This is a genomic window from Pseudoflavonifractor sp. 60 (genome assembly GCF_009911645.1).
In the GTDB taxonomy this organism is placed as follows: domain Bacteria; phylum Bacillota; class Clostridia; order Oscillospirales; family Oscillospiraceae; genus Lawsonibacter.
Genome location: NZ_QWKI01000038.1, coordinates 1 through 85,590 on the forward strand (window position 1 = coordinate 1; position 85,590 = coordinate 85,590).

Sequence of the window (85,590 nt, forward strand, 5' to 3'; positions counted from 1 at the left end):
TATTGTGCTGGATAACGGCGAGCCTTGTGTATGCGTCCAGAGTATCAGCTATTCGCTTCTCTGCCGCTGGTTCACTGCCGCCGTGCTTCCCCTTGACTGGAAACTGGAAGCCGCCCTACTCCACCGGGCAGAACTGAAACGCTGTACCGAGTGCGGCGGTCAGTTTCTCCCAAAATCCAACCGGGGGAAATACTGCCCCGATTGTGCCGGACGCATGAAAAGAACCAGAGCCGCACAGCGCAAGCGGAAACAGAGGGGGAAATGTCACGCTTTAGAAAATACAGAACCCCCGTAAATCAAGGCTTCCCGGCTACTGCTCAACGGGTATGCGGTACATTTATCCTTTACCCCCGGAAAAGCCGTTTTAAATGCGTAACAGAAGCCACAGACAGGAGGTGAAAACCATAACCGAATACATTACAGCCAACACCACAATGCCGCCCTTTTTCCCCTATCCCCGATTTCTGCTGAAAATGGACTTGTCACAGACTGCAAAGCTGCTCTATGCGCTGCTCCTTGACCGTTTCACCCTCTCACAGAAGAACGGCTGGCAGGACAATGAGGGCAGGACGTATATTGTCTACCCCATAGCAGAGATAGCGGAAATACTGGATAAAAGCACCATGACAATACAGAACTCCCTAAAAGAACTGGATATTGCCGGGCTTTTAGAGAGGGAACGCCGGGGATTTTCCGCGCCGAACCGCCTTTATGTGAAAGTGCCGGAAGTAGTAAAGGTTTCTTTGGATATGACACAAAGAAATCTTGATGTCAGTCCTAAAGAAAACTGTACATCAGACACAAAGAAAACTTTACCTATGATACAAAGAAAACTTTACCCTAACCAACTAAATATAAACAAACTAAAAGAGAGCCAACGAATGGGAGCGTGTGGAGAGCCGCCCGCGCCCTATGGCAAATACCAGAATGTTTTCCTCACTGAAAGCGAATATGCGGAGCTGAAGCAGGAATACCCGGACAGCCTTGAACGGCTTATTGAGGAAATGAGCCGGTATATTGCTTCCAGCGGGAATGACTATGCGAACCATGCCGCCACGCTTTACAGGTGGGCGGACAGGGAGAAAAAGGAGAACCCGAAAAAGGGAATCCCCGACTATTCTTTCAAAGAGGGCGAGAGCCTTTGACAGCGGAGATAAAACGCCCCGTAAACAGGGCGTACAGACAGGGCAACGAAGCACCGACAAGGAGGATTTTTTTCTATGAGCGATTATGACAACACTATTTTCCGGCTTGCCACAGCACAGGAAGCAGAGCCGGAGGACTACACAGGCGGGGACGGGCTTTTATACTGCGGGAGTTGCCGCCAGCCCAAAGAAGCCTACTTCACCGAGGGAAAAGGGCTTTTCGGACGTGACCGCCACCCCAAAGAATGTGACTGCCAGCGCAAACGCCGGGAAAAGCAGGAAGCCACCGACAGGGAACGCAAGCACCGCGACACCGTGGAGGAATTAAAACGCCGGGGATTTTTCAACGCCGCCATGCGCCAGTGGACTTTTGACAATGACAACGGCAAATGCCCCCAAATGGATAAGGCGCACTTCTATGCGGCGAACTGGGAGGAAATGAAAGCGGAAAATATCGGCTATCTGCTATGGGGCAAGGTAGGCACAGGCAAGAGCTATTTTGCCGGGTGTATCGCCAACGCCCTTATGGAGCGTGAGGTTTCCGTGTGCATGACAAATTTTGCCTTGATACTCAATGACCTTGCCGCCAGCTACAAGGGCAGGAACGAATACATAGACCGCCTTTGCCGCTTTCCGCTACTTATCCTTGACGATTTTGGCATGGAGCGCGGCACGGAATACGGGCTTGAACAGGTATACAACGTGGTTGACAGCCGATACCGAAGCCGGAAGCCGCTGATTGTCACAACGAATTTGACGCTGGAGGAATTACAGCACCCGGAGGACACCGCCCATGCCCGGATTTATGACCGTCTGCTTGAAATGTGCTGCCCTGTCTGCATTACCGGGGAGAACATCAGGAAAGCCACGGCACAGGGGAAAATGGAACGGTTAAAAGGACTGATGAACGGAAAGGAGCGCCTATGAACAATGACACCAGCAAGACCAGCCGCGCCGCCGCCCCTCTGGACGCGAAGCCCGACCTTGTGAAACGGATAGGGAACACCACCTTTGACGTTCATATCCATTTCAGCGAAACGAGCCGGGAAACCTTTACGGATAAGGTAGTGCGGCTTATTGAGAATGACAAGGACAGTGTAACCAACTGAAAAGAAGATACACTTTTTCTTGTTCCCTACTTGACATTACCAAAAGGGAGCCTCTTGATCGAGGTAGGCCAGCTCCTAAAACGGGGCGAATATAGGATAAAAGTGCTGAATACCATCAATTTTTCCAAATCCATGCGATATAACCCGTTCGCCTATCTGCACAGCGAAAAGGACATCTTAAAGCTGGTAAACACCATCATCGCCAACACCAAGGGCGACGGCGAAAAATCCGCAGAGGATTTTTGGGTGAAGTCCGAACGGCTATTTTACACCGCCCTAATCGGCTACATCTGGTACGAGGCCCCGGAGAACGAGAAAAACTTCACCACCCTGCTTGAAATGATAAATGCCAGTGAAGCCAGAGAGGACGATGCCGAATTTCAAAGCCCTGTGGATGAAATGTTCGCCCAGCTTGCGGAAAAGGAACCGGAGCATTTCGCCGTCCGACAATATCAAAAGTTTCTGCTTTCGGCTGGCAAAACTCGTTCCTCTATCCTTATTTCCTGCGGGGCAAGGTTAGCGCCCTTTGACATCCGGGAAGTCCGTGAGCTGATGGAAACCGACGAAATGGAGCTGGACGCCCTGGGCGACCGCAAAACGGCCCTGTTCCTTATCATGTCGGACACGGACACGACATTCAATTTCATACTGGCGATGCTGCAAAGCCAGCTTATCAATCTGCTGTGCGACCGGGCCGACGACGTGTACGGCGGGAGGCTTCCCGTCCATGTCCGGCTGATACTGGACGAGTTCGCCAACATCGGGCAGATACCCAACTTTGACAAGCTGATCGCCACCATCCGAAGCCGGGAAATCTCGGCTTCTATTATTTTGCAAAGTCAATCGCAGTTGAAAAGCATCTACAAGGATGCCGCCGACATCATCAGCGACAACTGCGACTGTACTTTATTTTTGAGTGGGCGGGGGAAGAACGCCAAGGAAATTTCCGACGCGCTGGGCCGGGAAACCATCGACAGCTACAACACGTCGGAGAACCGGGGCAGCCAGACCTCCCACGGACTGAATTATCAAAAATTGGGAAAGGATATGCCATAATACCTTGTGACGAGTTCAGTTGCCCACAAAAATTCACGAACAGGGACACGATCAACTGGACTTTTCGTGGAAAGAATAGGACAATAGGACTTGAACACAAGGAGGTTCATTATGGCAAAATTAACCTATACGAGAGTAGGCGACTACTACATCCCAGATCAGGCCGTCCCTGGGGTCCTCCCACACCAGGGTATCCAGAGCGGAAGCGTCCTCCCGGCACCTGCGCCACCAGTGCCTGAGCTGGTCCCGGTACTCGTTTCGGGCTGTGACAATGAGCCACGCCTTTTCGTGCTCCGGATCACGAAAGGGGGTGTCCCGCTCCATAGCCCTGCGAAAGACGGTCTGGGCGGCATCCTCGGCGTCGGGTACGCTCTTCATCATCACCAGACAGACCTGATACACCAGCTTAAACTGCCGCCGGTATATCTCCGCTATCTCCTCCTGGGAGTACGCCCCCATTGCCGCCGCCTCCTTTCTGTCCTTCTGTTTATTACACGATCCAGACCAGGATTTTGTTGAGGTGCTCAGAAAAATTTTGGAGGGTATTTTATACTGTTTCTTAATTATAGGTAAAAATATTCAATTACAAAGCGCATGGAATCCGTCTGTCCAGTCCTGGGAAAACCGCCCAAAAATCTGGTCTCTCCCGTCAGGCGAAGAAACTGGAGTATTTGGACAGCTGTCAAAGCCGGCTGTTTTTACCGCAGCCGGCTTTGTATTTGGGGGCATTTACTTTTCGATGCCCCGTTTCTTCATCCATTCGGGCAGCTCATCGGGTTTCAGACCGTTGTACTTGCAGCCGGGGTAGCGGCAGTTGGCGCAGTTGCCCTTGTTGCCCTTGACGGGAGGCTCGCCCTTGATGTTCTTCTCCAGGAACTCCACCAGGGCCTTGATATCGGCCTCCTCGCCGTCCACGGCCCAGTAGTGGGCGCCCTCGCTGCTGCCGATGCCACCGGCGCACACCACCTTGGCGTCACAGCGGAACATAGCTTGGATGGCCTCCACCTCGGTGAGGATGTCGGCGCTGGACAGGCAGTACAGCCCGGGGTCGGCGCCCATGGAGATGTCGATGTGGCTGGCTCCGCCTAGGGCGCGGCTGGCGGCGGGAACGCTGGGCACCATCTTCTCATAGCCCACAGGGCAGATCCATTTCAGCCCCTTGCTGGTCATATAGCCGATGAAGTTGGGGACGGTGCCGCCGTTGAAGCCGGAGGTGATGACCCCCACATGACCGTCCTGGTCGAAGGCGTTAGCCCCTTTGATGATGACGGTGTCGGCGTGGTAGTCCTGCAACGCCTCGGCAATCGTCTTGTCTACGGGCTGTCCCTTGTAGAACACATTGGGGAAGCTCTTGCGGCTGGAGGGCTCAGTGACGCACAGCAGGCCGTCGGTGCTGCTGCCCACGGTACACAGGCCGGGCTCCACCTCATAGCCCAGCTCCTGAGCGATAAAGGCGTTGGTGGTGCCGCCGGCCAGCAGGACATAGGCGTCCTTCCAGGCCTTTTGGAACTCGGGGGTCTGAATGACCGCCTTGGCAATCAGACGGCGGGCCTCGGCAGGGGTCAAAACAAAGGTAGCTTTCATGATAATCGCTCCATTCTAAACTTTTTGAAATTCCCGCCCCGCTGGAACGGGAAGCTGTTTTACGCCTTCTCAGGGTGCTTCTTCAAATCGACCACGGGGTTGAGCAGGGGCCGCATCTCGAAGCCGTCGGGGCCGACAATGCGGCACTCGGCCATGTCGCCGTCCTGGATGTGGAAGGCCCGGGGGGTTCCGGTGGACAGAATGTCGCCGGCGTACCAGCCCTGAATACTGCTGTGGAGAGAAACCAGCCGGGCGGGGCGGTGGGTCATGTTGGCCACCACGTTCTTGGCGTAAATCTCGCCGTTGTGGACGGACTGAACCTCCAGCTTGAGCACGTCGGGCACTTCATCCGAGGTGACCAGCTCGGGACCGAAGGAGAAGAAGGTGGGAAAGTTCTTCACGATGCACAGATACCGGGGATTGCCGCTGACATAGTCGTTGCCCTTGAGGATGGATTCCTCCGTCATGTCCAGGATGGTGGTGTAGCCCACAATGGCGTCCTGCCAGTTCTCCTCGGACACGTCCCGGCAGTCCTTGCCCATGATGACGCCCAGCTCCGCCTCGGCGGTGGTCTTCTGGGCCTCTTTCAGGGTGGGCAGCTTGATATCGTCGCCAGGGCCAACCAGGGTATCGGCCATTTTAAAGAAGCTGCCAGGGAAGCCGGTGGGGGCGGCGGAACCGATATCCCCGGCGTGGTCCACGTAGTTCAGACCGATCCCGAAGATGCGCTTGGGGTTGCGGTACAGGGGGGCGTAGACCACCTCCTCCTGAGGGACCAGGCCAGACAGATTGTTCAGCTCAGCCTTGCCGCCCTGGTTGTACCAGGCGGTCAGGCCGGGAATTTCACCAGCCTGGATAAGGGACAGCATGTCGGTGCTCCAGGCGGTACCCTTGGCGGCGTTGAGGGCGGCGATGGGGAACACGCCCTTGGGGGTGACGATACCGGCGATTTCAGCGCCGTTCTTTTTAATGGTAGCGAGACGCATATTCAATTCCTCCCAAATAATTTTTTTAGAGCTCCCGCCCCATGGGGGCGGGAATCAGCTTACTTCCTGGCGGCGGCAACAGGGGGCTCAATCATCTTTTCGCTGCGGGCCACCACCATGGTGGTGACAACGTCGCCTGTGACGTTGAAGGTGGTATTTGCCATATCAATGAGACGGAAAATACCGGCAATCATGCCCACGATCTCCAGGGGCAGGCCCATGTTGGTCAGCAGGATAGTGGTCATAATGATGGCGCCGCCGGGTACGCCGGGACAGCCCATTGCCACCAGTACCGTGGAGATCACAATGTTGACCAGGGCGGCGGGAGTCAGCTCCATGCCGTAGATCTGAGCGGTCATAACAATGGCCGCGGCATAGTAGATACAGCCGCCGTTCATGTTGATGGTGGCGCCCAGGGGCAGAGAGAAGGAGGACAGCTCCGGGGACACACCAAAGTCGTCATTGGTAACAGAGGTGGTGATGGGCAGTGAGCCGGCGCTGCTGGTGGTGCTCAGGGTGACCACCCACACCTTCCAGATACCCTTGAAAAACTGTCCGATGGGGAACCGGGCCAGCAGAGCGACCATAGGGACGTACATCAGGAAGACCAGAATCACATCGGAGGCGTAGACGGTGAGGATCAGCTTACCCAGAGGGCCAAAGATCTTCAGTCCATACGCGCCTACCGAGTCAGCCAGCAGGGCACACACGCCGATGGGAGAAAACTCCATGACAATGGCGGTAATTTTGGACATGACGTCGGAAAAGCTCTGGATAGCGGAGGCGAGACGCTCCCCCTGTTCCCCCATCATAATGAGGGCGACGCCCAGGAAGATGGAGAAGACGATGATCTGGAGCATATTGGTGTTGACAAAGGACTGGAAGATATTGGACGGGAAAGCGTCCACAATGGTGTCCAGCACACTGGGCATGGCCTGGGCCTCATACTGGCTGCTTTCTGCCAGGGCGCTCATATCAAAGCCCTGTCCTGGATTGGTGATATTTGCCATCAACAATCCCAGGGCCACCGAAATAGCGGAGGTGAGGGCGTACAGTCCCACCACCTTCACACCGATGCTGCGCAGCTTACGCAGGTCGCCCAGACTGGCCACGCCGGCGGTGATGGAGCAGAACACCAGGGGAACCACGATCATTCTGATCATGTTCAGGAAGATGGTGCCCAGGGGCTTCAGGACGGTGGCCTTCTCCTGGAAGATCAGGCCGATCACGATGCCCAGTCCAAAGCCGATGAAGGTTTTCAGGGCCAGGCTCATCTTTTTCTGTTTCAAAGTCTTTGTCCTCCCTCTCTATTCATTTGTCAAGGTTTCTGCTGAAGCTGCTCAACGGCTTTCTTCAGCTGTGCGCATCCCTCCACGATATTGTCATAGCTGTTGGCAAAAGACATCCGCAGATAGCCCTCGCCGCCGGGGCCGAACACGTCGCCGGGCACTAGGGCAATCTTGGCGTTCTCCAGCAAATAGGCGGACAGATCGGCGGATTTCATATTCAAGGACTTGCAGTTGATGAAGATGTAGAACGCGCCCTTGGGGCACTCGCAGTGCAGGCCGGGGATCTCGTTGATCGCCTTGACGGCGTAATCCCGGCGGCGCTGGTATTCTTTCACCATCTCGCTGACCACGTCCCCCTCCTCGTTGAGGGCGGCGATGGCGGCCACCTGGACGAAGTTGGGGGCACAGGTGGTGTTGTGCTGGTGGAACTTGTTCATGGCCAAAATATATTCCTCGGGAGCGGCTACATAGCCCAGCCGCCAGCCGTCCATGGCGTAGGCCTTTGACATACCGTTCATGGTGAAGGTGCGCTCCTTCATCCCAGGCAGGGAGGCAATGCTGATGTGCTTGGCCCCGTCGTAGACCAGCCGCTCGTAGACCTCGTCGGAAATGACCATCAGGTCGTTTTTCACGGCGATCTCAGCCAGCTCCTTGAGCACATCCTCGGACAGCACACCGCCAGTGGGATTGTTGGGGGTGATGATGACGATGGCCCGGGTCTTGGGGGTGATCTTTGCTTTGACCTCCTCCAGGTCCATCTGGAAGCCGGTCTCCTCGGTGAGGCCGTAGGTGACCGCCTTGGCTCCCAGCAGACTGGGAACATTGATATAGTTGAGCCACACCGGGTCGGGGACCAGAATCTCGTCCCCCTCCTCCAGGATGGTAGCCAGGACGGCAAACACCGCCTCGGACAGGCCCACAGTGACCAGCACTTCGGAGGCTTTATAATCCACGATGTTCTCCCGCTTCAGCTTGTCCGCGATGGCCTGGCGCAGCTCCATCAGGCCGAAGTTGGAGGTGTAGTGGACCTTGCCCTCGGCCAGGGCCTGTTCCGCCGCCTTCTTGATGTACTCCGGGGTGTCGAAGTCAGGCCGCCCGATCTCAAAGTGGAGGACCTTTTCCCCTGCCCGCTCCATTGCCAGCGCCTTCTCGTTGACCTTGCGGATACCGGATGGCGCCATCCGGTTCATCCGCGCCGCGATTTTTGCCGCTATAATTTTGCCTCCTTCAATTAGGTAAACTTGTTTGAAATGAGCGGTGTTTTCTGCTGTCTTTGATACTATTTAGCCATAAAAGTGGGGGAAAGTAAAATACGAAAAAACTGAACACGTTATATCTGATTTCGTATAAGCTCTATGCAGGCTGCATAAACACAGAAGCCTGGCAAGATTGTCCTGCCAGGCTTCTGCATGGAAGAAAGAGAAGAAACGCAATCTCAATAGGCCCCGGTCATAGCACCGTCTGCCAGGATCGTCTGGCCGGAGATGTAGGTGTTGGCTTCTGAGCAGAGGAAGGCGGCCAAGCGGCCATATTCGTCCACCGTTCCGTAACGGCCCATGGGAAAGGACTTCAAGTCTTCCTTTTCATATTCCTCCACAGAGAGCCCAGCCTTCTCAGCCCGCATGGTGTTCAGACTGGTAATGCGTTGGGTGCTGATCCGGCCAGGGCCAATCACATTAACCAGGATGTTGTCCCTGCCCACCTCCTTGGCCAGTGTTTTGCTCATACCAACCACGCCCATACGCATAGTGTTGGACAGGATCAGGTTGTCCAGGCAGTCTTTCACAGAGGAGCTGGTAGAGTTCAAAATCCGTCCTCCCCCCAGACGGCGCATGGAGGGGAGTACAGCCCGAATGGTGCGGATGTAGGACAGCAGGCACATCTCGAAGGCGCCCGTCCAGGCCGCATCATCGAAGCTGTCAAAGGGGCCGGGCCTGGGGCCGGGTCCCATGTTGACCAGGGCGTAGATGTCGCCCAGCGTCTGAACGGTGTGAGCCACCAGAGCCTGGATATCCTCCGCCTTGTTTACATCGCACAGAAACACCGCAGGGCGGCTGCCCGTCTCCTGTTCAATGTCTGCCTGGGCTGCGGCCAGCCGCTCCGCATTGCGGCCGCTGAGCATGACCCTGGCCCCCTCGCGGGCCATCTCCGTGGCGATCCCCTTGCCCAGACCGGCAGCGGACGCCATACACAAAACTACTTTGCCCTTCAATCCAAGATCCATAATGATACCTCCGAACCCTAATCATTGAAATTGTCTTGTATTTTGCTGACGCTTCTGATATTATTTAGCCACCAAGCGGTGGAAATGTAAAATACGAAACGCTTTAAGAGCCTATATCTATTTTCGTATAGGGGGACAGCAAAGTGACGAATTATAGAGAGTACATCTATGCGGTCTATCAGGAAAAAAGCTTCTCCAAGGCGGCTAAAAAGCTATTTGTCTCCCAGCCCTGGCTGAGCGCTGCGATTAAAAAAGCGGAACAGGAGTTGGGATTGGCGCTGTTTGACCGAAGCACCAGTCCAATCTCACTGACGGAAGCGGGCCGGTACTATATTGCAAAATATGAAGAAATTGCGGCGATTGAGGAGGAGATGAGGGAGCATTTCAGGCAGATACGGGACGTGGAGCGCACAGAGCTGCACATTGGCAGTTCCATGTTCTTCTGCACCTATGTTCTCCCGGGCCTGATGGAGGAGTTTCAGCTCCTCTATCCCCAGGTGACCCTGACGTTAACCGAGGGCGGCAATAAAACGCTTGTAGAAAAGCTTATGAACGGACAGCTTGATTTCCTTCTGGAGGCGGAACGGCCCGCCAACAACCGGGTCCACTCCATCCCCTGGGCCTCGGAGGAAATTGTGCTGGCCGTCCCTGCCGGGAATCCTGTCAACGAAAAACTGACCGCGTACCGTTACTGCTTCACTGATTTTTTGAGCCGTACCCAAACCGGAAACCGCCGTCCCCCGGTACCTTTGGAGGCATTTTCCCAGGAAAAGTTTCTGCTCCTGAAGGAGGGGAACGACATTCACCAGCGCAGCCTCCAGATGTGTAAACATACAGGATTCTCTCCGAAGGTGTCTCTATACCTGGCTCAGATGATGACCGCCTATTATCTGGTTCTGGAAGGACAGGGGATCGCCTTCCTTCGTTCCACCATTCCGGCCCATGTTGCGCCAACGGACAGGGTAGTTTTCTATCAGCTGGGCGATCCTCTGGCAGTACGCAGCATTTATCTCTCCTACACCCCGCAGAACGCCAATCCGGTAAAACAGCATCTCGTTGACTTTATGAAAGACAATATTTTATAAAGTTAGTGCCGCTTAGTCAGGTGATAGAGCTGTTTGGACACAGCGGCCTTATCAAGTTGATACCAACATGATAGGAAAATAGATATAACGTTATCAAGTGATTCGTATTTGCTTGGGAAAGGCGCCCTCTGATATAATGACGTCACAAAAACACCGCGGCCTGCGGCAAACATTGAGGAGGCAATCCATATGAGCAAGAAAATCGTAGTCATTACCGGCAGCCCCCGGAAAAGCGGCAACAGCTTTGCTATGACGGACGCGTTTATCCAGGCGGCCCAGGCCAAAGGGCATACCGTAACCCGGTTCGATGCTGCCATGATGAAGATTGGCGGCTGTCACGCCTGCGAGACCTGCTACAAGACCGGCAAGGCCTGCTCCTTCGACGACGACTTCAACACCATCGCCCCCGCCATCCTGGAGGCTGACGCCGTGGTCTTCACCATGCCCGTCTACTGGTACTCCATCCCGGCCCAGATCAAGGGCGTCATCGACCGCCTGTATTCCTTGGTGGTGGGCGGCAAGGACATTGCGGGCAAGGAGTGCGCCATGATTGTCTGCTGTGAGGAGGCGGAGATGGACGTGATGGATGGAGTCCGCATCCCCCTGGAGCGCTCCGCCGCGCTGATGAAGTGGAAGATGGTGGGCCAGGTGCTGGTGCCCGGCGTGCTCAACGCCGGCGATATCGCAAAGACAGACGGCTGTGCCCAGGCGGCTGCTCTGGCAGAGAAATTTTGATCCCAGGAGGCTTTGACTTATGGCAAAGAAAATCGTTATCTTAAACGGCAGTCCTCGGAAAAACGGCAATACATCCGCTCTGGTCAAAGCGTTAACCCAGGGAGCCGAACACGCTGGACACACCGTGACCGAGTTTTTTCTGGACAGCATGAACATCCACGGCTGTAAGGGCTGCTTCGGCGGACATAGCAGCCAGGCGTGTCCCTGCGTTCAGAAGGACGATATGGCTCAGATCTATCCGGCTGTGAAGGAGAGCGATGTGGTTGTGCTGGCCACCCCGCTCTACTATTGGAACATGAGCGGCCAGCTCAGGACAGCAGTTGACCGCCTCTTCGCCTTGGAGGAGGGGGACGGCAATCTGCTCCGGGGACAGGGCAGAGCTTCCGCCCTGCTGATGGCTGCGGAGGGCCATGGATTTGAGGATGTTGTTCTCTACTATGACCATCTGATGGAGCATCTGCGCTGGAACAACCTTGGTCATGTTTTGGCTGGCGGCAATATGGATGTGGGGGACATTGCAGGCAAGAAGGAGCTCAAAGAAGCCTACGAACTGGGCAGATCTGTTTAAAGGGTCAGCAATACGTTCAGCCTGTCCGGGTCCCGCAGGGGCGCCTGTTCCTCGTCTCCTCCAGAGCCTTGACCTCCATGACCGACAGCCTGTGCGAGACCTACGGTGTGGGCAGCTACGACCAGGCCAAGACTGACCTGGGGGTCAAGTAAAACCGCAGCGGGCAACATATAAAGCCAGGGGATCGGGCTTCGATCCCCTGGCTATTTTGTTTGGAGTGCTGATGTTACAGTTCCACCGCGGTGTCGGTGGCGAAGAACCACAGCACCTGCCGGTTTACCGGTCTGCCCAGAATGGCGGAGAGGGCCTGGCTGTAGGCGGCCAGCTGTAGGCGGTACTCCTCCGCCCGGGTTCTCTCGCTGCCGGGAGCAATCCGGTCGCTTTTAAAGTCCACCACTGTGATTCGGTCCCCCTCCTCAAACCAGGCGTCAACGACCCCCTGGAGCAGGACCTCCTCCCCTCTGCCCTGGGGGAAGTAGTCCAGAGCGGAGGCCAGCACCGAAAATTTAAACTCCCTGCGGCACTTGGGGCCCGCCGCCGCCATAGCCCGGCCCAGAGCGCTGTTCAAAAAGGCGGCCAGCCGCTCCGGCTCCACCGCCTGGCGCTGGAGCTTTGTAAGAAAGCCCGCTCGGGTCAGCCGGTCCAGCTGATCTGCCACCGCCTCCAGACTGCTGTCTGTATCCAAGGGCAGGTACTGCATGGCCAGATGGAGGGCGGTGCCCCGCTGAGCCGGGGTGAGGCCCTTCTCCTCCGCGATAAAGTTGGGCCGGGCTATGGGCTGCTTTTTGGGCAGAGGCACAGTGCCCTCCGCCGCCTCCTGGTCCAAGGCGCGGCCCTTGATCTGGGTCGCAGTCACCTTGGAGGGCAGGTCCGCCGCCGCCAGATGGGGGTAGGTCCAGCTCAGCCGGGCGGCCAAGTCCCCCACCGCCGCCTCCTGAGGCAGGTCCATATAGCGCCCCGCCGCACTGTGAGCCGGGTTCAGAGGAGCTCCATCCACCCAGCGGATGTCCCAGGCGGGGCCCAGGTCCTCCGCTGTGATTTCGGGCAGCTTGGCCAGCGCCCGGAGTCCGGCCCCCTCCGGGCGGGTCAGGGCGTGGAGGAGGACCCAGGCCCCTGTGCTCTGCTGCCGCTCCAGGGCCATGGGGGAGATGGGCAGGGAGAGCCCCTCCCCAATGTGCGCCACGCTGTTCAGACCTCCTGTGAGACCCAGGGTGAGGATCAGCTTCTCCCGGGCCCGAGTCATGGCCACGTAGAGCAGCCGCAGCTCCTCCGCCATCATCTCCCGCTCCAGCTGCCGCTTCACCGCCAGCCGGGCCAGGGTGGGGTACTCCACCATCCTCTCCCGGTCCAGCCCCTTGGGCCCCACCCCCAGCTCCGGGTGGAAGAGCACAGGCCGTGTCAAGTCCTTCCGGTTCAGCTGATGGTTGAGTCCGCACACCAGCACCACCGGTTTTTCCAGCCCCTTGGACTTGTGGATGGTAAGGATGGACACCCCTTCTCCCTCCGGTCCGTTCCCCGAGACAGTCCCCAGCTTGGAGTCGGAATTTCTCAGCCGCTCCAGCCGCAGAAGGAATTGGAACAGCGTTCGGCAGCCGCTGTTCTCCAGCTGGCCGGCCAGGGCGTAGAGGGACAGCAGATTGCCCTGCCGCTCCGCGCCCCCCTCCATGGCGCCGAAGATCCCCAGCAGGTTTGTTTTCTCGAAGATGTGCCACATGAGCTGCCGGCAGGTGCGATCCCCCGCCCCAAAGCGCAGCTCCTCCAGCTGGTCCAGAAAGTCCTTACAGTCCTGGTCCCCGCGCTCGGCGGCGTGGACCAGGGCGCTGTAGAAATCCCCTTTGCAGTTTGCCCGGAGCAGAGCCAGCTGGTCTCCGGTAAAGCCGTACACCGGGGAGCGCAGGGCGGCAATGAGGGCCACATCCTGCCGGGGATTGTCCACGATTTGCAGGATGGACAGGGCCACGTTCACCTCGGTGGTCTCAAAAAAGTTCTCTCCGCCGTCGGCGACCCAGGGGATGCCCTCCTCGTTGAGGGTCCGGAGGTAGTAGTGGAGCACCGCGCCGGGGCTGCGCATGAGGATCATCACATCAGAGGGCCGCAGAGGGCGCAGACCCTTCCCCTCCTCCAACAGCAGGGGGGTTTCCAGCAGCTCCCGGATGCGCCGCGCCGCAAATCGGGCCTCCAGCAGGCTCTTGTCGTCCTTCTCCCCCTCCAGGTCCCCCAGGAAGGACAGGTCCAGTACGTCCAGCTCCAGGGCATAGGGGTCGTCTCCGGTCTCCGGCGCAGGGAAGGACTTTCCCGGCACCAGAGCCTGGTCGGCGGTGTAGTCCAGCTCGCCGAACTCAACGGACATAATGCTGCGAAACAGGTCGTTGCAGCCCTCCAGCACCTGGGGACGGGAGCGGAAGTTGCGGGACAAAACCCACTTTCGGGGGACGCCCTCCTCCGCCTGGTCCCCCTCGGCAAATTCCCGGTACTTGCGCAGGAAGATGGTGGGGTCAGCCAGACGGAAGCGATAGATGGACTGCTTCACGTCCCCCACCTGGAAGAGCTTCCGCCCTCCGAGGGAGATGGCGTCAAAAATCGCATTCTGTACCTGGTTGGTGTCCTGATACTCATCTACCAGGACCTCGTCGTACTTGGCGGCCCAGAACAGGGCCAGCTCACTGGGACTGCCGTCCTCCCGGACCAGCAGCTTTACCGCCAAGTGTTCCAGGTCGGAGAAGTCTACCAGGCCGCGCCGCCCCTTTTCCCGGGAAAAGGCAGCTTGCAGGTCCAATACCAGGTCCATCAGCGCCTGGACGGCGGGCCGGGACAGGGTCAGCTCCTCCAACTGACTGGCGGTGGGCGCAAAGGGCTCCTCAATCTTGTCCAAAACGTCCTTGCACTGCTGCCGGAGGGCCTTCACCCGCTCTCTCGTCTGAACGGCCCGCTCCGTCTCCATGGGGCTGATCTCCATGGAGCGCTTCTGCTTGCGGCCGACGTTGGGGAAGGGGATGGGCAGACGGGCACAGGCCCCGTCCCAGGTGGTTTCCCGCAGAAAGGCGTCCAGGGCGTCCAGAGTTGCGGAGAGGGAGGGGGCATAGTTGATGGACAGCAGCTCATCCCCCTCCGCCAGCTCCAGAGCGCGGAGCAGCTGGGAGATACAGTAGCGGGCCTGACGGCGGGCATCCTCCAGCAGCAGCTTACCCCAGGGGGTCAGAGCCAGGTCGGATACCCCCTCCAGCTCCCACCGGGCCCGCTCCTCCGTCAGCCAGCGGGCGGGGTCGGGGTGGCTCTGCACCTGGTTGAAGATGGCGGTGGCAATCTTGACCAGCTGGCTGTCATCCCGCCCGGCGGCCATGGTGTCCACCAGCTGGGCAAAGGGGCTGTCCTCCGTCAGGTCCTCGTAGCGCTTGTCCAGTACCTCCTCCAGAGTCTGGGCCAGCAGTACCTGGGCCTCCCCCTCGTCACACAGGTGGAAATCGGGGTCCAGGTCCAGCAGATGGCCGTTCTCCCGCAGCAGAGCGGAGCAGAAGGCGTGGATGGTGGAGATCTGCGCCCGATAGACCAGGGTGGATTGGCGGCGCAGATGGCGGTCGTTGGGAGTCTGGGCCAGACGCTCAGACAGCTCCTGGGCGATGCGGCCCCGCAGCTCCGCCGCCGCCGCCTTGGTGTAGGTGATGACCAAAAAACGGTCGATGTCCAGACCCTCCGCCGTAACCCGGTCCAGCAGGCGCTCTACCAGGACCCGGGTCTTTCCTGAGCCTGCCGCCGCCGATACCAGCAGCTCTCCGCCCCGGTCGTCTACAATCTTTTGTTGTTCGTCGGTTAATGGAAAGGGCATTTGCGGTACCTCCTTTTATCCCTGCTGGATGGACCTGACAATACGCTGCACAGGGGACATTTGGGCGGGACGGCTCCGGCCCGCCGGTTGATTCAATTCATCGAACATGAGCTTGGTGGCTGACGCGCCCTGACTTATCCGGTCAGAACGCTGAGATACTTTTCAATGCGGATGCCGTTGTTCCGTTCAGCCACGTCCTGTTCCATGAAAATCAGCCGTTCCAGCAGCTCCACCGCCTTTTTCACCGCCTGAGGCAGGGTTCTGCCCTCCAGCAGCTGGCCGGTGAGCAGGGAGGTGAAGATATCTCCGGTGCCGGGGAAGTGGGCCCGGATAAAGCGGTAGGGGACGGTGAAGTACTCCCCGGTGTCCCCGTCGAAGCCCCAGACCACATGCCGGCCCGTCTCCGCCTCCCGCCCACTGGTGATGACCGCAGATTTGGGCCCGCAGTGCAGAAGGCCGTCCAGTACCTGGCGGACCTGGCTGGCGGAAAGGTTTTCCTCCCCCTGGAACAGCCCGGTCAGAAATTCCCCCTCTGTCAGATTGGGGACAATCACATCCGCCGCCCCGATCAAGCGGCGCATATTTTCCACCGTCTCCCGGGTGGAGCCGTTGTACAGCTTACCTCCGTCCCCCATGATGGGGTCGGTGACCACCAGGAAGTCCTCCTTCCGCTGGCTGTCGATAAAGTCCCGGAGCAGGTCCACCTGGGCCGCCGACGCCAGAAAGCCGGTGGTGATGCAGTCGAACTGAAAGCCCAGCTCCTTCCACACCTGAATGGTCTCCTCCATGTACCGGGTCGTGTCCAGCATGGAGAATTTGCCGTAGTCAAAGTTGTTGGACACCAGGGAGGTGGGCAGGTTGTAAATACTGTGGCCCATGTTGGACAAAATGGGGAGCATCCCCGCCAGTCCCATCTTGCCGTATCCCGGCATATCGCCAATAATGAGTATGTTTTTGTTGCGTTCCATTAAAATCTCCTCTAGTCCCTCTGTTCAGCGGGTTATTTACCACTGGTCATCCGCTTCAAAGTCCTGGTAGTAGGCAATAAAGTTTCGGACAATATTTTCTCGAGAATTGACAGACTCGGTCTCAATTCCCCCGTTTTTCAAACTTTCAATCCACTCTCCATCCACCATACAGCCCACATCCATATTGATCCCATATTTTGCCTGCTCCAGCAGCGGGATATCCGTTTCATCTCCAATGCAGTACAGATATCCGCACAGCAGCCGGATATACTCTGAGCTGCCCTCCTGAAAGCCGGCAATCTCCCGCTGAATCAATTCGCGGATCTCCTGCTTGGGGATAGCGGCAAACTCAAATCCATATGTTTGGATCAATTTCTCCGCTCTCTGTTCATTGGTCATGTCTCTTTCTCCACCTGTTCCCAAAATTCCTGGGGGCTGATCTTGTCCAGCCAGCGCTTGCAGTCGCCCCCCCGGCCCGGTTCGAAGTGGCAGGCGGCGGCGTAGTCGCAGTAGCGGCAGGCATTTTTCTCCGGACCCCGCCAGAAGGGGTCGGCGGCGATGTTGCCCGCAGCCAGCTCCTGACAGATGTCCTCCAGAATCCGCTGGATGTGCCGGCCCAGCTTGCCCAGCTGCTCTGCGGAGGCCAGCGCCTCGCCGGTGATCTTGCCGGTGGACTTGCTCACCTTCAGGGGCAGGAAACGGTAACTGCCCTCCACCTGGGGCTCCATGGCATCCAGAATCCGGCGGTCGTTCACCACCAGACCCTTGCGCTTCAGCTCCCGGTTTACCTTCCGCTGAAGCTCCTCATCGCTTATGGACCGGCTGCCCTGAATGACTGCCTCCCGGGCGGGGAGATAGAGGACGCCGTCCCCCTCCACAGGGATGCTGTAAAACTTCTCCCCCTCCTTCTCCAGGGTGAAGAGGTAGAGCAGCATTTGCAGGCCCAGGCCGTTCCACACCTCGGTCATGTCGAAGGTCTTCCGCCCCGTCTTGTAGTCCACGACCCGCAGGTGGAGGCGGCCGTCCTCCTCCCAGCCGTCCACCCGGTCCACAAAACCGGTGATGCTGATGGTCACGTCGCCGAAGGTGAGCTCTACGGGGGGCAGCCCCTCCTTTGCGCCAAAGCCCAGCTCGAAGGAGATGGGCTTGAACTTGGAGCACAGCAGCTCTTCGGCTACGTTATCCACCACCGCCTGGACGGAGCGGAGCAGACGACGGAAGAGGTAGCGGAACCGGGCGGTCTGACCCTCCAGGCCGCCCAGCTTCTCCTCCACATAGCGGTCCACCGCCTCTCTGGTCAGCCGGCGCAGCCTCTTCTTCCGGGCCTCCTCGTCCTCCAGAACCCCAGGGATGGTGGTCTGGGAGAACATCTCGTCCTGAAGCACGTGTTCCAGCACATCGTGGACAAAGGTACCATACTCGGGCGCGGTGAAGCCGGCGGGCTTGCGGGGCTGCGCCTTTAAGCCGTAGCACATGAAGTAGGAGAAGTGGCAGGATTTATATTTGTCCATCCGGGAGGCGGACATGGCGACCCGTTTGCCGTAGAGCCGGTCCACCGCCGGGCGGGACAGCTTTCCCCGCTCCCAGGCGGCGGCGCGGTCCAGCCGGGCCACCTGCGTCTCAAAGCCCGGCAGTCCCTCCAGCGCCCGCCGTGCATTCTGGTTCCGCCCCGCCTGCTCCAGGGCGGGCAGGGGGGCCTCCAGCCGGAAGGAGCCGTGGAGGTCCTCCTCCCGAATGGGGTCCAGGCCGTCAAAGAGCAGCTTCAGCCGGTCCACCAGAAAGCTGGGGCGGCGCTCCTCCCCGCCGGGTCCCTGGATGGGCCAGGTCACCGCCAGCTTTTGACTGGGACGGGCGCAGATCTGATAGATGGTGGTCATCTCTCGGTAGAGCAGATCCCGCTGGGACTGGGTCAGCTCCAGGCCGTAGCCCGCCAGCAGGGCCCGGTCGTCGTCGGACAGCAGCCCCGGGGCGGTCCCCACCTGGGGCAGAGAGGCGTCGTCCGCCCCCAGCAGGAAGAGCACCTTTACCGGGTGGCCGGTCTGCCGGGTCGTCTCTCCAGCGGTAACCCGGTCCAGAGAGACGGGGATGGTGCCCACATCGTACTGGGAGAGCACCAGCCGGAACAGCTTGGCAAACTCCTCCAGCTCCATGGGGGTCTCTCCCAGCAGCTGGGCGCACTGCTCCAGACCGCCGCACAGAATGTCCCACAGCTGCCGGTACTCCTCCGCCAGGGCGGGACTGCCCCGCTGGATCAGCACCTCCATCCGCTGGTTCAGCCGCTCCGGCAGGCCAATCTCCTCCAGAAAGCGGTAGAGGGCGACCGCCTGCCCCCGTCCCGTCTTGACCTTGTTTTGCCGCAGGGTCTCCAGGGGCTCCGCAGCCCGCCGCCGGGTCTGGTCTGCCTGCGCCAGAAGGACCCTGTCCTCCTCCTCCCAGGTCATGCCGTAGCCCTTGGGGTGCCAGGTCCAGTCCTTTTTCTGGGTCCAGCGGCTGCCCCGTATGTCCCATTTCAGGACGTAGTTCTCCAGCAGGTCCACATCCTCCTGGGACAGGTCGGTGAGGCCGGTTTTTAAGTATCGGAATACATCGTCGTAGCGGTAGCCCCCCGCCACCGTCTCCAGGGCGGCGGTGACCAGAGCCAGCACCGGTTTTTCCAAAATATCCGTCATGGCGGAGGAGAACATCGGCACGCCGTAGCGCCCGAAGACCGACTCCACCAGGTCCCGGTAGGCCCCGTAGTCCCGGGCCGCCACACCGATTTCCCGGAAGCGGCAGCCCTCCTCCCGCACCAGCTGGAGGATGCGCCCGGCGGTCCACTCCACCTCACTGCGCAGGGTGGAGGCCTGAAACAGCTCCACCGCCCCGCCACAGGGGATTTTTTGGGGGGTCTGCTCCGAGAAGAGAAATTTTTCCAGGTGGCGCAGGGGCTCCACTTTGGGGCCGCCGGAGGGGACAAGGTGTTCCACCTCCCAGGGAATCCCCTCCTTCTGGGCCAGCCGCAGCAGCATAGCGGCAGTTCTCCGCGCCGGGGAGAAGATACCCGCCCCCCCCTCGTCCTCCTCCAGGTGGTCGCAGGTGAGGGCGACGGTCATGGAGTGGGCCTGCCCCATAAGGATGCGCAGCAGCTCCCCCTGCTGGGGGGTAAAGTCGGTAAAGCCGTCCAGCCAGATCTCCCGTCCCGCTCCCCAGCGGCACTCCCGCAGTTTCTCCGCCGCCCGGGTCAGCCGGTCCCGGGGGTCCAGCGCAGTGCGGACGGTGAGGGCGTCGTACTCCCCCAGGATCAGCCCCAGATCCAGGAGCTTATCCCCACCAGGACCGGGAGCGTCCCGCCCCGCCCGGACCAGCACCTCCGGCAGGACGCAGCAGCTCTTCAGTTCGTCCGCCGTGGCCAGCAGGGAAGAGAGGAAGGCGGGGCGCTTGGAGGGCCGGCCATAGACCTTCAGCCCGGGGGCCATCTTCTGCACTGCCAGATACATCAGCAGCAGCCGCCCGCCGGCGTCCAGCTCCTCCTCGCCCAGGCCCCCCGCCCGCTGAAAGATGCGGTTGGCCAGGCGGCTGAAGGAGAGTACCTCCGCCCGCAGATTGATCTGGGGGCCCCCAGTGGCGCACAGGGCCCGCTCCGTCTCGTGGGACTGCTGTTCCGGTACCAGCAGGATTTGGTCCCCCTCCGACTGGCAGAGCCGGTTCAGCACCGTGGTGGTCTTGCCGGAGCCCGCCCGGCCAATCAGCAGCTTGAACATCCAACCGCCTCCTTGAAATCTGTCCGGTTCAGTATAGCACAGCCCGGAGGAAAATGGAAGACTCCCAAACTGGAAGATATTTTGCAAGCCAGCCGGCTCACCGGCAGTCTGTCTTTGCTCCGCTGAGTCCCCCATACCCGTGAACAGTCAACAAAAGCACCTGGACGTACTTGTCCAAGTGCTTTTGTTATGTTGTTCAGTTGGGACTGACAGTGTAGTTGGGAGCCTCCTTGGTGATATAGATATCGTGGGGGTGGGACTCACGCAGGCCGGCGGCAGTGATCTGCATGAACTGGGCCTTGGTCTGGAGCTCGGGGATGGTGTGGCAGCCGGTGTAGCCCATGCCCGCCCGCAGGCCGCCCATGAGCTGATAGATGGTCTCACTGACCCCTCCCTTGTAGGGGACGCGGCCCTCCACTCCCTCGGGGACCAGCTTCTTGTTGGATTCCTGGAAGTAGCGGTCCTTGGAGCCCTTGTTCATGGCGGCCAGGGAGCCCATGCCCCGGTAGACCTTGAAGGAGCGGCCCTGGAAGATTTCGGTCTCGCCGGGGGACTCCTCGCAGCCGGCCAGCAGGGAGCCCAGCATGACCACGTCGCCGCCCGCCGCAATGGCCTTGGCAATGTCGCCGGAGAACTTCACGCCGCCGTCGGCGATGATGGGGATGTCGTACTCGGCGGCAACCCGGGCAGCGTCGTAGATGGCGGTGATCTGGGGCACGCCGATACCGGCCACCACGCGGGTGGTGCAGATGGAGCCGGGACCGATGCCGATTTTCACGCAGTCGGCCCCCGCCTCAATCAGGGCGCGGCAGCCCTCGGCGGTGGCCACGTTGCCGGCGATGAGCTGCACGTCGGGGTACAGGGCCTTAATGCGCTTCACTGTCTCCAGCACATTCTGGGTGTGACCGTGGGCGGAGTCCAGCGTGAGCACGTCGGCCCCCGCGTCGGTGAGGGCGGCAACCCGGTCCAGCACGTCGGCGGTGGCCCCGATGGCGGCGCCCACCAGCAGGCGTCCCTTCTCGTCCCGGGCGGAATTGGGGTAGACCTCCGCTTTCTCAATGTCCTTGATGGTAATCAGGCCCTTCAGGCGGAACTCGTTGTCTACAATGGGCAGCTTCTCGATCTTGTGCTGGCGAAGGATCTCCTTGGCCTGAGCCAGGGTAGTGCCCTCGGGGGCGGTGACCAGGTTATCCTTGGTCATCACGTGGTCGATGAGAACGGTCATGTCGGTCTCGAACTTCATGTCCCGGTTGGTGATGATGCCGATGAGCTTGCCGTTATCGCAGATGGGTACGCCGGAGATGCGGAACTTGGCCATCAGCTCGTCCGCCTCCTGGAGCGTGTGGCCGGGGGCCAGCCAGAAGGGGTTGGTGATGACGCCGTTCTCAGAGCGCTTCACCATGTCCACCTGCTCGGCCTGCTGGCTGATGGACATATTCTTGTGGATGATGCCGATGCCGCCCTCCCGGGCAATGGCAATGGCCATGCGGTACTCGGTTACTGTGTCCATGGCCGCGCTCATCAGAGGGATGTTCAGCTTGATCTTTTTGGTCAGCCGGGTCTTCAGGTCGATGTCGGCGGGCAGCACGTCGCTGGCCGCGGGAATGAGCAGTACGTCGTCAAAGGTGAGGCCCTGCTTCACAAACTTCTGGGCGGCGTCTTGATTCACCATAATTCCACGTCTCCTTTTCGATATTTTATCTATTGTACCCTGAGCCTCCGGGCTTGTCAAGGCAGAAGCGCGCCAGCAGGCCGCTTTTATGGAAGAATCTCCTCCGTCAGCTCATCCACAAAATGCAGATCAACGTCAAAGACCTCCAGAATCCCCGCCTTCAAATCCTCATAGAGCTCCGCGCCTGTCTCTTCGTCCAGGGATTCAAATTCCTTCATGCTTGTGATTCCGTGGTCGAGGAAGAAGGCTGTCAGCGCCTCCTTGACCTCATCCTGTTCCTTTTTTGTCATCGGGTTTCCTCCTTACAGCTGACTGAATGATGTACGGCTCCGGCAGTCCATTTTCCGTTTCTAGTGAAAGTGCTCCCGCACATCTTCCACGCATTTTTTCAGCTCCGGGTCCTGGATTCCGGCAAAAAACGCCTCCGCCGCTTTAGGCAGGGCCTCAAATTTGCAGAAGCTCCAAATCGCTTCCTTTTTATATTCCAAATCCTCCGCCTGCTGAAAGGCCTGGATCAGCGCCTCTGCGTTCCCAGGCACCTGCCACATGAATTGCCAGGTGGGGTAGATCTCATAGCCCGCCAGCAGCTCGGCGTAAAAATTCTCGTTCCAGTCCAGAAAGTCAGAGCTGCCCTTGGGCCACATGGGTGCGCAATCGCCATCATAGTCCAGATAGACGATGTGTCCCCGCAGGGGGCCGTTGACAATCAGATGCGCCTCATAGGTAATGTCCATGCCGCACAGGATTATGGTCCCGGGTTCCTCACGGCGGTGGCCGCCGTAGCGCTCCTTCCACTCCGCCTCGGTCATCACCTGGGTGAGCTGCTCGGAGATGCCCTGGAGATCTTCATCGTCTCCCCACTCCGGTTTGAAGTCAGAAAAACCCGTCCCCGGCGACGCGCCGCCGCCGCCCACCTGGGTCAGGTAGTACACATAGTTCTCGGGCAGCTCAATCTTCGCCCGCTTCTCAAAGGCCTCGATCTCGGACAGAGGGACGGTGGGGCTCAGCTTCCAGTGGTGCCAATTTTTTGCGTAGTAGTCGTCTCTGCGGGCCGGGTCGGCGGCCACCTGCCGGATCATGTCCTTGATTCGGGCGCACTGGGCCAGCCGCTTTGGGTCGTTCAATTCGTGCATGGTAGGTCCTCCTGTTCCTCACTCAATGGGTGTCTCGCCGAAGAGCAGAGCGGATTCGAAGCGGGGCTTTCCGGTGCCGTCAACTCCCCGGACAAACCGGCTGTCCCCCAGGCCGCTGGTCTGGATGGTGAGCACCTCCCCGGGGCGGCACTCAGCCAGGTAGCCAATCTGCATTTCGGCCAGGTAGCGGTCCTGAGACAGGCACTCCATCCCCACCGCGTCACAGGCGAAATCGGCGTAGCGGGTGTTGTTCACGTGGCCGTTCATGTCGGTATCGCTGTACCGCATGGGGCGGCGCTCCGTCTCGGTCAAATCGCCGGGCTGGCGCAGCTTGGCCAGGGTCATGGTCTTGCACAGCGCCCCGCCGCCGGTGCCCGTCAATTCGGGGATGGCGCTGAGCCGTACCAGCTTGCGGCTGTTGACGTCGGCCAGCACCCAGGCGGACACCGACTCGCCCACCGGCTGACCGTTGGCCAGGATGTCGTAGTCCCGGTACATGATGGCCCCCTTGCCGCCCCGGTGCCAGGTGCGGACGGTCAGCTTGTCCTCGTAGCGCAGGGGCCGGGACAGGCGGTACCAGGACCGGGCCAGCATCCAGAAGACCCCGTACCGCTCCACCAGGGTCTCACGGGAGAAGCCCCCGTCCTCGGCGGCCAGGGTTGCGGCGTTTTGCAGGTGGTTGAGCAGAGCGGAGGCCTTGCACTGACCCCGTCCGTCCACGTCCAGCCCGTTTAAGCGGGTCTCATACTCAAAAAACATACTCATTTTTCTTCGCCTCGAATTAAAATTGAAGTTTTGCAGCACAGATCGTCAATGTCGTCGGCGGTGGCGGCGGGAATGCGGTATCTGCCGCCGCACTCCCGGCAGTACAGCTCCACAGAGCTGAAATGGACGTCAAAGCCCCACTGCCGGCTGCCGCAGGTGCAGGAGATGCCGCCCCGCCGGGCGATATCCCGCAGCTCAGCCAGGATCTCCTCCATGACGATCTCGTCCAGGAAAGCCCCGCTTTCGGCGGCGTCATCCCCCAGCTTGTCCATCGCCTGCTCCAGACGGGCGGTGGCGGCATAGACCGGCCCCTCCTCTCCCACATAGCAGCAGTCCAGCCCGGAGGCGGCGCAGGAGAAGGCCAGGGCTTTTTCCCGGATGAAGGCCCGGGAGGAGCAGGACACGGTGTGTTCCCGCCCGCAGAACAGGCAGGGGACCGTCAGCTGAACCCGAGTGGGGAGAAACTCGACCCCCAGCTCCGACTTGCCGCAGGGGCACTTGATGTGGGCCGGGGCGGCGGCCAGGGAGAACAGGTCCCGCTCCACAATCACCGACTGCATACAGTGGGGGCAGATATAGGATAAAAACCGCTTTGTCTCTTGTACCATATCAACAACTCCTAACCCGGCGGACCGCGTCCCGCCAGCCGGACAGCAGCGCTTCCCGCTCTGCCGCCTTCAGATTGGGCTGATACAGCCGGTCCAGCGTCCACTGTCCCCGGATGTCCTCCAGCCCGGACCACACCCCGGTGGCCAGTCCTGCCAGGCAGGCGGCCCCCAGGGCGGTGGTCTCCCGAATTTTGGGGCGGGACAGGGGCCGGTCCACAATGTCCGCCTGGAACTGCATCAAAAAGTTGTTGGCCGAGGCCCCGCCGTCAACCCGCAGCTCCCGCAGGGGGATGCCGGTGTCCTCCTCCATAGCCCGGAGGACGTCGGCGGTCTGGTAGGCGATGGACTCCAGGGCCGCCCGAATGATGTGGTTGCGCCCCGCCCCCCGGGTCAGCCCCAGGATGGCTCCCCGAGCGTTCATGTCCCAGTGGGGGGCGCCCAGGCCGGTGAAGGCGGGTACCACGTAGACTCCGGCTGTGTCTTTCACCTTCTCGGCGAAGTACTCGGTGTCGGCGGAGTCGGAGATGAGCCCCATCTCGTCCCGCAGCCACTGGACCACCGCCCCGCCCACGAAGATGCTCCCCTCCAGGGCGTAGGTCACCTTGCCGTTCAGGCCGATGGCGATGGTGGTAATCAGGCCGTGTTTGCTGACACAGGGTGTCTCGCCGGTGTTCATCAGCAGGAAGCAGCCGGTGCCGTAAGTGTTCTTGGCCTCCCCGGGTTCAAAGCAGGTCTGACCGAATAGGGCGGCCTGCTGGTCTCCGGCAATGCCGGCGATGGGCACCTCCACCCCCTGGATGTTCACAGAGCCGTAAATCTCACTGGAGGAGCGGACCTGGGGCAGTATGTTCCTAGGGATGCCCAGCCGTTTGCAGATGCCCTCGTCCCAGCACAGCTCCTTGATGTTGTACAGCATGGTACGGCTGGCGTTGGTGCAGTCGGTAACGTGGGTCCTCCCCCCGGTGAGCTTCCAGATCAGCCAGCTGTCCACCGTGCCGAAGAGGAGTTTTCCCGCCTCTGCCTGTTCCCTCGCACCAGGCACGTTGTCCAGAATCCACTTGATTTTGGTGGCGGAAAAGTAGGCGTCGATGAGCAGGCCGGTGCGGTCCCGCACGTAATCCACAAAGGCGGGGTCGGCCTTCAGCTCCTCGCACAGCTCCGCGGTGCGGCGGCACTGCCACACAATGGCGTTGTACACCGGACGGCCCGTGTCCCGGTCCCAGACGATGGTGGTCTCCCGCTGGTTGGTGATGCCCACGCCCGCCAGCTCCCGGACGTCAACCCCGCTCTGGGCCAGCACCTCCATGAGGACGCCGTACTGGCTGGACCAGATCTCCATGGGGTCGTGCTCTACCCAGCCGGGTTTTGGGTAAAACTGGGTGAACTCCTTCTGGGCCATAGCCACAATATTCTGGTCCCGGTCGAAGAGGATACAGCGGCTGCTGGTGGTCCCCTGGTCCAGGGCGGCAATATAGCGCTTTTCCATAAATTTTTCCCTCTTATCTGATAATACTGCCATAGTCCCTTCGACCATATAGGATGCGCCTGATTTGGACGGTGCCGCCGCAGACCACATAGAAAACGATGTAGTTTTTCACGGTCAAGCACCGGTAGCCCTTGGCGGCCAGCGCCATATCCCGCGGTCTGGGACAGCGCTCAGGCATATGAGACAAACTGGCAATCTCCTCTGTCAGCCTGTCGTAATACTGAAAGGCTGTTTCAGGCGAAAGTGTGTTAAGATATTCAATAATATCTTGCAGGTCCTGTTTTGCCGTTGGATAAAGTTTGACCTTATATGCTTCCATGCACCGTCTCCCGCAGCCGGCGGGCAGCGGTCAAAAAATCCTCTCCCTCTGCACCGGAGGCAATCTCCTGCTCCGCCACCGCCAGTTTTCCATATAAATCAATCAAGGCCAATTGGCGCTCATACTCCTCTATGCTGACGACTACCATATCACCGCTGCCGTTTCGTGTGATATAGACAGGCTCACCAGTCTGATGGCAAAAATCAGAAATCTCATTGGCATTGTTGCGTAAGTCGGAAATTGGACGAATACTGGGCATAACGCCACCCCCTTGTCCCTTTAGTATAGCAAGATATTGAGTAAAAATCAATCCGAATTTAACACTGTATTTACTCACCACGCCGCCACGGTTCCGTCGCACCGGGGCTCGGTGCCGCCGATCAGCAGGCCGTTGTCCGTCCGCCAGATGATCTGGCCCCGGCCCATGTCGATGGGGTCGTCGATGACCTCCACCTCGTGGCCCATGGCGGCCAAGGCTTTGGCAATTTCCGGGGAGATCTCCCGCTCCAGCTGGATATGCTTTCCGCCGATCCACTGGACCCGGGGGGCGTCCAGGGCCTCCTGGGGGTTCATGTGGTAGTCGATGGTGTTTACCAGAACCTCCACGTGGCCCTGGGGCTGCATAAAGGCACCCATCACGCCGAAGGGACCCACCGCCTCCCCGTCCTTCATCAGGAAGCCGGGGATGATGGTGTGGTAGGACTTTTTCCCGCCCGCCAGACAGTTGTCGCTGTTGGGGTCCAGGGAGAAGTTGGCCCCCCGGTTTTGGAAGGAGATGCCCGTCCCGGGGACGGCAACCCCCGCGCCGAAAGTGGTGTAGTTGCTCTGAATCCAGGAGACCATGTTGCCCTGGGAATCGGCAGTACACAGGTAGATGGTGCCGCCGCAGGAGGGGGCCCCCGCTTGGGGCAGGAGGGCCCGGTCCGTTATGAGGGCCCGGCGGCGGGCGGCGTACTCCTCCGACAACAGGTCCTCAACCCGGGTTTTCATGTACCGGGGGTCGGCCACATAGGTTTTGGTGTCGGCAAAGGCCAGCTTGATGGCCTCCATCATCTTGTGGTAGGTGTCCGCGCTCTCCCGATTCTGGGAAAACTCCAGGCCGTTGAGGATGTTCAGCGCCATAAGGACGGTGATGCCGTGGCCATTGGGGGGGATCTCACAGACGGTGTAGCCCCGGTAGTTGACAGTAATGGGCTCCACCCACTCCGGGTGGTAGCTGCGGAAGTCGTCCTCCGAGAAATACCCCCCGGTCTCCCGGCTGAAGGCCAGGATTTTCTCCATCAGAGCCCCCCGGTAATAGCTCTCGCAGCCGGTGGCGGCCAGCTCCTCCAGGGTTGCGGCGTACTCCTCCCAGCGGAACAGGTCCCCCGCCTCATAGGGGGAGCCGTCCTCTTTCAGGAAGGACTGCCGCCACCAGGCGTGGGGGGCAGGATTTTCTTCCATCGCCTGTTTCAGCCGCCGGGCGTCCTTGGCCCACTGCCTGGCCACATTCACCGGGACGGGGACCCCCTGGCGGGCGTAGCGAACAGCGGGGGCGAAGAGCTCGGTCAGGGGTTTGGACCCGAAGCGGCGGTTCAGCTCCGCCCAGCCAGCGGGGGCTCCAGGGACCATGGTGGGCAGCCAGCCCTCCCTGGGCATCTCTGAAAAGCCCATCCCCTTGACAAGCTCCGCGCTGAGCCCCGCCGGGGCCACGCCGCTGGCGTTAAGGCCGTAGAGCTTCTTTTCCCCCTCGACCCACACCAGGGCGAAGGCGTCGGAGCCCAGCCCGTTTCCGGTGGGCTCAAACAGGGGCATCCCGGCGGCCATTGCCACGGCGGCGTCCATGGCGTTGCCGCCAGCTTTCAGCACCTCCAGCCCCACCTGGGCCCCCAGAGGGACTGAGGTGCAGGCCATACCGTTTTTGGCGAAGACCACATTGCGGCGGGAGGGATAGGTATATTTGTAAGGGTCATACTGGGGCATGACGGTCAGCTCCTTCCTGTTTTGGTAGTGGAACTATTATACTCCTTCCCGGGGTCCAGGGCAAGGGAAAGAAAACCCGCAGCCCCCGGAGGGGCGGCCCGACAGGAACTGGTGTCCTTCGGGCCCCTCCGGGGGCTGCGGGAAAGGTGTTTTCAGCTTTACTTCTTGCGCTGGAAATAGTCCTTGGTAATTTTGGCCACTACGCCGGACAGGGCCAGCAGAGCTACCAGGTTGGGGATGGCCATAGCGCCGTTGAGGGTGTCGGAGATATCCCACATCAGCTGGCCGGAGCCGGTGGCGCCTACGATGCAGAACAGCACGAAGATGACCTTATAGACGGTGACAAAAATCCTGTTGTCGCCCGAAATATAGCCCCAGCAGCGCTCGCCGTAGTAGCTCCAGCTGAGGATGGTGGACAGGGCAAAGAAGATCAGGCTGATCTGAATGATGGTACCCCCCAGAGTCCCGGGGAGGATGGCGTTGAAAGCGGCCACGGCGGCGGCGCCCTTGGTGCCGAAGGCATCCACGCTTCCTGCGTCCAGTACGCCGGAGAGGATCACGGCCAGAGAGGTGATGGTGCAGATGACGATGGTGTCGATAAATACCTCAAACACACCCCAGATCGCCTGCTCGCAGGGCTCCTCGGTGGAGGAGGCGGCGTGGGCGATAGGGGCGGAGCCCAGGCCGGCCTCGTTGGAGAACACGCCCCGGGCAAAGCCGTTCTGCATAGCCCTCATAATGGCGTAGCCGAAGATGCCGCCCCCCACCGCCTCAAGGCTGAAAGCGCTGGAGAAGATGGCAGCGAAGGCGGCGGGAATCTCAGTGATGCGCAGGATGATGACCAGAATACCGGCAATAATATAGAAAATAGCCATAAAGGGGACCAGCAGGGAGGTGACCTGACCGATGCGCTGTACGCCGCCGATGACCACAACGGCCACCACCACGGTAAGGACGATGCCGCCTGCCAGGGTGGGAATGCCGAACAGGCCGTTGAGAGCGCCGGCGATCTCGCTGGACTGGGCGATGTTGCCGATACCAAAGGAGGCCAGTCCGCCCAGGATGGCGAAGATGACGGCCAGCCATTTCCAGCCCTTGCCCAGGCCGTTTTCAATGTAGTACATGGGGCCGCCCTTGTGGACGCCGTTGGCGTCGGTGTTGCGGAATTTCATGGCCAGGGCGATCTCGGAGTACTTGGTACACATACCGAAAAAGGCGGACAGCCACATCCAGAACACCGCCCCCGGACCGCCGGCGAAGATGGCGCCGGTGACGCCGGCAATGTTTCCGGTGCCCACCGTGCCCGCCAGAGCGGTGGTCACAGCCTGGAAGGGGGACAGATTGCTGCCGTGGTCTTTTTTGCCGCTCTTGCTGAACAGGGAGCCCACGGTATTTTTCATAATGTAGCCGAACCAGCGCACCTGGATCCAGCCGGTGCGGAAGGTGAGGAACACGCCGGTGCCCACCAGCAGCACCAGCATAATGGGGCCCCAGACAAAGTTATTGACCGCGCCGTTCACATCGGTGACAATCTTCAGGAACTTTTCCATAAAAACGCTCTCTCCTTTTTCTCTGGACAAACGAAAAAGAGCTGCGGAAATGCCCGCAGCCCAAAAGAAATGCCTTGTCCCGGCGGAGCGCAGCTCCGCCGTTTCGGCTTCTCCTCTGTCCTTTTGCCTGAGAGATTCGCGGTTTGCGCCGCGTTGCACCTTCGGCACCCGGTAAACGAGCTTCTCCAGAGTGACATCTGCGCGCAGTCCTCATCCCCTGGGGGACGCCTGAGAGTGTTACTCCTTCGGCAGGCTGCTCCGGCCGTTTTCCTGGGCGCTTCGTCTGTCCCGATTCAATTGTGTCTCTTACTTTATCATAAAACATGGATTCTTGTCAACGCCTGGCGGACAATAATACACTGGACACGGAATTTTCAGCTATATAAACCAACAAACGAGATTTTTTTTCGAAGAAAGTTTACAATTTGCTCTTTTTTCCCGGGGAAGAGTGTGGTATACTCTACAAGATACATTAAGATGTGTAATTATGTCCAAAAATCTGCCGGATAAATTACGACCGAAAGGTGTTTGATAGCCATGAGCCTGTTTACCAAGCTGTTTGGAACCTCCTCCCAGCGGGAGCTGAAGTCCATCTACCCCATTGCCGACAAGGTGGACGCCCTGGAGGAGGAGTACAAGTCCCTGACTGACACCCAGCTCCAGGCCAAGACCCCCGAGCTGAAGGAGCGCCTGGCCCAGGGCGCGACCCTGGACGATATCCTGCCTGAGGCCTTTGCCGCCTGCCGGGAGGCCGCCTGGCGTGTCATCGGCCTGCGCCCCTACCGGGTACAGGTGGTGGGCGGCATTGTCCTCCATCAGGGCCGCATTGCCGAGATGAAGACCGGTGAAGGCAAGACCCTGGTGGCCACCCTCCCCGCCTACCTCAACGCTCTGGCGGGCAAGGGGGTCCACATCGTCACCGTCAACGACTACCTGGCCAAGCGCGACAGCGAGTGGATGGGCAAGGTCTTCCGCTTTATGGGCCTCACCGTGGGTCTGGTCATCCACGGGGTCATGGGGGAGGCCAAGAAGGCCGCCTACCAGGCCGATATCACCTACGGCACCAACAACGAGTTCGGCTTTGACTATCTGCGGGACAATATGGCTATCTACTCTCAGGAGCTGGTCCAGCGGGGCCACGCCTTTGCCATCGTGGACGAGGTGGACTCCATCCTCATCGACGAGGCCCGCACCCCTCTGATTATCTCCGGCCAGGGGGAGAAGTCAACCCAGCTGTACACCATTGTGGACCAGTTCGTCTCCCGGCTCAAGTGCCAGCGGGTCGTGAAGGTGGACGAGAAGGAAGAAGAGGACGTGGACATCGACGCCGACTACATCGTGGATGAGAAGGCCAAGACCGCGACCCTCACCGCCCGGGGCATCAAGAAGGCGGAGGAGGCCTTCCAGGTGGAGAACCTGGCGGATATGGAGAACACGACCCTGTCCCACCACATCAACCAGGCCATCAAGGCCCGGGGCGTGATGAAGCGGGACATTGACTATGTGGTGAAGGACGGCCAGGTCATCATTGTGGACGAGTTCACCGGCCGCCTGATGTTTGGCCGGCGGTACAACGAGGGCCTGCACCAGGCCATTGAGGCCAAGGAGCGGGTCGAGGTGGCCAACGAGTCCAAGACCCTGGCTACCATCACCTTCCAGAACTACTTCCGCCTCTATGACAAGCTGTCCGGCATGACGGGCACCGCCCTCACCGAGGAGGAGGAGTTCGGCACCATCTACGAGCTGGACATTGTGGAGATTCCCACCAACAAGCCCCTGGCCCGTGTGGACCAGCCCGACGTGGTATATAAGAATGTCCCCGGCAAGCTGCGGGCCATTGTGGAGCAGATCGAGGCCTGCCACACCAAGGGCCAGCCCGTGCTGGTGGGTACCGTGTCCATTGAGAAATCGGAGGAGCTGTCTGCCATTCTCAAGCGCAAGGGCATCCCGCACAACGTTCTGAACGCCAAGAACCACGAGAAGGAAGCGGAGATCGTGGCTCAGGCGGGCAAGTTCGGGGCGGTCACCGTGGCTACCAACATGGCGGGCCGCGGTACCGACATTATGCTTGGGGGCAACGCCGAGTTTTTGGCCAAGGCCGACCTGCGAAAGGCGGGCATGTCGGACGAGCTCATTGCTGAGGCCACCGGCTTTGCCGAGACCGACAACCCAGAGATTCTGGACGCCCGAAAGAAGTTCTCCGAGGCGGAGGCCAAGTACAAAGCAGAGATCCAGGAGGAGGCCGACAAGGTCCGGTCCGTGGGCGGACTGTTCATCCTGGGCACCGAGCGCCACGAGTCCCGGCGCATTGACAACCAGCTGCGGGGCCGTGCGGGCCGTCAGGGCGACCCCGGCGAGACCCGGTTCTTCCTGTCCCTGGAGGACGACATCATGCGCCTCTTTGGCTCTGAGCGGGTTTATAACCTGATGGAGAAGCTGGGTGTGGACGAGGATACCCCTATCGACGCCAAGATGCTGTCCGGAGCCATTGAGAACGCCCAGAAGCAGGTGGAGTCCAGGAATTTCCAGACCCGTAAAAACGTCCTCCAGTACGACGACGTGATGAATACCCAGCGTGAGATCATCTACAAGCAGCGCCGCCAGGTGCTGGACGGGGAGGACATTCAGGGCTCCATCCAGACCATGCTGCGCAACATGATTTCCAATGCCATCCAGGGCCACATGGGCGAGCAGAAGCACATGGACGAGGAGTCCTTCCAGGAGTCCATCGCCCATTTCCGCACCATGTTCATCCAGCATGGCGAGCTCCACCCCACCGCGGAGGAGCTGGCTCAGTACGACGCCGAGGGCCTGACCCAGCTGGTGCTGGAGAAGGCGGTGGAGACCTACCAGCGCAAGGAGCGGGAGATCACCTCCCCCATCATGCGGGAGCTGGAGCGGGTTATCATGCTCCGGGTCGTGGACGAGTACTGGATGGACCACATCGACGCCATGACCGAGCTGCGCCAGGGCATCGGCCTGCGGGCGCTGGCCCAGAGCGACCCCGTGGTGGCCTATAAGGAAGAGGGCTACGAGATGTTCGAGTCCATGGTGGCGGCCATCCAGGAGGAGACCCTGCGGCGGCTGTTCTCCGTCCGCCTGCGCCAGAACGAGGAGGTCAAGCGGGAGCGAGTTGCCAAGGTCACCAGCGAGAGCGGAGCAGGAGACGGTACCGTGAAAAAGCAGCCGGTGAAGAAGGTCATCAAGATTGGCCGCAACGACCCCTGCCCCTGCGGCAGCGGGCTGAAGTGGAAGAAGTGTACCTGTCCCCAGTACCACCCTCAGATGAAATAATAAGAGACCCCATAAAAGCGCGCGCTGGCTGGCCAGCGCGCGTTTTTTGTGGGGTTTATTGAAAAGCAGACGCCTGGGGGCGTCTGCTTGGAGGGCAGTAGAGTTTACTTGGTCTCGCCCTTGACAGAGGCGGCAATGGCGTCGGCCAAGGCGTCGATTTCCGACTCGTTGTCCGCCTTCAGGGAGGAGGTGACCGTCATCTCCTCGTCCAGAACGGTCATGTTCTTCAGACGCTCGATCTCCTCCTTCATCAGCGCACCGGAGCGGGGGGCCCAGGAGCCGCTGCCCATAATGGCCACGGTGCGCTTTTGCAGGTTGAGGGCTTTCATGTCCATCAGGAAGTTGTGCATGGGCGGGAAGATGCCCAGGTTGTAGGTGACGGAGGCCAGCACCAGGTGGCTGTACTTGAACAGGTCGGAGATCAGGTAGCTGACGTGGGTCGAGGAAACGTCATACAGCCGGGTGTTGGTGACCCCACGGGCGGTGAGCTTGGCGGCCAGCACTTCGGCGGCGGCCTCAGTGTTGCCGTACATGGAGGCGTAGACAATCATCACGCCCTTCTCCTCGGGCTCGTAGGTGGCCCAGTGGGTGTACTTGTCAATAATGTAGCCCAGGTCCTTGCGCCACACCGGACCGTGGAGGGGGCACAGGTACTTGATGTTGTCCAGACCCACGATATTTGCTGCCTTGTTCAGCAGGGCCACCACCTGAGGGCCGTACTTGCCCACAATGTTGGTGTAGTACCGGCGGGCGTCGTCAATCCACTCCCGGTCGAAGTCGAACTCGTCGGCGAACAGCTTGCCGTCCAGAGAGCGGAAGGAGCCGAAGGCGTCGGCGGAGAAGAGAACGCCGTTGGTGGTGTCGAAGGTGACCATGGCCTCAGGCCAGTGGACCATGGGGGCGTAGACGAAAGCCACTGTGTGCTTGCCGAAGCACTTGGTATCCCCCTCGGCCACCTCCTCAATGGCGTTGGGGTCCAGGCCGAAGCCGAACTGGTTGAGTAGAGTCACCGCCTTGGGGGTTGTGATGATCTTCACCTGGGGCCAGCGCAGGAGGATCTCCTCAATAGAGGCGGCGTGGTCGGGTTCCACGTGGTTGATGACCAGGTAGTCCAGGGGGCGGCCATTGAGCACCGCCTTCACGTTGGCAATGAACTGCCGCCCCACCGCCCAGTCGGCGGTGTCAAAGAGGACGGTCTTCTCGTCCAGCAGGACGTAGGCGTTGTAGGAGACGCCGTGGTACAGGGGGTGGATGTTCTCAAACAGGGCCAGCCGGTGCTCGTCCGCGCCTACCCAGTACAGGTCGTCGGTGACCATGCGGTAATTGTACATATAGAGTTTCCTCCTTGTTGTTTAATAGCAGTTGTGGTGGACCATCAAAATATCGTCAAAGCGGCGGGCCTTCAAGTCCTCGGGCTTGATGAAGAAGCAGAAGGTGTCCATTTCCAGGTCGGACGCGTCATCGGGTGGTGTCAGGTCGTATTGAAACAGCAGCTTGGTATAGTCGCTCAGGTCCTCGCCGTCCAGTCGGAACTCTCCCTGCCGCAGGGACGGATGGCCTCCCAGCTTGAACCCCCAGTTGCCGAAATCACAGAAAAATTGATCCGTATCCTCGTAGCTGTTCTCCAGGTCGTAGACACCCTCTTCCTCTTCGCCGTCCTCATCTTCCTCCCCTGCGGCCTGGAAAATAGGCGTCAGCGCGTCCTCCAAAAACTCAAAACCCAGGTCGATGGCAAAACCGCCGTCCTCCGCCATAGAAAGTGTGGCGATCTCCTCCGCCGGTTCAAATTCCATGCCGCCCTCGGGGGAATCTATGCGCCAACGCGCTTCTGGCACGGTATTTTCGCAGGCGGGAACATCCTCGGGAACTTCCGAATAATAGCGGACCTGAAAGAACCCGGCGTCCTGTTTCCATGTGCAGCCGTCTTCATAGAAAGACTCAAACTTCTCCTCCTCCGTGCAGAGGAAGAATTGCAGCAGGCCCCTATCCGGGAAACCCTCCAGCGGCGGGACTTGGGCCAAATTGATCTGCGCGAGGAACTCCATCTCCGGCGCTTCGGCCCCGGCGGGGAGGTAAAATGTCCCGCCAAATTTGCTGTCCGCCGGACCTGCGGCTTTCCCGGGCTCCGGCGTGATATGAACGCAAGGCAGCAGGCTGGGCTGACAGGCGGCAATGATTTTTTCTCGTTCTAGTCTCATGTCCGGTTACTCCTCAACTTCGATGAACGCGTCCACGGTCTCGCCGCAGTGGGGGCAGGTCCAGCCCTCGGGCAGGTCCTTGAAGGCGGTGCCGGGCTTCACCTCGTTTTCGGGGTCGCCCTGCATGGGGTCGTACTCGTGGCCGCAGCCGTTGCAGATGTAGAGCTTCCGGGGCTGGTAGACCTTCTTGGGGGCCATTCGTTTCATCTTGGTCATGGGCGGGGCGGGGAGCTTCTCGCCGGTGTCCAGCGCCTTGGTGAGCAGGGGCAAAATCTCCAGCACGTCGCCCACAATGCCGTAGTCGCAGTTCTTGAAGATCTTCGCATTGGGGTTGGTGTTGATGGCCACAATGCAGGAGGCGTCCTTGATGCCTTTCAGGTGCTGGATGGCCCCGGAGATGCCGCAGGCGATGTACAGGTTGCCCTTGAACTTCTGGCCAGACATACCCACATAGCGGTTGATGGGCACATATTTCAGGGTCTCGGCCACGGGACGGCTGGAGCCAATTGCCGCGCCGGCGGCCTTGGCCAGGTCTTCGATGAGCTTCATGTTTTCCTTGGCCCCGATGCCCTGACCGGCGGAGACGACCCGTTCGGCCTGAGTGATGGGGGTGTCCATGGGGATGCCCACAGTGAAGTCGTGGCCGTCCTTCTTCAAGTTGGCCACCAGGGCCTCCACCTTCTCCTAGACGGTGCCCTCCTTGAGGATGAGCCGCTTCCGGGCGCCCGTCTCGGGACCGCGAGGACCAGCCGCAGCGGCGGAGGGGGCCTCCTTGGCCGCCCTGCCCAGGATGTGGGAGGCGATGACCACCCGCTGGATTTCGTTGGTGCCCTCGTAGATAGTGGTGATCTTGGCGTCCCGGTAGAACCGTTCCACCTCCATGCCCTTGATGTAGCCGCAGCCGCCGAAGATCTGAAGGGCATCGTTGGTGACCTCCAGGGCGATGTCAGAGGCGTACTGCTTGGCCATAGCCGACTCCATGCCGTAGGGGGCGTGGGCCTGCTTCAGCTCGGCGGCGGAGTACACCAGGAACCGGGCGCAGCGCAGCTTGGTGGCCATGTCGGCAATCTTGAAGGCCACGTTTTGCTGCTGGCAGATGGGCTTGCCGAACTGGACGCGCTCCTTGGAGTACTCCACGGCGGCCTCGTAGGCCCCCTGCGCGATGCCCAGCGCCTGGGCCGCGATGCCGATGCGACCGCCGTCCAGGGTCGCCATTGCGATCTTAAAGCCCTGGCCCTCCTTGCCCAGCAGGTTCTCCTTGGGGACCTTCACATTGTTGAAGTTCAGCTGGCAGGTGGCGGAGGAGCGGATGCCCATCTTGTCATAGTGCTCCTCAAAGGTGAAGCCCTCCCAGCCCTTTTCCACGATGAGGGCGGAGATGCCCCGAGTCCCGATGCCGGGGGTTGTGACGGCGAAGACCACGTAGGTGTCGGCCTGACCGCCGTTGGTGATGAAGATCTTCTCGCCGTTGAGGAGGTAGTGGTCCCCCATGTCCTCGGCGGTGGTCTCGGTGCCGCCTGCGTCGGAACCGGCGTTGGGCTCGGTGAGGCCGAAGGCGCCCACCTTTCTGCCGGAGCACAGGTCAGGCAGATACTTTTTCTTTTGCTCCTCATTGCCGAAGGCGTAGATGGGGTAGGTGCCCAGCGAGGTGTGGGCCGACAGGATCACGCCCACGCCGCCGTCAACCCGGGCCAGCTCCTCCACGGCGATGGCATAGCTCAGGGCGTCCGCCCCGGCCCCGCCGTACTCCTTGTCGTAGGGCAGGCCCATGATGCCCAGCTCGCCCATCTTCTTGACCACCTCAGTGGGGAACTGGTTGTTTTGGTCCAGCATGAAGGCGATGGGCTTTACCTCAGTCTCGGCAAATTCCCTTACCTTGGCGCGCAGCTCCTCATGCTCCTGTAGGGTTTGATACAACATGCAAATTCGTCCTCCTCTATGCTTTATTTAAAATGCTGCCTTGAAACAGTACTGATTTAGTCCATTATATCATGTCCGTCTGATTTGTCAATCCGCCTGGGAAATAAAAGTTTATTTTCGGCATTTTGCCGGGAGAGCCGGTTTTCACGCTGGCAATCAGGTGATCCCCTGAGCCGCCCGTCCCGCTCCTCCATGCAGGCGGGACGGTTGATTTTTCCCCGGAGAAGAATTATAATAGGGAAAAATCTTTGCGAGAGCAGGTGAGGGCTATGGCCATTATTGGCATTGACTTAGGCACGACGAACAGCCTGGCGGCGGTATGGCGCAACGGGAAGAGCGAACTGATCCCCAACGCCGCCAGGGAGTACCTGACCCCCAGCGTGGTCAGCGTGGACGAGGACGGGACTATTTTGGTGGGGGCGGCGGCCCGGGAGCGGCTGATAACCCATCCGGAGTGTACCGCCGCCTGCTTCAAGCGGGCCATGGGCACCAGCCGCCGGTTTGAGCTGGGGGGCCAGAGCTTCACGGCAGAAGAACTGTCCTCCTTTGTGCTGCGCCGGCTGCGGGAGGACGCGGAGGCCTACCTGGGCGAGGTGGTGGACGAGGCGGTGGTCAGCGTCCCCGCTTACTTTGCCGAGGCCCAGCGCGCCGCCACTAAGCGGGCTGGTGCGCTGGCGGGGCTGACGGTGGACCGTCTGGTGAACGAGCCCTCTGCGGCGGCGGTGGCCGGTCACATCGGCGAGGGGGAGGAGGACAAGGTGTGTCTGGTCTTCGACCTGGGGGGCGGAACGTTGGACGTCTCCCTGGTGGAGCGCTTTGACAACGTGGTCAGCGTCACCGCCGTCAGCGGAGACAACTTCCTGGGGGGCCGGGACTTTGACGAGTTCATTGCCCGGGGCTTCTGCCAGGACTGCGGCCTGAATTTTGATACTCTGTCCCGTCCGCGGCAGGAGTCTCTCATCCGCCAGGCGGAGACCTGTAAAATGGCCCTTACCCACCAGGAGCCGGTGATTATGGCGGTGTCCGACGAGGAGATTTCCGCCTCGCTGCCCCTGACCCACGAGTGGGTGATCCGCAAGAGCAGCTCCCTGTTCCAGCGGATGCTGGCGCCGGTGCGCAAGGTATTTCTGGACGCAGGCATGGGGGCCAATGAGCTGGACGAGTTGGTGATGGTGGGGGGTTCCAGCCATATGCCGGCGGTGCGGCGGTATATCGCCAAGGCGCTGAAAAAGGAGCCTGCCGCCGGGACCCGGCCCGATACCGCCATTGCCATCGGGGCTGGCATCTGCGCCGGTATGAAGGTCCGGGCTCAGGATCTGCGGGGGCTGGTCCTTACCGATGTGTGCCCCTTTACCCTGGGGATCAATGTGCTGAACGAGGCCCAGCCGGACCGCTGCCTTATGTCCCCCATTATTGAGCGCAACAGCGTCCTCCCCTCCAGCAAGGAGGGGACCTACTGCACCGCCCGGGACAACCAGCGGGCCATTGATGTGAAGGTGTACCAGGGGGAGCAGCGCTACTGCGACGACAACACCTATTTGGGCCACGTGGAGCTGGCGGTGCCCCCCGCGCCCCGGGGCCACCAGTTTGTTAAGGTGCGCTTTACCTACGATATCAACGGCCTGCTGGAGGTGGACGTAACCGGCAAGGACGGCCAGAAGGGGCGGCTGGTCCTCCAGGGCTCCGGCATGACGGAGGGGGAGGTGGAGCAGCGGCTGAAGGAGCTGGAGGCGCTGAAGCTCCACCCCAGGGACCAGGAGGGCCCCCGCACCCTTATTGCCCGGGGGGAGCGGCTGTATGCCATGACGGTGGGGCAGCTGCGGGACCAGGTGGCCTATATGCTGGACTGGTACCAGATCCAGCTATCGACCCAGGAGAGCCTGCGCATTGCCAAGGCCAGCCGCCGGGTCTCGGAGTTTTTTGACCAGGCAGAGGAGTACATCGGAGTGGATGGCCTGCCGCCCCTGGACTTGAATCCTCTGGCGGATGAAGACGGGGAGGAGGCGACATGAGCTGGCCTTGGAGTCAGTTGGGGCTGTCCGGTCCCTCCAGCCTGTCAGAGGTGCGCCACGCCTACGCCGAAAAGCTGAAAACCACTCACCCCGAGGACGACCCGGAGGGCTTTCAGCGGCTCCACTCCGCCTACCAGCTGGCCAGCCGCATAGCCCGGGAGCAAAACCGGCGCAGCCGGCCCTTCCCCCGGGTTGAGGACAGGCCGCACTCTCGTGTTGGAATGCGGGAGGACGACATTATGGAAATTGAGCGGCCGGAGGAGGATTTTGACTACGACCAGCTCCTTGGGGGGGAGGGGGAGCCTCCCCGCCGCCCCCGGGAGGAGGAGCGGGATTTCGATTACGACCAGCTCCTGGGGGGAGAGGGGGAGTCTCCCCGCCGCCCCCGCGAGGAGGAGCGGGATTTTGACTATGACCAGCTCCTTGGGGGAGAGGGGGAGCCTCCCCGCCGCCCCCGGGAGGAGGAGCAGGATTTTGACTATGACGAGCTCCTGGGGGGAGAGGAGGAGTCCCCCCGCCGCCCCCGGGAGGAGGAGCAGGATTTTGACTTTGACCGTCTCTTTGCCGAGGGGGAGGCGGAGCGGGCCGAGGCGCGCCGCCGCAGGGGGGAGGAGCGTCGGAAGGCCAAGGAACAGGAGCGGCTCCAGCGCCAGCAGCAGCGCAGCCGCTATGAGGAGGACCTGCGCCGGCGCTTTCATCAGGACCAGCGGCGCTGGCAGGACACCGAGACCATCCTCCATACCATTGAGATGATGTATACTGCCGGGGCGGAGCCGCGTGCTTGGCGAAAATTTTTTGCGAGCCCCCTGTTCCAGCAGAACAAGGGAAGCCTGGACCTGGTGTTCGGCCTGGAGGACTTTGTGGACAGCCACCCGGAGCTGGACCGGGAGGTCAAAATGGCGTTGTACCAGGTCTACGGCTTTGAGCAGGGCCCCGCCCGGCCAGAGCTGCGGTTTTTATACCAGATGCTCCTCCCTGCCCGGAAAACGGCGGAGAAGGAGCGGCGGCGGCAGAAATGGAACAAGGTGGGGAGTATCCTGTGCGGTCTGCTGCTGGCCCCCGTGCTGATGGCGCTGCTGGCAATGGGCTGGTTTTTCCCTCTGCTGCTTCTGGCGGTGTGCGCTGTGCTGCTCAGGTCTGTCTCCAAGGGGGGCCGGGGGCTGGGACTGCTCTGGCTGTTGGCCCTGGGGGGATTTACCTGGCTCTGTCTGGACCGGGGCTGGGGGCTGAAGCTCCCCCTGTCCATTCTGGCGGTTGGCGTGGTGTGCGGTGTGGTCCGGCAGTTGCTCCGCTTGGGCGGCCAGGAGCGGAGCGGGATGTCCAACAGCCGGAAAAGTGAGCGGTGGATTGTAGCCGTTACGGCAGTGTGTCTGGCTGCGGGTATCTCTATGCTGTTCATGCCCGAGCTGCGCCAGGGGATGGACCGGCTCTCCGCCCCCCGGGACCCCAGAGCGGAGGTCTGCCGCTGGATGGAGGAGGACTTCGGGGTGGAGTTCCGTTCCCTCTACAGCGAAAATTCCTCCTCCAGCCGCTTTGACAACGTGTTTTCCCCCAAGGAGGAGCCGAACCGCCTCTTTTTAGCCGGCCCTGACGGGGCGCGGGACATTGAGGCGGACAGGCCGGGCTACACCACCAATTACTCCGACATGAGGGTCCTGTGGGCCATGGAGGACTTCGCCGAAGCTCACAATCTCCACGATGTGGACCTGATGAACCGGAACCAGAACCTGGCCAGCTGGGACACCTCGGGGACCTATCTGGTGATCCTGCCCTTCTGCGGGGCGGGGGATACCATCACAGATTTGGGGGCGCTGCTGGAGGAGCTGGCGGAAGAGGACTGGTATCAGGTCAGCCCCCCCGTTTTCAAGGTAGTGCTGTGCAGCGAGCAGCTCAACGACGGGCGGCTGATTTTGCAGGAGTACGAGAGCGGGGAGGGGGCCTTTGACGCCCAGGGGCTGCGGGAGCTGTATGAGAACTCCTTCGCCCAGGCCTACTGCGCCCAGCTCCTCCGGGACTGTCAGCTGGACCGGGACTTCACCCGCAGCGATTCCGTGGAATTGTACACCCTGGCCGACGGAGGAGCGGCGCGGATGAAGGGGACGGACTGCTGGAAGCTGGTGGGGCTGGACGCAGGCGGCCAGTCGGTGATGGAGTACTATATTTCGGCGGACAGCGACAAAATTTGCAATATTTACTGCGTCCCCGGTGATTTTTGGGAGAAGGGCGGCAGTGAAGATCAGCTCCACTTCTACCGTCTGATCCACCGGGAGACCGGTCTGGGGCTGGTCTATCTCCACTATCCCTGGCTGATTTCCACCTGAGTGCTTTGAGCCCTCCGGCAGCCCAATACCGTTTCGTTCAGGAAAAAACGCCCACCTATTGCCGGTGCAGCGGAAAACTGAGCGGAGGGATACGGTGGGCGGCCGGAGGGATTTTTTGTCATTCCGTGGGAAATGTTTACGTCAAAATGCCGAAAGTCTTTCGCTGACGGACTATCGCTTTAACGCATTAAACAAAGTTTTGTTTTGCAAGAAATAAATCATTGACTTGCAAAAACAGATTTGGTAAGGTAATATCAATCCGCTAGAGAGGAACGGAAAAAACTTTCGGGAGGAATTGCTATGAGCATTCAGAATGAATATTTGAACGGATTGATGGAGCGTGTCATTCAGCGGGACCCCGGCGAGCTGGAGTTTCACCAGGCGGTGCGTGAGGTGCTGATCTCTCTGGCCCCCGTGGCCAATGCCCGGCCTGAGCTCATCAAGGAGGGCGTAATGGACTGCCTGGTGGAGCCGGAGCGCACCATCAAGTTCCGAGTTCCCTGGGAGGACGACAAGGGCGAGATCCACGTGAACCGGGGCTATCGGGTCCAGTTCAACAGTGCCATCGGCCCCTACAAGGGCGGCCTGCGGTTCCATCCCTCGGTGAATGAGAGTATCATCAAGTTCCTGGGCTTTGAGCAGACCTTTAAGAACAGCCTCACCGGTCTGCCCATCGGCGGCGGCAAGGGCGGCTCCGACTTCGACCCCCACGGCAAGTCCGACGCCGAGGTCATGCGCTTCTGCCAGTCCTTCATGAACGAGCTGTTTAAGTATATCGGCCCCGACACCGATGTGCCCGCCGGCGACATCGGCGTGGGCGCCCGTGAGATTGGCTATCTCTTCGGCCAGTACAAGCGCCTGCGCAACGAGTTCACCGGCGTGCTCACCGGCAAGGGCCTGACCTATGGCGGCTCCCTGGCCCGGAAGGAGGCCACCGGATACGGCCTGTGCTATTTTGCCGACAATATGCTCAAGGCTGCCGGCAAGAGCTTTGAGGGGGCCACCGTGGTCATCTCCGGCTCCGGTAACGTGGCCATCTACGCCTGCGAGAAGGCGACCCAGCTGGGCGGCAAGGTGGTGGCCATGTCCGACTCCAACGGCTATATCTACGACAAGGACGGCATCGACCTGGACCTGGTCAAGCAGCTGAAAGAGGTGGAGCGGGCCCGGATCAAGGTGTATGTGGACCGCAAGCCCGGCGCGGAGTACCACGAGGGCTGCGTCAGCATCTGGAACATCCCCTGCGACATCGCCCTGCCCTGCGCGACCCAGAACGAGCTGCCCCTGGAGGGGGCCAAGGCGCTGATTAAGAACGGCTGCTTCGCCGTGGCCGAGGGGGCCAATATGCCCTCCACCCCCGATGCTATGGACGCCTTCCAGGAGGCCGGCGTGCTCTTCGCCCCCGCCAAGGCCTCCAATGCCGGCGGTGTGGCCGTGTCCGCCCTGGAGATGAGCCAGAACTCCATGCGCTTCTCCTGGACCTTTGAGGAGGTGGACGAGCGCCTGAAGACCATCATGTCCGACCTGTACCGCAATGCCTCCCAGGCCGCCGAGCAGTACGGCATGGCGGGCAACCTGGTGGCCGGCGCCAATATTGCGGGTTTCCTGAAGGTGGCTGACTCCATGCTGGCCTACGGCCTGGTGTAAGGAGGGGAAACTATGAATAACTACGCCTACCGCGTACTGGAACGGCTTCGTCAGAAGTACCCCGGCGAGTCGGAGTACCTCCAATCCGTCCAGACCTGGCTGGAGATGATCGATCCCGCCCTGGACAACCCCCGCTACGAGAAGCTGGACCTGCTCACCCGCATGGTGGAGCCCGAGCGGATGGTCACCTTCCTGGTGCCCTGGGTGGACGACAAGGGCAATGCCCACACCAACCACGGCTACCGGGTCCAGTTCAACAGCGCCATCGGTCCCTATAAGGGCGGCCTGCGGTTCCACCCCTCGGTGAATGAGAGCGTGGTGAAGTTCCTGGGCTTTGAGCAGACCTATAAGAACGCCCTCACCGGCCTGCCCATCGGCGGGGCCTCCGGCGGCTCCGACTTCGACCCCCGGGGCAAGAGCGACCGGGAGATCATGCGCTTCTGCCAGTCCTTTATGAATGCCCTGTACCGCTATATCGGCGCGGACACCGATATCCCCGCCGGCGACATCGGCGTGGGCGCCAAGGAGATCGGCTACCTCTACGGTCAGTACAAGCGCCTGCTGGGCAAGGCGGAGAGCTCCGCCCTGACCGGCAAGGGCCTGACCTACGGCGGCAGCAAGGTCCGCCTGGAGGCCGCCGGCTCCGGCACCGTCTACTTCCTGGCCCGAATGGTGGAGAGCAAGGGGGACACCCTGGAAGGCAAGACCATTGCCGTGTCCGGCTTTGGCAACATGACCTGGGGCGTGTGCCGCAAGGCGGCTCAGCTGGGGGCAAAGGTAGTGACCCTCTCCGGCCCCGACGGCTACGTCTACGATCCCGAGGGCGTCACCACCAGGGAGAAGCTGGACTATCTCCTGGAGATGCGCGCCGCCGGCGGCGACCGGGTGTCCGCCTATGCCCGCAAGTTTGGCGTGGAGTTCTTCCCCGGCAAGAAGCCCTGGGAGGTGAAGACGGACATTGTGATCCCCTGCGCAACCCAGAATGAGCTGGACGTGGAGGACGCCATCAGCATCCTGGCCAACGACGTGCGCTACTACGTGGAGGGCGCTAATATGCCCGCCACCAGCCAGGCTATGAAGCTGCTGCGCCTCAGCCCCAAGATCCTCACGGCGGGGGCCAAGGCCTCCGGCTCCGGCGGTGTGGCCGTGTCCGCCCTGGAGATGGCTCAGAACTCCATCCGCTACAACTGGACCCGGGACGAGGTGGACGACAAGCTGCGCCAGATCATGAGCGCCATCTACGACGCCTCCGCCACTGCCGCTGAGGAATACGGCCTGGGAGACGACCTGATTGCCGGCAACGATATCGCCGCCTTCAAGAAGATTTCCGAGGCGATGATTGCCCAGGGACTGTAACTAAATTTCAGGGACGCGCCATGGGGCGCGTCCCTGTTTTACTGTATTAAATAATGCTTCCTTATTTGCGCCGGTTTAGGGATTTAGCCCCCTGTTTCCCTGGACTGACTTATCAGCTGGCTGATTTTATTGTCAGCGGCCTGTTTGGCGGTTTTGGTGGTCTCCTCAACGGTGGGGATGTGAATATCCTTCAGCGCATAGGGGTCGTTGAGCCGCAGGCCGGTACCAGTGAGCATAGCCCGCACCTGGGTATAGGTCCACTGCCGCTCAGCGGCCGGCATACTGGCGTCAAAGAAGTCAGACCAGGAGCACTGGTACTTGCCGGCGATGAAGTTCAGCTGGCTGGGCAGGTCCCGCCCCAGGGGGCTGTGCAGGGCCTCCTGATAGGCGCCGGCGTAGTAGTCCTGGATAGCGCCCACGGCGGTGTCCCGGAACTGGACCGCCTGGGAGACATAGGAGTCAAAATAGGTTTTGCACCAGATCTGCCCGTCCGGGTCGACGGCGGCGTTCCAGTTGATCTCCAGCTCCTGCTGTTCCAGCTGTGCCCGAACCGCGGAGATAAATTCCTCTTTTGACATGGAGTCCCAATTGATCCCCAGGGGTTCCCGGCTCTGGCGGGGTTCCAGCTCCGATACAGCCTGACGGCCCTCCGGGGAGAGCTCCAGCTTGTCCTGGGACTGGTCTCCAGGGGACTGCTGTTCCTCAGCGGCGGCGGAGCGGGCGGTTCGGATCAGCGCCAGCTGACTGGTATTGTAGACAGGGGCCACATTCATCGCAGGTTCCTCCCTCGCAGTGATATATAAGAAATATCGGCAGGGAGATGAAAAAAATAAGCGGCGGAGACCGCCGCTTGCTGTGCTTATTTTACTCTCAGCCGCTTGGCCAGCTCCCCGTCGGGGGTCACCTGAGCGGTCTCATAGGTGGTGTAGATCACCATGCCGGGCCGGGCGCCTCCCGGTTTTTTCACATACCGGACGGGGGTGTAGTCCACCGGCACCTTGCTGCTGTCCCGGCCCTGGGAGAACCAGGCGGCCAGGATGGCGGCCTCATTCAGGCTTTGCAGGTCGGGCTGCCCCCCCTCCGTCCACAAGATGACGTGGGAGCCGTGGATCTTCTGAGTGTGGAACCAGATGTCCCCCTTACCCGCCAGCTTGCAGGTGAGCAGGTCGTTCTGGCTGTTGTTTTTGCCCACGGAGATGCGCAGGCCGGCGGTGGAGCGGAACTCCATGGGCTTGGAGGCAACCCGCCTGCCCCGGTCCTTGGCCTTGCCGGGACGGCGAAGGTAGCCGGTGTCCGCCAGCTCCTGCCGGATTTCCGCCAGGTCCCGCTCCCCCTCGGCCAGGGAGATGGTTTCCAGAACGCTGTTCAGGTAGTCCAGCTCCTTTTGGCCCTTCTCCAGCTGGATGGTGAGCATTTCCTCCGCCTTTTTGGCCCGGTTATAGTCCTTGTAGTACTTGGCGGCGTTCTGCTGGGGGGTGAGGAGGGGGTCCAGCTTGATCTCGATCTCCCGGCCTTCAGGGTCGTAGAAGTCCACCGTCCGCAGCCGGGCCATGCCCTTCTCCATCTGGTAGAAGCTGCTGGTGAGAATGTCTCCCAGCTGGCGCAGCCGATCCCGGTCTCGGGTCGCGGCCAGCTCCTTCTCCTGGTTGCCGATTTTACGGGCGGTGCGGTCCCGGGCGTTGGTGACCGCCTTAATCAGGTCCTGGCCCTTCTGCTTCACCCGGTCCTGGCGCTCCCGCTGCTCAAAAAAGGCGTCCAGCAGGGGGGAGAAGGCGGGCCACTGGTCCACCTGGGCGGCTCCCTCATACTGGCCCACAGGCAGGAAGGTGAAGTCCTTGGGCCGGCCCTCCATGGAGATCATGGTGGGGACCCGGGGAGCCTCCCGAAGGGCCTCCAGCTGGTCCAACAGCCGGGCTTGCCCCTCTGGGCCCAGAAGGTTGAGCCGCACGTCGGCAGCGCCCCCTGCCCGGTGGGCCAGCTCCCGGCAGACGAGGGGGGACAGGCCGCCGAAGGTGTCCAGCAGCCACCGGTCCGCCTGGGCCTCCTCCGGGGCGGCAGAGAGGAGGGCCTCCAGCCGTGCCCGGTCTGCGGTCAAGGGATTTTCCTTGTTGACCCCCGGAGGGAGATGGTAGAACATCCCCGGCTGGAGGACACGGTACCGCACTGCGTCGGGCTGGTCTTCCCGCTGGAGAAGCAGCTTGTCCGCGCCGTCCAGCCCCACGTGGCGGATGCAGTCCAGAATGCGGCCCTCCCCGTCCAGCAGGACCAGATTGGTCTTGTGGCTGATGGCCTCCAGCACCAGGCGGCGCTCTACCCGGTCCCCCAGCTCGTTCAGGGCCTCAAAGCGCAGGGTCACGACCCGTTCCAGGGGAGTCTGGACCAGCTCCAGCAGCCGGGCCCCGGACAGGTGCTTGCGCAGCAGCATACAGAACATGGGGGGCTTCTCTGGATTTTCCAGGGGCAGGGTGGTCAGGTGGAGCCGGGGATGGGCCGGGTTGGCCGACAGCAGCAGCCGCACGTTCCCCGCCGCGGGGGAGCGCAGAGCAAAAATTACCTCGTCACGTCCGGGCTGGTAGATCTTGTCAACCCGCCCTCCGGACAGGGTCGCATTCAGCTCGTGGATGACGCCGGACAGGCACAGCGCGTCTAAGGGCATGGGGGCTACCTTCTTTCGCCAATTTTCTTCCTTTTTCTTGAAAGAAAAAGGAAGCGAAAAAGAACTTTTGCGCAAAACTGCGTTTTGCTTCTATATGTTATCAGAGGGATTTAGGGTTTTTATGATTTCAATTGCTCCAATGATATGGGAGTTGAACTGGTCCAGCCCTTCGGCGGGGATCCAGAGCTCCTGGTGGTAGGAGCGGCCCACCGTGTGGATTGGATATTTTTTCAGGAAGTGGTCGTCCACCTGAAACCGGGTCACATAGCCCCGGAAGCCGGAGGATGGGTCCCGGGTATTCCACTTTTCGGCAATTTCCGTGGCGTACTGTTCATTGAGGACAGGGTAGAAGATGGGCTGTTCAGGCAGACGGGGCGGGAAGCGGGTGAAGCCGCTGGCCTCAATCAGGGCCAGCTCCTGTTCCCCTACGGGTCTATACAGTATCATAACGCAGGAGGCCCCTTTCAGTAAGGAAACTCGGCGAAATAATCTACCTCGTCCCCGTCGGTGAGCCAGCGCTCAAACCAGCCTAAAAAGTCCTGGCGCTGGCAGCAGGGCTGGACGCCCATTTCGCAGAAATGCCAGACCTCGCCCCGGCAAGGGCCGGTGATGACCAGCTCAAAGGTCTGGGCGCAGCCGATGTCGATGAGCTCCAGCGTTCCGCTGGTGAAGGGATTGCCGAAGGGCGGCTCCTCGCCCTCCTCCAGATCGTCCCATTCCTCCCAATGTTCCTCATAGCGGAAGGGCTGGGCGTAGTTTTCCACCTCACGCTTTGCTTTAAGAGTCAGAAGGTCAAAGCCGCCGAACATCTCGCAGCCGTCGCCCACCTCCCCCAGGAAGCGGCGGTAGCCCTCGGGCAGGGTGACCCCATGTTTTTGCTCAAAGGAACGGATTTTTTCCTCGGACAGCACCGGCCCCATTTGAATGTCCTGTTTCTGGATTGCCGCCTTGATCCGCGCTAAAACGGCGTCGTATTCTTCCGTCTTGTAAATTGGCATGGTTTATTCCTCCATCATCACAGAAAAAAGTTCGTTGAGCCGCTCCGTCCGGCCCTGGAGGTACAGCCAGCCGAACAGGGCTTCCAGGCCGGTAGCGGTCTGGTACTGGGCCCGGCTGGCGGCCTTGGGGATGGAGTGGGGGGCGGTGTTCCGGCCCCGGCGGAAGACGTCGTTTTCCTCCTGGGTCAGCAGCGGCTGGAGTTTTTCGAACCGCTCCGCCTGGGCGGGGGCGGCCACGTACTGGATGGTGGCCCTGTGCAGGTCCTTGGCCTTGGCCTTGCCGTGGAGCACCAGCCAGGAGCGGACCAGCAGCTCATACACCCCGTCCCCCAGGTGGGCCAGCCCCAGGGTTGACAGGGACAGCAGGGCGTTGTGGTCCAGATTCAGGTGAAAATAGTCGGTCATAGCGGGCAGCTCCTTTTGCAAAGTGAAGTGATTTTATCACAGTTTCGGGGGAATGGCAAGTGGGGCGTCCCCCTTTCCGATGGGAGAAGCCTCTCTTGCATTTTTCGTGAACACATGGTAACCTTGAAGAAAAGCGGAAAGAGGGTTGGGCAGTTGCGTATCCTGGCTACCTTCGCCTTCTCCTTTGCCGCCGCCGTGTTCTGCGCCGTCTACGGACAGCTGGACGCCTTTCTGCTCCCTCTGGGCGGCGGGCTGGCCCTGGCGGCGGCAGTGTTGGGGATTCTGCTGCGAAAAAAAGGTCACCGCCGCACCCGGGTCCTGTTGATGTTATTCGGTTTGGCGGCAGGATTTATGTGGACGGCGGTCTACATGGTGATTTTTTTCCGGCCCGCCCAGGCGCTGGACAACCGAACGGTCCGTCTGAGGGCCACTGTGTCCGACTGGCCCCAGGAGGGGAGCTACGGCGGCTGTACCGTTTTGGTGCGGGCGGAGACGGAGGGCGGGGTTACGCTGTCCGCCATTCTCTACACCGACCAGCAAGGGGCGGACCTGCGGCCCGGAGATCAAATCGAGACCATTGCCCACTGTACCCTGGGGGACCGCACCTTTGCCGGGGAGAAGATCACCTACTACACCGCCAAGGGCATATTCCTCCGGGCCACCGCCTACGGACGGCTGGAGGTGGAGCGCCCGAAGCGGATACCGCCCCGCTGCTATGCCGCCTGGGCTGCCCGGGCGTTGAAGCGCGGCATTGACGCCGCCTTTCCAGAGGACGTCTCCGGCTTTGTGAAGGCCCTGGTGACGGGCAACCGGGACAGCCTTACCGACGAGTTTACCACCTCCCTGGAGCGCACCGGGCTGAGCCACACGGTGGCGGTGTCCGGGATGCACCTGGCCTACCTGTCCGGCGTTCTGACCCGGCTGCTGGGGCGGGGAAAGCGGAGCACCGCCGTGCTGACCATTCTGTGGGCTGCGCTGTTCTGCGGGATTGCGGGCAACACCCCTTCGGTGCTCCGGGCGGCGGTGATGATTGTGATGCTCCAGCTGGCCCCTCTGCTGTGCCGGGAGCGGGACGGCCCCACCGCCCTGGCGCTGGCCCTGCTCCTGCTACTGGCGGCCAATCCCTTTGCCGCCGCCCACGTGGGGCTCCAGCTGTCCTTCGCGGCGGTAGCGGGGATTTTGCTGGTGTCGGACCGGATTCAAGACGGTCTTCTGAGGCGCTTCCACATGGACCGGCTGGGGAAGCCCAAAAGCTGGCGGCAGAGGCTGCTGCGGGCAGGACCGCGGTTTGCGGTCTCTAACCTGTCCGCAACCCTGGGGGCCTCGGTGCTCACTGTGCCCCTGGTGGCCCTCCATTTTAATATGGTGTCCCTCATTGCGCCCCTGTCCAACCTGCTCACCCTGTGGGCCATTGGCTACCTGTTTCTGGGGGGCATGGCGGTGGGAGTACTGGCCAACCTTTGGCTGGCGGGGGCGGCGGTCCTGGCGATTCCCTTTACCGCCCTGGCCCGCTACCTCCAGTGGGTTGTGGCGCTGCTGGCCGGATCTGATCTGGCGGCCCTGTCCCTGAACTCCATCTACTGCCGGGCCTGGCTGGTGCTGGTGTACGCCCTGCTGCTGGTCTCGGTGCGGATGAAGGGGCGGCGTCCGGTGTGGATGCCCGTTGCCGCCGGAGCTGTAGCGCTGGGGGCGGCAATCGCCCTGACCCGGGCCGCCTTTTTCTGGGGCGACTTGGGAGTCACGGTGTTGGACGTGGGCCAGGGGCAGAGCGTTCTGGTGCGCACAGGGGTCTTCCTGACCCTGGTAGACTGCGGCGGCGACAGCCGGGAGGGACCCGGGAAGACGACCGCCGACTACCTCCAGTCCCTGGGGCTGGGCGGGATTGACCTGCTGGTGGTGTCCCACTACCACGCCGACCACGCCAACGGGATTGGACAGCTGCTGGAGCGGATTTCGGTCCGGGAAATCGCTCTGCCCGATGTGGAGGCGGACAGCCCGCTGCGGGCGGAGATTTTAGCTGCGGCCCAGGCGCGGGAGATACCCGTATCCTTCATCCGAGGGGAGAGGACCGTTGACAGCGGGGAAGACTGTCAAATAACCCTTCTCCCGCCCGTGCTGGAGGAAGGGACGGCCAATGAGCTGGGGCTGACGGTGCTGGCCGCGGCGGGAGAGGCGGACGTCCTCATCACCGGCGATATGGAGGCGGAGGGGGAACACCGCCTGGTGCAGAGGGCGGACCTGCCCGACATTGAGGTGCTGGTGGCGGGACACCACGGCTCCGCCACCTCCAGTACCCGGGAGCTGCTGGAGCGGGTTAAGCCGGAGTTTGCCCTGATCTCGGTGGGGGCGGGCAACCGGTACGGCCACCCGGACGGGGAGGCCCTGCTCCGCCTGGACGAGGCGGGGGCCAAAATATATCGCACCGACCTCTATGGCACCATAGAGGTGAAGCTGAAGGGATAAGAAAAAAACGAAGTTTTTTCAAAAATTTTCTTTCGCTTCCTTACCGCTTCGCGGCACTAAGAGCCCCTAAGCTCATGCTGCGCATTCGCTAAGGGGCTCTATGTCTTTTATAAAAGAAAAGAAGAAACGGGAACGAGAGGAAGACACATAAAGGAGGAGCAGCGATGCCGCCGAAGAAAAAGCCGGATACCGCCGGATTTGACCAGCTGAAAAAGGACCTGACCCAGGGGAAGCCGGGACAGCTGTACATCTTCCACGGGGAGGAGACCTATCTGCGGGACAGCTACCTGCGCAAGCTCCAGGAGGCGGTGCTCACCGGCGGCCTGGGGGAGTTCAACCGCCACGACCTGGGGGCCAAAGACATGTCCCCCCACGCCCTGGGGGAGGCGGTGGACTGCCTGCCCATGATGGCGGAGCGGACCTATGTGCAGGTCACCGACTTTGATTTGTTCAAGGCGGGGGAGCGCGACCGGGAGGAGTACGTCCGCATTCTGTCCCACCTGCCGGAGTACTGCTGCCTGGTGTTCCTGTATGACCTTATCGAGTACAAGCCGGACGCCCGGACCAAGCTGGCGGGGGCGGTGAAGAAGGCGGGGACCGAGGTCAACTTTGCCCGGCAGGACCAGGGCCAGCTGGTGAAGTGGATTCGGGCCCATTTCCGGGCGCTGGGCAAGGAGATTGAGCCCCGTCTGTGCGGCGAGCTCATCTTTCTGTGCGGCGACCTGATGCAGAAACTGGGGCAGGAGATCGAGAAAATCGGGGCCTACGCCAAGGGACCCTCCATCACCTGGGCGGACGTGGAGGCGGTGGCAACCCCCCAGCTCAGCGCGGTGGTCTTCAAAATTGCAGACGCCATTGGAGAGAAGAACTATGACAGGGCGGCCTCCATCCTGGGGGAGCTGTACCAGATGCAGAAGAAGCCCCAGGAGATCATGGGGGCCCTAGGCAAGCAGATGCGCCAGTTCTACTCCGCCCAGCTGGCCCAGAGCAGCGGGAAGGGGGCCGACTACGTGGCGCGGCTGTGGGGGATGAATTACCCGGCCAATCAGCTGATGAACAGCGCCCGCCGGCTGTCCCTGCCCTGGTGCCGCCAGGCGGTGCTGGCCTGCGCCAGGACGGAGATGGCCATGAAATCCAGCGGCCAGGACGACCAGGAGCTGCTTACCGCCCTGCTGCTGGAGCTGGCCAATACCAGGTGAGGGGGCCGCTATGCTGCGTATTCGAGAGGCCATTGTGGTAGAGGGCCGGTACGACAAAAACACCTTGTCCCAGGTGGTGGATACCCTGATTTTGGAGACGGGGGGCTTTCAGATTTTCAAGGACCCGGAACAGATGGCCCTGCTGGAGCGGGCGGCCCGCCGGCGAGGGCTGGTGGTGCTCACCGATTCCGACGGGGCGGGCTTTGTCATCCGAAACCGGATCAAGGGGGTCATCCCGGGCCAATTTTTGAAGCACGCCTACATCCCCGACGTCTATGGCAAGGAGCGCCGCAAGCGCCGGCGGGGGAAGGAGGGCAAACTGGGGGTTGAGGGGATGCCCCCGGAGGTGCTGGAAAAGGTCCTGCGCCGGGCGGGGGCCACCTTTTTGGAGGGGGATGCTTGGGCGGCGCGGCGGAGGCCGGCGCTGACCAAGGGGGACCTGTTTGCCGCCGGGCTCTCCGGGGGAGCGGACAGCGCCCGGAAGCGCCAGGAGCTGCTGAGGCGGCTGGAGCTGCCGGAGCATATGTCGGCCAACGCCCTGCTGGCGGTGCTCAACGGCTGCTATACCAGGGAAGAGGCGGAAGATATTTTAAATATTTAGGCGCGGCCATTGGCCGCGCCTTTCGCTATCTCACCATCGCCGCGATTTCCTCCAGGTGTTCCGCCAGATTTCCGCCGCCGGTATAGCGGATGGTGACCGCCCGTTTCCCCGCCGATGCGGCGGCCAGCTGAAAGCCGCCCACCTCCGAGCGGGCCACGGCCAGGAAGTCCACGCCGTCCCAGGGGATGTAGTCCACCGTCCAGGCGGCGTTTTCGCCGGAACTCCACCAGATATCCTGGTCCAGCCCCATGTGGACCTCCAGCTGTTCCTTTGCCAGCGGCGCGGCCAGGAAGGACAGCCAGCCAGGCAGACGGTACCACTCAAGCTCCAGACGGGTCCAGTTTTCCGGCTCAATGCGGTCGGACTGGACAACCCGCCAGTACTCCGGACAGAGGGGGTAGCGCTCCCGGTCGCAGAAGTTGGCGTAATCCCGTCCTCTCTCCTGGAGGGTCCTGGGGTGGTAGTTCTCACCCTCCAGCGACTCCAGGGTCAGCCTGGGAAAGGCGGTGAGGGCGTCCAGGGGCTGGAGCCAATCCCTGGAGAAGGGCAGGATGATGTTGCTGAAAAATATCCCCATGAGAAGGAGAAAAAAGAGCAGGTAGAACAGTGCCGGTCCCCACCGGCGGGGGAGGTAGACCGCATGATGCTCCAGGGGGATGTTCTGTTCCAGCTGGCGGACCAGAAGGGCCAGCCGCTCCACATCGGCCCAGGAAGCGGCCAGCAGAAAGATCATCAGGACCATCTCAAGCACAATCAGCAGGGCAATAGTGGTGAGAAAGGTGTGGACGGGCATATGTTCGGCCAGCAGGACCATGGACAGCAACCAAAGCAGACCGAACAGAGCGGCCAGCTGGCTCAGGAAGCTCCGCCGCTGGGCTTTATACAGCTTTTTCCAGAGCTGACTCTGGAGCGCCGGGTCGGAGTGGGGCTCCGGGGCGTTCGGGTCCTGGGTTGAGAAGATGAGCAGCTCACTGTTGGTCTGGCAGACACAGTCCCAGCCGAAGTCCCGGTACAGGTCCAGCATTGCCTGGGGCGGTTCCGCACCCCAGGACAGGCGGCAGGGCTCCGCACGGTAGCGGGTCTTCCGGGCCGGTCCCTCCTCAAAGGTGGAAAACAGAGGCCGGATGCGCTTTAAGGCCAGCCCTCGCAGGGCCATATCCTCCAGCCAGCTCTCCACACCCCGGACGTCGTACAGGGATACCAGGGTGATTTGATAGACACGTTTCACAGGAAGGTCTCCTTTCTACTTCAGCGCCGCCGCCAGCATGTCCAGGTGGTCCGTCAGGTTTTCCCGTCCTCCATAGAGCAGCGCCACCACGTGGCCGTCCCGGCCCGCGGCGGCCATCTGCCACTCCGGGTGATTCTCCGCCCGGGCCACTACCACAAAGTCCAGCTCGGGATGGGACAGCTCCTCATAGCTCCAGCGCAGATTCATCAGCTCCAATTGGGCCAGCTGGGACATGGCGATGGTGCGGGCCAGCGGGGGGACGAGCAGGTGGAAGTAGACCGCCTCCAGGTCGGGGGAGTAGACGTACTCCGGTTCACCAGACGGGGAGTAGCCCTGTTTTGACTCCAGGTCCACCGGACTGAGCAGGGACTGTTCCACCGTGTAATAGCTGGGGGAGAGGAAGGAGAACTTGCGGGTTACGATGTTCTGCCCCCAACTGCTGCCGGAGTGTTTTCTGGGCGGTTCGCCAAACAGCTCCTTATAGGTGACCAGGGGCTCCGACTCCAGATCCTGAAGGTGGATGTATGGCCGGGAGAAGTGTTCCAGCGGGGCGTTGGGCGGCAAGTCGTACAGGCCGAACAGCTGTCCAGTCCACAGAACAACGGCAAGCCCGGCCAGCGGAATGGTGATCCAGAAGGGGATGGCGTGCAGACTCCACCGGGGCCGGGGGCGGGTCTTGGGGGTCACACCCAGTTCCAGGGAGCGCTGGAGGTCCAGCAGCAGGTGACAATCCCGCTCCTCATCCCGCCAAAACAGGAAGCCGAGAAGCAGAAAAATCAGCGGTGTTCCGGTCAGGTCGAAGAGGAATAGGGGGATACGGCGTGGGTCCATGCGCCAGAGCAGAACTCCGGCCAGAATAAACAGGCCCAAAATGAGGAAATGCAAAATACGCTGCTTTTTTCGGGCGCGCTGAACCCGCCCCGTCAGCCACTCCAGGGAGATGCCACGGGTCACCGGGTCGGTGTGGAGCTCCGGGGCCCGGGGGTCGGCGGTGTAGAAGAGGAAATAGACCTTGCCAACCCTGCCCGCGTACTCCCAGCCCGACTGGCAGTACAGCTCCAGCCGCTCCGGCTCCGCCAGTTCCCGCCCGTTGGATACCTCCAGCCGGAAGCGGGTTCCGGGGGCGTGTTCATCCCGGCGGAAGCGGGTAAAGTCGCCGGTGACCTGGATGGGGAACAGACCGGCGTTGGCCTGCTCCTCCAGCCAGTGCTCTAGCCCCGGAATGTCGTACAGGGACACCGGAGTGGTTATCCAATATTTCCAGAACATTTAATTCTCCTTTCCCAGAGCCTCCAAAAACAGGGGCAGGCAGTTCTCCAGCGCGGTGGGGCCGGCATATTCCACCACCAGAATGTCGTTCCCCCGCAGGGCGGTGAACAGCCAGCGCTCCTGGCCGCCCCGGCGGAAACGGACCGTCTCCAGGGCGTCCAGGCCGGGGTACTCCCGGGTCTGGAAGGGCTGCAAGTCGGAGACCCGGCTGAGGGGATTGTCGTAGGACAGGACCGCGTTCAGCTGCCGCACCTCCCGGTCTCGGCGGAGCTGATACACCAGCCGGGCGGTTCCCGGGGAGCGGGCCCGGTCGTACTGAATATACACCTGGAGGGGATAGGGGCGGGGAATCTCAATCAGTTCTCCCGGATCTGTGCGAACAGTCCGGCTCCAGTCCATAGATTGGAACTCCTGCACCGGGACCAGCCAGGAGTGACTGCGCTTCAAATAGCCGTCCACCTCCGGCTCCTCCTCCAGGGGGCGGGGACCGGCCGCCTCCAGCTGGGCCAGAGTGGGCCAGGTGTGGGAAAGAGGGGCCTCCCCCAGACCGCAGACCTGGGGCCGGTAGCTGGGAATGGCGAAATAGAGCACCAGAAGCAGAGGGACCGTGATGCAGAAGTAGACCTTCAGGTCTCTGGCCCGGTTCCACCGCCGCCCCGCCTTGGGGGCCAGGGTGCGGCGGACCTTGACCAGCTGCCGGATTTCCCGAATGGGCCGGATGGTGACGATGACGAAAACCGCCAGTGAAAAAGCAAATTGGAACAGGTCGCGGGGCTGTTCCATCAAAATCAGCTCCTCCAGCAGCCGTTTCCCAATCAGAGAGAAGACCCCGCCCAGAAACAGGATGGAGGCCGCCGTCATGGCGGTCCAGAAACGCGTCTGCTGCTGGATGGTGCTGTTCAGCGCGTAGGCCAGGGTTGCGGGGTCGGAGTGGAGCTCCGGGGCGTCCGGGTCCTGGCAGGAGTAGACACAATACATCCGGGGCAGGGTGTCCACAAGCGCCCAGCCCATCTGGGCGTAAAGGTCCGGAAGGTCCTCTTGTTTACCCTTGCCCACCGGGTCCAGCCGGTAGCGCACCAGGCAGGGGGTGTCTGTCACAAACTGGGCGGACTCGATGAGCCGGGAGAAGCGCTGGAAGAACTTCCCCTGAAGGGCCATCTCGTCCAGCCAGCTCTGTAAGCCCTGAATGTCATAGCGGGAGCAGGGCAGCCAGTGTTTTTCGGTCATAGGACTTCCTCCTCTCCCAGGGCGTCCAGCAGCAGGGCCAGTCCCCGCTCCAGGGGGGCGGAGCCGGCGCAGCGGACCAGCAGCACGTCATTTCCCCGCCGCAGGGCGAGGGCCCAGCCGTCCAGGCCGGAGTACCGGTAGGAGGCGGTCTCCAGCACGTCCAGCCCGGGGTACTCCATGGGGACGAAGGGGGTCAGGCCGGTGATGGACTCGGAGCTGTTGGAGGTGTCGTTGTAGTGTTTGAGGTCCTTCTCCAGCTCCTTTCGCTTCAGATGGTACAGCCGCCGGGCGGCGGAGGGGGAGGCGGCCTGATAGTACCACACCTTTAAAAGAGGCTTGCCGAAGCCAGCGCCCCGGTCGGTGTAGTGCTCCTGAACGGGGACGGCGGGGGAGCGGTTGACGGTCATATAGCTGTAGTGCTCGGGCCGCAGCGCCGGGAGGGGGGCCGTCTCCATCTGAGCCAGACCGGGCCAGGGGTGGGAGAGGGCAGACAGGTCCAGGTCCAGAAACTCCATGGCGACATAATTCATGGCCAGGCTGCTCAGCAGATTGATTAGAAGCGTAACGGGCAGAAAGATGGCCAGATAGGGCAGATTGGGCCGCCAGTGCCGCCGTCCCGCCTGGAGGGGGAGGCCGTCGTCCAGGGTGCGGCGCAGCTTGTTCAGCCGGATAACCTGGTACATACCATAGACGGCCAGCGCCAGAAGCAGCCCCACCAGGAACAGGATGACCAGAGGCTGAAAGGGATGCTCCCACAGAAGGAGATTGGCGCAGAACTCGTTCCAGTTGGCAAGGAGCAAGAAGGCCAGCAGAGTCGTGGGGGCCAGCACCAGGAGCATATTGTCTTGCCGCTGCCGCCGCACCAGTGTTTTCAGGGCGTAGGACAGGGTTGCGGGGTCGGAGTGGAGCTCCGGGACCTCAGGGTCGTCACAGGAGAAAAGGTAGAAGGTCCGGGGGATGGCGTCCACAAATTCCCAGCCCATCTGGGCGTAGTTCTCCTTGCGCTCCACGTCGTTCCAATGTTCTCCCACCGGGTCCAGCCGGTAGCGCACCGGCCGGGGCTCCCCCCGCCGGAAAAAGGCCCGGTCGTTGTGGTAGGACAGCCGCTCCAGAAACAGCCCCTGGAGGGCCATCCCGTCCAGCCAATCCTGTAGCCCCTGGATATCAAAAATAGAGCAGGGCAGGGGCTTTTTCACCAGCTTGTTCCTCTTCATGGAAAAACCTCCTTTCAAAGGGCGGGCAGTTTACAGGGAGCGCATCACTTGGGCAAACCGGGGGAGGAACTGGAGCAGGTCCTGGTCTCCCCGGTACTCCGCCAGAAGAACAGTCCGCCCCTGGCGGAGGATCAGCCGGGCGGTGGGGAGGGAGGCACTCTCCGGGTCAGGCCGGTCCAGAGAGAGAAGGACCTGGTCCAGTCTCTGGGACAGGCCGCACGCCTCATAGGTCCCGCCGTTGTGATGGATGCGGCTCTGCTCCTGGACCATCTGCCCCGCCAGAAGGGGCAGGGGATAGCGGTAGATTTGCAGCTTCAGGGCGGGGACGGTGGGGTCGGCGGCGCCGTTGACCCACCGGTGTCTGGCGGTCTGCCAGAAGGACCAGCGCTCCGGCAAAAACAGTGTGGCGCAGTTGTAGCCGCAATTGTAATAGTCCCGGGTTTGGCTATTGACCTGAACATCCGGCCCGTCCCCCTCCAGGTCGGCCAGGGTCACAAAGTCGTCGGCAGGATGGAGCTGGGGGTTCAGGCCGGTGATGGGCCAGAGGGTCTCTGTCAGCACCAAAAGCAGAATCAGGGTCCCCGCCGCCAGCAGAGCGCCACCGCGGCTGTGTCCGGAGGACTTCTGGGCCCTCCGGTACCGGACCAGAGCGGCCAGCCCCAGCAGCCAGGACAGGTCGGTCAGCGCCAGGCCGAGGATGGACAGAGCGGCGGCAATCACCGGCTGGCGGCTCAGCAGTGTTACGGGAAACCACCGCAGCTCGGACCAGGAGAAGCTGCACCCCCAGTACAGGGAGAGGAAAACAAAATTCAGCGCCAGCAGCCCAAGCCCGGCCAGCAGCTTCCGGCGGAAGAAACGGCGCAGGGCGTAGTCCCAGACCTCCGGGTCGGTGTGGGCCTGGGCGTCCAGCTGTTCCGAGGCAAATACCGCGAAGCTGCTGCGGAACAGACCCAGATACCGCCAGCCCGCCTGCTCATAGAGGGCGTTCAGTTCCGGGTCCAGCCGGTCGGGCTTGTTGGGGGCTGGCTCCAGGTGGAAGCGGAGGGCGGCGGGCTCGCCCCGGGAAAACAGGGTCAAGGGCCCCGCCGTCATGGAAAAGAGCAGTCCCTTTGCCGCCTGCCGCTCCAGCCAGCCCTCCAGGCCGGGGATGTCATATCCGTTTACCGGGGTCACACGCCAAACCGTTTTGCTCATTGCCGTTCCTCCTCTCCGTCTGTCACACAGGCGCGCAGCCGCTCCAACTCCTCCTGGAAGACTGCCAGCCCCTTATCTGTAATGCGGTAGGTCCGCTTGCGGCCGTCCACGCCGGTCTCGGCGATAAGTCCCTCTTCCTGGAACTTGGCCAGCAGGGTGTAGAGGGTCCCCGGCCCCAGCTTGACCCGGCCCTGGGTCTTTTCTTCCACAAATCCGGTGATCTCGGTGCCGCACCGCTCCCGGCGCAGGAAGGACATGAGCACATAGTACATGGGCTCAGTCAGCGGACCCTTTTCCCGTCCCGCCATAGCCGGACCTCCTCTCCAATCATCGCCCCTAAATATCGTCTGACGATATTATAACACGATGATATGTCCCCGTCAAGGGGCCATTCCAAAATCCGCCACAAAGCCCTATCAACGATTAGACCTCTTTTTTCCGGTCAAGCTCTTATAATAGGACGTGCCAGGAGGGGGGGAGCGCTGTGACCGTCATCTACATTGATACACTATTTCTCCTCAACGCCCTTGTGGACTATCTGCTGCTCCTTGCCGCCGCCCGGCTGGCAGGGGAGCCTCTGCGACGCTGGCGGTTTGCCCTGGGGGCGGCCCTGGGCGGGCTGTACGCGGTGGCCATCTTCCTGCCAGGGCTCGACTTTCTCAGCCATCCCCTGTGCCGGCTGGCCTCCGCCGCTCTGATGCTCCTCACCGCCTACGGGGGCAGCCGCCGCCTGCTGCGACAGGGGATTTTGTTCCTTGCTCTGACCTGCGCCTTCGGGGGCGGCGTGGTGGCCATCGGCCTTATGGGCGGCACGGGGCTGAGCCTGGGCCGGGGTGTGTTTTACTCCGCCCTGGACCTGAAAATCGTGCTGTTGTCGGCGGCGGTGTGCTACGGTGTGCTGACCCTAGTGTTCCAGCGGCTGGCCCAGCATACCGGGACGGCGGGGGAGCTGGCCAGGATCAGGGTGCGCCTGGGTGACCGGGCTGTCTCCCTGACCGCTCTGGTGGACACGGGAAATACCCTCACCGACCCGGTGAACGGCGCTCCGGTGCTGGTGGCGGAGGGAGAGCGGACCGCCTCCCTCTTTCCCATGGACCACCGTCCCAACCCATCCGACCTTCGGGACCCCGCCGCCGGCCTGACTCGCCTGGGCACTGGGGAGTGGCGCTCCCGTTTCCGCCTGCTGCCCTATCGCACTGTGGGAGTGGACCGGGGCCTGCTGCTGGCCGTCCGGACGGATGGGGTGGAGGTGAACGGCAAGGGCAGAGGTCCCGTGCTGGTGGCGCTGTCCCCCACGCCGGTGTCTGACGGGGGCGGCTATCAGGCGCTGATCGGGTCCCTGGACGGAATGTCAGGCTTTTGAAAGAATAATGAGGTGGTTATCTTGAACAAAGTTTACATAGAGGTAAGGGACCAGCTGCTGGGCTTCCTGGCCCGTCTGGGGCTGCTTCAACCGGGAAAGGTGATGTACATCGGGGGCAGCGACACCCTTCCCGCCCCCCTGAAGCGGGAGGAGGAGGCTGCCCTCATCGCCCGCCTGGAGGAAGGGGATCCAGAGGCCCGGAATCAGCTCATTGAGCACAACCTGCGTCTGGTGGCCTACATCGCCCGCCGGTTTGAGAACACGGGCATCCATATTGAGGACCTGATCTCCATCGGCACCATCGGGCTTATCAAGGCAGTGGGCACCTACCAGCCCGCCAAGGCCATTAAGCTGGCCACCTACGCCAGCCGGTGCATTGAGAACGAAATCCTGATGTACCTGCGTAAGACCGCCAACCAGAAGACGGAGCTGTCCTTTGACGAGCCGCTGAACACCGACTGGGACGGCAACGAACTGCTCCTCTCCGACATCCTGGGCACCGACGAGGATCTGGTGGTGCAGCCCCTGGAGGCGGACGTGGACCGCCAACTCCTGCGCCAGGCCATGGAGCGGCTGGACGACCGGGAGCGGCATATTATAACCCTCCGCTTCGGTCTGGACGGGCGGCGGGAGTGTACCCAGAAGGAGGTGGCCGACCAGCTGGGCATCTCCCAGTCCTACATCTCCCGGCTGGAGAAGCGGATCATCGCCCGGCTGAAGAAGGAGATTGTAAAAATGATGTGAGACAGAGCGCTTAGAGCAGGTATTTTCTTGCGTTGGAGGCCAAACTATGATATAATCAAGCCAGATTTTACAGACAGAGGGAGGAAAAATGGATGAACGACAATCTGGCCTATCAGGAGGAGATCCGAGAGGAGCTGATTCACGGGGAAGTGGTTGCCATGTCGCCCCGGCCTATGTTTAACCACAATCGGGTTGCCTTCCGCATTGCCCATTTGTTCGAGAACTATTTGCGGGGCAAGCGCTGTACAGCCATTGCCGACGGCACCGACCTGCATCTGACGGAAACGGACTGCTTTGTCCCCGATGTGATGGTGGTCTGTGACCGGGACAAGATCAAGGCCGACGGCGTCCACGGCGCTCCCGACCTGGTGGTGGAGGTGCTGTCCCCCAGCACGGCCAACCGGGACCGGGGCTATAAGAAGGAGGTCTATGCCCGGTGCGGCGTACGGGAGTACTGGATTGTCAATCCGGCAGACCGGTCTGTGGAGATCTATCTGTCCAGGGAGAACGACCTGGTGTTCCACCGGGTGTACTCCATTTATCCGGATTTTGTATTGGAAAAGATGACGGAACAGGAGCGGGCCCAGGTAGCCACTCATTTTCAGTGCAGCCTCTATGACGATCTGGACATTGCGCTGGAGGACATTTTCACCGGTCTGCTTCCATAAATAGGAAACACACAGCCCCACCGAAGTCTGCGGTGGGGCTTTTCCACAAAAAAATTTGACAGCCGGGGCGGGATAGAGTAAACTAGGAAGCAAAGCAGGAAACGGAGCGTATCCATGAAACGAAACACAAAGGTCTCCACAGCGGTCATTCGCCGTCTTCCCCGCTACTACCGCCAACTGGCGGAGCTCCAGGAGGCAGGGGTGGTGCGCATCTCCTCCAGCGCCTTGGGCAAGTCCATGGGGCTGACGGCCTCCCAAATTCGCCAGGACCTGTTCTGCTTCGGGGAATTTGGACAGCAGGGCTACGGCTATAAGGTGGAGCTTTTGAAGGAGGAGATCGGCGAAATTCTGGGCATCAGCCGGGGCCACACCCTGGTCATACTGGGCACGGGCAATTTAGGTCGGGCCATCATCCAAAACTTTCGCTTCTCCAGCAACGGCTTTCAGCTGCTGGCCGCCTTCGATATCAGCCCTGCGGTGGTAGGCACTGCAATCGCCGGGATTCCGGTCTACCACGCCGACCAGCTGGAGGACTTTATTGCTCAACATAAGGTGGACGTAGGGATGCTTACCGTTCCCATCGCCGCCGCCCAGCAGATGGGGGACCGGCTGGTCAGTGCCGGCGTCAAGGGCATTTGGAATTTTACCAACTATGAGATCACCTGTTCCCAGGAGGATGTGGTGGTGGAGTCTGTCCACTTTTCCGACAGCCTCCTGGCGCTGAGCTACATGATCTCCCAGCGGGAGGACCCGGAGGAGGACCTATGAACAAATTTTTGCGCCCCCTGGGGCTGATTGCCGCCATTTCGCTGCTGGCGGGGGCGGCCTATGCGGCGGCTTCGGAGGATGGGCTGGTCGGCCTGCGCTACTTACAGGACACCTTTATTCCCAAAGCGGTCCAGACCGAGGGGGAGGCCGCCGGTCAGGCCCTGGAGGAGACCTATGCCAGCGCGAAGCAGCAGCTGGACGCCCTTCTGGGCGGCGCCTCCGATCCTACTGCCGGGCTGTTCAGCAATACACTGGAGCGGAGTATCTGGTCGGATGGACAGATCATCACCCTCTCCACCGGCAGCTGTTTTGTACCCATGGACGGCTCTGCGGATCTGACCCACACCGGTGCGGTGGTGGATGTCACAGCGGGCACGGAGATCCCCTTCGGGGGGCGGCTGGAGGCCAACCACCGGTACGTTGTGGGGGAGGAGACCCGGGTTGCGCTTACCGTACGCTCCGGCCAGGCCGCGATTGGGGTACAGGGCAGCTACAGCCTGACCGGAGGCAAAGAGCAGTACACCCCCTTCTTTGATGTGAGTCAGGGGGATTGGTTTTACGAGCCGGTGAATTACGCCTACCAGCGCAAGCTCTTCTCTGGAGTAGACGCCAACCATTTTTCTCCTGGTTCCTCCATGAACCGGGCCATGCTGATGGTGGTGCTCCACAGTCTGGCGGGCAATCCGGCTCCGGCAGCGGAAAACTCCTTTACCGACGTGCCAAACGGCAGCTGGTTCACCAACGCCGTGGTCTGGGGCGCCAGCCAGGGTATTGCCTCGGGGACAGGGGGCGGAGCCTTTACCCCCGGCGGAGAGATCACCCGGGAGCAGACAGTGCTCATGCTCTATAACTATGCCGCCCGCTATCTGGGGAAGGAGATGGCCCCCGGGAGCGATCTGTCAGGCTACGGGGACTATGCCAGCATCAGCGCCTGGAGCCGGGAGGCCATGTCCTGGGCGGTAGGTCAGGGCATCCTCAGCGGCGTGGACCGGGGCGGGGTGCGGTACGCCGATCCCCAGCGGGGGGCCTCCCGGGCGGAGATGGCCACCATGCTCCGGGTCTTCTGCGAGAAAATTTTATAACGGAGGTCACCCATTTCCCTCCTGGGCCATATGATGGAAATGAGAGCGGCAGACAGCCCTCTTAAAATTCATAAAACCAGGAGGTACTCAAAATGGGGTGCTGCAATAACAGTTGGGGCGGCAACAGCTGCCTGTGGATCATCCTGCTGATCATCATTCTGTTCAGCTGCGGCGGCTGCGGCAACAATAACTGCTGCTGCAACAATAACTGCGGCTGCAACAACGGCTGCGGCTGCAATAACGGCTGCGGCTGCTGAGACAGCGGAAACCGGAAGGGCGCGGAGGATTTCTCCGCGCCTTTTCGTCTGAAAACGGGAGAAAGTCCGCCTGCCCAAGCTCCATGCACCTTCCCCCTGGGGCTTGGCGTTCTTTCTCCTGGCAGGCAGGGGATTGAGAGAAAAAATTTGCCGGGAATGGGGACAAGCCCCCCAAAATATCTTGCAATTTCCCCAAAGCTGGTGTATCATAAGGCTTACGCAGCAAGACCGACGGTTTCGGAAACAGCAGAGGGAGAGACCGGCGGGTTTTGTCGTGGGTCCGGCCCCGCCGGACGCGGCAGCCGCAGATACAGCAACTGGAGAGGGCAAAGCAGAATGCTGTTCCTGTGGTATCCCAGCAAGTTATTAGGGAGGTCGAAAACTTACATGAGCAAATTTCTCAAACGATCTGCGCAGGGTGCGCAGGTCCCCCACGAAAAGCGGACTTCCAATCAGGAGACCGTAAAGATGCCGCTGCCCTCCAAGATTGTGCTGTCTATGGGCCAGCACATCGGCGCCCCCGCCGCTCCCCAGGTGAAGAAGGGCGATCAGGTCTGCGTGGGCACTGTGGTGGGCAAGGCGGGGGGCTTTGTCTCCTGCGACATCCACTCCGGCGTGTCCGGCACGGTGGACGGCATCATCACCATCACCGCCCCCAATGGCGCTCCTCAAACGGCAGTGGTCATTATTCCCGATGGCAAGCAGACGGTGGACCCTGCGGTGGCGCCCCCCACCGTCACTGATCTCAAGTCCTTCCAGGACGCCGTCCGGGCCAGCGGTCTGGTGGGTCTGGGCGGCGCCGGCTTCCCCACGGCGGTGAAGCTTGCCCCCAAGAACCTGGACGAGATCGACACTCTGGTCATCAACGGCGCCGAGTGTGAGCCCTATATCACCTCGGACAACCGCTGTTTCCTGGAGGACACCCAGTTTATCCTGGACGGCATCCAGGCGGTGATGAAGTATTTGGAGATCCCCAAGTGCATCATCGGGATTGAGGCCAACAAACCCGAGGCCATTGCCAAGATGAAGTCGGTGGCCACCGCCGGCGTGGAGGTGAAGGAGCTGCCCTGCCGCTACCCCCAGGGCGCTGAAAAGGTCCTCATTGAGAACTGTACCGGCCGCGAGGTCCCATTCCCCGGCCTGCCCTCCGACGTGGGCGTGGTGGTGATGAATGTCACCTCAGTGGCCTTTGTGGGCAAGTACTTAAAGACCGGGATGCCCCTGACCACCAAGCGTCTCACAGTAGACGGCGACGTGATTAAGGAGCCCAAGAACGTGGAGGTCATCATCGGTACCCCCGTGCAGGAGCTGATGGACTTCTGCGGCGGCTTTACCGAGGAGCCGGGCAAGGTGCTCTACGGCGGCCCCATGATGGGCAACTGTATCGCCGACCTGTCCCAGCCTATTTTGAAGAACAACAACGCCGTGCTGGCCTTCTCCAAGAAGATGGCCCAGATCCCCAAGGCCACCAACTGTATCCACTGCGGTCGGTGTACCAACGCCTGTCCCCTGGGTCTGTCCGCCAAGGAGATCGTGCAGGCCTACAACGACGGCAATGTGGAGCTGCTCATCGAGCTCAACGCCGACCTGTGCATGAGCTGTGGCACCTGCTCCTTTGTCTGTCCGGCCAAGCGGCCTCTGGCGCCCTCCATCGCCCTGGCCAAGATTATGATGAAGAATGGAGGTAAGAAGTAATGGGTAACAAGCTGATTGTCACTGCCGCGCCCCACATTACCAGCGCGGACAGCACCCAGAAGATCATGGGCCGGGTGTGCCTGGCGCTGGTCCCCACTCTGGTTGCCTCGATCATCATTTTTGGGGTCAGTTCTCTGATCCTCACTGCCGTTACAGTGGCGGCCTGCGTCTTCTTTGAGTGGGCCTACTGCAAGCTGATGGGCCGGGAGGTCCCCATTGCCGACCTGTCCGCCGTGGTCACCGGCCTGCTGCTGGCCTTTAACCTGCCCGCCACCCTGCCCCCCTGGATGGCCATTGTGGGCGCGTTCATCGCCATTGTCATCATCAAGCAGCTCTTCGGCGGCCTGGGCTTCAACTTCGCCAACCCGGCCATTGTGGGCCGTATCGCTCTGGCGGTGGGCTTCGCCAGCCGAATGGCCAGCTACCCCCTTCAGGGCGTGGACGCTTTGGCCTCCGCCACTCCGCTGGCCGTCTCCGGTGAGCTGGGCTCCGCCAACTATGTGACCCTGCTGCTGGGGACCCACGGCGGCGTGCTGGGCGAGACCTGCGCCATTACCATTCTCATCGGCGGCATCTACCTCATTGCCACCAAGGTCATCAGCCCCATGATCCCCGTTACTTATCTGGCTACCGTGGCCGTGCTGTCCCTGTGCTTTGGCATGGACCCCATTGTGCAGCTGCTGTCCGGCGGTCTGATGCTGGGCGCCTTCTTCATGGCGACCGACTATGTCACCTCCCCCACCACCGACAAGGGCAAGCTGATTGCCGGTATTTTCCTGGGCCTGGTCACCATGATGATCCGCAAGTTCGGCACCATGAACGAGGGCGTATCCTTTGCCATTCTGCTGATGAACCTGGTCACGCCCTACATCGACGCGCTGACCCGGCAGGATAAGCTGGGCATTGCCAAGAAGAAAAAGGAGGCGGCGAAATGAGCAATTGGAATAGGGTTTTTAAGCCCATCGTGGTGCTGTGCGTCATCTGCATCGTCATCACCGGGGCCCTGGCCGCCACCAACAGCGCCACCGCCCCCATTATTGCCGAGGCCAAGGCGGCTGCGGAGAAGGCCGCCCGCTCTGAGCTTCTCCCCGAGGCCGACGACTTCACCGAAATCACCGATGTGGCGGTGGAAAATGTCACTGCCGTGTTTAAGGCCAATAACGACACCGGCTATGTCATCACCAGCACCGCCAAGGGCTACGGTGGCACCATGACCGTTATGGTGGCCTTCACACCGGAGAAGACCATCAAGCAGATTAAAGTGACCGAGCAGGGCGAGACCCAGGGCATCGGCAGCAAGGTTGCCGGAACCCCCTCCTACTGGGAGCGTTACCAGGGCCAGCCCGCCACAGAGCTGAAGATCAATAAGGACGGCGGCACCATCGATGCAGAGAGCGGCGCCACCATCTCCAGCCGTGCGCTGGCCAAGGCGGTCAGCTCCGCGATTGAGGCGTATAACGCCGTTAATCCTTGAAAGGCAGGTGAGTCAAGATGAGTGAAAACAGTAAAATGAAAATTTTAACCAACGGCATTCTCAATGAGAACCCGGTTCTGCGGCTTGTCCTGGGCACCTGTCCCACTCTGGCCGTCACCACCATGGCCTCCAACGGCATCGGCATGGGGCTGGCTGCCACCTTCGTGCTGCTGTGCTCCAATATCGTGATTTCCGCCCTGCGGAAGATTATCCCCGACCAGGTGCGCATCCCCTGTTACATTACCGTCATTGCCGGCTTCGTGTCGGTGGTGCAGATGATCGTCAAGGCCTATGTGCCCGACCTGGACAAGGCACTGGGCGTGTATCTGCCCCTGATCGTGGTCAACTGCATTATCCTGGGCCGGGCCGAGATGTTCGCCTCCAAGAACAGCGTGGTGGACTCCGCCCTGGACGGCATTGGTATGGGCATCGGCTTTACCATCACCCTGACCATCATGGGCTCCATCCGTGAGATCCTGGGTGCAGGCACCTGGATGTCCGGTCTAGGCGGTCTGATTCCCTCTCTGGGATCCGACTTTGCCATCCGCGTCATCCCTGAGTCCATCGACACCTTCTCACTGATGACCAGCGCCCCCGGCGGATTCTTCGTCTTCGGCATTCTGATGGCCGGGGCCACTTGGCTGACCAGCCGGCCCAAGAAGGCTGCCGCCGCTGCGGAAGGAGGTAACGCGTAATGGTGAAACTTGCTGCCATCTTCTTTACCATGATTTTGGTGGACAACTACGTCCTGGCCAAATTCCTGGGTATCTGTCCCTTCCTGGGGGTGTCCAAAAAGCTGGACAGCGCCGTAGGTATGTCTCTGGCCGTCACCTTCGTTATGGTCATGGCCACCGCCGCCACCTGGCCCATCTACAGGCTGATTCTGGTGCCCGAGGGAATGGAGAACACCCCCCGGGACATGGGCTATCTTCAGACCATCGTCTTTATCCTGATTATCGCCATTCTGGTCCAGCTGCTGGAGAACTTTTTGAAGAAGTTCATTCCCGCGCTGTATAAGGCGCTGGGCGTCTACCTGCCCCTGATCACCACCAACTGCACCATCCTGGGCGTGACCATCCTGAATCTGGACAACGGCTACGACTTCCTGGAGTCCATCGTCTGCGCCGCCGGCGCGGGCATTGGCTTCCTGGTGGCTATGGTGCTCTTCTCCGGCGTGCGCCGGCGGGTTGAGCAGGCTGTTACCCCCAAGTGCTTCGAGGGCCTGCCCATCACCCTGGTGGCCGCCGCCGTTACCTCCCTGTCCTTTATGGGCTTCGGTGGTATCGTGGACGCCATCTTCAAGGCTTGATAGGAGGGGGAGTGTAGTATGAATCCAATTTTAATGGCAATCATTGTGGTTACCGTCATCGGTCTCATCGGCGCGGTGATCCTGGTGGCCGCCTCCATCTTCATGTATGTCCCCGTGGACGAGCGGGTCGAGAAGATCACCGCTGTGCTGGCGGGAGCCAACTGCGGAGCCTGCGGCTGTGCCGGCTGTGCCGACTACGCTAAGAGCATCGTGGAGGAGGGCAACGCCGTTAACAAGTGTACCCCCGGCGGGGCCGCCTGCGCCGCCAAGGTGGCGGAGATCATGGGCGTGGAGGCGGGCGCTTCCGTCCCCATGAAGGCCGTGGTGGCCTGCTCCGGCACCTGCGATAAGACGGGCAAGAAGTACGAGTTCCAGGGCATCCAGAGCTGCCAGGCCGTGAAGGGGCTCTACGGCGGCGACGGTATGTGCAAGTTCGGCTGCCTGGGCTACGGCGACTGTACCCGGGCCTGCGCCTTCGACGCCATTCACATTGTGGACGGCATCGCCAAGGTGGACCGTACCAAGTGTACCGGCTGCGGAGCTTGTGCCGCCGTCTGTCCCAACGCCGTTATCTCCATTGTGCCCGAGCACAAGCGTAAGCCTGTGGTCCTGTGCCAGAACAAGGACAAGGGCGCCGACACCCGGAAAGCCTGCACTGCCGGCTGTATCGGCTGTATGAAGTGCGCCAAGGCCTGCCCCAAGGAGGCCATTACCGTGGAGAACTTCCTGGCCAAAATCGACCAGGAGAAGTGCGTTGGCTGCCAGCTGTGCGTGAAGGAATGCCCCATGGGCGTGATCCACGTGCCCGCCAACGAATAAGCAACGTGCAAAACCCCCGCCTGACGGCGGGGGTTTCGTTATGCGCATTTGAATTATACCGGACTTCGGTCTCTCAGCCAGCTTGGAAGGGGGCGGGCCTTGACACTGGAGACAATGCCCATAGCGGCAAAGAGGGTTATAATGGACGATCCGCCGTAGCTGATGAAGGGGAGGGTCAGGCCCATAACAGGCAGGATGTAGAGGCACATACCCACATTAAAGGTGATCTGACTCAGGAGCATCCCCGCCATGCCCATGCAGACGTAGGCGTGGAAGGGGGAGTTGGCGTGCCGGCCCACCCAGATACACCGCAGGACGATAAGAGAGAGGAGAAGCAGCAGGACCAGACAGCCCACCATGCCCAGCTCCTCGCCGCACACGGCGTAGATAAAGTCGGTGTGCCGGGCGGGGAGGGCGTCGCTTCTGCCGGCCTGGGTCTGGATTCCCTGGAGATAGCCCTGTCCGAACAGCTGCCCGGAGCCGATGGCCAGGATGGCGCGGCCCTGCTGCCAGCCCCAGCCGCTGGGGTCCAGGCTGTGGTCGAACACGACCCGGAAGCGCATAATGCGGTAGTCGTTCCACCACCTGGTCTCGGGGAGGAAGAACAGCCACAGGATCACCGCCGTAAGGACAAGTCCGCCTCCTACCAGCACAAACCACCGCAGCTTGACCCCGGCGGCCCAGGCCATAGCGACGAAGATCATCATATAAATCACGCACATACCAAAGTCGCCACAGATCACCGCAATCAGCCCCAGCATGAACACCGTGTGTCCACCAATCTGAAGGACGGAGGGGATCGAGCTGATGTCCAGCTCCCGGTCCTGGATTTTGACGATTTGGAGGGCCAGCAGCAGGATGAAGGAGATCTTGACGATCTCGTTGGGCTGGATGTCCATGGGAAATTTAGGGATGATCCGGGAGATGACCAGCCAGTTCAGGTTACCCGAATCGTAGTCCTCCCCCAGAGGGGTTAGGAGGAGGAGGAGGAAGACCACATTAAAGATTAGCAGCAGCTTCCACCGCTTTTCTACGAAGAGCTGAAAATCCACAAAGGTGAGCAGCATATAGGCCAGCACCCCCAGTACGATGGCGGCGAACTGGACCAGGACAAAGCGCATCCAGCGGCCCTCGCCCAAATATTGGGTCGCGGAAAAGACGAGGGCCAGGCCAAAAATACTGGCCGCCAGGCACAACCCAAGCAGGATGACGTCGCCTTTTTTAAAAAACTCCTTGATGGGGGAGAAGAGCATGGATAAAAATGACACAGCGTCACCTCTTTCCTCTCCGCAGGTCTGTTTCGTACTTGCGGCTGTGTAAAAATAAGCCTATACATTTTATCACATTTTGGTGGAAAGGCAAACCCCATCTGTGCTATAATATTTAAGAAGCTGAAAATTTTCTGTGAACGGGGGAGCGGCGGTGGAATATATCACCAACAGCGCAGAGGAGACGGAGGCCCTGGGGGCGCGTCTGGGGGAACGGCTGGAGCCCGGGGCGGTCATTGCCTTCACCGGGGACCTGGGCGCGGGCAAGACCGCCTTCACCCGGGGACTGGCCCAGGGATTGGGGATTGTGGACCGGGTTACCAGCCCTACCTTTACCATTGTCAACGAGTATGAAGGGGGCCGTCTGCCTCTGTTCCACTTTGATATGTACCGTCTGGGCTCCTCTGACGAGCTCTTTGATATCGGCTGGGAGGAATACCTGGCCCGAGGGGGTGTGTGCGCGGTGGAGTGGAGTGAGAACGTGGCCGACGCCCTGGAGGATGTGATTCCGGTCAGGATTTGCCGGGGGGAGTCTCACAGCCAGCGTGTGATTACCATTGAGGGGGTGGACCTGTGAATATTTTAGCCCTGGAGTCCTCTGCAACGGCCTGTTCCGCTGCCCTGTGCCGGGATGGCGCACTGGTGGCCCAGTCCTTTCAGAGCAGCGGTCTGACCCACAGCCGCACCCTGCTGCCCATGGTCCACGACCTGCTGAAAAACTGCGGGGAGAGCCTGGAGAAGGTGGATGTGATCGCTGTGGCCGCCGGGCCCGGGTCCTTCACCGGCCTGCGCATTGGAGTGGCCACGGCCAAGGGGCTGGCCTGGGCGCAGGAAAAGCCCTGTGCCCCCTGCTCCACGCTGGAGTCTATGGCCTGGCCCCTGGCCCATTTGCAGGGGAAGCTGATTGTCTGTGCCATGGACGCCCGGCGCAGGCAGGTATACAACGCCCTGTTTTTTGCCAGGGGAGAGGAACTGGAGCGGCGCGCTCCTGACCGGGCCATCTCCCTGGAGGAGCTGGGGGAGGAGCTGAAAAACTTCCCGGAGGAAAAAATAGTGGTTGGCGACGGGGCCCAGCTGTGCTATAATAGCCTGAACAGCCAAGTTTCCGGCATGACCCTGGCCCCCGTCCACCTGCGGCTGCAAAGCGCCTGGGGAGTGGCCCGGGCGGCGGAGACGGTGATTGCCGCCGGCGGGCTGGTGCCGGGCGGGGCGCTGGTTCCAGTCTACCACCGGCTGTCTCAGGCGGAACGGGAGCGGCTGGAACGGGAACAAAATTTACAATAGAAGGGGAGCATTGCCATGTATAACGAAAAGGTACACATTCTGGACCACCCGCTGCTTCAGCACAAGCTGACCATCCTCCGGGACGAGCGTACCGGGGTTAAGGAGTTCCGGGAGATTATCTCGGAGATCGCCGCCCTGGAGTGCTATGAGGCCACCCGGGACCTGCCCCTGGCGGATGTGGAGGTCAAAACCCCCATTACCACTGGCACCTTTAAGACGCTGGCGGGCAAGAAGCTGGCTGTGGTCCCCATTCTCCGGGCGGGCCTGGGCATGGTGGACGGCATTATTAAGATGATTCCCTCCGCCAAGGTGGGCCACATCGGGCTGTACCGGGACCCGGAGACCCACAAGCCGGTGGAATACTACTGCAAGATGCCTGCCGACATTGCCGAGCGGGACGTCATCATCCTGGACCCCATGCTGGCCACCGGCGGCTCCGCCTCCGCCGCCATCACCTTTATCAAGGGCTACGGCTGCAAGCACATCAAGCTGATGAACGTGCTGGCCGCCCCCGAGGGGATTGAGTGCATTATGCGCGACCACCCCGACGTGGATATCTACGTGGCGGGTGTGGACGAGAAGCTGGACGACCACGCCTATATTGTCCCCGGCCTGGGCGACGCCGGCGACCGGATCTTCGGGACTAAGTAATCAGTGAGAGAGCCCCGTCCGCTTACAGGGGTATTACAGCACGATTTGGCAGAATAAGCAAGACAGACCGCTGTCCTGAATGGGACAGCGGTTTTGTGCTGTGGAAAATATTTTATTTACTGTGAAAAATTCCTGCCCGCTGTACCGTGTTAAGGGTGAAGGGAGTTGAGGAACATGGTCCCGACCGGTACCGAAGAGACCATATGCCGCCTTGTGCGGGAGTACAGCGATATGCTGCTTCGCCTGGCCTGCGCCCGTCTATCCTGCGTCAGCGACGCGGAGGACGCGGTTCAGGAGGTGTTTCTGCGGCTGCTGACCGCTCCCGTCTCGTTCCGGGACGCCGGACACGAGAAAGCGTGGTTGATCCGCACAACCCTTCACCGTGCCAGTGATATCCGCCGGAGAGCGGCAAAGAGGGAGCTCCCTCTGGAGGAGGCGGTTCAAATGGCCGCGCCGGAGCCCGGTGTGGAGCTGCTCCAGGCGGTACGAGCCCTGCCGGAGCAGTACGGTGCCGTCATCCATCTGCACTACTACGAGGGATACTCCATCAAGGAGATTGGGAAGCTGCTGGGACTGCCCGCCGCCACGGTGGGAACCCGGCTGGCCCGGGGCCGGGAGCGGCTGCGGGCACTGCTGAAGGAGGAGATCACATGAACTGGAACGACTACAAGAAGGCTGTGGACGCGCTGCCCCTGTCCGACGATTTTCAGGAGCGGACCCAGGAGCTGGTGCGCCGGCAGGCCCAGAAAGAAAAGGAGCGTATTGCTATGAAGAAGAAGGGTTTTGTCCGCGTAATGGCCGCTGCTGCTGCTGTGGCTCTATTTACCGTATCCGCCTATGCCGCCTCCCGGTGGCTCAGTCCCTCCCAGGTGGCCCAAATGCACGGGGACCCCACTCTGGCCCGGGCCTTTGAGAGCGGAGACGCCATCAAGGTCAACCAGTCGGTGGAGACGGAGAACTTCTGTGTAACCCTGGCGGGACTGGTGTCGGGGGAGAACCTGTCCCGCTGGAACAGCCAGGCCGACAAGGCCCACACCTATGCGGTGATGATCCTGGAGAGTCTGGATCAATCGCCGCTGGAAAGGGACAACTTCCCCCTGGACGAGTATACCTTCACTCCTCTGGTGGCCGGCTATACTCCCTGGTCGGTGAACAACTGGACCCTCCATGCCGGCGTTTCCAATATGGAGCAGGATGGGATCATCTACTATCTGTTGGACGTTCAGAGCATTGAAATGTTCGCCGACCATACGGTGTATCTGGCCTTCTACCAGGGGACTGTGCCCAGCCGGGACACCTTCACCATGGCGGAGGACGGGACCATCTCCTTCGCGGAGGACTTTGAGGGCCCCCACGCCCTGTTTACCCTGCCGCTGGACCAGAGCAAGGCCGACCCCGCCGCAGTGGAGCGATTCATAGAGGAGAGCGGCTTTGACAAGGAGTGGTTTACCACCGTCCAGCCGGACGAGCCAGACGATGGGATGGAGTATGATGTCCAGGAGACCGAGACCGAGGACGGCATACACATCGAGATTTTGCCTAAGTCCGGGGAGGAGACCTCCGGCAAGGAGCTGAACTAACTCACCGCCGACGAGTTTGCCGTCTATGTGGACGAGGAACTGGCGGAACAGCTGGAGGCGGTTCGGAACGGCACCGCCAAGGCCGCCCGGCTGGAGGACGGCGGTCTGCCCATGGTTACCTTCTCCGATGCGGAAGCCCTGGAGAACGCCAAGAATTTGTCCATTCAGGAGATCGAAGACGGCGTAAGCATCAGCATTCAGTGGGGTTCAGGCCCCTCCGCACAGATCATGTGGAGGGGCTTGACATTTTGCGGGAGTCGTGATATGCTGTCCTCAACAAAACAGTTGGGAGGCGGGAAGATGCGCAAGACCACTTGCTGATTCCGTGACAGGATAGACGTCAGGGGCTGTGAGAGCAGTCCGGTCTTGTCATGGGTTCGCAAGAGGAGACGCGCAGTCTTCCCCTTTCGGCTCATATGGGGCGTGTTGCGCCCTTCTTCCGCCGCAAGAGGAAGGACCCTCTTGCGGCTTTTTCGCGCACATGACAGGAGGGTACAATATGTCTCAAATTACCATACAAAATTTATCGTTCACCTACGTTGGAGACCACACCCCGGTGTTCGAGGGGTTAAACCTCCAGCTGGACACCAATTGGAAGCTGGGTCTGGTGGGGCGCAACGGACGGGGCAAGACCACGCTGCTGCGCCTGCTGGCGGGGGAGCTGGAGGGGCGAGGGACGGTCTCCCTGCGGCGGCGGTGCCTGCGCTGGCCCAGGCAAGTTGAGAACCCGGCGCGGCGGACGATGGACATTCTTCTGGAGGGGGTGCCCCCGGAGGAGGAGTGGCGGCTGAGCTGGGAGCTGTCCAAGCTGGGACTGGAGGAGGAGGTGCTGGAACGGCCCTTCTCGACTCTCAGCGGCGGGGAGCAGACCCGGGCTCTGCTGGCCGCCCTCTTCCTGGACGAGGGAGCCTACCCCATGATCGACGAGCCCACCAATCACCTGGACGGACCGGGCCGTGCACTGGTGGCGGACTATCTGCGAGGGTTGGACCGGGGCTTTCTGCTGGTCTCCCACGACCGGGCCTTTCTGGACAGCTGTGTGGACCACATTCTGGCCCTGAACCCCACCGGCCCGGAGCTGGTGCGGGGGACCTTCTCCAGCTGGTTCCGGGACAAGGAGGACCGGGACCGGGGGGAGGCGGCCCAGAACGAGAAGCTGAAGGGGGAGATCCGCCGGCTGGAACAGGCCGCCGCCGACCGGAAGCAGAAGGCGGACGCGGTGGAGCGGGCCAAGGTGGGCATTTCTCAGAGCGGAATTGTCAAACACGGCCTCAGACCCTATTTAGGGGAAAAATCCCGCAAGGGACAGCAGCAGCGGAAAAATATTGAGCGCAGAGCGGACCGGGCGATTCAAGAGAAGGCGGGCCTTCTGAAGGACATTGAGCGGGCGGACACATTGAAGCTGACCCCGCTGGTCTACCACAGCGACCGCCTGCTGGAGGGACGGGAGCTGTCTATCACCTACCCGGGCATGAGAGGAACACCCATCCGCTTGACTCTGCGCCAGGGGGACCGCCTCTGTCTGGATGGGGGAAATGGTTCGGGGAAGACCAGCCTCCTCCGGCTGATCCTGGGGGAGGGGGTTCCCCACACCGGGACCCTCCAGCGGGCCTCCGGACTGGTCATCTCCTATGTCCCCCAGAAAGCGGACCACCTGCGGGGGGAGCCGGCGGCCTGGGCGGAGGGGCAGGGCCTGGACCTGACTAAATTCCTGACCCTCCTGCGCAAGCTGGACTTCTCCCGGGCCCTCTTTTCCCGAGACATGGGGGAATACAGCGCCGGACAGCAGAAAAAAGTGCTGCTGGCGGCCAGCCTGTGCCGCAGCGCCCACCTGTATGTGTGGGATGAGCCGCTGAACTATATCGACCTGTTTTCCCGGATGCAGCTGGAGGAGCTGATTTTGCAGTGCCAGCCAACCCTTCTCTTTGTGGAGCACGACCGGGTCTTTCGGGAGAAAATTGCCACAGGAATTGTGGAGCTGGAAGGAAGCTCGCCGGCGCATTGAAAAGCATTTTGCCCTCATCAGCGGAGAGGAGCAGGGAGATTTCGATACGCTGACCTTTGAGAAGGCCCGTCCTGATGAACCGCAGCCCCGGCCGGGCCCCACCAAGGGAGTGGCGGAATGGTATCGTGGAGCGGTGTTGACCGAAAAAGTGGGCGGCAGCTGGGTTTGCGTGTGCTGCTGAATATTGCCAGGTCAGAAAAGCCGCAAGAATTATGAAAAGCTTCGTTATCTATTCTGCTAAAATAGAGAACGAAAGGGGGGAAACCATGAACGGCCAAAAGATTGAGAATGTAGCGGCAGTGATCTCCTATATTGAAGCCCACCTCAACGAAAAATTGGATTTGAACACGGTTGCAAATGGGATTGGCTATTCCAAATTTCATCTTCACCGGATGTTTACAGACGTGGTTGGGGTTACACTCCACGACTATATCCAGCGCCGGCAGCTTTCCGAAGGGGCAAAGCTGCTGGTGTTCTCAGAAAAACCCATCTTAGAAATCGCGTTGATTGCCGGATATGAAAGCCAACAGGCCTTTAGCTCTATCTTTAAGTCCATGTATAAGCAGACGCCGCTGGAGTACAGGCAAAATAAAGTCTTTTATCCTCTGCAGCTGGAATTTATATTGAACCGGAATCCAACTGCTCCTGATACGATCATACAGAAGATTTCTTATGCTGCGCTGGCTGATATTCCTGACTGGATGAATTTTATAACCCTTGTCATTGACGGTTTTCCCTGCCTTGATGAGAGCGCTCACCTGGAACGGGTCAAGCAGTATGTTCAACGGCGTCAAGCGCTGATTATGCGGGACGGCTCGACCCTGGTTGGGGCCGCCGCATATTCAGATCAAACTGGGAGCATCGACTTTCTGGCGGTACATCCGCAGTACCGGCGGTATGGAGTGGAGAGGGCTTTTCTTGACTTTATGATGCGCAATCTATTTGCAGGCCGTGAAATCAACATCACCACGTTCCGCGAGGGGGATAAGGCCGACCCAGGCCAGCGAGAGGAATATAAGCGGCTGGGCTTTGCCGAGTCGGAGCTTCTCACTGAATTTGGCTATCCCACCCAGCGGCTCATTCTACCACCCAAACGGGAGAAAGGCCACAATGGATGATAACATTTTAGACCAAAAATGGAGCGCAGGAACGCTCCTGCGCTTCGCTTTTCCCACCATCGCAATGATGATTTTTATGGGACTATATACCATCGTGGACACAATTTTTGTAGCGCAGTTTGTCAATACGGACGCGCTTTCCGCTATCAACATCGTGTGTCCCATTCTCAATGTCACAGTGGGATTGGGGACAATGCTTGCAGCGGGCGGAAACGCAATTGTCGCCCGAAAAATGGGGGCAGGTGATCACACGGGGGCGAAGGAAGATTTCACTCTGCTCATTCTCACAGGCGCGGTGATTGGATTTCTCATCCTTTTGGGTGGGATAATCTGGATTGACAAAATCATTTATGCGCTTGGCGCAAGTGAGCTGCTCTTTCCTTACTGTAAAGACTATCTCATGGTGCTGTTCCTGTTTATTCCGGCAAACATATTGCAGACGCTGTTTTCAAACCTCTTTGTGACAGCCGGAAAACCGGGTCTGGGTTGCGGTCTGTCTGCTTTGGCGGGCGCGGCGAATATCATTTTGGATTACATCTTTATTGTTCCCTGCGGCCTGGGTATCCGGGGAGCGGCGCTGGGGACAGGCTGTGGCTTCCTGATCCCCGCCGTTGCCGGGCTGGCCTATTTTGCGCGGAGCCAAAGAGCGCTATCCTTCACAAGGCCAAAACTGAAATGGGCGGTGATCGGGGAGAGCTGTTTTAACGGCTCATCTGAAATGGTAGGCCAGCTGGCAACGGCTGTCACAACATTTCTGTTCAACCGCACGATGATGAACCTGTTGGGAGAGGATGGAGTTGCAGCAATCACCATTATCATTTACTCCCAGTTTCTGCTGAACACGCTGTATATCGGTTACTCTATAGGAGTAGCGCCTATCATCGGATTTAACTATGGCAGCGGCAATGCTATTCAGCAAAAAAGGGTTTTTACCATCAGTATACGGTTTATCATGGCGGCATCGGCACTCGTTTTTGCGGTTTCCATGTTTGGCGGTCCCTATATTGTGCTGTTGTTTGCGGATGATGCCTCAGAAGTCTATCAAATTGCGGCGAATGGCTTTAGGATCTTCTCATACAGCTTTCTATTCTGTGGCTTAAACAATTTCACATCTGCAATGTTCACTGCGTTGTCAAACGGAAGAATATCTGCGGTTCTTTCCTTTTTGCGGACATTTGGCCTGCTGGCCGGAGGCATTTTGCTGCTCCCCAGCATTTGGGACGTAACAGGGATATGGCTGGCTGTACCAGCAGCAGAGGGAATTATGTTTGGGGTTTCTATAATCTGCCTAATACGTTATAAAATATGGATGCCAAGGAAGTAACAGCACTGATTGGCCCCAACGAAGGGGCCCATGTGGGATGAATTTAACACCAAGCTCTCTCATGGGTATCAGACCGTGATTGGTGAAAGCAGCTCCATCCTGTCAGAAGGGGAGTTTTTTAACCCTGTTTCAACAAATTTCATTGACACGGCGGCAGCTTTCCTCTAAAATAAAAGGAACTTGGGAGAAAAGGGAGGATTCCTTATGGATCAGAGAGAGAAGAAACCGAAGCAAAATCCGGCGGCGCTGCTGCCCATCCTGCTGTTTTTGGTGCTGTATTTGGGCATGGGCCTGGTCTTTGAGTACGGCCTGGGTGTAGAGATGGCCTTCTACAACATCCCCATTGTGGTGGTGTTCATGGTCTCGCTGCTGGTGGCCTGCCTGCAAAACCGCAGTCTGAAATTTGATGACAAAATGGCGGTCATGGCTCAGGGCGTGGGCGACAAGAACATTATGACCATGATTTTGATTTTCCTGGTGGCCGGCGTCTTTGTGGGCGTCACCGGTCGCAGCAGCGCAGAGGCGGTGGCCTACTTCCTGCTGTCGGTGACCCCCGCCTGGGCCTCGGTGGCAGTGCTCTTTGTGGCGGCCTGCTTTGTGTCCACCGCCATGGGCACCTCGGTGGGGACTATCACCCTGATAACCCCCATCGCTGCGGCGGTGTCCAATGTGTCCGGCTTCTCCCTGCCCCTGTGTGTGGGCTCGGTGATGGGCGGGGCCATGTTCGGCGACAACCTGTCCTTTATTTCGGACACCACCATCGCCGCCTGCAACACCCAGGGCTGCGAGATGCGCGACAAGTTCCGGGCCAATTTCAAAATCGCTCTGCCTGCCGCCATTGCAACACTGGCAGTGATTCTGGTCCAGTCCCTCAACGCCGGCGTGGGCCACATTGATATTCCCGACTACAATCTGCTGCTGCTCATCCCCTATGTCCTGGTGCTGGCCGGAGGCATTGCAGGCCTGAATGTGTTTGTGGTGCTCATTGTAGGTATTCTGGCGGGCGCGGCTATTGTGTTGCCCACGGGGACGGTGGACTTTATGGGGCTGCTGGGGGGCATGGGCTCCGGGGCCTCGGGTATGTTTGAGACCATTATGGTCACCATCCTGGTGTCCGCTATGTGCGCCCTGATCCGGGAGTACGGCGGCTTCGAGGCTCTGCTGGCCTTTATCCGCCGCGCCTTCAAGGGCCGGGTGGGCGGCCGGCTGGGCGTGGGGCTGCTGGTGGGCGCCATGGATATTGCCACCGCCAACAACACCGTGGCAATCGTTATGGCGGGTCCCATCGCCAGGGAAATCAGCGAGGAGTACCACATTACCCCCAAGGAGTCGGCCTCCCTGCTGGATACCTTCTCCTGTATTTTCCAGGGGGTCATCCCCTACGGCGCCCAGATGCTGGTGGCCATTTCCGCCTCCGGCGGCGCCGTGTCGGCCTTCCAGATTATGCCGTGCCTGTACTACCCTTATCTGCTGGCGGTGGCCTCCATCGTCTACATTCTGGTGGGTGCGGGTAAGAAAAAGTAGAGGAACATACAATCGTACCCCCGCATCCGGCGGGGGTACGATTTTTAGTGTCTGTGGAGACAGGCGGATATAGCAGAGAATACAGAGGCAGAGAGCAGCACGCCCAGTGTGTTCAGAATGATGTCGTTAATATCAAAGCTGCGGCCAACGAAGGGCTGGAGCACTTCGATGGTCAGGGAGGTCAGTATGCCGGCAACCACAGTTTTTCTCCAGGAGCTGCCGCGCCGCGCCAAGGGAAAGAGAATGCCGAAGGGGAGATATAGAAGGATATTTCCCAGGGACTCTGACCCAAAGCGGCGGAAGAAGTCTGGGACGAGGTAAAATTCAAAGGTGAGCCAGCTGTGGTGGGAGCCGCTGGCCGCCCGGTAGAGGAGAAAGTACCAGAGATCGCTGACAAGGTGGAAGGCGAGGGTGAGGGAGACCAGTCCCGCAAGATAGCTGGCGAACAGGGCCGCGCCAAGGGCCTCCGCAGCAGGAGTTCGGCGCGTCCGCCTGAACCGGTAAACGACGAGCCCTGCCAGCAGGGCGATAGGGATCGTCTGCAAAAAGTATCCAGGGTATGTAGCGAAGAAAAAGTATTGAAAAGTCATATCCTCAGGAAAATACATGGCATAGTCCTCCTTTTCCTTATGATAGCACAGCGGTCTGTGACACTCCATTAAGATATGATTAAATTTCACAGAAAAATTTCTTGTATTTTTCTTCTCCACCGTCCTGGGCGCCGGAAAGAGCGGCGGTACTGTGTCGGCCCTACCTTATCTCCGCTCCCTCTGGTAACCTCCATGGTCCACATCCTTGGGCGCGGGCAAGAAACGCTGGCTCCGCCCATAAAAAACGTACCCCTACTGTGGCCGGTGGGGGTACGGAGTTTTGAGCGGGTTTGACAAAATCCCTGTTTGGGCTTATGATAAAAACGCCCGCCAGCCAGGCGGGGCAGAAGGCGCGTTGTTACATAAAAAGGCGGTTGGCCCACTTTCCTCCAGGCAGATTCCAATTCGGAGGAGGTGGTGCGAATGGGAAACGATTTCCGGGGGTTCATCCTCCGTTTCGTGGTGTGCTTGAGCATTGTCGTGCTGATTTTGCTCCTCACCGCCTCAAAAGCGTGTTAGCCGCCCGGATGGCCCCCGAGCGGCTAACGAATTGTTAGTCTGATTCCGGGCCAACCGTCAGTGACAGTGCCCTTCTGCTTTTATTATATCAACCCCGTCCCCTGTTGTCAAGGCGGAACAGACCGCAAAAAAATTTTTGAAAAAAGAGGAATTTGAAAAGTAATCCCGTATAAGTAAACAGTAACGAAAACTGGGTAAGGGAGGGTCTGCTTATGACGCTACGCCAGCAGCTCCAGGAGCGGGAGGACACAGTTCTGTCCCCGCTGGCCTGCAAATCATTCCAGAGCCGGGGACGGGCGCGGTCGGAGGAGGAGTGCGCCATTCGAACCCCCTTCCAGCGGGACACCGACCGCATTGTATACTCCAAAGCCTTCCGGCGCTTAAAGCAGAAGACCCAGGTTTTTCTGCACCCCGAGGGGGACCACTACCGCACCCGCATGACCCACACGCTTGAGGTCAGCCGCATTGCCCGCACCATGGCCCGGGCGCTGTTTTTGAACGAGGACCTGACCGAGGCCATTGCCCTGGGCCACGATCTGGGCCACACCCCCTTCGGCCACGCCGGGGAGCGGCTGCTGGACCAGGTGATGCCCGGCGGGTTTGCCCACTACCAGCAGTCCCTGCGGGTCGTGGACCAGTTGGAGAAGGGGGGCGTGGGGCTGAACCTGACCTGGGAGGTGCGCAACGGCATTGTCTGCCATACCAAGGGAACCCCGGCCGCAACTCTGGAGGGGCAGATCGTCCGGCTGGCTGACCACATCGCCTACATCAACCACGACATTGAGGATGCCCTGCGGGGTGGGATCATCTACCCCATAGACCTGCCCTTGGACGTCTCCCGGGTTCTGGGCTTTACCCACAGCGAGCGGATCAACACTCTGGTGGCCGACGCCATTCAGGCCAGTGAGGGCCAGTCTGAGATCAGGCAGTCCCCTGAGGTGGGGGAGGCTATGCTGACCCTGAAGGAGTTTATGTTTGACAGCGTGTACACCAATCCAATGGCCAAGGGCGAGGAGGGCAAGGCCCAGGATATGCTGCGCTGCCTGTTTGAATACTATCAAAAGAACCCCGACCACCTGCCCGACGACTTCCAGGCCATCCGCGTGAAGGAGGGGGTGGATCGGGCGGTCTGCGACTATATCGCCGGCATGACCGACCCCTTCGCGGTAGACCGGTACAGGGAAATCTTCATTCCCAAGGGGTGGACCGTTCTGTAATTGGGATAATTTTGCTGTAAAACGGATACAAATAGGGGTGAAACCCCCGCAGATAAGAGAGGTGTACGCAATTGCCCCTTCCAGAGCGATTTTTGGACGAGCTCATTGCAAGAACCGACATTGTGGATCTGGTGTCCGAGTCGGTGCGGCTGACGAAAAAAGGGGGCAGCTGGTGGGGCTGCTGTCCCTTCCACAGCGAAAAGACCCCCTCCTTCCACGTGGTCCCCGACCGGCAGATGTATAAGTGCTTCGGCTGCGGCAAGGGGGGCGGCGTCATCAACTATGTGATGGAGCTGGAAAATCTGCCTTTCCGGGATGCAGTGGCAGTGCTGGCCAAGCGGGCCGGAATGCAGATGCCGGAGTTTGACGGTTCTTCCTCCGGAATGCGGGAGCGGCGGGAGAAGATTTTAGAGATGAACAAACAGACCGCCCGCCTCTTCCACCGCTGGCTCAACTCCCCCCAGGGTTCTGAGGGGCTGGCCTATCTGGAGCGGCGGGGACTGTCCCGGCGGACCCGGACCAACTTCGGCCTAGGCTTTGCACTGAACAGCTGGGATGGCCTGATCCAGGCGCTGGCCGGCCTGGGCTACAGCAAGCGGGATATGCTGGACGCCGGACTGGCGGTAAGCAATAAGGACGGACGCATTTACGACCGCTTCCGCAACCGGGTCATGTTCCCCATCATCGACGTGCGGGGCAATGTGATCGGCTTTGGGGGCCGGGTGATGGACGACGCAACCCCTAAGTATCTCAACTCCCCCGACACTCCGGTGTACAATAAGAGCCGCAACGTCTTCGCTCTAAATATTGCAAAAAACTCCAAGGCGGGGCGGGTCATCCTGACAGAGGGCTACATGGACACCATCGCCCTCCACCAGGCGGGCTTTGACAATGCGGTGGCCTCATTGGGCACCGCCTTCACTGAGGAACACGGCCAGCTGCTGGCCCGGTACTTTAAGGAGGCGGTCATCTCCTATGATGGCGACAGCGCCGGGGTAGCTGCGGCTCAGCGGGCCATTCCCCTGCTGGAGAAGGCGGGACTGAAGGTGAAGGTACTTCGGATGCAGGGAGCCAAGGACCCGGACGAATTTATCAAGGCCTACGGGCGGGACGCCTTTGTCAGGCTGCTGGACCAGAGTGAGAACCAGGTGGACTACCGTCTGGCCCAAATTCAAAAGAAATACGACCTCACTGACGATGGCCAGCGGGTCTCCTTCCTCCAGGAGGCGGCCCAGCTGGTCTCAACCCTCCACAGCGCAGTGGAGCGGGAGATCTACGGCGGCCATGCTGCCCAGACGGCAGGGGTCAGTCCCGAGACTATGAAGCTGGAGGTAGACCGGGCGCTCAAGGGCCGGCTGCGTAAGGAGAAGCGGCAGGAGGAGCGGCAGAACATGGCTCCGGTCGGCCAGCTCCAGCCCAAGGCCCGCACCCTGCGGTATGAAAATATCCGCTCCGCCCGGGCGGAGGAGGGACTGCTGCGGCTGCTTATGCTGGACCCGGGTCTGGCGGGGCGGATGGACGGCATTACAGGAGCAGAGTTTTCCTCTGGCCTGCTGGGCCGGGCCTTTGACGCGCTGAACCGGCGGGCGGCAGCGGGACTGTCCACCCAGCTTGCCGCCCTGGCAGAGGACTTTGACCGTGAGGAGATGGACCATTTGGCCCAGGTGGCCGCCCAGCCTGAGTCGGTGGCCAATAGCGGCCAGTCTATTCAGGACTACATATCCATTGTCCGCGGTGAAGGACTGCTGCGCAGCGGGACGGCCCAGGGCGACGACCTGCTGCTGGCCGCACAAAAAAGATATCAACAGAAGAAAGCATATATGGAGGAGAAAACATGAGCACCAAGAAGAAAGAACCCGCCCCTATGATGATCCTGGAGAAAAAGGAGAAGAAAAACGACATCCAGGCCCGGATGGAAACCGGCAAGATTGAGATCATGAAGGTGGTAGAGGGGGTCGCCGGCGCGGAGAAGCTGGGAGAGCTGATCGAGCGGGGCAAGAAAAAGGGGCACCTGTCTTCCTCCGAGCTGCTGGACGTGCTGGAGGACATGGAACTGGGCGCAGAGCAGATGGATAAAATTTACGACACCCTGGAGAACCTGGGCATCGAGACGGTGGGGGAGGACTACATCCCCGACCTGGGAGACGCCGGCGATCCCCCAGTGGAGGAGATGGAGGGCATTCCCGATGAGGAGATTGTCGATCCCAACACTCTCATCGACAACTTCGGCACCGATGACCCGGTGCGCATGTACCTGAAGGAGATCGGCAAGGTGAACCTGCTCACCTCGGAGGAGGAGGTGGAGCTGGCCCAGTCTATGACCGCCGGCAGCGCCGCCCAGGAGCAGCTGGACGAGCTGCTTGAGGCGGGGGAGGAGATCCCACCGGAGGTCCGCCGGGAGCTGGAAAAGACCATCAAGAAGGGGGAGCGGGCCCGCCAGCGGCTGGCGGAGGCCAACCTGCGTCTGGTGGTGTCCATTGCTAAGCGGTATGTGGGCCGGGGGATGCAGTTCCTGGACCTGATCCAGGAGGGCAACCTGGGCCTCATTAAGGCAGTAGAGAAATTTGACTACACCAAGGGCTATAAATTCTCCACCTATGCCACCTGGTGGATTCGCCAGGCCATCACCCGGGCCATCGCCGACCAGGCCCGCACCATCCGTATCCCGGTTCACATGGTGGAGACCATTAACAAGGTGATCCGGGTCTCCCGCCAGCTGCTCCAGGAGCTGGGCCACGACCCCACCCCGGAGGAGATTGCCGAGGAGATGAATATGCCTGAGGAGCGGGTGCGGGAGATTTTGAAAATCGCCCAGGAGCCCGTTAGCCTAGAGACCCCCATCGGCGAGGAGGAGGACAGCCATCTGGGCGACTTCATCCCCGATGAGGACGCCTCCGAGCCCGCCGAGGCCGCCTCCTTTACCCTGCTGAAGGAGCAGCTGGTGGAGGTGCTGTCCACCCTCACCCCCCGGGAGGAGAAGGTGCTCAAGCTGCGCTTCGGCATTGAGGACGGCCGCACTCGAACCCTGGAGGAGGTGGGCAAGGAGTTCAACGTCACCAGGGAGCGTATCCGCCAAATCGAGGCCAAAGCGCTTAGAAAACTGCGCCATCCTTCCCGGAGTAAAAAGCTGAAAGACTTTTTGAACTGAATTGATGAAGCAAGTCCTTTCGCTCAGGGCGCAGTTTTCGGGGCCCCATGGGAGCCCAGCGAAGCGGGTCCCATGGGGAGAGGAGGGACAGCGGAGCGCAATCCAAAATGCCATCCCCCGCAGGGCGTTTTGGATGCAGCGCAGCTTGTCCCGACGACGCGCCATCCTTCTCGC

At 60.7% G+C, this 85,590-nt stretch carries 75 protein-coding genes, 2 pseudogenes and 1 riboswitch; of the genes and pseudogenes, 41 read left to right on the plus strand and 36 right to left on the minus strand.

The annotated features are described in order from the left end of the window. The 5 genes and pseudogenes from D1646_RS04830 to D1646_RS04850 all read left to right on the plus strand — a co-directional run. On the plus strand, positions 1-295 hold a 295-nt coding region (locus D1646_RS04830), incomplete at its 5' end, for a cysteine-rich VLP protein (protein ID WP_160635370.1). A 73-nt stretch (positions 296-368) separates the two neighbouring features. Then, positions 369-1,145, plus strand: coding sequence for a replication initiator protein A (locus tag D1646_RS04835; RefSeq protein ID WP_160635371.1), 777 nt, complete (start codon positions 369-371; stop codon positions 1,143-1,145). 75 nt (positions 1,146-1,220) lie between these two features. Continuing rightward, the gene (locus tag D1646_RS04840; RefSeq protein ID WP_160635372.1) at positions 1,221-2,072 is read left to right on the plus strand and encodes an ATP-binding protein; all 852 of its coding nucleotides are present in this window, start codon (positions 1,221-1,223) and stop codon (positions 2,070-2,072) included. After that, positions 2,069-2,254 carry a transposon-encoded TnpW family protein gene (locus D1646_RS04845; RefSeq protein ID WP_160635373.1) on the plus strand — a complete coding sequence of 62 codons (186 nt, stop codon included), beginning with the start codon at positions 2,069-2,071 and terminating at the stop codon, positions 2,252-2,254. The genes D1646_RS04840 and D1646_RS04845 overlap by 4 nt, the downstream gene beginning before the upstream one ends. 30 nt (positions 2,255-2,284) lie before the next feature. Then, positions 2,285-3,304 (plus strand): annotated as a pseudogene (locus tag D1646_RS04850) (type IV secretory system conjugative DNA transfer family protein); the annotation flags it as partial. A gap of 126 nt (positions 3,305-3,430) precedes the next feature. On the opposite strand, the gene D1646_RS04855 reads toward D1646_RS04850, so the two are convergent. From D1646_RS04855 to D1646_RS04880, 6 genes are all read right to left on the minus strand, one after another. Beyond that, positions 3,431-3,769, minus strand: coding sequence for a sigma-70 family RNA polymerase sigma factor (locus tag D1646_RS04855; protein WP_160635374.1), 339 nt, complete (start codon positions 3,767-3,769; stop codon positions 3,431-3,433). A gap of 270 nt (positions 3,770-4,039) precedes the next feature. Then, positions 4,040-4,894, minus strand: a complete 855-nt coding sequence (locus D1646_RS04860) for a hypothetical protein (protein WP_160635375.1) — start codon at positions 4,892-4,894, stop codon at positions 4,040-4,042. Between the two features lie 59 nt (positions 4,895-4,953). Further along, positions 4,954-5,880 carry a fumarylacetoacetate hydrolase family protein gene (locus D1646_RS04865; RefSeq protein ID WP_160635376.1) on the minus strand — a complete coding sequence of 309 codons (927 nt, stop codon included), beginning with the start codon at positions 5,878-5,880 and terminating at the stop codon, positions 4,954-4,956. Between the two features lie 59 nt (positions 5,881-5,939). After that, positions 5,940-7,169, minus strand: coding sequence for a dicarboxylate/amino acid:cation symporter (locus tag D1646_RS04870; protein ID WP_201754551.1), 1,230 nt, complete (start codon positions 7,167-7,169; stop codon positions 5,940-5,942). 29 nt (positions 7,170-7,198) lie between these two features. After that, complete coding sequence (locus D1646_RS04875) at positions 7,199-8,350, minus strand: pyridoxal phosphate-dependent aminotransferase (protein ID WP_243154025.1); 1,152 nt, start codon at positions 8,348-8,350, stop codon at positions 7,199-7,201. A gap of 254 nt (positions 8,351-8,604) precedes the next feature. Beyond that, positions 8,605-9,393: an SDR family oxidoreductase gene (locus tag D1646_RS04880; protein ID WP_160635377.1), complete on the minus strand. Its 789-nt coding sequence runs from the start codon at positions 9,391-9,393 to the stop codon at positions 8,605-8,607. A gap of 143 nt (positions 9,394-9,536) precedes the next feature. Here D1646_RS04880 and D1646_RS04885 point away from each other — a divergent pair, with 143 nt between their 5' ends. The 3 genes from D1646_RS04885 to D1646_RS04895 all read left to right on the plus strand — a co-directional run bounded on the left by D1646_RS04885 (position 9,537) and on the right by D1646_RS04895 (position 11,781). Next, entirely contained in the window at positions 9,537-10,478 is a 942-nt protein-coding gene (locus D1646_RS04885) for a LysR family transcriptional regulator (protein WP_160635378.1), read from the plus strand. Between the two features lie 189 nt (positions 10,479-10,667). After that, on the plus strand, positions 10,668-11,213 hold the full coding sequence (locus D1646_RS04890) for a flavodoxin family protein (protein ID WP_160635379.1): 546 nt from the start codon (positions 10,668-10,670) through the stop codon (positions 11,211-11,213). 19 nt (positions 11,214-11,232) lie between these two features. After that, complete coding sequence (locus D1646_RS04895) at positions 11,233-11,781, plus strand: flavodoxin family protein (RefSeq protein ID WP_160635380.1); 549 nt, start codon at positions 11,233-11,235, stop codon at positions 11,779-11,781. A gap of 226 nt (positions 11,782-12,007) precedes the next feature. Here the strand turns inward: D1646_RS04895 and addA are convergent, their stop codons facing one another. The 14 genes from addA to D1646_RS04965 form a co-directional block, all read right to left on the minus strand. Next, positions 12,008-15,604, minus strand: coding sequence for a helicase-exonuclease AddAB subunit AddA (gene addA, locus D1646_RS04900; RefSeq protein WP_160635381.1), 3,597 nt, complete (start codon positions 15,602-15,604; stop codon positions 12,008-12,010). 134 nt (positions 15,605-15,738) lie between these two features. Continuing rightward, the gene (locus D1646_RS04905) at positions 15,739-16,572 is read right to left on the minus strand and encodes a pyridoxamine kinase (RefSeq protein WP_160635382.1); all 834 of its coding nucleotides are present in this window, start codon (positions 16,570-16,572) and stop codon (positions 15,739-15,741) included. A gap of 36 nt (positions 16,573-16,608) precedes the next feature. Beyond that, positions 16,609-16,971, minus strand: a complete 363-nt coding sequence (locus tag D1646_RS04910; protein WP_160635383.1) for a hypothetical protein — start codon at positions 16,969-16,971, stop codon at positions 16,609-16,611. Then, entirely contained in the window at positions 16,968-20,312 is a 3,345-nt protein-coding gene (locus tag D1646_RS04915; protein WP_160635384.1) for a PD-(D/E)XK nuclease family protein, read from the minus strand. The genes D1646_RS04910 and D1646_RS04915 overlap by 4 nt, the downstream gene beginning before the upstream one ends. Before the next feature lie 196 nt (positions 20,313-20,508). After that, positions 20,509-21,984: an IMP dehydrogenase gene (gene guaB / locus D1646_RS04920; RefSeq protein ID WP_160635385.1), complete on the minus strand. Its 1,476-nt coding sequence runs from the start codon at positions 21,982-21,984 to the stop codon at positions 20,509-20,511. A gap of 86 nt (positions 21,985-22,070) precedes the next feature. After that, positions 22,071-22,274: a hypothetical protein gene (locus D1646_RS04925; protein ID WP_160635386.1), complete on the minus strand. Its 204-nt coding sequence runs from the start codon at positions 22,272-22,274 to the stop codon at positions 22,071-22,073. Between the two features lie 60 nt (positions 22,275-22,334). After that, positions 22,335-23,117 carry a hypothetical protein gene (locus D1646_RS04930; protein ID WP_160635387.1) on the minus strand — a complete coding sequence of 261 codons (783 nt, stop codon included), beginning with the start codon at positions 23,115-23,117 and terminating at the stop codon, positions 22,335-22,337. Between the two features lie 18 nt (positions 23,118-23,135). After that, complete coding sequence (locus D1646_RS04935; protein ID WP_201754553.1) at positions 23,136-23,882, minus strand: acyl-ACP thioesterase domain-containing protein; 747 nt, start codon at positions 23,880-23,882, stop codon at positions 23,136-23,138. Beyond that, complete coding sequence (locus D1646_RS04940) at positions 23,879-24,490, minus strand: hypothetical protein (RefSeq protein ID WP_160635388.1); 612 nt, start codon at positions 24,488-24,490, stop codon at positions 23,879-23,881. Before D1646_RS04940 ends, D1646_RS04935 begins: the two co-directional genes overlap by 4 nt. 1 nt (position 24,491) lies before the next feature. Then, on the minus strand, positions 24,492-25,976 hold the full coding sequence (gene glpK / locus D1646_RS04945) for a glycerol kinase GlpK (protein ID WP_160635389.1): 1,485 nt from the start codon (positions 25,974-25,976) through the stop codon (positions 24,492-24,494). 13 nt (positions 25,977-25,989) lie between these two features. Further along, positions 25,990-26,295 (minus strand): type II toxin-antitoxin system RelE/ParE family toxin, encoded by a 306-nt coding sequence (locus D1646_RS04950; RefSeq protein WP_160635390.1) that lies wholly within the window; start codon positions 26,293-26,295, stop codon positions 25,990-25,992. Then, positions 26,282-26,554 (minus strand): type II toxin-antitoxin system Phd/YefM family antitoxin, encoded by a 273-nt coding sequence (locus D1646_RS04955; protein WP_160635391.1) that lies wholly within the window; start codon positions 26,552-26,554, stop codon positions 26,282-26,284. The genes D1646_RS04950 and D1646_RS04955 overlap by 14 nt, the downstream gene beginning before the upstream one ends. A 74-nt stretch (positions 26,555-26,628) precedes the next feature. After that, complete coding sequence (locus D1646_RS04960) at positions 26,629-28,257, minus strand: gamma-glutamyltransferase family protein (RefSeq protein ID WP_160635392.1); 1,629 nt, start codon at positions 28,255-28,257, stop codon at positions 26,629-26,631. Positions 28,258-28,415: 158 nt separating this feature from the next. After that, a complete protein-coding gene (locus D1646_RS04965) occupies positions 28,416-29,807 on the minus strand; it encodes a sodium:alanine symporter family protein (RefSeq protein WP_160635393.1) in 1,392 nt (463 codons plus the stop codon). Positions 29,808-29,912: 105 nt separating this feature from the next. Next, positions 29,913-30,006: riboswitch (glycine riboswitch) on the minus strand. Positions 30,007-30,344: 338 nt separating this feature from the next. Between D1646_RS04965 and secA the strand changes: the two genes are divergently transcribed. Then, positions 30,345-33,101, plus strand: a complete 2,757-nt coding sequence (gene secA / locus D1646_RS04970; protein WP_160635394.1) for a preprotein translocase subunit SecA — start codon at positions 30,345-30,347, stop codon at positions 33,099-33,101. A gap of 104 nt (positions 33,102-33,205) precedes the next feature. Here the strand turns inward: secA and D1646_RS04975 are convergent, their stop codons facing one another. From D1646_RS04975 to D1646_RS23660, 3 genes and pseudogenes are all read right to left on the minus strand, one after another. Continuing rightward, the gene (locus tag D1646_RS04975) at positions 33,206-34,432 is read right to left on the minus strand and encodes an FprA family A-type flavoprotein (RefSeq protein ID WP_160635395.1); all 1,227 of its coding nucleotides are present in this window, start codon (positions 34,430-34,432) and stop codon (positions 33,206-33,208) included. Positions 34,433-34,453: 21 nt separating this feature from the next. After that, positions 34,454-35,299 carry a YwqG family protein gene (locus tag D1646_RS04980; RefSeq protein ID WP_160635396.1) on the minus strand — a complete coding sequence of 282 codons (846 nt, stop codon included), beginning with the start codon at positions 35,297-35,299 and terminating at the stop codon, positions 34,454-34,456. Positions 35,300-35,305: 6 nt separating this feature from the next. Continuing rightward, positions 35,306-37,219 (minus strand): annotated as a pseudogene (locus D1646_RS23660) (acyl-CoA dehydrogenase family protein). 269 nt (positions 37,220-37,488) lie between these two features. Here D1646_RS23660 and D1646_RS04990 point away from each other — a divergent pair. From D1646_RS04990 to gdhA (D1646_RS05005), 4 genes are all read left to right on the plus strand, one after another. Beyond that, positions 37,489-39,231: an Hsp70 family protein gene (locus D1646_RS04990; protein WP_160635397.1), complete on the plus strand. Its 1,743-nt coding sequence runs from the start codon at positions 37,489-37,491 to the stop codon at positions 39,229-39,231. Next, positions 39,228-41,552, plus strand: coding sequence for a hypothetical protein (locus D1646_RS04995; protein ID WP_160635398.1), 2,325 nt, complete (start codon positions 39,228-39,230; stop codon positions 41,550-41,552). The genes D1646_RS04990 and D1646_RS04995 overlap by 4 nt, the downstream gene beginning before the upstream one ends. 300 nt (positions 41,553-41,852) lie before the next feature. After that, a complete protein-coding gene (gdhA, locus tag D1646_RS05000; protein ID WP_160635399.1) occupies positions 41,853-43,199 on the plus strand; it encodes an NADP-specific glutamate dehydrogenase in 1,347 nt (448 codons plus the stop codon). A gap of 12 nt (positions 43,200-43,211) precedes the next feature. After that, positions 43,212-44,555, plus strand: coding sequence for an NADP-specific glutamate dehydrogenase (gdhA, locus tag D1646_RS05005; protein ID WP_160635400.1), 1,344 nt, complete (start codon positions 43,212-43,214; stop codon positions 44,553-44,555). A gap of 83 nt (positions 44,556-44,638) precedes the next feature. Here the strand turns inward: gdhA (D1646_RS05005) and D1646_RS05010 are convergent, their stop codons facing one another. The 5 genes from D1646_RS05010 to D1646_RS05030 all read right to left on the minus strand — a co-directional run bounded on the left by D1646_RS05010 (position 44,639) and on the right by D1646_RS05030 (position 48,614). Next, positions 44,639-45,328, minus strand: a complete 690-nt coding sequence (locus tag D1646_RS05010; RefSeq protein ID WP_160635401.1) for a hypothetical protein — start codon at positions 45,326-45,328, stop codon at positions 44,639-44,641. Between the two features lie 86 nt (positions 45,329-45,414). Further along, positions 45,415-47,211, minus strand: a complete 1,797-nt coding sequence (locus D1646_RS05015; RefSeq protein WP_160635402.1) for an NFACT RNA binding domain-containing protein — start codon at positions 47,209-47,211, stop codon at positions 45,415-45,417. Positions 47,212-47,301: 90 nt separating this feature from the next. Further along, the gene (locus D1646_RS05020; RefSeq protein ID WP_160635403.1) at positions 47,302-47,658 is read right to left on the minus strand and encodes a hypothetical protein; all 357 of its coding nucleotides are present in this window, start codon (positions 47,656-47,658) and stop codon (positions 47,302-47,304) included. Between the two features lie 17 nt (positions 47,659-47,675). Then, complete coding sequence (locus tag D1646_RS05025) at positions 47,676-48,209, minus strand: SMI1/KNR4 family protein (protein WP_160635404.1); 534 nt, start codon at positions 48,207-48,209, stop codon at positions 47,676-47,678. 3 nt (positions 48,210-48,212) lie between these two features. Next, the gene (locus tag D1646_RS05030; RefSeq protein ID WP_160635405.1) at positions 48,213-48,614 is read right to left on the minus strand and encodes a ribonuclease III domain-containing protein; all 402 of its coding nucleotides are present in this window, start codon (positions 48,612-48,614) and stop codon (positions 48,213-48,215) included. A gap of 153 nt (positions 48,615-48,767) precedes the next feature. Between D1646_RS05030 and D1646_RS05035 the strand changes: the two genes are divergently transcribed. The 3 genes from D1646_RS05035 (at position 48,768) to D1646_RS05045 (ending at position 52,877) form a co-directional block, all read left to right on the plus strand. Beyond that, a complete protein-coding gene (locus D1646_RS05035; RefSeq protein ID WP_160635406.1) occupies positions 48,768-51,077 on the plus strand; it encodes a DNA internalization-related competence protein ComEC/Rec2 in 2,310 nt (769 codons plus the stop codon). 164 nt (positions 51,078-51,241) lie between these two features. Continuing rightward, positions 51,242-52,276, plus strand: coding sequence for a DNA polymerase III subunit delta (gene holA, locus D1646_RS05040; protein ID WP_160635407.1), 1,035 nt, complete (start codon positions 51,242-51,244; stop codon positions 52,274-52,276). Positions 52,277-52,286: 10 nt separating this feature from the next. Further along, positions 52,287-52,877: a DUF4093 domain-containing protein gene (locus tag D1646_RS05045; RefSeq protein ID WP_160635408.1), complete on the plus strand. Its 591-nt coding sequence runs from the start codon at positions 52,287-52,289 to the stop codon at positions 52,875-52,877. 25 nt (positions 52,878-52,902) lie between these two features. Here the strand turns inward: D1646_RS05045 and D1646_RS05050 are convergent, their stop codons facing one another. From D1646_RS05050 to D1646_RS05075, 6 genes are read right to left on the minus strand one after another with little or no spacing between them, the layout of a single operon-like run. After that, on the minus strand, positions 52,903-54,105 hold the full coding sequence (locus D1646_RS05050) for a DUF2812 domain-containing protein (protein WP_160635409.1): 1,203 nt from the start codon (positions 54,103-54,105) through the stop codon (positions 52,903-52,905). A 15-nt stretch (positions 54,106-54,120) separates the two neighbouring features. Further along, entirely contained in the window at positions 54,121-55,374 is a 1,254-nt protein-coding gene (locus D1646_RS05055) for a DUF2812 domain-containing protein (protein ID WP_160635410.1), read from the minus strand. Beyond that, a complete protein-coding gene (locus D1646_RS05060) occupies positions 55,375-56,601 on the minus strand; it encodes a DUF2812 domain-containing protein (RefSeq protein ID WP_160635411.1) in 1,227 nt (408 codons plus the stop codon). Next, the gene (locus D1646_RS05065; protein ID WP_160635412.1) at positions 56,598-57,815 is read right to left on the minus strand and encodes a DUF2812 domain-containing protein; all 1,218 of its coding nucleotides are present in this window, start codon (positions 57,813-57,815) and stop codon (positions 56,598-56,600) included. The genes D1646_RS05060 and D1646_RS05065 overlap by 4 nt, the downstream gene beginning before the upstream one ends. A 30-nt stretch (positions 57,816-57,845) precedes the next feature. Next, a complete protein-coding gene (locus tag D1646_RS05070; protein ID WP_160635413.1) occupies positions 57,846-59,009 on the minus strand; it encodes a DUF2812 domain-containing protein in 1,164 nt (387 codons plus the stop codon). Further along, positions 59,006-59,317 (minus strand): PadR family transcriptional regulator, encoded by a 312-nt coding sequence (locus D1646_RS05075; protein ID WP_160635414.1) that lies wholly within the window; start codon positions 59,315-59,317, stop codon positions 59,006-59,008. The genes D1646_RS05070 and D1646_RS05075 overlap by 4 nt, the downstream gene beginning before the upstream one ends. A gap of 176 nt (positions 59,318-59,493) precedes the next feature. On the opposite strand from D1646_RS05075, the gene D1646_RS05080 reads away from it, so the two are divergent. From D1646_RS05080 to D1646_RS05130, 12 genes are all read left to right on the plus strand, one after another. Further along, positions 59,494-60,372 (plus strand): sigma-E processing peptidase SpoIIGA, encoded by an 879-nt coding sequence (locus tag D1646_RS05080; protein ID WP_160635415.1) that lies wholly within the window; start codon positions 59,494-59,496, stop codon positions 60,370-60,372. A 21-nt stretch (positions 60,373-60,393) separates the two neighbouring features. Then, entirely contained in the window at positions 60,394-61,116 is a 723-nt protein-coding gene (sigE, locus tag D1646_RS05085) for an RNA polymerase sporulation sigma factor SigE (protein WP_201754554.1), read from the plus strand. 92 nt (positions 61,117-61,208) lie between these two features. After that, positions 61,209-61,784, plus strand: a complete 576-nt coding sequence (locus tag D1646_RS05090; protein WP_160635416.1) for a Uma2 family endonuclease — start codon at positions 61,209-61,211, stop codon at positions 61,782-61,784. Between the two features lie 114 nt (positions 61,785-61,898). Next, positions 61,899-62,552: a redox-sensing transcriptional repressor Rex gene (locus D1646_RS05095; protein WP_160635417.1), complete on the plus strand. Its 654-nt coding sequence runs from the start codon at positions 61,899-61,901 to the stop codon at positions 62,550-62,552. Further along, entirely contained in the window at positions 62,549-63,634 is a 1,086-nt protein-coding gene (locus D1646_RS05100) for an S-layer homology domain-containing protein (RefSeq protein WP_160635418.1), read from the plus strand. Before D1646_RS05095 ends, D1646_RS05100 begins: the two co-directional genes overlap by 4 nt. A gap of 92 nt (positions 63,635-63,726) precedes the next feature. Beyond that, a complete protein-coding gene (locus tag D1646_RS22625; protein ID WP_201754555.1) occupies positions 63,727-63,891 on the plus strand; it encodes a hypothetical protein in 165 nt (54 codons plus the stop codon). Between the two features lie 387 nt (positions 63,892-64,278). Continuing rightward, complete coding sequence (gene rsxC, locus D1646_RS05105; protein WP_160635419.1) at positions 64,279-65,586, plus strand: electron transport complex subunit RsxC; 1,308 nt, start codon at positions 64,279-64,281, stop codon at positions 65,584-65,586. Next, a complete protein-coding gene (locus D1646_RS05110) occupies positions 65,586-66,521 on the plus strand; it encodes an RnfABCDGE type electron transport complex subunit D (RefSeq protein ID WP_160635420.1) in 936 nt (311 codons plus the stop codon). Before rsxC ends, D1646_RS05110 begins: the two co-directional genes overlap by 1 nt. Next, a complete protein-coding gene (locus tag D1646_RS05115) occupies positions 66,518-67,060 on the plus strand; it encodes an RnfABCDGE type electron transport complex subunit G (protein ID WP_160635421.1) in 543 nt (180 codons plus the stop codon). The genes D1646_RS05110 and D1646_RS05115 overlap by 4 nt, the downstream gene beginning before the upstream one ends. A gap of 17 nt (positions 67,061-67,077) precedes the next feature. Next, the gene (locus D1646_RS05120) at positions 67,078-67,755 is read left to right on the plus strand and encodes an electron transport complex subunit E (RefSeq protein WP_160635422.1); all 678 of its coding nucleotides are present in this window, start codon (positions 67,078-67,080) and stop codon (positions 67,753-67,755) included. Next, on the plus strand, positions 67,755-68,369 hold the full coding sequence (locus tag D1646_RS05125) for an RnfABCDGE type electron transport complex subunit A (protein ID WP_160635423.1): 615 nt from the start codon (positions 67,755-67,757) through the stop codon (positions 68,367-68,369). The genes D1646_RS05120 and D1646_RS05125 overlap by 1 nt, the downstream gene beginning before the upstream one ends. A gap of 18 nt (positions 68,370-68,387) precedes the next feature. Beyond that, entirely contained in the window at positions 68,388-69,188 is an 801-nt protein-coding gene (locus D1646_RS05130) for an RnfABCDGE type electron transport complex subunit B (RefSeq protein ID WP_160635424.1), read from the plus strand. A 53-nt stretch (positions 69,189-69,241) separates the two neighbouring features. Here D1646_RS05130 and D1646_RS05135 read toward each other — a convergent pair whose 3' ends face one another. Beyond that, positions 69,242-70,456, minus strand: coding sequence for an FtsW/RodA/SpoVE family cell cycle protein (locus D1646_RS05135; RefSeq protein WP_347565134.1), 1,215 nt, complete (start codon positions 70,454-70,456; stop codon positions 69,242-69,244). A gap of 154 nt (positions 70,457-70,610) precedes the next feature. Between D1646_RS05135 and tsaE the strand changes: the two genes are divergently transcribed. The 10 genes from tsaE to D1646_RS05185 all read left to right on the plus strand — a co-directional run bounded on the left by tsaE (position 70,611) and on the right by D1646_RS05185 (position 79,942). After that, positions 70,611-71,033 carry a tRNA (adenosine(37)-N6)-threonylcarbamoyltransferase complex ATPase subunit type 1 TsaE gene (gene tsaE / locus D1646_RS05140; protein ID WP_160635425.1) on the plus strand — a complete coding sequence of 141 codons (423 nt, stop codon included), beginning with the start codon at positions 70,611-70,613 and terminating at the stop codon, positions 71,031-71,033. Further along, positions 71,030-71,740 carry a tRNA (adenosine(37)-N6)-threonylcarbamoyltransferase complex dimerization subunit type 1 TsaB gene (gene tsaB / locus D1646_RS05145; protein WP_160635426.1) on the plus strand — a complete coding sequence of 237 codons (711 nt, stop codon included), beginning with the start codon at positions 71,030-71,032 and terminating at the stop codon, positions 71,738-71,740. Before tsaE ends, tsaB begins: the two co-directional genes overlap by 4 nt. 15 nt (positions 71,741-71,755) lie before the next feature. Next, positions 71,756-72,391, plus strand: coding sequence for a uracil phosphoribosyltransferase (gene upp, locus D1646_RS05150; RefSeq protein WP_160635427.1), 636 nt, complete (start codon positions 71,756-71,758; stop codon positions 72,389-72,391). 174 nt (positions 72,392-72,565) lie between these two features. Beyond that, complete coding sequence (locus D1646_RS05155) at positions 72,566-73,045, plus strand: RNA polymerase sigma factor (RefSeq protein ID WP_160635428.1); 480 nt, start codon at positions 72,566-72,568, stop codon at positions 73,043-73,045. Next, positions 73,042-73,971: a hypothetical protein gene (locus tag D1646_RS05160; RefSeq protein ID WP_160635429.1), complete on the plus strand. Its 930-nt coding sequence runs from the start codon at positions 73,042-73,044 to the stop codon at positions 73,969-73,971. The genes D1646_RS05155 and D1646_RS05160 overlap by 4 nt, the downstream gene beginning before the upstream one ends. A gap of 27 nt (positions 73,972-73,998) precedes the next feature. Beyond that, positions 73,999-74,292, plus strand: coding sequence for a hypothetical protein (locus D1646_RS05165; protein ID WP_160635430.1), 294 nt, complete (start codon positions 73,999-74,001; stop codon positions 74,290-74,292). Positions 74,293-74,470: 178 nt separating this feature from the next. Continuing rightward, positions 74,471-75,976 carry a ribosomal protection-like ABC-F family protein gene (gene abc-f, locus D1646_RS05170; protein ID WP_160635431.1) on the plus strand — a complete coding sequence of 502 codons (1,506 nt, stop codon included), beginning with the start codon at positions 74,471-74,473 and terminating at the stop codon, positions 75,974-75,976. Positions 75,977-76,242: 266 nt separating this feature from the next. Then, positions 76,243-77,094, plus strand: coding sequence for an AraC family transcriptional regulator (locus D1646_RS05175; RefSeq protein ID WP_160635432.1), 852 nt, complete (start codon positions 76,243-76,245; stop codon positions 77,092-77,094). After that, positions 77,087-78,418 carry an MATE family efflux transporter gene (locus D1646_RS05180; RefSeq protein WP_160635433.1) on the plus strand — a complete coding sequence of 444 codons (1,332 nt, stop codon included), beginning with the start codon at positions 77,087-77,089 and terminating at the stop codon, positions 78,416-78,418. The genes D1646_RS05175 and D1646_RS05180 overlap by 8 nt, the downstream gene beginning before the upstream one ends. A 204-nt stretch (positions 78,419-78,622) precedes the next feature. After that, on the plus strand, positions 78,623-79,942 hold the full coding sequence (locus D1646_RS05185) for a Na+/H+ antiporter NhaC family protein (RefSeq protein WP_160635434.1): 1,320 nt from the start codon (positions 78,623-78,625) through the stop codon (positions 79,940-79,942). Positions 79,943-79,986: 44 nt separating this feature from the next. Here the strand turns inward: D1646_RS05185 and D1646_RS05190 are convergent, their stop codons facing one another. Continuing rightward, positions 79,987-80,550 carry a VanZ family protein gene (locus D1646_RS05190; RefSeq protein WP_160635435.1) on the minus strand — a complete coding sequence of 188 codons (564 nt, stop codon included), beginning with the start codon at positions 80,548-80,550 and terminating at the stop codon, positions 79,987-79,989. A 713-nt stretch (positions 80,551-81,263) separates the two neighbouring features. Here D1646_RS05190 and D1646_RS05195 point away from each other — a divergent pair. The 3 genes from D1646_RS05195 (at position 81,264) to rpoD (ending at position 85,416) form a co-directional block, all read left to right on the plus strand. Then, positions 81,264-82,268: a deoxyguanosinetriphosphate triphosphohydrolase gene (locus D1646_RS05195; RefSeq protein WP_160635436.1), complete on the plus strand. Its 1,005-nt coding sequence runs from the start codon at positions 81,264-81,266 to the stop codon at positions 82,266-82,268. Positions 82,269-82,339: 71 nt separating this feature from the next. Next, on the plus strand, positions 82,340-84,106 hold the full coding sequence (dnaG, locus tag D1646_RS05200) for a DNA primase (RefSeq protein ID WP_160635437.1): 1,767 nt from the start codon (positions 82,340-82,342) through the stop codon (positions 84,104-84,106). Positions 84,107-84,204: 98 nt separating this feature from the next. Then, the gene (rpoD, locus tag D1646_RS05205; RefSeq protein ID WP_160635443.1) at positions 84,205-85,416 is read left to right on the plus strand and encodes an RNA polymerase sigma factor RpoD; all 1,212 of its coding nucleotides are present in this window, start codon (positions 84,205-84,207) and stop codon (positions 85,414-85,416) included. Positions 85,417-85,590: the final 174 nt, after the last annotated feature.

What these genes read in the sequence shown, in the direction of transcription:
- D1646_RS05130 (WP_160635424.1), top strand. Translation starts at nt 68,388, where the DNA reads ATGAATCCAATTTTAATGGCAATCATTGTGGTTACCGTCATCGGTCTC.
- D1646_RS05195 (WP_160635436.1), top strand. Translation starts at nt 81,264, where the DNA reads ATGACGCTACGCCAGCAGCTCCAGGAGCGGGAGGACACAGTTCTGTCC.
- D1646_RS04905 (WP_160635382.1), bottom strand. Translation starts at nt 16,572, where the DNA reads ATGGAACGCAACAAAAACATACTCATTATTGGCGATATGCCGGGATAC.
- D1646_RS05160 (WP_160635429.1), top strand. Translation starts at nt 73,042, where the DNA reads ATGAACTGGAACGACTACAAGAAGGCTGTGGACGCGCTGCCCCTGTCC.
- D1646_RS05110 (WP_160635420.1), top strand. Translation starts at nt 65,586, where the DNA reads ATGGGTAACAAGCTGATTGTCACTGCCGCGCCCCACATTACCAGCGCG.
- D1646_RS04910 (WP_160635383.1), bottom strand. Translation starts at nt 16,971, where the DNA reads ATGACCAATGAACAGAGAGCGGAGAAATTGATCCAAACATATGGATTT.
- holA (WP_160635407.1), top strand. Translation starts at nt 51,242, where the DNA reads ATGCCGCCGAAGAAAAAGCCGGATACCGCCGGATTTGACCAGCTGAAA.
- D1646_RS04925 (WP_160635386.1), bottom strand. Translation starts at nt 22,274, where the DNA reads ATGACAAAAAAGGAACAGGATGAGGTCAAGGAGGCGCTGACAGCCTTC.
- D1646_RS04835 (WP_160635371.1), top strand. Translation starts at nt 369, where the DNA reads ATGCGTAACAGAAGCCACAGACAGGAGGTGAAAACCATAACCGAATAC.
- D1646_RS04880 (WP_160635377.1), bottom strand. Translation starts at nt 9,393, where the DNA reads ATGGATCTTGGATTGAAGGGCAAAGTAGTTTTGTGTATGGCGTCCGCT.
- D1646_RS04990 (WP_160635397.1), top strand. Translation starts at nt 37,489, where the DNA reads ATGGCCATTATTGGCATTGACTTAGGCACGACGAACAGCCTGGCGGCG.
- guaB (WP_160635385.1), bottom strand. Translation starts at nt 21,984, where the DNA reads ATGGTGAATCAAGACGCCGCCCAGAAGTTTGTGAAGCAGGGCCTCACC.
- D1646_RS04845 (WP_160635373.1), top strand. Translation starts at nt 2,069, where the DNA reads ATGAACAATGACACCAGCAAGACCAGCCGCGCCGCCGCCCCTCTGGAC.
- rpoD (WP_160635443.1), top strand. Translation starts at nt 84,205, where the DNA reads ATGAAGGTGGTAGAGGGGGTCGCCGGCGCGGAGAAGCTGGGAGAGCTG.
- D1646_RS05060 (WP_160635411.1), bottom strand. Translation starts at nt 56,601, where the DNA reads ATGACCGAAAAACACTGGCTGCCCTGCTCCCGCTATGACATTCAGGGC.
- D1646_RS04860 (WP_160635375.1), bottom strand. Translation starts at nt 4,894, where the DNA reads ATGAAAGCTACCTTTGTTTTGACCCCTGCCGAGGCCCGCCGTCTGATT.
- secA (WP_160635394.1), top strand. Translation starts at nt 30,345, where the DNA reads ATGAGCCTGTTTACCAAGCTGTTTGGAACCTCCTCCCAGCGGGAGCTG.
- D1646_RS04980 (WP_160635396.1), bottom strand. Translation starts at nt 35,299, where the DNA reads ATGAGACTAGAACGAGAAAAAATCATTGCCGCCTGTCAGCCCAGCCTG.
- D1646_RS05100 (WP_160635418.1), top strand. Translation starts at nt 62,549, where the DNA reads ATGAACAAATTTTTGCGCCCCCTGGGGCTGATTGCCGCCATTTCGCTG.
- D1646_RS05180 (WP_160635433.1), top strand. Translation starts at nt 77,087, where the DNA reads ATGGATGATAACATTTTAGACCAAAAATGGAGCGCAGGAACGCTCCTG.
- D1646_RS05095 (WP_160635417.1), top strand. Translation starts at nt 61,899, where the DNA reads ATGAAACGAAACACAAAGGTCTCCACAGCGGTCATTCGCCGTCTTCCC.
- D1646_RS05015 (WP_160635402.1), bottom strand. Translation starts at nt 47,211, where the DNA reads ATGCCCTTAGACGCGCTGTGCCTGTCCGGCGTCATCCACGAGCTGAAT.
- D1646_RS04930 (WP_160635387.1), bottom strand. Translation starts at nt 23,117, where the DNA reads ATGCACGAATTGAACGACCCAAAGCGGCTGGCCCAGTGCGCCCGAATC.
- D1646_RS04915 (WP_160635384.1), bottom strand. Translation starts at nt 20,312, where the DNA reads ATGTTCAAGCTGCTGATTGGCCGGGCGGGCTCCGGCAAGACCACCACG.
- D1646_RS05075 (WP_160635414.1), bottom strand. Translation starts at nt 59,317, where the DNA reads ATGGCGGGACGGGAAAAGGGTCCGCTGACTGAGCCCATGTACTATGTG.
- D1646_RS04975 (WP_160635395.1), bottom strand. Translation starts at nt 34,432, where the DNA reads ATGTACAATTACCGCATGGTCACCGACGACCTGTACTGGGTAGGCGCG.
- D1646_RS05030 (WP_160635405.1), bottom strand. Translation starts at nt 48,614, where the DNA reads ATGACCGACTATTTTCACCTGAATCTGGACCACAACGCCCTGCTGTCC.
- D1646_RS04840 (WP_160635372.1), top strand. Translation starts at nt 1,221, where the DNA reads ATGAGCGATTATGACAACACTATTTTCCGGCTTGCCACAGCACAGGAA.
- D1646_RS04965 (WP_160635393.1), bottom strand. Translation starts at nt 29,807, where the DNA reads ATGGAAAAGTTCCTGAAGATTGTCACCGATGTGAACGGCGCGGTCAAT.
- D1646_RS05070 (WP_160635413.1), bottom strand. Translation starts at nt 59,009, where the DNA reads ATGAGCAAAACGGTTTGGCGTGTGACCCCGGTAAACGGATATGACATC.
- D1646_RS05190 (WP_160635435.1), bottom strand. Translation starts at nt 80,550, where the DNA reads ATGTATTTTCCTGAGGATATGACTTTTCAATACTTTTTCTTCGCTACA.
- D1646_RS22625 (WP_201754555.1), top strand. Translation starts at nt 63,727, where the DNA reads ATGGGGTGCTGCAATAACAGTTGGGGCGGCAACAGCTGCCTGTGGATC.
- abc-f (WP_160635431.1), top strand. Translation starts at nt 74,471, where the DNA reads ATGTCTCAAATTACCATACAAAATTTATCGTTCACCTACGTTGGAGAC.
- D1646_RS04995 (WP_160635398.1), top strand. Translation starts at nt 39,228, where the DNA reads ATGAGCTGGCCTTGGAGTCAGTTGGGGCTGTCCGGTCCCTCCAGCCTG.
- D1646_RS04935 (WP_201754553.1), bottom strand. Translation starts at nt 23,882, where the DNA reads ATGAGTATGTTTTTTGAGTATGAGACCCGCTTAAACGGGCTGGACGTG.
- D1646_RS05055 (WP_160635410.1), bottom strand. Translation starts at nt 55,374, where the DNA reads ATGTTCTGGAAATATTGGATAACCACTCCGGTGTCCCTGTACGACATT.
- D1646_RS05065 (WP_160635412.1), bottom strand. Translation starts at nt 57,815, where the DNA reads ATGAAGAGGAACAAGCTGGTGAAAAAGCCCCTGCCCTGCTCTATTTTT.
- D1646_RS04875 (WP_243154025.1), bottom strand. Translation starts at nt 8,350, where the DNA reads ATGGCGCCATCCGGTATCCGCAAGGTCAACGAGAAGGCGCTGGCAATG.
- D1646_RS04865 (WP_160635376.1), bottom strand. Translation starts at nt 5,880, where the DNA reads ATGCGTCTCGCTACCATTAAAAAGAACGGCGCTGAAATCGCCGGTATC.
- D1646_RS05090 (WP_160635416.1), top strand. Translation starts at nt 61,209, where the DNA reads ATGAACGACAATCTGGCCTATCAGGAGGAGATCCGAGAGGAGCTGATT.
- D1646_RS05025 (WP_160635404.1), bottom strand. Translation starts at nt 48,209, where the DNA reads ATGCCAATTTACAAGACGGAAGAATACGACGCCGTTTTAGCGCGGATC.
- D1646_RS05155 (WP_160635428.1), top strand. Translation starts at nt 72,566, where the DNA reads ATGGTCCCGACCGGTACCGAAGAGACCATATGCCGCCTTGTGCGGGAG.
- upp (WP_160635427.1), top strand. Translation starts at nt 71,756, where the DNA reads ATGTATAACGAAAAGGTACACATTCTGGACCACCCGCTGCTTCAGCAC.
- addA (WP_160635381.1), bottom strand. Translation starts at nt 15,604, where the DNA reads ATGCCCTTTCCATTAACCGACGAACAACAAAAGATTGTAGACGACCGG.
- D1646_RS05020 (WP_160635403.1), bottom strand. Translation starts at nt 47,658, where the DNA reads ATGATACTGTATAGACCCGTAGGGGAACAGGAGCTGGCCCTGATTGAG.
- D1646_RS04895 (WP_160635380.1), top strand. Translation starts at nt 11,233, where the DNA reads ATGGCAAAGAAAATCGTTATCTTAAACGGCAGTCCTCGGAAAAACGGC.
- D1646_RS05010 (WP_160635401.1), bottom strand. Translation starts at nt 45,328, where the DNA reads ATGAATGTGGCCCCTGTCTACAATACCAGTCAGCTGGCGCTGATCCGA.
- gdhA (WP_160635399.1), top strand. Translation starts at nt 41,853, where the DNA reads ATGAGCATTCAGAATGAATATTTGAACGGATTGATGGAGCGTGTCATT.
- glpK (WP_160635389.1), bottom strand. Translation starts at nt 25,976, where the DNA reads ATGGAAAAGCGCTATATTGCCGCCCTGGACCAGGGGACCACCAGCAGC.
- D1646_RS05045 (WP_160635408.1), top strand. Translation starts at nt 52,287, where the DNA reads ATGCTGCGTATTCGAGAGGCCATTGTGGTAGAGGGCCGGTACGACAAA.
- D1646_RS04855 (WP_160635374.1), bottom strand. Translation starts at nt 3,769, where the DNA reads ATGGGGGCGTACTCCCAGGAGGAGATAGCGGAGATATACCGGCGGCAG.
- D1646_RS05120 (WP_160635422.1), top strand. Translation starts at nt 67,078, where the DNA reads ATGAGTGAAAACAGTAAAATGAAAATTTTAACCAACGGCATTCTCAAT.
- D1646_RS04955 (WP_160635391.1), bottom strand. Translation starts at nt 26,554, where the DNA reads ATGCCCAGTATTCGTCCAATTTCCGACTTACGCAACAATGCCAATGAG.
- D1646_RS04890 (WP_160635379.1), top strand. Translation starts at nt 10,668, where the DNA reads ATGAGCAAGAAAATCGTAGTCATTACCGGCAGCCCCCGGAAAAGCGGC.
- D1646_RS05125 (WP_160635423.1), top strand. Translation starts at nt 67,755, where the DNA reads ATGGTGAAACTTGCTGCCATCTTCTTTACCATGATTTTGGTGGACAAC.
- D1646_RS05175 (WP_160635432.1), top strand. Translation starts at nt 76,243, where the DNA reads ATGAACGGCCAAAAGATTGAGAATGTAGCGGCAGTGATCTCCTATATT.
- rsxC (WP_160635419.1), top strand. Translation starts at nt 64,279, where the DNA reads ATGAGCAAATTTCTCAAACGATCTGCGCAGGGTGCGCAGGTCCCCCAC.
- D1646_RS04940 (WP_160635388.1), bottom strand. Translation starts at nt 24,490, where the DNA reads ATGGTACAAGAGACAAAGCGGTTTTTATCCTATATCTGCCCCCACTGT.
- D1646_RS05115 (WP_160635421.1), top strand. Translation starts at nt 66,518, where the DNA reads ATGAGCAATTGGAATAGGGTTTTTAAGCCCATCGTGGTGCTGTGCGTC.
- D1646_RS04950 (WP_160635390.1), bottom strand. Translation starts at nt 26,295, where the DNA reads ATGGAAGCATATAAGGTCAAACTTTATCCAACGGCAAAACAGGACCTG.
- gdhA (WP_160635400.1), top strand. Translation starts at nt 43,212, where the DNA reads ATGAATAACTACGCCTACCGCGTACTGGAACGGCTTCGTCAGAAGTAC.
- D1646_RS05185 (WP_160635434.1), top strand. Translation starts at nt 78,623, where the DNA reads ATGGATCAGAGAGAGAAGAAACCGAAGCAAAATCCGGCGGCGCTGCTG.
- D1646_RS04960 (WP_160635392.1), bottom strand. Translation starts at nt 28,257, where the DNA reads ATGCCCCAGTATGACCCTTACAAATATACCTATCCCTCCCGCCGCAAT.